The sequence below is a fragment of the Rania fehmarnensis genome, from assembly GCF_056494185.1.
This window is the reverse complement of the sequence record NZ_CM151398.1, coordinates 8090621-8205963: the sequence shown is the minus strand read 5'-3', so window position 1 is coordinate 8205963 and position 115343 is coordinate 8090621. Positions and strand designations below refer to the sequence as shown.

The window sequence follows — 115343 nt, the reverse complement described above, 5'->3', positions numbered from 1 at the left end:
AATCGACGAAGCTGAATGCCCATCAAGGTGCATTTGTACAGCTTCTTGCTTCAGGTCTTCCGGATAAACTCTTCGTTAATTCTTTAGCTTCTTTTGAGGCTTCATGCCGTCTCCTTAGATTGCTCATTCTAAGAGACTGGACTGTCCGGAAAAGCGGTACCACCTCAGTTCATTTCCGAAGCGCGGTGAGCGCGGGGACACACCACTGGTTGTTTTGCTAGCGTCACCCATTCGCGCGGGGGACAGACCGGACAGACCCCGGTGCTCGTCAAGTGTCTGTCCCCCAGCCGATCCACCCCGCTAACTCCAGACACTCACGCCCGACGTCTGTCCCCCGATCTTGAGCGGTGAGCACGGGGACACACCACAGGTCTTTTTGCTAGCGTCACCCATTCGCGCGCCGGGGACAGAGCCAGGTGCTCGTCAAGTGTCTATCCCCCAGCCGATCTGCCCCGCTAACTCAAGTCTCTCGCACCCGACGTCTGTCCCCCGATCCTGAGCGCGTGAGCGCGGGGACACACCACTGGTCTTTTTGCTAGCGTCACCCATTCGCGCGGGGGACAGACCCCGTGCTCGTCAAGTGTCTGTCCCCAGCCGATCCGCTCCGCTAACTCAAGTCTCTCGCACCCGACGTCTGTCCCCCGATCTTGAGCGCGTGAGCGCGGGGACACACCACTGGTCTTTTTGCTAGCGTCACCCATTCGCGCGCGGGGGACAGACCTCGGTGCTCGTCAAGTGTCTGTTCCCCAGCCGATCCGCCCCGCCAACTCCAGTCTCTCGCACCCGACGTCTGTCCTCCGATCTTGAGCGCGTGAGCGTGGCGACACACCACTGGTCGTTTTGCTAGCTTCACCCATACGCGTGGTGGACAGACCGGACAGTCCCCTCCCGCAGACATTGGCTAACGCCTCGTCTGCGACCTCCCCCAGGCGAAGTCTGGGAGAGGTGACCCGTTGCATGTTTAGTTCAGGTAGCCTGATTGCAAGAAGGATAGCAGGAACGGAGCAGCGGCTACGATGATACAGGCGAACATCACGAACATAGTCGGCAAAGCCATGGATGCCTCGGCGCGGCCGATATCTTCTTCCATATAGCGCAGTTGATTGACGCGGAGTTGTTTGGCCAGCCGGGTGAAATTATCCGCAGCGGGCGCACCGTGTTTGTGGATGCGGCCCAGCACGCGCACGAGTTCTTCGAATTCAGGTAGACATACCGCATAGGCAGCCGCTGTCAGTGCATCGCTTTTGGTTTGACCGCGTTCGAGATTGTTGCGCAGTCTGAGCAGTTCTTGACTGAGTGGATGATCGGGGAAGTCACGGATAACGCTGTCTACACCGCTGAGGAACGGATCACCTGACGATATAACCATCGCTATGGAATCCATTGCATGTGGCAGGAACTGACGAATGGAACGACGACGTACCTCGGCATGCAACACGAATCGCAGAATCGTGCCGCGATAGGCCATCCAGCCGCTGGCCAACGTCAATACTATCCACACCGGCTGGCTGAAGGAACCTTGAGCACTCAGTCCCACCAACACAGTTGTACCAGCAGCCACGATGAACGCCGAAGCTACCTGCTCAGCGATGGACCAAGGTTGCGCATTGGTACAGATGCGAACTGCTTCTTGTAGTGCCTTCGATCGCCCGAAAACACTGGAAAATGCTCGCGTCAGTACACGGCCAATAGGATCTTGTCGCACTGGTGTATCTACAAACCAGGGCAAACGCTTCTCAATCAACCTGGCCAGTCCCAGCAGCCAGGCTTCGTTCGCACGAAACCAGGCAGAGGTTTCCCGCAAGCGTTCCCAACGCGCGAACTCGCGGTTCCACAGATCTCGGTCCTGCGGCGAAGTCGTGAACATGGCTTGCAGCAGTGGTGCAGAAGCCAGGTAAGCGGATAACGCTGCCGAACACGTGGCCGACAACACTAGAACTTGCGTACTCATATCAAGGCTATGCATTTTTAATTATCCGATAATAGGATTGGCGAGAGCGTAGCCACCGCTGCCAAGCGGTGGACATACCAAATTTGCTTCCATCAACCTGGGCATTTTTCCAAAAGGAAGTGATGTACCGCGACTGTTCACCATGGTGGCTACCACCTTCGCACGTCCACCGCTTGGCAGCGGTGGCTACAACCAGCCACGAAACTTGTTTGGTTTCTAACATCAGCTGATACACAACAATCGACGAGCCCAGGCTACGCCGATGTACAAACAACAGATGACGATCGCTAACATCCATTTGCCATGCTGAGTGGTAAACAGCAGCAACGTCGACTCGGGCCACATGAATCCAAACATCAAGGCAAATGCCGGTGGTGTGCAGCCCAGGATCAGAATCGTCGAGCGTCCAGTGGAAGTCTTGGCCCGCAGGTGTCGTTCGGCACCGTCACGATGCTCGAGCGATTCTTGCACGCCGGCCAACGAGGCTTCCAGCGAAGCACCTTGTTTAAGCGCGCACGTAATCGATGTTACCAATAGCGAAAAAGCGTCTAAGCGCAGGCTCTGCCGGACGGCATGCATGGCTTCGACCAAGGGACGACCACGGCGGAAATCGTTGGAGATGCGACTTACCAAAACTCCTAACGGAGCCGGAATTTCGCGCGTCGCACTCTCCACTGCATCGGCTAGTCCTAGACCGCCACGTACCAGTCCATCAAGGGCATGAGTGAGTTCCAAGGTTTGTCGACGCAGCAGCCGCTCGCGAGTCTCGACTAGCCAACTCAGTAGCAAGCCACGCATGTGATACAAGACAATGATGATGGTTGAACCCAGCAGATAGCCCATGTAACTCCAGGCCAGGCCAATCAAGGAAACCAGAATCACCACTTCTGCGGCGAATATTCGCGATCGCAATCTGGCTTCGTGAAATCCAATCTGCCCTGCCCTGACCAGCAGTTTATCCAGCGGTTGTTGACTGAGCGCTTTCAAGCAAGGCAAGATCCAATGCCAAACCAACCACGCCGCTAACGCTTGACAGAAGGTTGCCAGGGAGATCGCAGTGACGGTATAGAGTTGCATGGGAAATGCCTTGGCTGAGAGAGCTACTGGAAACACTGACTGGCAAGGAGGTGCCGAAACACGGCTAACTAGTCATGGGCATGTGAGTACCCTTGAGGAACAGATCCAACTGAATGTTTCCGTCGCGTACTAGTTCGCATGCAAACGAAGGTATACAACCGGTGGGACGTAACTGCTTCTGCGAAGCGGAAGAAGAGTGATCGAGCTTGAAAATTGTCCGCAACCGAATACGCTGCAGTTTCTCTTCAAAGCCGACTACTTCAGTGACCTCCGTTACACAGCGGCGGCCATCAGGCATGCGCGTCAATTGCACTACGATGTCGATCGCCGACACGATCTGCTGACGGATGGCATCAGCCGGTAACCCGCTATCGCGTACAAGGACTTCCAGTCGCCGCAAAGCGTCGGCTGGTGTGTTGGCGTGAATGGTGGTCATCGAGCCGTCATGGCCTGTGTTCATCGCTTGAAGCATATCCAAAGCCTCGTCGCTGCGGCATTCGCCGACCACGATACGATCGGGCCTTTGACGCAGCGCATTTTTTAGCAGGTCGCGTATCACAATTTTGCCTTTACCTTCGTTGTTGCCATCGCGACACTCGGTAAAAACTACGTGGGGATGATCGAGCTGCAGTTCGTGAGTGTCTTCAATGCAAATGATGCGCTCACGCAATGGGATGGCTCGACTGAGGCAATTGAGCAAGGTTGTCTTGCCAGTACCTGTTCCACCGGAAACGAGGATACTGCGCTTGGACAGTACACAGCCCTGCAAGAATTCGACAACTTGAGGCGTGATCGCTCCCATTTCGACCAGCTTTTGCATGGTGAAAGCCTGGCGAGCAAATTTGCGGATAGTAAGCGTCGGACCTTTCACTGCCAAGGGTGGAATAATCGCGTTGACACGACTGCCATCGGGCAATCGCGCATCGACCATCGGTTGGGCAGTATCGATGCGGCGACCCACGCGAGCCACAATTCGTTCGATGATCGTCAGCGTTACTTCGTCAGAGACAAACTGCCGACCAGAGTTTTGGAGGATGCCGTTCTTCTCCACAAAAATCTCGTCGCTGGCGTTGACCATGATTTCCGTAATCGTGGGCATGCGTAGCAAGTCTTCCAGTGGTCCAAATCCGAACAGGATATCCTTGACCTGCTTCTTCAATTGTCGCAGAGCCAGGTATTCACAGTGGGGCTTCATCATCTTGACCGACAACTTGTCCCATAAGAGCCAGAAGTTCATGTCGATGCTATCGATACGTGTTTCAACTCGGTCATCGGGCAGACCTTCAAACAGGTGACGCGAACAGGTCAAAGCCCAGCGTTTCAGTTCTTCTTCGCGCTCGTGCACGGCGGTTGCCAGTTCGTTCCACTGCGCACGATGGTCGGACGACAAGTCATGGGCAGAGGTGTTTCCATCCAGCAAACGCGTTAGCAGTTCGTCCCGGACACATGCTCCAGCTAACTCGGCTGCAAGCGCCGCTGCTTCTGTGCGTGCCAGACCATGAAAGGCCGCTGAGGATTCAATAGAGCGTTCGATATGCACCAGGCTTTCCGTAGAGCGAGGAATATCGTCTGCCGATCCACTCAAGTGCATTTGCTGCAGCAGGTCCAAGTGGATCTTTTTGACCAGGTTGTGGATCTCTGCACTGTAGCGACGTACCGCTAGTTCGGAGCTGACCGCCGTATGCTGCAAGTGGAATACGAAAGGAAAAAGGCTTAGCTGTCCGCAATCCCACGTGGAGGTCGTTCCAGCGCATAACTTTTGTCCGTCCGCTTCGCAACCGTTGAGGCCGAGAACTTTCAGCTGCCAGTTACCTTGCGAATAACTTAATTCAATTGCATGAGCATCGACGAAAGGGCTTTTCAAGACGATGTCATTGTCACTTGCACTGCCGACCTTGATGCGGCCACCACGCAAGTTGGCTAGCATCGGTTGGCCATCAAACTGACTATAGTATCGCAAGAGCATGTTACTGTTCCTCTGTAGCGGCTAACGAACGAGCTTCTGGCGCGGCAGGCTTGCCCTTGGACTTGGCTGTGCTCTCGTTGCGACGTCTGGTGGCGGCGCGTTCGATGATGACCAGGGTGTACTGGTTATCCTTCAGCGCTGCTTCGTGCAGAATGTTGGCTGATTCATCGCGTTGGCCGTCGTGGCCCAGTGGATACATGAGGGCAATCGTGCCTCGATAGTCGGTCGGTTCCGAACGGCTAGAGTTGCGTTCCTCCAACGCTACACGAAATGGTCCGATGTACTTGGGTTGCGAGTCAGCCGAGCCGTGGCGTTTCTGAGCGACAAAATGAACCTCTTGCCCCGGTTGCAGCGCAACTCCACCTCCACTGATCAGCGAACGCGGAATCGAGACGACCTCGGTACCCGGTTCTGCTGTAGCGCGTCCTGATAGACTTGATTTGGTAAGGGGTTCGCCGCTGACCACCGACTTGGACAGAATACGAGGATTTTTGGCTAAGCTGTCCTTGAGGCTGAGGGCAGTTCCGCTGTCACCGCTTTGGATGAGGTCCGCCGGAGTAACGAAACAGTTTCGATCGATCGTTCCTGCGACTTCAGCAACTTTGAGATGTTCGGCACTCAGAACGGTGCCAACTGGAAGATCAGTAGCCAAAACATAGGTTGGCGTCGGGGTCAGTTGGCGTCGCACAGCCGACAAGTTCAGTCCGCCTGCCAGCACCGCCAGCGCAATCGGTAGGCCCAAACGAACCCAGATGGAGACCTCAGTTTTCGGCGCTTGGCCGATATTTCTCAGCGGTAGGTTCTTACTAGAACCAGGTTGACCGGTCTTAAGTGGTGTCGCCTGCATGGTTATCTCCTGTAAGGTGAAGCTTGTCACCAAGAGATTCCCATCCGTAGCTGACCTCGCCAGAAATTGGATGAAATAATCGTAGCCGATCTCGCCAGAGATTGGATGAATCAAGCGTGGTGCTTCCAAAGTCTGGCGACTTCGGCTACAGGCGGTCGAGCAATTTCTTCGCGTCTTCGAGTTTCTCTTGCTGCTCCAACAGTTTCTCCAGCTTTTGCTGTTCGCTTTGTATCTTGACCGGATCACGTGGCTGAGCCTGTTCCAACTGTTCCAGAAGCTTCTGCTGCTTTTCGATATCCTTGTCGATCTGCCCCAAGCCATTGTCCAATTGATATTCCCCGGAATCGATCGAGTGCTGCAAGTCAGTGAGGCTGGTGGCCGAGATGGCCTGTCCTTGAAACTGGAGCAGTTTTCGAAACTCGCGCAGGTCGCGGATCTGGGGTGCGATTCCGCGAATACTCTCCGGTAGAGTTAATTCCGGTTGTTGCGACTTGTCGCTGGGGAAATGAAAGACTTCAGCTTGCCATGCATGACTGAGGAACATGTGTTGATCGCTGGCCAAACCCAAGGCAGGAGTTGCCCCGTGGACGCCTTCGCCTGTCTCTTTCTGCGCCTGTGAAAAGTTTAATCCACCATCCAGTTTCAGTTGCGGCACGAAGGCTTCTACCAATTGGGCTAGAGCCGGATGGGAAATCTGTTCCAGGGCAGGTTGTTGCTTAAGGTCGTTTAAGTTGGTGCTAGTGGCGGCGACTTCGTAGGCCATCTCTTCGGCGGTTTGACCAGCTTGCAGGCCCGCGGTACCCGCCCGTGCCGCCCAAAACGCTACCACGACAAAGGTCACCAGCACTGGTAGCATCATGATGAACTCGATGCTGGCGACGGCCGACCGACTGCGGTTATCAACACTGCAGCAATTTCTCGAGTAACCCTTCATGACCATCATCTCCCGACTCAAGCAGGCTATTTTGAAAATAGTTGATATGTAAAGTAAATGTTACAGTCCGACCAGTTCCGCGGGAACCGTTTCGGGCAAAACGTCGCGAAGGCCTTCGGCCCAGGTTGGCAGCCCCTGATTGCGCAGCAGAGCACTGCGGGCAGCAGAGGTTGGGCTCAGTTGCGAGTTCCACGTTACTTCGATTGCGGGAAACTCCGATGGGATACCAAAGCCAACTAGCTCGTACGCTGTTGTATCCGGGTCCCAATTGAGCGTATCCCAACCCGAGTGGGCTTGTTCTGACGGCACGATACGTTTGCAGTGCAAGTCGATCCGCTGCGAAGGCTGAATGGGAGCCTGATGATTCCAGACAAAGGACGAGGCAATACGATAGTTGTAATTTCCCGGTTGTTGTTTGAATAAGAACGAGCCAATGGGCTCGCGCGCCTGACGGCCGACGACTACGGTTAGACCAAAGGTCTTGTCACTGGCCGCCGAACCGCTGGCGTCGATCCACGCTTCATACGCTTTGTCGGGTCCGCGATAGTCATCCAGTGTATACAAAGCCAGTTCCCCCTGGCGTTGCTTTTCATCCATGAAGCGTTTGCTTACACCCGCGGTGTGGTCGAAGTAATGATCCGCCATCCCGGATAATGGAGTAAGCGGGCGCATCTTGGCGATAAGTGGATGGCGATGATAATTAACCCACGGGAACGTAGCCCGCGAAAGTTGGGTCACTTTGGCGATCTGATGGCGCATGTTATCGGCAGGTTCGGTGGGACAATTGCAGATCGGTCTCTGCCAATCGGCTGGCGGCTGATTCAACCGAGCCAAAGGATCTTCGATCAGCGGCAAACGTTGGTCGCTACTGAGGATCTCGACTTCCACCTGGTAGCGCTGGGCTAGTTCTTGAGCGAGTTGCTTTTGCGTCTCTGGATATTTGGCTACGATCTCATCCAATTGTTCTTTGGCGTCTGGTAGCCATTGATTGAGCATGAGGAGTTTGGTGGGCGAGGTGGCGACGGCTACCTTGCGGATACTCTCGAGTGTTCGCCATTCCTGGTGAATCGCCAGTTCGACCAGGTGGGCGGCGTTTTCCAAGGCGACGCCGGCTGGTTTAGTAGGTGGATAGAGTTGCATGAGGTAAGCCGCTGTCTTGACCAGGTAGACCTTAGTTAGAAGTCCTTTGAGCTGCTTATGGGATACGAGCAATGCTTCTCCGGCTTTGACCGCACTGGATACATCCTGGTAAGCCGGAGTTCCTGTCTTGCACAGACGCGCCGTCGCGTGGGCCATCGCCAAGGCTCGATCCTCTTTCTTGGTATCGGCCGCCTTGTTCTGATCCAGCAAATCGCCGCCGATTGCATGATGAGTAATCGCCATTCCCAGCATTTCGCCGATGAGATGCTGCTGGGCGACGACTGCGTTCAGGTTTCTAGCTTTCCAAGCACCCAGCGTCTCCGCGGCGCCATCGGCCTGGCGTTGCAGGCGCGCGCGATCGGTCACCGTCGCACCCATATTGATCAAACACAACAAGGCAATCGTCAGAAACAAAGAAGCCGCAATATGGGAGAGTGAGAACAGTCCGCTGTCGTCGCGGTGCCAGCGGATCAGCAATCGTTCTGCATAACGTACAAATCGCATGGGTAGTCTCCCGTTTCTAATCTAAGTGCAGGTAGCTTCTTTGAATGAAATACACAAATTGCAAAGGCTGAATCACCAGGACTGAACAGTTTGAGGTGCGTAAGGAATGCCCAGGCTAGTCCGCTGCGATTGTTCCGGAAGTAGAGCAACCCACGTTTCTGCCCGCACAGTCCTTATGGGAATGCCGTCGATGTAACCTGTGGCCCAAACCGATTCAAAGATGGGCAACCAGAGTGGCGAATCGTATTCAATTTGAACCAGCAAACCATCGCTCGTGCGGACTTGAGGCACTATGTTGACGCGCAATGCCTTGTCCATGTATGCCAGCTTGCAGGCGTAACGCTCGATCGCCGTGGCCGAGAGTCCGGCTGCCTGCAACACTGCTGTCAGTTCTGTTTGACTAGTGGATTGAGCTGGCGTCTTACTGGTCGCGAAGGGCAACAGGTTCAAAGCCACCGACTGATGAACTTGATCCACTAGCGAGGATCCTGATTGGGCCAATGCGTCTTGATGGGTAGTCCAGGCACGGGCCGCATGTCCGGCGGTTTGGAGCGCCGCCTGTACGGATTGATGTGAATTCAACAGGAGATGGACTTCGACGGTCATGCCCATGAACGCGATATACAGGGGCAACATGAGCACAACGGACAGCGAATAACCTGCGCCCACCTGGTCGTGATGAAAACCAGTCAAGGCATTTTGCCAGGCTGACGCGCAGCGTTGGAATAAGTTGGATACCAGGTGAGACATCATCGGTGGCCTTTACAGCAGAGGGATAGATTGAAGATGATTGCCATCACTGAAATAGACAGATATCACAGCTGCACCGAGTTTCATCATTACGAAGGTGGCTACGACAAAGCTGGCCAATACGAACAGCGTTTCAATGGCCGCAGCTCCTCGACGGTTCGATTTACGCATGATCAGCCTTTCAGAGTCAATTGATTCAGAACTGCGAGGCCCCAAACGAGCAACACACCGACTGCATAGAAGCCGCCCATCGGTATACGTGGGCTGCGAGGCTTGCCGTGAGTCGGATTATGAGTTTCATCGTGAGTCGCACCGAGAGCATCACTGCGCGGTGCTGAGGCAGTCGGAATAGCAATGAACTGCCGACCGCTGGGCAAATAGGTAACACAGAAAGCCATGGCCAGCATGCAACCTGCAGCAACCACGTGGGCCAGTAGCACGGAGGTGAGCGCAGACTGGCTGCCCAGCAAGCACCCGAGAGCTGCGACCAGCTTGACATCACCACCGCCAACGGCCCGCATCATCCAAAACGTGCCCATCAATAATCCGCAGGCCAAACCGCCAAAAATTGCATCCCCAAATGTCGGCGGGATAAGTACCCAGGCATCGGTGTAGGTATCGGTCAGGCTAAATTTCATCAGTGCCAGCCCGAGTCCACTGGCTATGGAAGTGTACGTGAGTCGATTGGCAATGCGCTGCCAGCGGATGTCGGTCACGCTGGCCAACACCAGCAGACTGACAACTTGTGAAACCCAGGTAAACCAATGGAGTAAGCTCAGTTGATTGAAGCTCAGAAGTGCACCAAGAGCGACCGCGAGCAGTCCGCCCCAGGCGATAGTCTCGTGTACCTGCTGTCCTTTATTCATCAATGCACCTGCGGTAAGTTGCAAAGGGGGAAATCATTTCAAAGAAAAAGGAAGGCTCGTAGTCCGAGCCTTCCTAGTGAAGGAGCATCTAGCTTGGCTCTTCGAACTGCCAGACTATTTGCCGAAGAGGTTGAGGTTCGGAATCAACTTGCCGACCAGTTCACCCATGCCGCCAAAGATCCCCTTGTTCTCAGCTTGGCCACCGTTAGTCACACCCGTGACACCGGTGACACCCATGCACACCATGGCGGCGACTGCCAACACCATGATGATTTGGATGGTTTCCATGCCTTCGTCGTCGCTGTGGAAACGGGTAACCAGGTTCTTGAATCGATTGCACATGTTCTATTCCCTTTTCAGGAGAGAGTTTGCTGAGCGAATCACTGTGATTCGCTTCTGCATAGAGATCCCCAGTTCCATGTGGAAGTAGACAAAGAAATCAAGAATTCTTTTGTCGTGCTTGTTGATAGAGTGTTTCCCACACGTAATTTTGCTGCTGATCCAAGCCGCACAGGCGGGCAATCTTGGAGATGCAGCGCTGGCCAGTGGACAGTCGCTGGGCCTGAACAAAGAGATTGATGGCAGCGGCCACTTGCGCCCGTGCGACATACACGGGCAATTGCGCATCATTCATCAAACATAGCGTTTCCAAGCGTGTAGCAGCTGTCTGAGGCGAGCTGGCGTGTAAGGTGGTAAGTGATCCAGCGTGACCGCTCAGCATGGCTTGAACCATCTCGAGAGCCTCGCCGCGTCGAACTTCACCAATCAGGATGCGATCGGGTCGCATGCGCAGTGCATTGACGAACAGATCGCGTATGGAGACCGAGGCATGGTCGGCAGTGGCATCCGGCATCGCTTCCAGGTACACCGTATGAGGTTGGATTAGTTTCAGTTCGCTACTTTCTTCGATAACGACAATTCGTTCCTGGTTGTCGATTTCGCGCGATAGCGCGTTTAGCAGCGATGTCTTACCGGTCCCAGTTCCGCCGGCGACAACAATATTGCTGTGATCGGTGATAGCCGAGCGCAAGATGTCTGCCCCTTCGGGCCGAATCGTATCGAGCTTGACGAGCTCGTCGAGCGTATAGGCGCTTTCGCGAAATTTGCGAATTGTGACGCAGATACCTGTGCGACAAACCGGCGGCATGATGATGTGCACGCGCGAACCATCGGGCAAACGTCCGTCCATGGCCATATGCTCTGAATCGACGGGCCGGCCGACATACTCCGCCATATTGTTGACGGCCGACATCAGGAAATCGAAGCTACCAAAGCTGCAGTCAGTTCGGCTGAGGCAACCACGCCGTTCGACATAGATGTCATCGGGACCGTTGATCATGACTTCGCTGACCGTCGGATCACTCAACAAGTGACCTATCGGCTGCAAAAAGTAATGGAGCGTCGAATCATAGAGCTGTTCGCGATTCATGAGAGAACTCGGTTTCTGGTGAAGACGGGTTGGTCTGGGTGTAGAACCACTTACCAGATATTCCGCTTTTGAGGCTCTCAGGACAGTTCGCCGAACAAATACGCAGAAATTCAGGCCTGCCTGTCCTGTAGGCGGTGCCCATTGGAATCTCTTGTCAGATACCACCTGCACTTTCGAGGGCGATCATGATTTCAATCCATCAACAACCGACGCACATCGACATTCTTGAGCGACTGAAACAACAAAACTACTATCAAAGGTTGGGCCTGGCGACCAACGCAGTCAACCCAGAGGGCATCGACGCAGCCCATGCAGTGCGAACCCAATTGTTTCAAGAGAGCTATCAAGACGTACCGTCCGAAGATTTGTGTCTGATCGGTCAGTTGCTGGACGAAGCCTACGCTACCCTAAGCGACCCCAAGCTGCGGCGCAGATACGATCGGGCGCTCTGGAAAGCTCACCGGAAGAGCACCACTGGGGCCACCGACCAAGCCCCTGCTGAGCCTGCTCCGCAAGGCACTGCTAATTCCGCTCCGCGGGTCACCTCTCAGGTTGTCTCCATACCTGCCACAGCCGCGGACAACACTCGCACAGCTGGCGCTCACAGCAGCGATTGGGAGTTGGCTGGTGGCCGTTATCAAGAGCAGCATGTCTTAGCCGAAGGCGATCGTTCGGTCATCTACAGCGGTATCGATACGCGTTTAAATCGTCGCGTCGTCATCAAGAAGATTCGCAGTGAACTCGTTCACGCTCAAGAACATCGTCGGCTCTTTCGCGAAGAAGCCGGGCTGTTTGCTGGAAGCAACGCCGGCAACCTGGTCAAGATTCTGGACTACGATCCCAACAGCGGCTCGATGGTGTTGGAGCGTTTGAAGTGCGATTTGTCCACGCTGCTCGGCGATAAAGGCTGCGATTATCGGTTGGTGCGCGAGATCTTGCGCGACGCTCTGAATGGACTGGCCTCCCTGCATGCTCTCAATATCGCTCACGGTCGAGTCGAGTTGCGGCATTTGTTGATGGACGACGCAGGTGGCGTGAAGCTGGCGGTTACCCCTGGGATGACCGGTTATGCCACCGCCCTGCGTCCAGGTGCTCATGCTATGCACTTTGCACCAGAGTTGCTCAATTCGAATGTGTTTGGACCACCGGGACTGGCGATCGATATCTATGCGATGGGTTTTGTCGCTCTCGAGTTGTTGGGCGGTAAGCAACTGGCGCAGCGTGTGAGCCCGGCCATCGAATCGGCCGAAAGCATAGCTAGCGGTTGGCTGCTCTGGCATTCCTCACCCACTGATCATTTGCCACCGCTCGAAACACTAATTCCCGGCTTACCCGGCGACCTGGCTTCGTTACTTGGTCGCATGACTAGCAAGCAACAGCACGAACGTTTCTCCGATGCCTTAGCAGCTCGCGAAGCCATGCGTGACTTAGCCGTACAGCCCATGCGGGCGGACCGGTTGTTACCGCCAGAAGATGCTCTTATGCAAGGCGCAGATGTCTATGGTGAGCCGCCACCCTTGCGTCCGGCCTACGATCATGTTCAGAAACTGCAATGGCGTGACATTTGGCAAGATCCCAAACTGCTGCTGCAACCTCAAGGTCGAAACCACGCCAGCGTGCTCCTGATTGCGACTTTAATATGCGTGTCAATGATCATGATGATGATGCGGCCCATCCAACAGCTGCCGGCTACCAGCGATTCAGCCCAAGTTGTACTCGAGGAAGAACTCTTCGAAGATGCACCGTTTCAGCCGGACACAGACGTAGTTGAGCCACAAGAAGTTCCTGCTTCAGAGATTGCCCAGGCATCCAAGGTTGAGCCAGAGCCGGTTCCGACAGAGCCGGTCGTTGAGGGATGGCGGGTGCAATTTCGCGTGCGTCCGTCAGGCATTGTCGATTCGATCGCTGGTCAATCGATGGATCTCAAGAGTCTCGATCAATGGACATTGCGAGCTGGTTCCTATCGCGTCTTATGCAAAACCGGCGATCAAAATCAATATTCCTTCGAGGCTACTGTCGCGATCCCGCCTGGACATGGTCAGTTGGAAATCGATATCGATGCGCCGGTCGTTCTGGCCGCGCCACCAGCGAAAGTGCAGGTCTCTGCCCGGGACCCGTATCAAGATGTGCGCGGCCTGGCATTCCATCCTGCTAATGTCTGCTTCGATTATGTCGGAACCAGTGACAAAGATACTGCGCAAGCCCAAGTGCGAGCTCTGCGGCAAAACTTGTCAGCGCTGATCGATCGAACCAATCTCCCACGTAAGCATCAACTACCCTTTCAACTGGACAAGCGGCCATTCGACCCGCGAGCTTCATTTACGTTAGCGTTGATGGCCTATCACCATGGCGATTACGATTTGTCGAAAGACTATTGCATGCGCTCGATCCGAGATGCACAGTATTGGAATTGCCCGTTCGTGTTACCGGTTCGCCTGCTTAGTCAGATTCATGTTGCCCGGGGTGATTACAGTTCGGCCCTGGCCACCTGTCGCAATTCGCTGCAGTGGATCAATCGGCAACTCGGCCATGGGGACGATGTGAACTTCAAGCATGCGGGCGATCATGTGGCCTGGTGGGCTGGGAGTATCCTGGCCTTTGTTCAAGAAACTCGGCCTTTGCATTCTCACAGTCAAGTTGACTTGGACAGTTCACTAGCCAGCTTTCGCGAAGTGTGTAATGACGAACAATGGACCAAGTATCGCATTGCTCGCTGCCAGGTCTCCGATAGAGTTGCGGAACTGGCGAGCAATCGCGGCGAAGAAAGACCCAACATTTTACCGGCCACCTTTACATCCGAAGGAAATCCAAATTCCTTACCCCTATCGACAGTTTCTTATGCCCGGAAGTTTGCTCGAGGTCTGGAGCAGCAGGCGGATGATTATGAGGACGAAGAAGAAGTGGAGACGCAGGCCAAGCCAATTGGTCAACCTTCGCCCCGTAGCTTTGTTAGCTATCGACCCTGCGACATAACGACTCTGGCAGATGCTACTCTATTGTCCATCTCCGTGCCTGGCGAACGTTGAGCCCTTTCGAAGAATCGAGTCCCGCGCGTGGACTGACTGTTTGGAAAACCAAAAGTGACTTTACCAACGGAAAATGAAATCGAGGCACTTCTCGATCAATTCGAACAGAATTGGAAGGCGGAACAGGCGGGTCTGCAAGGTGTGCGGATGTTTGTAGAGCACACCTGCCCAGCTGCAATTCGAAGTCGCGCGTTTGTCGCCGCCTTGGCAGGGATTGATATCGAATTGGCCTGGCAGCACTGGGATCGAACGCTGGGGCAACTGAGCACGTTAAATGTTGACACCGTGTGGGAGCAATTCCAAGGACTTCCACGTCTCGAAGGCTACTGTGAACTGTTGGGATCGCCTGACAGTCACGATCCGCAATGGCGGGCACTGGTCGAGTGCGAAGCAGCGGCTCGCAGTCATTGGGGTGACAATCCTGGGGTAGAGTTTTATCGACACCGGTGGGGGATTGGTATATCAGACCGACTCTTGCGTGAACCGGCTCGCGTTCAAGCCATTGCTACGAATCGGCTGAGCGACCATCGCGGCGCCAGTAGTCATAACAAACCTGCACTCAACGCGTTACTCCGCGGTCATATGACCATCGGACGGCAGAGAACCACGGACAAGTCGGATTGGTCCGTACTAGAATCTTTCGACCAAACACGCATGGTCATTACGCATCGTATGGATACCAATATCAGTCGCAATCAATTGCTCGTACAGGTCCTCAATCCTAAAGCGGTGTGGCTGAAGAATGGTAGTTCCCAGATTAGCAATCTAAGCGCCTCGGGCGAAGCTCTGGCTCCGGGGCAGTCGCAATTGATTGAATTGCCTTTTATCGTCAATATTTGTGGGGTCAAATTGCTGTTTGAGAGCTGCCCACACGCCGACCATTAAACCCTTTACAAGCACGTGTCCACGTGCTTAGCGAGTGCCGATACGATGCGTCTGGAACAACTCGAGATGTTAGTTCAGCAGCAATTGCCTGCTGAAGAAGTGAGCACAATTGCCGAGCACCTGCAGACCTGCGTATGTTGCCGTCAACATGCCGAGGAATTGTTGACGGCCGAAGGCGGCCTCAGCGGATACTATCAACGGCTGATGGAACTCAGTCACCAAGCAGTTGATGTCAACGTCTCGATGCGGACCCGGACAGGTGGCGTACCGATCAATATTCAGCGCCAGTTTTCGTTGGATACGCTAGGGCATGCGGAATCGTTATTGGGAGATACAACCAATCCGTCCACTCCCAGGCGGCTGGGCAAGTACGAGATACTGGCCAAACTCGGTGAAGGTGGCTTCGGAAACGTCTACCGTGCGCGCGATGGTTTAATTGGTCGAGAGGTCGCGCTAAAGGTACTCAAGCGGGCTACTTCGCTGGGAGTAATGAGTAGCTCTCCGGAACAAGCCCTGTTAGAAGAAGCGCGTCGTAGTTGCAAAGTCGATCACCCCAACGTCGTTCAAGCTCGCGAAGTTGCGGAGGCCGACGGCTATAGTTTCTTGGTGATGGACTTGATCGAGGGCCAGGCTCTAAATGCTTATTTGCGTCGCGGGCCGCTGCCGCTGGATCAAGTCGTCCAGTGGATCCAACAGTTGTGCCAAGGTTTAGCTGCGCTGCATTCTAGAGATGTGCTGCACTTGGACATCAAGCCGTCGAATATTCTTATCAACGCCACCGACGGAAGTGTCAAGATTGCGGATATCGGCTTGGAACGAGCCGTCGTCGAAGAGGGGGACAAGCCACTGACGATGGCCCTGGGCGGCACACCAGCTTACATGAGTCCAGAGCAAGTCAATCAGCAACTGGTGGATGCTCGCAGCGATATCTTTAGTCTGGGTATTGTCTTCTACGAACTCTTGGTCGACGCCAGGCCTTTCCAAGGTGACATCAGCGAAGTGGGTGAGCGTATCTGTCAGGCTCAACCACCGGCACTTCGCGCACTGCGCCGAAATCTTCCAATCGATGTCGAAACCATCGTCATGAAGTGCTTGGAAAAACAACCTGAGCGGCGCTACGCCAGTGCGCAGGAGGTATTCGATGATTTGCAACGCTGGAAAGAGCATCGTCCGATACTGGCCAAGCCCATCTCGCCGGTACGACGCGTGGCTTTGTGGTCTCGGCGCAATGCTGTGTCCTTGGCTGTCAGTCTCTTCCTGGCGGGGATAGCCTTGTTCTTTATGGAGCGGACTTACCGCATTGGACAAGAACGAGCCGGTAAAGTGCTCGCCCTCAATGAAACTCGCTCCATGCTCAGTCAGCAGTTGAGCGCGCTAGCCAGGTTGCGCACCGGTAGTGAAGCTAACAAACTTGTAGCGACCGAACTCGTTGAACCCTTGGTGCCATTCTACCGCAAGATTCTCGAAGGGGATCGAGCAGTCCCGGACCAAGGTGAACTCGGGGAAGCCAACTTCCGCATGGCATACGCGCTACACATACTCGACCGACACACCGACGCACTTGAACACTTAAAAGCCGCTGACCAGTCGTTTGCCGATTTGAGCAAAAAGTCAAAGCCGCTGAACAAGTACCAATTGGCCAGCCTGGCTGCTTTTCAGCTCGATCGAGTTCACCTGTATGAAGTACTTCAACAGCCGCTCAAGGACAAGGCTGCTGACTCCCTGTCCGCGGCCATATCTACCTCGAAACAGTTGAGTGATTTGACGAACGAGCCCGAGCACCACGAGATGCTTGCCTTTGCCTACTGGAATCAAGGTGCGTATCTGGCCAGGCAGCGGAACATAGAAGCATCGTTTAAGCCCAGGCAAGAAGCGCTGAGCTTACTGGAAGAGCTAGCGGACAATGAAGACAATACAACTCGACAAGGTATGCGATTGAGTCTGCATTTGGATCTGGCCCTGGCCTACCTGCAGCTTGGCCGCGTGGGCGAGTCACAAGAGCAGCAAGCGCGGGCCAAGAATCTGTGGCAGCAATATACGCTGGGGGATGAACATCTGCATGCCTACGTATCGGGCCTGATCAATGCAGCCATAGAATACCGCAAGCAAATGAATCTGCCGCTATGCAATCAATCCTTGAGGGAGGCGCTGCAAGTTTCGTTGCTTGCACTGAATGAGGGCCGTGACCAGTTAGAGTGGCAAGATGAAGTTATCTTGGTTTGTACGGAACTCTTTATTAGCGACGAGCTGGAATTGTTGGATGACACAAGCCTGAATGTGTGTCTGGCTGCTCTCGACCTGATTGCTCGGCAACACGAGTTTATCGATCCGCTGCAACCCGAACCTTTTCGGAAGTTGCGCCTGCTGATGGAGGCTTACGGCTTACATGTGCGTTTAGCTCGCCGCCAGGACCGCAGCGGCGTACCAGTGGCCGAGGCGTTCTCGAAACTCGTCGATGGTGCGCCGCAACTATATGGCAACGCGATGAATCATAGCCTGCTGGCAGTCGACTTGGCCAAGGAAGGGCAGCACTTGCAGTCAGTAGCTCGCCTGCAAGCGTTGCAACGGGACTCTGACGGTGCGCTAGCCTACAATCGGGCCTGCGCACTGAACTACTGTGCGTCTGCTGCATTGAAAGACTCGACTCTCGCCGAAGCGGAGCAGACCAAACTATCGGCCAGTTACGCGCAACAAGCCCTGGAGTGGTTGGCGCGCCCCGAAACTTTGGATGCCATTTCGTCGAACCTTGCCGGCACCCAATTCGACCTCGCCACTGGCGACCTGGCATGGCTAAATCGGCACTATCCGGACCAGGTGCGAGCGGTAATGGAAAAGGCGAAGTAATTCATACCGCACCGTGGAGTGCTGTGGAGTGCTGTGGCTAGCGCCACAGCACTCCACAGGCCCACCACTCCAAAGATCGTGGTTAAGGAGGCGCGCATTTTGCACCCCCCTAGGGTCCAAACAGCGGTTATCGTCACTCGAGCTTTCCAAGGGCGATGACGTTGAAGTACTAGCTCGCAAAGGCAAGGTCAGCGGCAAAGAAGCATCGATTGCCCTAGAAGTATCTGCCAACGGGGAAACAGTTAATGTGGTTCCCCCGCAACAAATAAACCAAGCACAAAAACAGCCAGATAGTAGCAATCGCTAAACGCGGTCTGCTAGAAGTCTATTAGCGATGGGCGATTGCAGCGCGAGTTGCAATCGCCCTTTTTTGTCATCTTGAATCGAACCAACAACCAGTTGCTTGCCGAGCCAAATCATGAAACCTGGACTTTGTGTACTGCTGCTAATCCTCTGCTGGAATGTAAGCGCTCGGCCTGCGTTGGCCGATGAAACGCTGATCGAACAAGTTAAACAGGCAATCATCAAAGACGTTAATGCGTTTCGCAAGACGAATGAGCTATCGGCGGTCGAAGTGAACGCTGAACTGGCAGAGACAGCTTTGAAGTTCGCCAAGTTCATGGCCGAATCTGACAAATTCGGTCACCGTGCCGACGGCTCAACGCCAGCTCAGCGCGCGACGGAGTCGGGCTATGAGTACTGCGTCGTACGGGAGAACATTGCCTATCGTCTGAATACCGGAGAGGTAACCGCAGCGAACTTGATTGACGCTTTTGTACAGGGGTGGATCGACTCACCCTCTCATCGCGAGAATATGCTCGCCGATTTCGTTACTCAAACCGGCGTAGCGGTGGCCACTACGGATGGGAAGAGATATTACGCCGTTCAATTGTTCGGTCGTCCCAAGTCCGCAGCGATTCGAGTCAAGGTAAGCAATCAGTTGGATGAAACACGAACACTCGTCTTGGAAGCGAACGATAGCAGCGATGAAATTGAATTGCCCGCTCATAGCGTGGCAACGATAACACGCTGCTTCCCCACGAAACTGCGATTAAAAGAGCAAGCGGCCGCTATGCAATTGAACGAGTCCACCGAACTGGTTATCTCGCAGGCAGGCCTCGAAAAACAATAGTCACCTTGGAGTGCTGTGGCCTCAGCCACAGCTTTGATATCAGCGTTGACTCTTCCGCAGCCTGCACCAACGGTTCATCTAGGCTGCGGCCAGGTTTGGTTATCACATCAAAGCTGTGGCAAGCGCCACAGCACTCCAAAGGCGGAGCCGTGAAACCAGTGTGGTTGCATCCACCACCCTTGATCCAGCGATCCCCCGATTACCCCATGGACCGTCGCGCGCAATGATGCATGTGTTGAATTGGAGCGTTCTCTTTTAAGGCAGACACAATGATGAGGAACAGATGGTTGGCAATCGCTGCACTGGCAGTGATTTCACTAGGCTTCGCACAGTTCGCAGAGGCTCAGTACGGTGGCGTGCGCGTACAAGTAGGCGGGTACGGAAGTGGTGTGCGCGTTGGTGGTTTCGGCTACGGTAACGGACTTTACAGTGGTTACGGCAATGGTTACGGCAACCGTTACAGCAATGGACTCTACGGTGGTTATGGCAACGGATATCAGCGTGGCTATGGCGTCTATAATCAGCCTGGTATTGGCTATCTCAGTGGTAGAGCTAACGCAAATTACGGTTATCGAGGTTATCCGTCTACAAACTATGGTTACGGTTCGAATCGCAATTACTCGGCACCCATGCGGCGTTACTCGAATAGGCGCTTTCGCTGACCCTGGACGAATTCTCGTAGCCGATCTCGCCAAAGATTGGATGGAATCTCGTAGCCGATCTCGCCAGAGATTGGATGGATTCTCGTAGCCGATCTCGCCAGAGATTGGATGGAATCAAGGTGATGCATCCAAAGTCTGGCGACTTCGGATACGAAAGTCCAAAGTCTGGCGACTTCGGCTACGGGTGGTGGAATCCGCCAGGGTGCAATACTGGAATCCTGCGATTTTCAACGCTGCGCAAACACCGACAATGGAGCGCAGCTGACGATCCAACTGGCAACTCGAAAGGAATTATGGAGTAATCTTTTATGGCGATAGCGGCAACGAAGCCCATGATTCTCGAAGCAACTCGAGACGACGGTCCGGACCGATCAGACACGTTTTTCGAAATGGATCAACGCAAAAACGAGTTTTTGGCCACCTTAGCTCATGAACTTCGCAATCCGCTGGCGCCGATAAAGAACGGCCTGCAACTGTTGGCCCTCATGCGGCTAGGTGAGGAAGCCGAGACCGTGCGTTCCATGATGGCGCGTCAAGTCGAGCAAATTGTTCACTTGGTCGATGACTTGCTGGATATTTCCCGGATCAGTTGTGGCAAGTTGCTTCTGGATAAGCAAGTTTGCATGATAAGTACCGTGGTCAAAGCGGCCATTGAAGAATCCGAAATTCTGATCAACGATCATGGTATGATTTTGGAAGTGACCGACAACAGTCAGGCCGCGTGCATCTGCGGCGATCTGGGGCGGTTAACCCAGGTCGTGTGCAATCTATTAAACAACTCAGCCAAATATGGAAAATGCGGCGGCAAAATTCATTTGCTGCTGGAGGTAACCAATAACTGGGTCATTATTCGCGTGCAGGACGACGGCATCGGCATCGATGCTGGTCGCATGAAGGACATCTTCTGCATGTACTCTCAAATCGAAGATGCACAAAGCCGTGGCGCTGCGGGCTTGGGAATTGGTCTAGCTTTGGTTCGTACGTTGGTCGAACTTCACGGCGGCTATGTGGATGCGGAAAGTGCTGGCTCTAATTGTGGCAGTGCGTTCACGGTACGCTTGCCGCTAGCGACCGGGATTTTAGAGAGTGCCACTTTGAAGAAGGCGGTTAGCCACTCTTCGAGGTCCTTCCGTGTATTGGTGGTTGACGATTTACGTGCCATGCGAATTGTGTCGACTAAGTTGTTACAGAAGCTCGGGCACGACGTGCAAGCTGCAGAGAATGGAGAAATCGCCCTGGAAATGTTGGATACATTTCAACCTGACTTGGTGTTCTCCGATATCACTATGCCGGTCATGGGAGGCTATGAACTTGCACGTCGTATTCGCCAACGAACGGACCTGAATAGCACGTGGTTGGTCGCTCTGACCGGCTACGGACAATCGTCCGATCGAGAAATGGCGTTCCAGGCGGGCTTTGATCGGCACGTTACCAAACCGGTTGATTTTCAGCGTCTCCAAGAACTTATCGACGAGTTCGCTACTTCAAAGCTAAGCACGTAGACTCGGCCCAAGTGGTCCAGGCAATTTCGGCACGCGATTCGACATCCGAACCGTCTGGCACTAAGGATCCAAAGATGAAAAAGATGAATCAAGGTAATTATGCTACAGACGATTTTGATTGTTCTGCTAATACTTTTTCTCTTGGGTGGGATAGGAACACTTCCCCGATGGTCTCATAGTCGAAACTGGGGTTATGGACCAAGCGGCGGCTTTAGCTTCGTGGGTGTAATTCTATTGGTACTGGTCATATTGATACTCGCCGGTCGACGCTAGGCACCTAAGCACGTGGACACGTCTAGTTCACCACAAACTCGAGCGTGGTTTGCTGGAACAGTCCATTTTTCGCGTCACTTCTCACCACGCCGTAGAATCGCGAGTGGATTCTGCCACAGGGAATGCAGTTTGCCACACCCGCACTTTCACGACTACGAGATGCAGCAACCGGGGCTAACGCCGGCTAACGCCCTCGGCTTAGTGCACTTCTGGTATGATGCGGTTTGCAATGCGCCTTCACCCGAAACGAAATGTAAACGATATGGCGAAACGTCTCGAAACGAACGACGTGGTACCCATGGATCTCGACCAACTGCCGGTCAGCGGAGGCGCCGACGGAAACTCAGATGATGCGGTAGCGGAATCGGGGCGTACGACTGAGACTTTGACGAGCATTCAGTTTCCTGTGGTGGGAATGGTTGCATCCGCCGGTGGCGTGAAAGCCTTCGGCAACTTCTTTGCGGCCATGCCCGTCGAAAGTGGCATGGCGTTTGTCTTAGTGCCTCACCTGGATGCCAAGCATAAAAGCTCCATGGTAGCGGTGCTTTCCAGAGAAACTTCGATGCCCGTGGTGGAAGCCGTTGATGGCTTGCAAGTCGAAGTTAACTCGGTGTACGTCATTCCTCCCAATCACTGCCTGAGCATGCGTCACGGCAAGTTGCGACTAAGCGATTTGCCTGAACCCATCGGATCCCAGACCGCTATTGATTTCTTTCTGCGTTCGCTGGCCGTTGATCTGGAGGAACGCGCAATCGGAGTTGTGCTGTCCGGTACGGGCAGTCACGGAACATTAGGAATTCGTGAGATTAAACGTTGCGGCGGTTTGGCAATCGCGCAGAGTCCCGAGTCCGCACAGTTTGACCAAATGCCGCGCAGTGCGATCGATACCGGTCTGGTTGACTTCGTTCTCGCGCCAGAGCAGATTCCAGACACTCTGCTCAGCTACGTACAACAACCCTATGTCAATCGATCGCGACCGCCTCTCTCATCATCCACCGATGCAATTGAGCAACTGAAAGCTGTTCTGGAATTGATGAGAACGCGCATCAAGTACGACTTCCGAAGTTATCGTCCAAAGATGATTATGCGGCGGATCGAGCGACGCATGGGTTTGGCGCAGCTGGACGATTTCTCGAAGTACATCGAGTTGCTGCACAGTAGTCCTAATGAGATCGACGCCTTGCGCAAGGATCTGTTGATCGGTGTCACTGTTTTCTTCCGCGAGCCCGAAGCTTTTGCGGTGTTGGAAAAGGAACTCATCCCCAACCTGATTGCCAAACACAGCGACGACAAGCCACTGCGAGTCTGGGTGCCTAGTTGCGCTACTGGCGAAGAAGCGTACTCGATTGCCATACTGCTGCATGAAGCGTTCGCAGTGGCAGGCAAACCGCCGAATATTCAGATTTTTGCCAGCGACATCAATCAGCAGTCGATCAACGTTGCGCGACGCGGCATGTACCCTGCCAGCATTGTCAGTGACATCTCGACCGAGCGCCTGAAGCAATTCTTTGTCAGGACCGACGAGATACACTACCAGGTTAACAAGCCGCTTCGCGACTCTATTGTATTTTCGAAACACAACGTGATCAGCGATGCTCCGTTCTCGAAAATTGATCTCCTCTCTTGTCGAAACCTCTTGATCTATCTCGAACCTGAGATGCAAGAGAAACTGATTGCCCTATTTCACTATGCCTTGGTTGAGAATGGCCATCTTCTCTTGGGCGCAGCCGAGACGATTGGACGAGCAGTCAATCTATTTGAAACAGTGTCAAAGAAATGGCGTATCTACCGGAGAGTCGGTCCCGCGAATCTAACGACAATTAGTTTACCAATTGAAAAGGTGGCCGATCTTCCGCGCAGCAGGACACATGAGTTGACGGTGTCCTCCCCTCGAAAGTCTTATAAAGAGTTGACTGAGAGTGCCCTGCGTGAATACTTGCCTGCTGCTGTGTTGATTAATCGGCGTTACGAAGTTCTCTACGTGTCGGGTCCGTTGGTCGACTATCTTGAATTTCCAACCGGTGAACCATCCAAGAATCTTCTAGCCATGGCGCGTGCTGGGCTGCGCACGAGGCTCCGAGCCGCGTGTCACCAGGCGATGAGTCAACAGGTCACCATCACCGACAATGATGCGCGCGTCCAGCGAAATGGTGGGTATGTCGCCTGCACGATCAACGCGTGTCCAGTGACGGATGCCAGCCGATCGGAAGGGTTGTTATTGGTCATACTGCAAGATCGGCAGGTCGGCTCAAATACCCATCAGTCCGCACAGTCTGTTGTTCCTCTACCAACTACTTTGAGTGAACATGCAGATTATCCGTCGTTGGTCCAACTGCTGGAAGGCGAGCTCAAATCCACTCGCGAGGAGCTGCAGAATACGATTGAGGAGATGGAGAGCTTCAACGAGGAGTTGCAGTCGTCCAATGAAGAGTTGGAGTCGTCCAAGGAAGAGTTGCAGTCCCTCAATGAAGAACTAAGTACGGTCAATTGTCAGTTACTGGAAAAGGTAAGCGAACTGGACAAGTCAGCCAGCGAGATTACCAACTTGATGGCCAGTACTGAAATCGCTGCGTTGTATTTGGATAACCAATTGCGAATCAAGCGCTTCACTCATCCAGCCGTCTCTTTGTTCAGTCTCTTACCGACAGACGAAGGGCGAGATATTCGCGATTTTTCTTCGCAAATCATCGACTACAGCCTTCAGGACGAGTGTCAGCAGGTTCTTCAATCCCAGCGACCTGCCGAAACCGAAATCAGCACCAAAGACGGCCGATGCTTCTTGCGCCGGATCTTGCCGTTTCGCACTCCCGAACACACCAGTGAAGGAGTGGTGATCACGTTTATTGATCTAACCGATCGCAATCGTACCGAGGCAGAACTGCGGCAGAGTGAACAGCGCATTCGAACGATCCTAAAAACAGCGTCCGACGCCATTATCACTATCGACAACCGCGGAGTTATCGACAGCGTCAACCAATCCACAGAGCAGATTTTTGGGTACACAAGTGCGGAGTTGGTGGGGCAGAATGTTAGCATCCTGATGCCGCAGCCCTTCAGCCGAGAACACGATGGCTATATCCACAGATTCCTAACGACCGGCGAATCGCACATCATTGGCATAGGACGTGAAGTCGTATGTCGACGCAAGGATGGAAGTACTTTTCCCGCAGACCTGGCTGTCAGTCAGGTTGATCATCTGGGACTCTTCACCGGCATTCTGCGAGATATTTCCAGTCTCAAGGAAATGCAGCGGCATGTGCTCGAGATCGCGTCCGACGAACAACGTCGTATCGGGTTCGAACTGCATGACGGGACGCAACAAGAACTGACAGGGCTTTCGCTCTATGCAAATGCACTTCAGGAAACGATTCAGAGTGCTCATCAGTCCGACACAGAAAACGGCTCTCGCTGGCAATTTGGCAACGCTGAGTTTGAGCGGCTCAAGCATACGGCCGCGTTGCTGACCAAACGCCTGGCTGAAACCAATGAACATGTTCGCGATCTGGCTCATGGAATCATGCCAGTGCAAATCGATGCTGAAGGTTTGCGTTCAGCCTTAGTAGAACTGGCATCGTCGATCAATTCCCACAAAGGAATTAAGTGCTCATTCCAATACGAAGGCGAAGTCGCTATCGGTGATAATACTACCGCGACGCATCTCTATCGCATTGCCCAGGAATCAATCAATAACGCCCTGCGACACGGTTCAGCCACCCAAATATGGATTTTCTTGTCGTTGCACGACGATCGCATTGCCTTGGAAGTGAAGGACAACGGCGTCGGTTTATTGCATGAAGCTAATGATCGAGAAAGGCTATCGACGACGGGCATGGGCATGCGCACTATGAAATATCGCGCCAGCTTGATTGGTGGCCGCGTTCAAATTGAAGACGGTCCCGAGGGTGGAACCTTGGTCCGTTGTGAAGTCCTACGAGAAGGTGGGGGGCACCATTAATGTCTAATATACTTTCGCCAGCCAGAATATTAATTGTCGATGACCATTCGATGGTTAGGGAAGGATTGCGCTTACGAATATCCGCGTTCGCGGATCTCGAAGTTTGCGGGGAGGCGACAACCGAGGATGAAGCCATGGTGCTGGTCGAGGAAACAAATCCCCAGCTAATCATCGTCGACATCTCGCTCAAGAGTGGACATGGTATCGAGCTGATCAAACGGGTTAAGGCCAGCTATCCAAATATAAAGATGCTTGTGTCGTCAGGATTCCAGGAGTCCTTGTACGCCGAACGTGCGCTGCGAGCCGGGGCACTGGGCTACCTCAATAAACAAGACTCAGGCGAAAAGGTGATCGATGCCATCCGCACGGTTCTTCGCGGTGAACGTTATGTCAGTCCGGAAGTTACCCAGCGCTTGGTTTCGCAGGCGCTCGGTAGTCGAGGCGAGTCCAAAGACCCCATCGATTTGCTAACGGATCGCGAACTGGAAGTCTTTCGCATGATTGGCCAAGGGCAAACCAGCAGTGCCATTGCCAATGATCTGCTGCTCAGCAGCCATACAATTGATACGCATCGCGAAAATATTAAACGTAAGCTGGGACTAAAGAATGCCGCTCAGTTGAACCGACAAGCCGTGCAGTTTCTGCTAGAGAACAACTAGGTCCTCGTACCCAGGCTCTGCCTGGGTACGCACTGCCTTGGAGGCTCTGCCTCCTGTGCACAGCAGCAGCACCATCTCCGCCGCGAGGCGCGCAGGCGGAGCCTGCGGTGCAGTGGGTTCCCAGGCAGAGCCTGGGAACCAGCGGGGCAAGTCAGAGCCCCTTTGCTTGTTGCCACTTGGCAACTTCTGCCGTGTTGCCGGTTTGCTCGTACATGCCAATTAAGATGTCAATCGCTTCCGTCAAGTCAGTGGCTGATTGAGGCGCTGAATCCGTGCTGATCTGCTGCATGCGCAAGATGGCCGACGTCAATAGTGGCTCGGCTTCAGTTGGTTTGTCTTGACGCAGTAGTACCTCGCCCATACGCGCCTTGATGACTTGCGTCTTCCAACTGTCAGGCTCCAACTCTTGGCGGATCTGTAGCGATTCTCTAAGAACTGGTCCTGCACGATCGAAACTCTTGGCACGAATCAGAATTTGACCGATGGTGGCTAGCTGGCCGGCCAACGGTAAACTGCCGGCCGGATGTTTAGCGCGCGTGTCTAATAGAACCTTGTTCAATAACTCTTCAGCCTTGGTCGATCGATCAGCCCGCAGGTAGGCGTCCAGCAACTCCGTGCCCACAAAGCTGAGGGCAGGTATTTTATCGCTGGCGAGGTGGGCTTCTTCCAGCAGGGGTATGGCCTGGTCCAATCGACCTGCATCGCGATAGTTGACGCCAAGATTGGTGATGGCCGTTTGTGTATTGGGATGGGCTCGCCCAAAACGGGCCTCACGTCCTGCCAGCACTTTCTCGAAAAGTGGGATCGATTTGTCGAGCTGTTTCTTAGACCAATAGCCAGCTGCCAAATTCTGCATGATCGTGAGTGTATTGGTATGTTGTGGCCCAAAAACCTCCAGGGCAGAAGCCAAGCACTGCTCGTTTAATTCTTGAGCGCGATCGAATTGCCCGAGTCCGCGCAAACAGGCAGCCAGGTTCGTCATGCTAATCAGCGTCGAAGGATGCTGCTCGCCCAATGATTCACGACGGTACTTCAAGCACTGTTCGAAAAGTGGTAGCGCCTGATTTAACTTACCGGCTGCTCGGTAGGTCACGGCCAGATCACCACGCGCGTTATCGACGTCTGGATGCTGCTCGCCCAGCGTTGACTCGGCTAGTTCGAATAGGCGCTCGAACATTTCGGTGGCTTTGTCGACCTGGCCGGAATCTCTATAGCCCGAGGCCAGACCGCCCATCGCTTTAATTGTTGAATGATGCTGAGGGCCATAATTGGTTTCACACCAAGCCAGATGCTGCTCCAACAGTGGCAGCGCTTTATCAAATTGCTGCGAGGTGCGATAGAAGTCGGCCAGCTTGCTGAGGCTGGCGTGAGTGTCGGGATGCTCTGGCCCCAAGGCAGAGGTCTGTTTCTCAACTGTTTGTTGCAGCAGCGGTAGTGCTTGTTCTCGCTGGTCAGCATCATTGTACGCTAGCGCTAGTTCGTACATTGTAGTCAATGTGTGGTGGGCCTCAGGGCCCGCCGAGTCGCTGATAGACTTCAATGCAGCTTGTAGAAGTTCGATCGCTGCAGTTGCCCGGCCTGTGCGACGGTGGTTTAGCGCCAGCAACCGCATACAGGTCACGGTTTGGGCATGATCATTCCCTAAGAATTGCCGTTCTTTGACTAGGTTGGCCTTCAAAATTTCTTCGGCAGCGGCATATTGACCGTCTGCCTGCAAGGCGTCAGCCAGGCGATCTTGAATGTTCAATGTCTTGAAGTCAGCGGTACCATAAGCATTCTGGCTGAGGGCGACGCTGTGCTCGAGTTGCTGGATCGCTTCTTTATAGGCCCCCAAGTAACGATAGCTTCCGCCAATCATTGATCGCAGTTTGGCTTCTGCTTGAGGGTCCAAGTCATTGCGCAGATCAAGTTTCTTGGCCGCTCGATCCAGCAAATCACGCAACGTACTATCTTTATCCAATGGTGCAGCCGCGTCGTCGTAGTCGAGGCGGCCCTCGAGGCTGGTGAGAGCCAGGAAGTCACGCTCGACAAACTCGGCAATGGCTTCCGCAAAGCCGCGCTGCAGAGCCATTTCCTGTTGGGCTACGACTTTTTCAGCCAACTCAGTCCGAGCAGCCCGCGCTTGGTTACGAGCTTCGAGCATGCCCCAGCCCGTGCCCGCAATGCCGGCCAGGAGGGCTGCGAAGATTAGTCCAGCTGCGATGACATGCTTGCGATAGCGAGTCGCGAACTTGCGAAGGCGATAACTGGTGCTAGGCGGTTGGGCTTCAACCAATTCACCGGTCAAGTATCGCTGGATATCACGCGCAAGGGCATTGGCCGTTTCATAACGACGATTGCGATCGCGATCGAGGGCTTTCAGTACGATCCAATCCAGTTCGCTGCGCAGAAGCTGGGCGAGCTTTTTCGGCTCAATCGCTCGATTGGCGGCAATCGTGGGCAGCCCTTTAGCGCTGCTGAGCTTCGAACTTGGTCGTGGCGAATCGGAATCTCGCACCAAGCGCAGCAAATCAGCCACCGCGCCCCCTGCCCTGCCCTGGTCGCTGGGTGATTCATGAGGTGGCGAGCCAACCAAGAGTTCGTAAAGAATCACGCCGAGCGAATAGACATCGGTGCGCGTGTCAATGTCGCTGGAGGTTGGATCCGCTTGTTCAGGTGACATATACGCCGGCGTGCCGACGATAAACGCTGTCGCCGCGACACTCAAGTCGTTCAGATTCGGTGCGATGGCCTTGGCGACGCCAAAGTCGATGACTTTAGGTACTGCTCGCCCGTCGACTTCTGTCACCAGAACATTGGCAGGTTTCAAATCTCGGTGGATGATCCCTTTCAAGTGGGCATGCTGCACCGCGTCGGCGACCGCGACAAACAATTGCAAACGCTGTTGTACGTTCAGGCACTTTTGATCGCAGAATTGAGTGATCGAAAGACCTTCAACCAATTCCATTACAAAGAACGGTTGACCACTGGGCGTACTGCCCCCATCAAAAACTCTGGCAATGCTCGGGTGGTCCATCAATGCCAAAGCTTGACGCTCAACATCAAAGCGAGCTAACACGGACTTCGAATCCATGCCGCTCTTGACTAACTTGACGGCCACCTGGCGTTTAAGTGGCCCGGCTTGTTCAGCCAGGTAAACGGATCCCATGCCGCCTTCACCAATCAGCTTTATTAGTTGATAGCGATCGGCGATGACCGTTCCGGGAGCGAACTGTCCCGACGTCTGCCCGGATCCAAGTTTAGCCAGTGCGCTTTGCCTGTTACTTGGAGAATTCTCAGCGTCGCTTTGATGCTGCTGTGCTTCTGCGTACTGGCGATCTATTTCCGCGAGATGTTTGGGAAACCGTTGTCGATAATCAGACAAGTTGGGTGTTTGCTGGCGTTGATATTGGTATTCCAATTCAATGGCTAGCAGTTCGCAAAACAGGGGCGCGTGAATCGCTGCTTCGGCATTCTTCAGATAATCTTCAATGTGCACGTTGGCATGTTGCCGCAGCTCAACCTCGAACTTCTCACTAATTGAATGAATAGCGTGTAATTGCTCATCGGTGAAGGCAGCGTAATTGTTCGAGCTACTCACACACTGACTCCAATGCCTGAAGATGGCGACGGATGATTTCCAAACGTCGCTGAATGGTGCGACGGGAGCAGTCTAATCGCTCTGCGATCTCTACGTCATTACACCCTTCCAATTTCATGGCCACGACGAGTTCAAGAGTTGGGTCATCGAGTCGGCGGAAGAGACTATCACACGTTTCCACAAACTCAGCCGCTACTTCCGGCGTTGGTTCACGCGATGCCACTTGATCGACCAGCGACGTGGTCAAGACTCCTTCGGATTCAATGAAGACACGATCAACATGGTTGCGATTGCTGTCGCGGCACTGCTGTCTGTCATAGCGATGACGGTAAGCTACTTTGCGCGAGGTTATGACCAAGATCAGCCGCCACAAACAATCGCGGTCTTGCAGATCCGGAAATCGTCCCGAAACGATTCCATCGCAAATACTGTAAAACGCACTCTGCGCGACGTCTTCTTCATCGTAGACACGACGCGAGTCCTGCCGGAGCTTCTTGCGAGCCACGCCCTGAATGCGACTGACAAAATGGTTCCACAGTTTGCCTGCGGCAATTTGGTCAGCGTTCCGGAGTTCATCGAGCCACAGTGTCACCGGATCTTCACTCACGATAGTCCGTTCCCAGGGTTAGCTTGTTCCAAGAGCAGTGGGCACGGGGCAAGAGTGCAAGTTTAGTCTAGGTCGTAAAGGCTGCCCCTTCCATTCTAAAGCTCAATATCGCCGCGCACTATCACAACCCGGCGCGTCAGCCACGAAGCAGCACAAGGGATTTGGCCATTGTGGGTGGGATCGTATGAGCGAACGCAGGCGGTTTCGTTTACCTGAGCATCTCGTTTAACCCGTAGCCGCCAGGCGAGGTGCACCCTCTAACCCAAGCCCGCGTTTACCTGAGCATTTGCGTGCTCAATCCAGAGACATGCGCGTGGAGAACTAACTCCTTCGATTGCCTCGCCTGGCGGCTACGGGTTAAACGATCACGGCGAGGTGCACCCTCTAACCCAAGCCCGCGTTTACCTGAGCATTTCGTTTAACCCGTAGCCGCCAGGCGAGGCGCACCCTCTAACCGAAGTCTGCGTTTACCTGAGCATTTGCGTGCTTAATGCAGAGACTTTCACGTGGGAATCAAGTCCGTCGATCGCCTCGCCTGACGGCTACGGGTTAAACGATCACGGCGAGGCGCACCCTCTAACCCAAGCCCGCGTTTACCTGAGCATTTGCGTGCTTAATGCAGAGACTTTCACGTGGGAATCAAGTCCGTCGATCGCCTCGCCTGGCGGCTACGGGTTAAACGATCACAGCGAGGCGCACCCTCTAACCCAAGCCCGCGTTTACCTGAGCATTTGCGTGCTCAATCCAGAGACATGCGCGTGGAGAACTAACTCCTTCGATCGCCTCGCCTGGCGGCTACGGGTTAAACGATCACAGCGAGGTGCACCCTCTAACCGAAGTCTGCGTTTACCTGAGCATTTGCGTGCTTAATGCAGAGACTTTCACGTGGGAATCAAGTCCTTCGATTGCCTCGCCTGGCGGCTACGGGTTAAACGATCACGGCGAGGTGCACCCTCTAACCGAAGTCTGCGTTTACCTGAGCATTTGCGTGCTTAATGCAGAGACTTTCACGTGGGAATCAAGTCCGTCGATCGCCTCGCCTGGCGGCTACGGGTTAAACGATCACGGCGAGGTGCACCCTCTAACCGAAGTCTGCGTTTACCTGAGCATTTGCGTGCTTAATGCAGAGACTTTCACGTGGGAATCAAGTCCGTCGATCGCCTCGCCTGGCGGCTACGGGTTAAACGATCACGGCGAGGTGCACCCTCTAACCGAAGTCTGCGTTTACCCGAGCATTTGCGTGCTCAATCCAGAGACATGCGCGTGGAGAACTAACTCCTTCGACTGCCTCGCCTGGCGGCTACGGGTTAAACGATCACAGCGAGGCGCACCCTCTAACCCAAGCCCGCGTTTACCCGAGCATTTGCGTGCTCAATCCAGAGACATGCACGTGGAGAACTAACTCCTTCGATTGCCTCGCCTGGCGGCTACGGGTTAAACGATCACAGCGAGGTGCACCCTCTAACCCAAGCCCGCGTTTACCTGAGCATCTCGTTTAACCCGTAGCCGCCAGGCGAGGTGCACCCTCTAACCGAAGTCTGCGTTTACCTGAGCATTTGCGTGCTTAATGCAGAGACTTTCACGTGGGAATCAAGTCCGTCGATCGCCTCGCCTGGCGGCTACGGGTTAAACGATCATGGCGAGGTGCACCCTCTAACCGAAGTCTGCGTTTACCTGAGCATTTGCGTGCTTAATGCAGAGACATGCACGTGGAGAACTAACTCCTTCGATTGCTTCGCCTGGCGGCTACGGGTTAAACGATCACAGCGAGGCGAACCCTCTAACCCAAGCCCGCGTTTACCTGAGCATTTGCGTGCTTAATGCAGAGACTTTCACGTGGGAATCAAGTCCGTCGATCGCCTCGCCTGGCGGCTACGGGTTAAACGATCACGGCGAGGTGCACCCTCTAACCCAAGCCCGCGTTCGCCCATAAACAACACAAGCCCGCGCTGCAATCGGACGACTCAACTCCGAACGGGTGGTTAAATTCTTCTCTTTTTTGGCACAGTTCTTCTCAAGTTGGTCATCGCAAGTAATGGAGCCTCTCGTTCCAAGCCCCGCCAGTCCTCGTCCAGACACTATTGATTACTCAGCGAAACCACAGAATGAACGATCGTCATGCCGCTCGAAAACGTCGACAATCGGCACGCAAATCTCGCATCGGAGCCTTGAAGACCAAGCTGCGTTCAATCGGAACCGGTCGACGGAAGATGCAGATCGAACTGCTCGAAGATCGGCGCCTGATGACCGTGACGCCGCTCAGCCCAGCGGAGGCCGCAGCGTTTTATTACACCAGCGTAGCCGTTAGCGGCTTCAGCGCAGGCCTCGAGCAATACGGACAGTTGAACTCGGCTCTGCCTTTTTTGCCGACCAGCATTGGCAATTTTGTCGATATCGATTCGGCCTTTGGCGAGTCCTTTATTCAGCCGCTGCAGAACTATCTATCTCCTACGACGACTAATCCAACTGTCGAGGGACTTCAGAGCGCTATAGAGCGCGCTCTCACGGATCTGCCTCAGCTTGACGGTAATGTTGTGGTCACCGATAACGCCAACGAGCTGAGCTTCACGATCGATGCAACGGTCACTCGTACCGTCGATGTCCAATATGATCTGGCCGAAGCGATCTCCAGTGACGAGAACCTGCGGGACTTGATCACGATCGACGGCGACTTGCATGCGAAAGTAAATTTTACTCTCGATTTCAGAATCGTCATCGGCATCGATCGTCAGCAGTCGGTCCCCAGCCAGCGAGCCTTCGTCTCGTTCGATGGTAACCAGAATGACAATAAAATCAGCGCGACGATCGATCTCGGTACCCAAGCTCCCATCTCCGCCGGCGTCGGATTTTTGGGGGTGACACTGGAAGATCCAGTCCTCGAACTTAATTTGGGGCTCGCGTTTGATACACTCCAAACCAAAGTAAACCTGGCACAGCTCAGTGCCAGCGACTTGTCCACGATTCTCACTGTCGCTCCCATCGGCACGAACAGTTTCCATTTACATATGGGTATCGAGACCGACGTGGCGGGGCTCAATTTTACGGCTGGCATCGATTTTGAAGATACCAACCTGTTCGATACAGAGCCAGCGTCTCCGATCGATGTTGACACAGCCGAACTCTCTGAATTTCGCACCGTGTCTGCCAACGGTTTCTTCAATGCGTTGCAACAACTCCAAAATTCATTTGGCAGTATCAGTTCCTTCGATGCCGCAATTCCATTCACGGGCGGCCAACGGCTCAGCGACGTATTGAATATCGGCGATGCATTTGGAGCGGCGATCGTCGGCGCCTCCGCCGAACCAGACAACGAGTCACTGGCCGCCTTCAAGAGCGCACAAGAGTTCGCCGCGGCCGTCGCCGAGCGAATGACGTATGTACCGAAAACCGCGACATCGCCCGCCGAGATCATCTTCGATGTCTCGTTTGATCACCTGTTCAATGTGGCCACCTTCCCCATCGACTTTGGGGCAGGCATTGGCGAATTGAAGATCCAAGCGGATTCGACGTTGCAGGTCGACGCAGCGCTGGCGGCGGCACTCGAAATCGGAATCAAACTGGAACAACCCGGCGCAAGTGCCGGATTCGGTCCCACAACTGCATTGTCTTCACTCAACGGCGGCAAAGGCATACCAACTGCTCCAGGCAATGATATCAAGATCACCCTGCGCAGCGGTGCCTCGGTCGAACTCGACATCAATGCTTACACGACGGTCGATGACTTGAAGACCGCGCTAACGAACGCAGGCTTGATCGTTACCTTCGATGAGCAACAGAACTTGATCGACGAAGGAACTTTCAATCAAGGCCTGATCGTGGTCGACCCCACGGCCCAGGTGGACGGTAAACAATTAAAGTTTGAAATGTTGAACGGTTCCCTGGCTGGTCCAACTCTGGGATTGTTCGGTACTGGGCAAGCAGGCATCTTCCTCAATGCAGATGGTACGCCCGATGAAGTCACGCATGGTATGCGAACCGGCCCTCTGCATGGCCAAAGCCTCGCTAACTCAGTATTCGTGCGGCCTAAGGCGGGCAAGCCGATGTTTGCGGCCACCGCTTCGCTCAGCTCCAACATCGACGGCGCAGCGCAACTCGGCTTTGTCGAAATCGCGATCGCCGATGGATCGGCCCTCGGCTCATTGAAAGCCGAATTCACACCCAGTTATCCATCCACCACGATAACCGATGGACGTATGGATGGCGCTCAGGTCATCGAGATGGTCAGTGAAGCCAAGCTGCGTTTGCAATCGCAGCGGCCTGTGAAGTTTGGTCAAGCTTATGCGGGCAACCTGCTAGTTCAAATCTCCAAAGCGGATGGAACGACATCCGCATTGCCTCTTGGTTTTAATATACCGGCTGGCTCAACTAGCGATGATTTGGCGGTCCTGGTCCTCGCGCTCAATAGTCAATTAATCATTCAGGGTGCCACCAATCCAGATGCGAACTTGGTGCGAGTCATCTCTAGTGGCGGCAAACTAAACTTCTTTTTGACCGATGGCGTGGGACGGTTTTTGACTGTCAAGGCGGCCGCAACCACTGACGCTGAAGCGGTTGCCAAACTTGGGATTACCGAAGAGCTGAGCGGATTCGTAGCCACGCCGAAGCTAAGTGGCTCGGCACACTTTGACTTGCCGTTTTCGGTGGATCTGAATTTGGGCTCGTATACATTGCCAGCCCTGTCACGCGTGATCTCGTTTGATGTACCCGATCTGACCGTCAGCGACTTTTCACTGCCCAAGAACTTCAATCTCGACGACTTGGGCTTGGGCGGAGCCAGCGACTACTTGCAGCGCCTCAAGTCACTCAATCGCGACACGATTATTCAAGCGCTCAGCGATGGATTGGATCTGCTGAGACAGGCAATCGCCGATTCGCCATTGTTCAATCAACAATTGCCAATGCTGAATGTCAACATTCGCGACGTGCTCGATTTTACCGATACCTTTGCCGAGATCATTGCCAATATGAATGGCACGACGGCCAGCGGCCTCGGACAGCTCGACGAATTGTTTGAAGATATTTTTGGTGTGAAGGAGAGCAACGGTGGGGGCAGTGACTATCCAACCTTTGCAGTCTTCATTCTGCCTCAACTGAACACCGGCTTGGTCTTCGATGGCGTCGCGCTAGATTCGCCCAGCAGCTTTCCTTCGATCGGCAAGGATTTTCTGGGCCAGCACTACACCAACTTGATTACGTATCTCGGTGCGTTACAAGCGGACAACGCGGCGTTCGGTTTGTCGTTGGATGAATCGGGTGATGATCTGGCGCTGCGCATTGATCTGCCGTTTGATATTGGCAATGGCTTTGGTGTCCAGAACCAAGTCAATCCGCTGGGATTCGAAGTGCCGATCAGCGTCGATATGTCCCCCCTGGGTGTTAGCGGTCTGTCCAGTTTTGTGGATGCCAGTGGAGATGCATTGGTTAGTGCTTACGCACTCGGCCAGGTCAAACTTTCGGTCGGCATCGAGTTGCCCGACAATGGCGCGCCCAAGCCGTTTCTTTATGATGGCGTGAGCAATGGAACATCGCTGGGCGTGCTCGTGCGCGCCGCGGCCGCACCCTTTAACTTCGATGTCTCGATCGGACCGATTGGGGCCACGCTGAGTGGTGGCAACTTTACCTTGGGCGGTACAGTCACCGCCGATCCCGGGCTAAATCAATACGCCAACTTCAGTATCGGCATCGATGATGATAACAACGATGGACGCCATTACTTTGACGAAATCGTTTCTACGTTGCAGCATGGACTGGAACTCGACGACTTTGAATTTGCGGGTGGTCTAAGTGCCTCTCTCACTGGGCAACTGGGATTCTCCGGCTTGCCGCTCGGTCCGTATGGCTTTAGTGCGTCGGTCAGTGACACCAACCTGGCCGACTTCTCGATTGACAATTTCAGTGTGTTAATCAATGGTGACAATGCCGCGACGGTTATCAATGACGTCAAACAAGTTCTGGCAGGCGATTTCAACATCTTGGCCTTGGTTGGCGGGTGGGATGGCGCATTCGATCTGCTGATCGACGCGATGGAAGGTGAAGTATTCGGCGTTGAACTGCCCTTCGTCGGCGACAAGCTAAAGGACCAGGCGGACTTTCTGCGCAAAATCAAGGACAGCGTGTCTGTCCCATTCTCTAACAATGCGGCTAACGAAGCCAACGATGCATTCAGCAATCCCTTTGAAGATGTACGTCGAGATTTGCTGGAATCCATCGGTCCCTACGGGTTGGATCTGCTAAAAGATATTACCGGCGATAACCAGGTCACCATCGAAGACATCGTCATCACGCAGCTGAATCCCGGCATCGGTTTCCAGATTCTGCTCGGCAATGATCTAGGCCAACTCGAACTGCCCATCGATTTCGATTTGGGCATTCCCGGTTTGAGTCTGGATGTGGATGCGAACGTTACTGGTACGCTCGGTTTTGAGCTGGGATTGAGCTTCGGTGTCGACCTGGATCATGGTTTCTTTATCGATACGACCGATAGCTTCTTGAATGTATTTGTCGACGTCGGTGTTCCGGGACTTTCGGCCAGCGGTGAATTGGGATTCCTGCGACTGGATGCCAAAGAGATCCTCACGCCAGCAGTCGTCAACCTCGGCGAAGATCAATCACTGAATTCGCAGTTGACTATCACTAGCAAAGCTACGGGCAGCCTCGCGAACTTCGACGTGCGCGTCGTGCAGAAGAGTGCGCTCGATACGAACAACTACGAGTTCGACCAGGCTCGACGACTGTTGACATTGAAGGTCACTGCGACCACTACTGCCCAAGATATCGTCACGCTAATCAGCAACGACAGTCTGCTTAGCGCTAACTTTATAGCCGCACTCGTGCCCGGCAGTACCGGCGCAGGCCTGGTCACTAGCGGCCAGCGCGCGGTCGGTGTATCGAACAGTTTCGCCGGTCGTTTTACGGTCGACATTCTCGATCCAGGGCAGAACGACGGACTGCTGACTCTCGGTGAAATACTGACTATCAACTCCTATAAGGATGTGCTCAGGATCGATGCGACGGCCAATGCCGCGCTGGATCTGCATTTGGTAGCCAGCTTTGGTGGTTCGAATTCATTCCCAAGTCTACAAACCGATTTGGCGATCGATTGGCAGTACGAGTTGGGCCAGTCCCTTCAGCTGCCAGGTGTGGAATTCAAAGATATCAGTCTGGATCTGGGGCAGTTCTTCAGCGGATTTGCCGGTACGGTTCTGGAAGAAGTCAACAACATCCTCGAGCCCGTGCGACCGATCATCAAGTTTTTGAACGAACCCATGCCTGTCGTTAGCGACCTGGCCGGTGGCAGCATCACTATGCTGGACCTGCTAAAGCTGCAAGGCGGATCGATCGCCAAAGCTGCAGCCTTTATTCAATCAGTAGCCGACTTTGACCGCATCCTTCAAAGCATACCGGACTTAGGTGACGGCCAACTGCTCAACATGGGCGGAGCCATCTTCCATGCAGACACTCGCACTTTTCAGCCCATGGGCACGGCAGCGGCAGTTGCAGACGCGCTGAAAACGTTAGCGCCGGCCAATTCGACCACCAAGTTCAATCCTGATGACTTTGTCAAATCGGCGGAAGTTCTCGAAAGTGAAAGCGATGACAAGATCAAGCTGGGCTTCCCCATACTCGATCCCTCCAACTTGATTGGACTGCTCAGCGGCAACGTCGTCAATCTGTTCACGTTGGAACTGCCGACGCTGGAGCTGGACGCAAGCATCAAGAAGTTCTTCCCATTACCAGTCTTTCCGATTGTGGGCGTCGAGTTAGCGGGAGCTGTCGGCGCGCGCATCGACTTTGCATTCGGTTTTGATACCTTTGGCATTCAACAGTTCCAACAGACAGGTGACTTTGAAGATGTCTTCAATGGCTTTTACGTCTCCGATCGTGAGAGCGCAGACGGTACGGGCGAGGATATCGATGAAGTCGTGTTGACGGCCTCGATCACGGCCGCAGCGGCTTTGAACGCAGGCTTCATTCAAGCCTCAGTAGGTGGCGGGCTGTTTGCGAATATCGATTTCAATCTGCACGATAACAATAACGATGGCAAGATCCGCCTGGTCGAACTGCTCGACAATACCCTGTTAGGCTTCAAAGATGGCTTTGGACCGGTTCACATCTTCGATATCGAGGGCCAGCTGGATGCAGGCCTGTTTGCTGAGCTGACCATTGGCCTGGGACCGTTTTCGTATTCGGAAGAATTTGAACTGGCGAGGGTAACCCTGTTCGATTTCGAATTCCCTCGGCCCACTGGCGAAGGCTTGCAGTTAGCCCAATTTGTGGGCGGACCAAACCAAGAAGCGACCAACAATGGCGACGCGGCACACGGGACAACGCTGCGCTTGAACATCGGCGCTAGCGCCTCCGCTCGCAGTTCGCTACTGTTGAACACCGACGAGGCCGAGAACTACAAGCTTTATCCTGGTCCTCAGCCCAATAGTGTCATCATCGAAGCATTCGGACGTTCGCAAGTATATACGAATGTTACCAAGATCATCGGCCACGCTGGCTTGGGTGACGATACGCTCACTATCAGCAGCGATATCACGATTCCCGTCGAACTGTCGGGTGGAGCCGGCAATGATACGCTGATCGGTGGATCGGGCAACGATGTTCTCAGCGGCGACGAAGGCAACGATGATCTGCGCGGCGGCGCGGGCAACGATACACTCGAAGGTGGTGATGGTCGTGATTCATTGAAGGGTGAAGCTGGTGATGATTTGCTGCGTGGTGGTAACGAAGATGACCAGATCTTTGGCGGCGAGGGTCGCGACTTTATCGTAGCCGGGGCAGGCAACGACACTGTTCGAGGTGGTGGCGATAATGATGTGATCTATGCCGGCAGCGGTTTCGATACTGTCTATGGCGATGGCGGCGACGATGAGATTCATGGTGAAGCCGACGGTGACTTGATCGAAGGCGGCGACGGTGGCGACACGATCTTTGGCGATGAAGGCGATGATCGCCTCTTGGGTAACGATGGCAATGACGAGATTCGCGGTGGTATCGGCAACGATGTTCTTCGCGGTGGAGTCGGGAACGATACGCTGCTGGGTGATGCGGGCGATGATCAACTGTTCGGCGAAAATAGCCGCGACATCCTGTATGGTGGTGACGGAGATGACATCCTGCAAGGTGGCCTCGGTTCCGATGATTTGTATGGCGGCTTGGGCCATGATCAACTCTTCTTTAATGTCAGTGATACCACGCAGTTAGAAAATGCGCTTCATTTGCTCATTGGAGGTGGTGGGAATGACTTGATTTACGCATCGCCACTGGTCGCAGACAATACGATCTTTGGTGACGGCGTCAATGATGAACTTGGGACTGTCAATGCCACGCTGGATGGCAACGATATGATCTATGGCGGAGATGGCAAGGACGTTATCCACGCGGGTGGTGGCAATGATGTGATCACCAGTTTTGGCGGCGATGATTTTGTCGATGCAGGACCGGGCGATGACCGAGTTTACGCTGGCGCCGGCAAGGATTTTGTCATGGGCGGTTTTGGAGATGACCAACTCTACGGACAGGACGGCCAAGATGTTCTGTGGGGCGGCTTGGCCACCCTGACCGATCTCTCGAAATTCGATTTGTCGAACCAAGCTAACTTTGAACTCCCGCTCTACTTCGAAGAGACAGAAGCCAAGGCCACGTATCACACGGGCTACGTGCCGGCGATCAAGGTTACGCCGCGCTTCGTAGCGGAACTTTCAATCGCGGGCGTCGAGGGCGATGGTCGAGATACGCTCGAAGGTGGTGACGATAGCGATCTGTTGTTCGGCGGAGCGGACTCGGACGTAATTCGCGGTGGCGCTGGCGCGGATTATATCGACGCTGGTTCAGGCAGCGATCGGAACGTCGATGGCGAAGCTGGTGATGACGTCATTCGCGGTGGCGGCAATGACGATACATTGCATGGCGGCGACGGTATCGATCACATTCTAGGCGACGGTGGTGATGATCTACTGTACGGTGATGCGGGAAATGGAGCAAATCAGGCCGGTCAGCGCTTGTTCGGTGGCGATGGTAGTGACAGCCTGTTCGCCTATGCCCCAGTGAATGCACCCAGCCAGTATCTACTCGTTGGTGATCAGTTGTTCGGCGGCGCTGATGGCGACACGCTCAGCGGCAATGTGCGCAGCGAAATCTTGGTGGGTGGCAGTGGCGATGACCTGCTGCGCGGGGACTACCTGGCCGGACCCGCATACGTCAAGACCTCAACCGCCGACCAATTTGGCGGAGCTGACAAACTGTTCGGTGAGGGCGGTGAAGACAAACTGTATGGCGGTGGCGGCGACGATGAAATGTGGGGCGGTGCCGATACGGACTATCTCGATGGCCAACGAGGAGCCGACCAGCAGTACGGAGGCAGCGGCAATGATCTAATGGTCGTTTCTGAGATGAATCTGCTGCAAGTCGAAATCGGCAAAGTAGATACCATCGACGGTCACAAAGGCAACTTCCCTGGCGATACCGCAGCCGACGACAAAGCCACTGATGTGCTGATCATCAATGGTTCGCAACTTGCGGACGTGATTGGACTCAGCCAGACCATTCCCGCTCCCGCGCAACAACCGCAACTACGCATTGATTACAACTCGGGCAGCGGCAATCGTATTATTCTGGCTAACATCTATAACGCCAGTGGCCAACTGTTAGTGGAACAATTCCAAGTCGCCGGATTGGGCGGTGCTGATAAGCTTGGTTTTGCTGGAGTCCATCCAACACTCTTACCGTTGATCGATACGAATGCCTCGAAAGCCTTCGATGTAACGCAGATCGCCTCCCGCGGCGATTGGACTGCAACACTGGAAGGTAATAGTGGCGATGACATAATAATTGGTTCAGCGGGACGCGATCGTGCATCCGGCGGACCAGGCAAAGATCAACTGTACGGATTCGCGGGCGATGACCGCTTGCTCGGTGACAATGGCGATGGCTTCACCACCGACGAAGATTGGCTGTACGCTGGCCAAGGCAATGATGATCTGACCGGTGGTCAGGGCAAGAACCATCTGTATGCGTGGAGCCTCGATCCGTATTTGGGTGATGACTTCGGAGTGTTTGTCGATGCAGATGGAAATTTGCAATCGAGTTCGGCAGGTGGAACTCTCTCGGCGGAGAAAACTGGCCTGAACCGACTGTTGGGCAATGACGGCAACGACGAATTGTTTGGTGGCACTATTCTCGACTTCATGGTCGGTCGAGGCGGTACGAACACACTGTACCGATCCAATGGTGCAAAGTTTGAATCGCTGGCCGGCACGGTGGCGGGCGATGAATGGAAAGAATACGCCAAAGAGTCCGACCAGGTGTGGTACATTGGCGGCACCAATGCCAACGACGAGATCAGCGTCAACTTTGTAACCGAGCCAGGTCTACTATCCGATCATCACTTGATCACGCGTTTGACGGACAACAATGGCAACGTGACCTTCGACGCGCAGGTGCGTTTAGACTTTGGAGCCACCGACGCTGATGGCAATCCCATTTGGAAACCCAACGATTTGTTAGCTGACTATGCTGCGCTGCGCAGGCTGACTGGCAATGAAACGTTAACCGAGTCGCAACAAGTGGAGATCCAGCAACTCGAAACCAATCTCGTTAATAACCTGTTGCCGCCTGAAGGCGATTTCCAAGTCATCTTGATCGATGCGCTGGCGGGTAATGACAAGATTGTTGTCGGCCCTACTGTGCAGAAATCGGTGTGGATCGACGCGGGGGATGGCGATGATTCTGTCACGATTCGTGGTGGCAATGTGATCCTGGCGGATAAAGCCGAATCGGGCAAAACGAATGAACTGATCGGACGCAACGATCAGGCAGCGCTGGCCTATCCGCTGATCCTACCTGCGGGCGGCGTGCAGTTCGATGGGCTGACCATGGATCATGCCAGCGACGTCGACTGGTTCAAGTTTACGCTTCCTGCGATCACTGGCTCGATGCAGGTCAAGACTGCTTCGCCTGTTGATAATTTGACGGTACAAGTATTCGAAGTAAACGGTACGACGCAGAGAGCCATTGCGACGGGACTGCAGTCGGTATCCATCAACTTACCTGCATCGGGTTTAGTCGCGGACACCGTTTATCTCTTGAGAGTTCAAACAAACAAAACGCCAACCATCTATGGCATCGAGTTTGACTTGGGTGGTGCGAGCATTCCCGTGGTGGACTTGGGAGTTCGCAGCAACTCGATTCGTCGTGATGTGATTCTGGGCGGCCGTGGTGATGATATCCTGATGGGAGGACCGGGTGAAGATTGGATCTTTGGTGGCGATGGTAACGACGTGATCAGCGGTGGCCTGGATCGCGGAGCTGGCGATTTGCTCCTTGGCGAAGCGGGCGATGACACTTTCCAAATCATTCCCGACCAGTTACCGCTGTTGGGCAATCAGCCCAATACGGTCTTCGATCCCGCTTCGCGGACGTTCTTGCCCACGATGAATGATGAGATCGATGGCGGCAGTGGCACCGACCGCATGCTGTATGTAGGTGGAAATCTTGATCGCCGGGGAATCGAAGTGCCCGATTTTGCAGCTCTGCGTTACAACATCGGCTTCCATCGCTACGAATTCACCAGCCTCATTTGGGACATCGGCCAGCAAAAGTTTCTCCGTGATTACGTCGATACCAACGCCAATGGTCAACAAGATGCTGGCGAGTCGGAGCTGGCCACCTACCAGCGCGAATATCTGTTCTATCAAACGCGCAGCGTCGAGAATACGCAAGTTGAATTGCAGGCCGGTGACGACACGTTCCACGCCGATCCAAGTTACGTGTTCCCGGGCACGCTCGAAGAATGGGGCATCAAGCCAGGCAACTACGAGCAGGGAGCCAGCGAAGCGGGACTGCTCATCAGCGGCGGTCCAGGAGCGGATCAATTATTCGGCGGTGCGCTCGATGACCAGATCAGTGGTGGTCCAGGCAACGACATCATCTTTGGCTATCAAGGCAATGATCAGCTGACGGGCGATAGTGGCAACGATCAAATCTTCGGTCTGAAAGAGATTGTGCTCAGCGGCTCAGTAACCGGCGCGTCGGTCGTGGTCGGTGGTCCAATTGCAATTACGACAGGCAACACAGAAGAACTGGTCGATGGTCAGCGCGTAACAATCACCGGTGTGTTGGGCAACACCAACGCCAATGGCACGTACTACATAAAGGTGCTCACGACGACAACCTTTACGCTGTATACCAATCAGTCATTAACCACTGCACGCATCGGCAATGCAGCCTACACCAGCGGTGGCAGCTGGACCACCAATCCCACCCCGCCTCGCACCCCAACTCAAGTCACCGGTCAATCTGCATTGGGCAACTCCGAAGCCTATACTTATCAACTGGTAGCACCATTCTTTGCCTTGCCAGCAGCAGGGCGGCCCGGCATCAATTTGTCCAACGAATTCGTGGCCGCCAATCAACAAGTTTTCTCAGCCTCACTGCCCTTGGTGCACTACTCATTTGACTCGTCGTCCAACCTAGGTCGAGATGATTCCGGCAATGCGTTGCCGCCCACGACGCTAGTGGATGTGACATACAATTCCGATGGCCAGAACGGTGCAGCTGCGTCGTTCGCACTGCCAACGGCCAACCTAAGCATCCATTATGCTATGCAGAATGCTTGGACATTCTCTGCCTGGTTCAAGGATGTCATCGACACTGGTGCCGCCAATCGATTGTTTGAAATCGGCACCAGCAGTGTTCTTCGCACGATGCACGTCGAACTAGAGCCTGGCACGTCGCGCTTGGGCATGCGAGTCATCGACGGCGGGAACAGCACTTTTGAATATAGCGGCTTCGATCTAGCCCCAGCAGCGATCGCAGGGCAATGGCACCAGCTGACCGTAACAAGTTCCAGCGGCGGAACCGATTTCTACTTCGATGGAGAACTCGTTGGCCACGTGACCTCTGCCGCCGAGGCGCTCAATATTGGTAAACGCATCAACCAGAGCTTTGCCACTTCGCTGGATGAAGTTTACGTCCATACTCGCGCACTTTCAGCAGAGAACGTGGCCGAGCTCTACCAGTCGTCGCAACTACCTATGCCCACGATCAACACGCAAGCCTACCTACTCGAAGGTGCGTCAGCGGGAGCACTGCTTTCGAAGCTGACGAAGATCGGCGATTTCAATGGCGATGGTTTGGATGACTTCATCGCTTCCACTAGTAGCGATGGCACTAGTTACATACTGTTTGGACCAGTTGAACTGAACGCATCTGAGCGGATAGATCTGTACGCTGATATCGTGATCGACGGCACGGCGGTAGGACGCCCCGCGAGCAGCTTTGGCGATGTGAACAAGGACGGCTTCGCCGATCTTGCATTTGTGCGAAACACTAACGGCGTAAACACCGTCACGGTCGTTCTGGGCGGTAAGTCCATGAAGATCAACGCCGTTGACCAGGCGTGGCCAAGACTGTGGGAGACGACGTTTGTCAGTCAGTACGTCAACACGCTGGGTCAAGGCAGTTTCCGCACCATCGACTTGACCGGCAGCCGAACTCTCAGCGCGACGCAAATCTTCCTGGCCGACATCAACGGCGATAAGTACTCCGACGTGATTGCGATCGCGGCGGCCACGTCCAGTACCCGCTCGATTGATGCAGACTACTACGAACTGGGCAACATCTTCTCCGGTACAGTTGTATCGCAGAACCATCCCATCGCGACCAAGCCCACCCTGACGATGGTCGATCAATATGCCAACATCCGGACCAGTACGCCCGGCACCTATTTAACCACGACACTGGCCGACATTAGTGGAGCAGGCATCGAAGACCTGCTGCTGGGCAATCGATTCCTCACGATCTCGCGGTTCGAACAGACCAATACCTTTGCCAGTGCGACACATTCGCTGGGCACCGCCGCTACGGGTTCTTACCCTCTGAAGATCCTGCTCAACGGCACAGTCGCCGAAATTTCGGTCGACATTGACGGCAAAGTGCCTGCGAATAATAGCCTGGCGAAGATCGTAGAGCAGATCAATCAGAAACTGATGGCCACACCGCTGGCCGGATTAGTCTATGCCGACGGCGGTAGTCCCACTCAGCTACGCTTCGGCATCGTACAGGGTGGCGGGCAGCGACTTTCCGTTATCGGTAATGGAGCACCACTTGGTTTTACAGGCGTGAACTCGTTCCCCTTTGAATCTTTCCCATCTACAGCTAGTCGTTCCATCGCAGACTTGGCAACCGTAACGTCACCTCTGAACATTCATTTTGGGGATCAAGGTCTCGCGGAACAAGTCGAAGTCTCGCTGAACATTAACCATACTTACAATGGCGACCTGTCCGCCACGTTGATCTCGCCGAGCGGCATGCGCGTGAAGCTGTTTTCACGCGTCGGTGGCAACGGAGATAATTTTGTCAACACCGGCTTCTCCGATGCCGCGTCGCAATCCGTTACTGCTATCGTATCACCTACCAGCAATGTCACCGGCGCGTATCGACCGCTAGAACCACTGTCACTTTTAATTGGACAGCCCGTTTACGGAACATGGACTCTCGAAGTTACCGACCATGCACAAGCCGATATTGGCACGCTGCTCAACTGGACCCTGCACGTTAAACAATTCCGCACCAACTCTGCTCAGCAGGGCGCGGGCGGTCCGGCGCTTGTTAGTAGCACAAGTACTTCCTATCTACCGAACTTGCCGGCTGGGGTAAACCGGCCCAGCAATTTAACGATCCATGTGACCAACGGCTCGCCAGGTTCTACCGCCTTTACGCCTATTGCCCTTGGAGACCTGAACAACGATGGCTTTGCCGATTTCGGCTACGCCAACGCTGTTCAAACGGATGTCTACTACGGATCGGCCAACAGCTTCTTCCCAACGGTGGCCTTTACAGTTCCTGGAACTGCGATCGCTACAGGGGACTTTGATCATGACGGCGAAATGGATTTGGCCTACATGGAAACGGTTTTCTCTCCGACACTGTTTATCAATTACTCAGTCTCCAAGAAGGTGGCTGCCGGCGGCGGCGTGTTCGCCAAAGGACAGGCTGACGTGCGTCTGCCTTTCATCGAAACGGTCGACACGAATGCTGTTTCAGGCAGTCCGAAGTTTACGCTTGTAGCCTTTGATCTCAACGGCGATCACCTGGATGATCTAGTCGTTCAGTCGCAACATGCCACCAACTCAAGCGGCCAATCAGGGGCGGGTCGCTTGTATGCGATCTATGGAGCACTCCGACCGACGCAACTGCCCACCACCGGCATTAGTGATCTGGAAAACTTCTCGGTGCCAGGCAGTGGTTCGTTTGTGGTCAATCCCGAAACGGGACGTTCCGAACTGTTCATGGATGCAGGCAATCCGTTTGAACTCGCGACTGTCAACGACGAGAAATGGTTCCGCTTTACCACGCTCGGTGACGGTAAAGTTGGAGATGCCATCCGTTTGATCGATGCGACGGCTCCCGATTTCAAAATCGCTGAAGTAGCGGTCAATAATCCACGCTTATCTGGGCAGAATCTCGACCTGGTTAGCTGGTCCAGACTGCCGAACGATCGCATCGAACAGTCGACTCTCATCCCGCACGTTAGTATCGCGGGCACTGGCGATGGCACCGTCGACTACTACCGGTTCACTGCTACCGCTGGCAGTCGTGCCATCTTTGACATTGACGACAACAACTTTGATAGCGAGATCTTTTTGTTCAACGCGGCCGGTGTCGAACTAAGTGTCAGCGATGATGATTCTGGACCGGGAGCGGACGGCGGCCAGGGCAGTTCACTAGCTTCGTTTGTCGATCACACGTTCACGACATCGGGCACCTATTACATTGGTGTCGGGATTTTCAATTCGATCTCGCAAGGCGGTGAGATAGTCCCTGCGCCCGATTCTTCAGGTGGGCCGATCATCGCCGGTGCCAATTACACCTTGCATGTTTCGCTCGCCAATCAACCGGTTGCGCAATTGCCGACTGCCGATTTGATCGATGCCAGCGGTGGCATCGTCGCAACCAATCAATCTGCGTTTGATCTTCGTAATGTCAAGGCAGGCACGTACTATTTGCGAGTATACGATCATACGGGGCAATTCGCGATTGAATTCGATGCGCCCACCCGTGGACAATTCGCTGGCTCAACCACCTTGCCCGATCGAGATTTTATCGATGGCGGTGATGGCGATGATCTGCTGGTAGGTAATAACGATATTGATCGCATCTTCAGCGGTAGCGGAGCTGACACGGTCATCGGCGAAACGACCGAGCAGCGAGATTCTAGTCCTGGGGACGTGCGACTAAGTGCTCACAAACTCGAACGCATTTCCGCAGATCAACGTACGCTCGTGGATCCGGTCGTCGAAATTGCGGACCTGCCACTAGAGCGCTCGATCGCTGTTGCCCTTGGTAAGCCGGTTACCAGTGATTTGAAGTTTGTGCCTCAAGTGTTCGGACCGATGCTGGCTAGCGAGTTGGCCTCTGTTTCAACGCTGAATACCGGCAATATCCGTTCGTTGGATGGCATCCAAAATCTGACCAACCTGCAGAGCTTGAATGCGTCCGGTGGTAATCTGGCCACTCAAAACCCGACTGTTTTTGACGGCATCTACACGATCACGGCGGCTCTTACCGATCTGACGTTGGACTTTGGGTCCAACAAGACGATAACGAGCATCGCTATCTACAACGGCTACGCGAACCGTGATGACGGTGGTTATACGTTAAGAAATGCTACTGGCGGTGTCTTAGGAACGTGGAATATTTCCGGCAGTACGAGCACTACCGATGCATTTTGGCTGATCTTTAACTCGCCCATTACGACTAGTTCGCTAACCATCACTGCCACGCCTGTCGAAAACGGTACCCACAGCTTCCGCGAGATCGAAGTTTACCAGAACGGTTTAGGCCGCGCATCGATTGGTACCACCGCCGGGCATTTCACGCGTGGACCAGCCGGTTTCTACCTGGCCGCTCATCAGACAGTCGGCAATCCCTTTTCGCCGATCCCGGATGTTACTAGCGGGCTGGGCGGATATCTCGTTCCCTTCACCGTGACAGGCACCTTCCCAATTGGTGGATACGACGGTTCGAAGTTGAACAATGGCGATATCAGGTCGCCGAATTTCGAGCGGCTCGGCCAGCTTGAGCATTTGCGCGTCCTCGACTTGAGCAACAATCCACGCATCACCGATCTCCAGTCCGTAAGCGGATTGACAGATCTGGAGGAACTCTATCTCCATGGCACCGGCATCCCACAGTCTGCTCCCTATGCCACCCTGCTCGCACTAGCGAACTTGCGAACACTGACGTTGCCCGTACCAGCTCTCTCACCATCTAATCAAAACCTCACTACGCTCGAAGGCCAACTAGTAACGCTGACAACTGCGACAGCCGGTGCATGGTCCGTACTCGATCCGGCTGGTGTTGCGATTGCCAGTGGCACCAGCACGACAGTCTCCTTCACACCTCCCGTTGCTGGTAAGTACACGGTGACTCACACAGCCACTGGCTCCTTCCCCTTCTTCGCACAAAACGTTGCGCCCGTCATTTCCGGTACCCCGATAACTGTGAATCTGAATGAAGGTGACGTTCGGACTGTCGATCAGTTGCTGACCGGAGCTGGTTTAACCATCATCGACCCGGGCTCGACGCCACAGCGACAGGTAACCGTTACCGACTCCCAGGGAGTCGTTACCGATTTAACCACTGGATCGTTGGTGATGAACAACGATGTAATTCAACTGAACCCAGCGATATTGGATGGAGCATCGGAGTTGAGTGTCGCCTTTTGGATGAAGACCTCCAGCTCTAGTCCTCAAACCGTCTTGAGCACAAAAGGCTTATTAGGCGAAGATTATTTGGCTATTTCGCCGCAATCAGGCAATCAGCTGGTGATCTATGGCAACACCGCGAGATCCTTTACGACACCGACGCCGTTTGCCGACAATGCCTGGCACCATGTGGTTGTACTTCGCAACGCTAACAACGATACCGTGTCCGTATTCTATGACGGAGTGCAATTGGGAACAGTGGCTTCCGTGCCTCTGCAACCGCTGCATGTGGTTGAGGGCGGATTGGTAGTGGGACAAGAACTGGCCACGGTGGGTTACCATACTGGTCTGGATCTCAAAGGCAGCATCGATGAACTAGCCATCTGGCGTCGCTTGCTGACTTCCGCACAAATTGCGGACATCTATAGCCAAGGAGTTATTGGTACGGCAGCCGACTTGGCCGCGTATTATCCATTCAACGAGTTGGGTGGCGACATCGTTAGAGATCGCAGTCCCAACGTTCGCGATGGAGTGATTGCTTCTCTCGATCCAGGCACCGGCATAACTTGGTCAACCGATAGTAGGATCCTGCCCAGGAATTTTCAGCCACTCGACGAAGGTGAGTACACGCTAAGCGTAGTGGTGCACGATTCTCAAGGTGCCTCGGATCGCGCGGCTGCGCCGATTCACGTGTCGAACGTGGCTCCCACCCCCGTCATTGCTCAGCTGACTTCAGGCCCGTTGGTCGCTGGTCAAAGCGTTCAGTTCGACGCACGGAGTTCGACCGACCCGGGCATCAATGACAAGCTGAGCTACTCCTGGGAGGTCACATTCCTGAACGAAGCGGCTGGCTTTGTATCCTCGAAGAGCAATTTTGAATTTACGCCGAAAGCAGCGGGACCGTATGTAGTCAGCTTGACTGTCACCGATTCGGTTGGCGCGCAAGCGACCACGACATCCACCGTCTCGGTCTATCCGTTTATTCCTGATGGGCCAGTGGCTGCTCAACAGGTTAGCGAAGGTAACGTACTGGTGTTTGATTCACTCGGCGTTTCGCCCGAAGCCGCCGGCGCCAGCAGTCCGCGGGCATACGCCTGGCGAGCCTTCGCGCCAGGTGTCCCTGATATCCTCGGCCAAGCATCCTCGTTCGCCTTTGCTCCGATCGACAATGTTACCTACTCTGTTGAACTAATGATTACCGACACGATCAATTCGTTGCCGTTTGCCACCACCAAGATTGTGGCCATCGTTCAAGGAATAAATGTTGCCCCGACGATCGCTTTCGGCGCGACAACCTTTGGCATGGAAGGTTCGCCAGTTACGTTGAGCCCGGTAATTCGTGACGCGGGCATCCAAGATACGCTTACTTACCTATGGGCGATCGTCGATGCTGATTCCAACAGTGTCGTGATGGATACGGCCAACAATCTACCCGCAGTCAGCTTTACACCTCGCAATAATGGAATCTATACAGCGACAATAACGGTTACGGACAAAGACGGCAGTTTCACCACTTCGTCGACGACGATTGTGGTAGCTAACGCCGCCCCCGTAGTTAACGCGGGCATCGATCAAACAACTAACGAAGGCACCCACAGCAATCAGATTACATTCCCAGGCAGCTTCAGCGATGCAGGCATTGCCGATCAGAATTTTACCTATGCGTGGGATTTCGGCGATGGAGTCATAGTGAGCGGTGCGGTGGCTACTGCCGGCAATATTCCACCGGTTAACCATACTTACGCAGATAGTGGAGTGTATACAGCCACGCTACGTGTATTTGATAACGAACTGGCTGTCGGTAGCGACAGTGTGCGGATAACCATCGTCAACCTGGCTCCGCAAAGTTTGTCGCTCAATGGACCATCCACGGCCGACGAAGATACGACAGTTGTTTTCACTGGCAGTACCACGGACTTGAAGGGCTTTCTAGTTGGCATGACCGATACAGAGCTGTTGCGAGGTCAAATCGACTTTGGCGATGGTACCGTGTTGCCACTGCAGTTGATCGGTGAACCACAACCTGTTTTAGAAATCGAACCGAACCAAGGTGCATCACCTCAAAACTTGGACAACGAGCAGTGGACCAAGTACCTGAATCCACGCATCGAACGTTCCACGGAACTAGCCCACGTTACCGTACAGGGCAACGGTGATGATTTCACCATCGATGGTTTCATTTTTACTGCCACCTCGGGCAGTCAAGCGATCTTCAAGGCTGGGGATCGCAACTTCAACCTGCAACTCCTTTTGTTCAATGCCACTACCAATGCTCTATTGACCGATGGCGTGAACCGTTTGGCCCACACCTTTAACAGCTCTGGCAACTACAGGGTTGAAGTCTATCGCGCTAATGACAATGGCACCGTCAGCTTTCTGGCACCAGGCAACCAATATCAGTTACATTTGTCGGTTGAGAATCATGCGCTGTTGCCCATGAACGGTACACCCGTCTCACCGTGGAGTTTGTACGAGTTCACCTCGCGACATATCTATGCCACCCCGGGCACCTATAACGTCGAAGTTACCTTCCGCGACGATGATGGAGGCATCACCACCAGAAGCTTACCGCCCATCGTGATCGCAGATACAACGGCCCCGACTGTGTCGGCCGCCGCTGTTGCACCCGATCCTCGCAACGTACCGGTCAGTTCGATCGTGCTGACCTTTAGCGAACCGGTGTTGAATTTCAACTTGAGCGATCTAACGCTAAGGCGGAACGGTGGGGCGAACCTATTGGCAGGCAGTACGGCTACGCTCAGCCTCAACACCGATGGGACCTGGACACTCGGCGGCCTGGGCAGTTTAACTGCCGCTGATGGTGAGTATTTGCTGCGTCTCAATGCTGCGGCTTCGGGCATCACTGATAGTGGGCTGCACCCACTGGCCAATGACCTGGCTGTAGGCTGGCAGATGGACATGACAGCTCCAGTGATCACGGTCGATCCCTTGGTCACGATCGAGACCAGCCCACGCTTGACCGGCACAGTCGATGATCGCACGGCTACGATTGAGGTGACAGTCAACGGCATTGCCTATCCCGCCCAGAACATGGGCGATGGCACTTGGCGCTTGTCGGCAGGTACGCTGGCCGCGTTGCCCCTAGGCATCTACAACGTGGCGGCCGTCGCCACGGACTCATTGAACAACCTAGGGAGTGATTCGTCGGTCGGCGAACTGACGGTGACCGTACCATCACCTACATTCCGAGTCACCGGTTACTCGGTCAATCCTAGCGGCATAGCTCTGTCGCTGAATCAGACGCCCGACTTGAGTGTGCTGAATCTATATGACGGCATCGATGGTTCGACTGATGCTGCCGATTTTGTATTGGTTGGAGCCAATGTTGGCCATGTAAGTGGTTCGCTGGTGTGGGATGAAAATACTGATACGTTGACCTTCATCAAGACCGGTGGAACGCTCGAACCCGACAACTATTCGTTAACCATCTTCAGTCGTCCAGACGGTCTCCGCTTGGCAACTGGCGAGTTGCTCGATGGCGATAGTGATGGTTTGCCAGGCAACAACTTTGTGCGATCATTCACAGTCCAATCCAATACGGCTCGCGTCGTCTCAGTAGCGGACTTTGCCCGAGGAGCGACATCGACCGCCGGTCAGATTGTTAATGTTTCTTACAACAATGGACTAGGTGGCATTCCGATTACGATCAGCGAAGCTGACGACGTCTTGGCGATCGATTTCGATATGGTCTTTGATCCTCAACTGCTGGATGTCAGCAGCGCCTTTGTAAACGTGTTGCCCGCGGACTGGACCACTGCGGTCAATCTAATTAACTCTGGCCGCACGCGCCTGAGCTTGTCCGGCGCTACGCCACTGGCCACAGGCGCTCGTGAGATTGCGCGCATCTTGGCTAGCGTACCTACGACAGCCCCTTATGGTGCAAGTGGACTCGTCAAGATTGAAAACCTGGCTGTCCGCACGTTGGCCGGAGGTGCCAGCCCAGTACCCGCCCTGCCCGACACTGGCTTGCACAAAGCGATATTTATTGGCGACACCAATGCGGATGGTCAATACACAGCCCAAGATGCCGGTTGGATTGCGGGCGTGATCGTGGGCTCAACGACCGGCTTTGACGCGTATCCGCTGGTCGATCCGGCTATCATCGCCGATGTTACTCAGAATGGAGTTCTCGATGGACTGGATTCCGCTTGGGTGGCTCGGAAAGGATTGTCCGCTAGCCTGCAACCGGAGATACCTGACTTGCCGGGTGGTAGTTTGAACATCAATTCTGCTGGTGTTGATCCCACGCTGGCGGCCGACTCGCTGGTGCCCAGCCATCGCGGCGCGGCGGTGACCTTACCCATCCGCATCACTGATAGCGCACTTGGCCTGTGGGGCGTCGATGTGTTTATCGATTACGATCCCCAAGTGCTGAACATTGACGGTGGGCTGAACGCTGGAGGAATTGAACTGACCGGCATCTTTGCTGCTGAATCAAACTGGGCGATGCAAACTTATGTCGATGACGTGAATCATCAGGTTCGCCTATCGCTCTACCACGCGACGCCATCGATATCCACATCGGGTGCTATTGCACATGTTGAATTTCAAGTGCAACCCGATGCACCGTTCGGAATTACGCCGCTCCACGTACATGGCTACGATGAAGTGCCACCGTTTAGCTTCACGTTTGTCGATGGTTCGATCAATGTCATCGATCGATCGCCAACCGACATTACGCTCGATCAAACTACCGTGCCTGAGAACGCCGATACTCAAGCGGCCGATCTGCTCTTTGGTGAACTGGGTACAACGGATGCGGACATCGTCGACTCATTTGTGTATGAATTAGTCGAAGGCGTGGGCAGTAGTGACAACAGCAAGTTCAACTTGGTGGACGACCAGGTGTATCTCAAACAAGGCCAGGTGCTCGACTATGAGTCTCAGCCTGCATACGCGATTCGCGTGCGCACGACGGATTCGGGTGGCTTGAGTCTAGAGAAGTCGCTGACGATTACCGTGACGGATGTCAACGAAGCACCCATCTTGAGCGTGGCCAATGCGCATGTTGTTGGCAACGTGCTCAGCCAGTTTATCAACACGGGTACTTGGAGCGATCCTGAGTCCGGTAGTACCACGCTATCGGCTTCGCTAGGTACGGTGACGAAGAACGTAGATGGAACTTGGTCGTGGAGCTACACGCCATCGCAAAAGTTGACGGACCAATTGGTGACCATTACGGCCAGCGATGGTCTCAACAGCAGTACTACCAGCTTTACGCTGAGCGCCCTGGTGGCCGTGACCAACCGCAAATTCTTCTACAACAACAGCGGTTTTGAAACGGTGGGCGGGGTCAATGGAGCCTTGGATGCAAACAAGGTGCTTTTGCAGTCAGGTGCCACGACGCAGCAGGCTACCTTTGCCAATGTATCGAATTACACCCGCGGAATTAACGGAGTGGTTTTCGATATCGCTGGGTTGGTCGCATCATCGCTGACAGTTGATGATTTCATTTTCAGAATCGCGCCACCCAACGCATCTGGAGTGGTAAACCCCAGCACGTGGGCCACTGCTCCTGCGCCCAGCGTGATTGCGGTCACGCCCGGCACGGCCACCACTCCTGCACGCGTGCGACTGGAATGGGCCGACAACGCCATTGCCCTGACGTGGTTGCAAATTGTACTGCGGTCCAATGCCCATACGGGGTTGGCGGCGCCCGCAGTTTATTATCTGGGCAGTGCTCCTGGTGAAGTCAACGGGGCCGCACCCTACCGCATCACCGGCGCCGACTTATCGCTGATCCAGGCTTCCATTTCCAATAGTTTGGTCGCCGTCACTGAAATGAAGGATGTGAATAAAGACAGACGCGTCACCGGAGCGGACCTATCGTATGTGCAAGCTCGCATCTCCAACACAGTGCGGCTGAACAACATCATCATCCCGGCCTCAGGTTCCGCAGCTGAAGGTGCTTAACTCGTGCCCAAGCTCTGCCTGGGCACCAGGCTCGTACCCAGGCTCTGCCTGGGCACGCACTGCCTTGGAGGCTCCGCCTCCTGTGCATAGTAGCAGCACTAACTCCGCCACAGGACGCGCAGGCGGAGCCTGCGGTGCAGTGGGTTCCCAGGCAGAGCCTGGGAACCAGCAGTCCCTAGGAGACTTCGTCTCCTAGGTCGGGCAGCCGGTCGAGGCTGGAGAAGGCGGCGGTGGCGAATAATGTAATCAGAATTACGATGACCACGCCAGTTACTGCAGACCAGAGCAACGAAGTGACGCCAAGCGCGAACAGGAGCAGTGCGACGCTCAACCCTACGGGCACTGACAACCACATGCCAAACTCAGCTCCACCCACAGGCGTGCGCTTAAAGTACCAATTCCGGTTCTCAGAATCGTTTCCCCAACGAAAGAGCAAGGTTAACATTTCGTTGAACAACAAGTAGCCGATCAGAACCGTGAACATGCCCACGTTGGAATGATTCCCTAAATAGCCACCGACCGCGTTGGCATAGAGTTTATCGAAAAGCGAAACGGCTGGATCCGCCCACTGATTGATGCGCATGCCCAGAGTCTGAACTGCCCCAGGCAGCAGCAACGTGGCCAGCGCTATTATTCTTAGCGACCAGCGACATAACACCAGCAACCGAACTTGCCACCTTCTAACCTGACTGCCGATTGCGATCACCTGCTGATCGATCGGCGTGATCGGATGCAGTGGAATACGTGTTTGTGTATGCTGGGATATAAACGTCAACACGTTACCCACAAACTCGTCTCGGTTCGCCCAGTAAGCGTTATGATCGGCCAGCAGAGATCCTTCGTTACTGACTTCTTGACTGTGAAAATTGCCCCTGGGCTGCTCGTTGTCCAGTGGCCCATTGGGCACTGGATCGGCCGTACTGACATAGTCTTTCCATTGCATGTTCAGGGTCAAAAAACTGCTGTCGGCTAACAGCTTGTCTTGTTCACTCTCGACCCACCCTCCCGTCAAGAAGCCGAGAAAAGCTCCCGGGGTCATCAGCAAGGCGACCAGGAACCACCAGCCTGAAAACAAAAGTGCCAGACTGATTAACAGCGGCGCTACAACTGTAAGTCCGAAGATGGTTTGGTAGTTAACGCGCAGTGGCTCTTTCGACTCGCGTTTGGATAAGTGATCGAGTTTGGCCAAGCCAGATCCAAGCGTAACCAAGATGCGTATATCATCGCCTAGGCATCCAGCATCATGGAGTTGATTGAGTCCCCGCCAGGCAACAGCGGCACCTTGCGAATGCGCTATCACCACAACTTCATCACAGTTAGACCGCATCCACTGCAGGTCCTCTCTGAAGCGCTGATCAATAAGCGCTGCCCGCAACGGGCTCGAGACAAATATCCAAGAGTCCCCAATGACGGTTGACAAAACGTCCTGAACCGTCTCGACGAATTTGACCGTGGGTCCCAGCGGAATCACTGCGATCGCGCGCAATACCAGCAGTACTCCTAGCACGGCCAACGCTATCAGCGGAGCCATGAGAAACAAAAAGATCGAAACAATCAGTTGCAGACAAGTCCCGATCTTGGCCATCACCCGCACCGTACTCTGCCTGCCACTCTGATGTGGACGGCTACCGTCGAGCGAGCCGTTAAGTGAGCCATCCAGTGAGCCATCCAGTGAGCCATCCAGTGAGCCGAGCCGTTTGCGTATCATCCGAACTTGCCGTGCAAGATGGATGCTGATCACCATCGGTGAGACCAACATCAGCCAGCTATTGACGTCGTTGGTTTCAGGCCGAGGAAACGAATCGGCCCAATGGCACTCTGCAAACAACCACGACTCGTCAAGCTGTGTTTGTTGGTAGCCCTGGTAGCTAAGGCGCAACTTAAAAGACTCGGGCTGAGTATTAGATCCTGGGGTGTGTTGGATGGAATCGATAGCTTGCTCGGTTCGGCCTGGGGCGCGAGCCCGCGCCCAAGCCCAATCAGCGCCGCTGAACCACTGCTTGATCCATTCCACACACGGCTCGCCGAATCGCACCAAGGTTTCGCCTTTGGGCTGGCTACCTATACCGTGGACGAACAACACTCCAATGCGATTTGGCTTACCCATCTGCTTTTTTTTGCCTTAACTTGTGTGAAGCGCTGTATGTCACCTCACCCAGGCTTCGGAGAGTGCTGATTTAATTCCAATTTGCTCTGGCATGGGTATTATGGTTGAAGAGGCCGACGTTCCAACTCGGTGCAATCATTATGCTAACGAACCATCGCGATTTTTTGTTTGAGATTCGTGCGTCGGATCTGGCGATCTATAAGCGTGTGCTGCCGCTCAAGTCGCCCCTTTTAGATGCGTTGGAGATAGTCCCCTGGGAAAGTTTCCGGCCTGAGCTGGAGAAGTATTATTGTCGTGAGGGAGGTAGGCCCACCCTGCCAGTAATCCTCCTCCTGAAGGTGTTGTACCTGCAATATCTCTATCATCTATCAGACAGCAAAGTCCTAGAAAGAGCCAGTTCGGATTTATTGTTCCGCTGGTTTCTGCAAGTGCCGATTACTTGTAAGTTGCCGGACGGAAGTACTTTGAGTCGCTTTCGGGGTCGCATCGGAGAAGAGGGGATGCAGAAAGTTTTCGACCGACTGATCAGCTTCGCGCGCAGCAAGGGCCTTGTCAGCGATCGGTTGCGACTTAAAGATGCCACACACGTCTATGCCAATATTGCTGTGCCCACCACGTTGAAACTGCTGGCGCAGCTGCGAGAAAAGATGCTCGCTGCTATCGAGCCCATTGATGCTGAGGTCGCTCAAGGATTCCGTATCCGAGCCGATCGAAGCCGCGTCGAAACCGAGAAAGAATCCGAGGAGATTCGCCTTGATGCTCGTCTGGATTTAGTCGGCGACATCCTGACGTGGATGCTCGAGCAGCCCGATCCATCCCAAGAGAGTGATTGCCAAGAGTCTTGGAAACGATTCATCGAAGTACGTGCGCTCGCTCAAAAGATCGTGAGCGATTGCTTGAACCCAGGTCAGGGTGATCGCACGCTGAGCGTGGTTGATAGCGATGCCCGCCGCGGAATGCATGGCGAGTTTTACGACGGCTATTTGGTCGATGTGTTGATGGACGCCGATAGCCAGCTGATCACTCAACTTGAGGTGCTTCCGGCAAACGGTGCTGAGGCCCAAGACGCGGTTCATCTGATTGAACGCGAACAGCAAGCTCATGGCAACAAGATCGAACAGCTATCCCTTGACGGCGCGGGATTTAACGGGCCAATGCTGCGCGCGTTGGAAGGCCCTGGCGGGATGGAAGTTGATGTGATCACACCGCCGCGTGACTTCGGCAACGATGAAGGCTTTGCTTCGACGGCGTTTGCATTGACCTCAGACGGCGAGCATGTGACATGTCCAGCTGGCCACACATCCAATAAAGGATTTCAAGATGCCACGAAGCCTAACCGCACGACGTTCGACTTTCCGGCTAAGAAATGTTGGGGCTGTCCGTTGCTCGCGCAGTGCAACCCCAAGATGAAAGAGACCAGCCGTCGAGGTCGACGAGTGAATAAGAATGAGTATGAAGAAGAATACAAACGTGCTCGTCAGAAGTCCAAGACAGAGCAATACCAACAAGTCCGGCGTGAGCATCCGGCCATCGAACGGAAGTTAGGGGAAGTGGCTCGGCACGGGCGCGGTCGTTGTGCAAGATACTGCGGTCTGGCAAAAGTGAAGATCCAACAACTGATGACATGCTTCACAGTGAACGTCAAACGACTGGCAAAACTGCTTGCCGTGGAGCGCTGCGCACCGACTGTCGCAATCGGGTGAAAAAAGCCGTTCAAATCGCCGCTTTGGGCAGTCTGGGCTAAATTTCGCCTCGAGACGAACCAGGATTCGTAAATAACAACCTCCCCAGCGCGTTGAGTCAGCAAAAAAACAACCGCCCCACATCAATAAGAGACTACGCTTTGCTATTATCGCATCGCTCTCCTTCGCCTGGGGGAGGTCGGAGCCAGCGTTAAGCTAGGCTCCGGGAGGGGGCCCAGCGCTACGCAAGACTTCAGCGGTACTCGACTGTAGCCGAAGTCGCCAGACTTTGGACGCATCACCAAACTATTTCCAATCTCTGGCGAGATCGGCTACATGCACTCGCCCCTCCCGAATCTCGCTACGGCTCGATTCGACCTCCCCATGCTGCGCATGGAGAGGTGACCGTCACCTCCCCCGGCTAAAGAGCTCCTACTCCTACTCCTACTCCTACTCGCAGATTTTTCGAGTACGAGCAGGAGTAAATCCTTTGCAATTAAACAGCTAATTGCTTTGGCTGCGGATACGCAGGCGGGACCTGCGGTACGGTGGGTTCCCAGGCAGATAGGCCGCTCGTGGCCAGGCTCTGCCTCCTGTTTTCAGGCAATCGTCTATACTAAAGGGGTCAAACCACAGCCACGCACCATTTTCCAGAAGAAGCAATCGTCTTGAAAGTACCCAAGAGTATTCAACCGCTAATCGCTGACGGCTTGGTGGACGAAGTCATTCGCGCGTTGATGAGCGGTAAAGAAGCCCAAGTTTTTCTGGTGCGTTGTGGCGACGAGATTTGCTGCGCTAAGGTCTACAAAGATGTGGTCGATCGTAGTTTCAAGAAAGCCGTCCAGTATCAAGAAGGCCGACAAACTCGCAACGGCCGCCGCCAACGAGCCATGGAGAAGCGATCCAAATTTGGCCGCGAGCAACAGGAAGACGTCTGGCAACGAGCCGAAGCCGATGCGCTGTTGCGGCTAGCGGCCGCCGGCGTACGCGTCCCCAAAGTCCGTGGCTTGTTTGATGGCGTTCTGCTGATGGAACTCATCACCGGGGCCGATGGCGACGTCGCCCCCAGACTCAACGATATCACGCTCACCGAAGAGCAAGCTATCCAGGATCATGCCAAGGTTATGAATTACGTCGTTCGCATGATGTATATCGGGCTGGTACATGGTGACCTATCTGAATTCAACGTGCTTCAAGACTCCGCCGGACCAGTCATCATCGACTTGCCCCAAGTCGTCAACGCCGCCGCTAACAACAGCGCCAAGAGCATGCTCCTGCGCGACGTGGCGAACATGACCGAGTACTATGCCAGATTTGCTCCTGTTCTAGCCGAAACGCATTACGGCGAAGAAATTTGGGAACACTATGAAAAAGGTCAAATTCGCCCAGACATGAAGCTCACCGGCAAGTTTGATTTCCCCACCGAAGCTGCCGATGTCGATGCCGTCATCCACTTAATCGACGTCGCGTACAAAGAAGAACAAGAGCGCCAAGCCCGCCTCCGCGACAACTGAACATGTCACCTCCCCCGTCACGGAGGCTTCTGGGTGGCACTGGCAATGCTGCGCATTGCCAGCGCCACCCTAAGGCCTTTGTAACTCGATAGTTAAAAGCTGTACGATCTCCAGAGAGCTGGGGGAGGTCGGAGCCAGCGTTAAGCTAGGCTCCGGGAGGGTTTCCCGTTACCAAAGCGGAATTATTCTGCAGCAGGATGTACCACACGCATCGTTTCGCCGCAGGTCAATTCTGAACTCGCAAATCAACTTGGCATGGCATGAGTCCTCCTACCCGTCCTCCTACTCCTACTCCTACTCCTACTCCTACTCCTACTCGAGCACGAGCACGAGCACGAGCACGACCGCCTTTTAATCCCAACTCCGCTCCACCAGACGCGCAGGCGGAGCCTGCGGAGCAGTGGGTTACCAGGCAGAGCCTGGTAACCAGCATGGGGTGCCGCCTAGCGCCGCTTCACACGCAACAAGCGGTAAATCGCAGGCTTGGATTTTCCACTGAACATGGGTTTGAGCGATGAGTTCTTCGCCGGTTCGAAGAAACCTTTCTCGGCTTGGAACTTTCTAGAGACCGAGTCACGCACTCGAACACCCGACTGTGCTTGAGCTGTCGATAAACAGACAATGCTCGCAGCAATGGTTAACAGGACGATACGAATCATATTAGCGTTCCTTGCTCAAGTGGGAGTTAACGTAGCAGCAGTTGACGTCTGCTGCCTTCGTCGGACTGCGAAAGCAGATCCAGTGCCGAGCCTCGAAATGAATGCTTCTTAACTTGGTCGGTTAAGGCAGAAACGCGCTCGCTTGGCGACCCTAAACCACACTGAGTCAAGCAGTTGAAACGAAGTTTTATTTCTGCGGACTTCACACCAACGATCGATGGTGCGTGTACTGTTCAAACGGTCGCGCTAACCCTTGGGGTCTACTGAAGTGGTCAAACTGTCAACTGCAGTTGACACTCTGTGAGGCATGTCTCGCATGTTGCGCGGTTCAAGCGAGAAAATCTGCCTTCGGCGCCTTGAACGGACCGATCTTGTGCCTATAGCATGCAGAAGAACTAGCTATAGCAGAATTGGTTTTTCTTCACAGCGCCCGATGACAGATGGAATCAACATATGCTCGCAAAACAGATATGCATCCAACAAGGTGAAGACCTGTTTCGGTCAGTCGCGGATTGTACCTATGATTGGGAATCTTGGTTGGACTTAAGCGGTAAGGTGGTGTGGATCAATCCGGCGGTTGAGCGATTGACAGGGCATGCGGTACAGCAGTGCTTGACATGGCCCTTGTATCCACTGGAGATGATTGCCTCGGACGATATGGAGATGTTCAAGGCTTTACTGGAAGGAGCCAAACGCGGTTCCTCGGGCAACGATGTTGAGTTTCGTGTGGTGCGCCGAGACGCCACACTCAAGTGGTTCGCTGTTTCATGGCAACCCTTGCGAAACTCTCGCAGTCATCCCATCGGTATTCGCATGAGCATGCGAGACATCAGCTATCGCAAGGCCGTGGAAGAAGAGCTGAAGCGACACACCCAGCAACTGGAAGAACTTGCGTCCGCTCGAGCTCAGAAGATTCTCGAACTCGAACAGCGACGCTTGCAAATGCAGAAGCTAGCCGCCTTAGGTCAAATGGCAGCTTCCGTGGCTCATGAAATCAGCAATCCCCTGGCCGGTATCAAGAACGCCCTGCGTTTGATTCGCAGTCGTGAGACATTGCAGCCTGGTAACCAGCAATTGTTGGAACTGGTCGACAAGGAGATCTCGCGCATCGCGGCGCTGCTCAATCAAATGCATCAGTTGTGCCGGCCGCTGATTTCGCCACCCGGTTCCATCTGTGTAGTTCGTCTATTGAACGAAGTTTCGCGCGTTACAAGAGCGCGAGTACTTCATCCAACTGCTCCAGCGTCATAACGGGAATGTAGCCCGCGCTGCGTGCGAGGCGCATCTAAGTCGACAAGGACTTCACAAAGCCCTCAACCGCCTAGGGCTCTCCGCCAGCTGCTATCGTTAGGCGGGTGCCTCGTACCCAGGCTCTGCCTGGGCACGCACTGCCTTGGAGGCTCCGCCTCCTAACACCCAAAGCCGCAGCACAACTCTGCGACAACAGACGCGCAGGCGGAGCCTGCGGAGCAGTGGGTTACCAGGCAGAGCCTGGTAACCAGGTGGCCGGCTATAATCAGCGTGATTCTCGCTCAAACTCTGTTTCACTTTGACCATATGTCCAGCTCATCCGATTGGCTAAACAAGTTATCGCGGTTACGTGTAGACCGTGCGCGGGGCATTGCGCCGCACAAGCCATTGTTGCTATTGGTGATCCTCGAGCTGATCGAGCGCCAAGAGTTGCCAGCGCCGACGTTATCATTAACCCCAGCGTTAGCGTTCCGCTTCAACGAGTACTGGAGCATAGTAGCTCACCGCCGCAGCCAGCGACCCGACGTGCGGCTGCCGTTCTACCATCTAAAATCTGACGGGCTATGCGAACCATTGACTGCCAACGGCACAATTGCAACTGACAAAGACGCCACGACCACTATCAAGCTATCTGCCGAGTTTGTCGAATTTGCCACGCTGACCAACTTTCGAGATCAAGCTCGCGCGATACTCATCAAAACCTACTTTGAACCGGCCGAACAACAAGCCTTGGCGGCGCTGGTTGGCTTAGAGCTATGCGAAGTCGACCAAATAGAATCACAAGTCCGCGAGACGACCACTACTCCATACCAAACTGGTCGCGCAGTTCGATTCCGCTTGGACATCGTAGCCGCCTACAACTACACCTGTGCCCTCACCGGCTACCGAGTCACCACGCTAGCCGGCGCCTCCATCATCGACGCCGCGCACATTCATCAATTCTCCGACTCCCGCAACAACGACCCCAGCAACGGTTTAGCCCTCAGCAAAAACGCCCACTGGCTCTTCGACCAAGGACTCTGGTCACTGGATGACAACTATCGAGTCATCGTGGCCACTGAAGCATTCGATGAATCGGCCCGCGATTGTCAATCGCTTCGCGACTACGAAAGCAGACGGATCACGCTACCGACAGACAAAAGGCTCTGGCCGGACAGGAAGCATTTGGAATGGCACAGGGAACATCGGCTGATTGAAACGTAAATTAGTAATTTCACCAGAATGACCAGACGATTAAATAGCGTTTACAGAATGGATGGCATCGAGTTGGGTGTTGCGCGAGAGCAAAGTTGTCGAGCATATAACTTCCAAGACTTGCAACGTGGATTATCCAGTTGGCCCAAGCCGTAATCAGCTCTCAGAGCTCTTACGCAGCTGGTTCGGAGTAGACGCTGGGAAGCCCGGCACTGACTTCAAAATTCGCTTTGAACTAAACGATGCGTCGAACTCTTCGATGCGAACCCATGGACGTTGTCTGGCTGAAGACGAGTCAGGATTCAAACACTGATGCCAAACCTGGCAGAGATCCACTTCGGCTTGAGGTAGCGACTCCAAGACGCGCTCGGTGATCAAGTAGACAGTCGACTGGGCGACATCGATGGCCTCAATGTAGTGTTGGCTCAAGAGCTGACGAGCGATCTTGGAATGCTTGCGGCGATCAGGCTGGAGGTTGGCTAGCGAAAGAGTTGGCTGCCTGCCTGAAAAGAAACTTGCCAAATACGATTGTTGCAAAGCCGGTAAGTAGTTTGTGTCTGCGCTGGTCATGGGCTACTCCGATCTATGTTGGTTTGTCTGGCTCCTTGGCAAAAGTGATGTTGTCGCGAACGGAAGGACACGTTCGGTCGAGGGTTGGTTTAGAGGGTGCGGAACTGATGCTGCCATCTTTCAATTGCCCCGGGGTACTATGTCCGTGCTGCAGGGCGATGTTGGGCTCAGAAGGAGCATTCGCCCTCCCGGGTCAGTGGTCGGTCGAGGATTGGGTTAGAGGGTGCGGAACTGATCCTGCCATCATTCACTTGCCCCGGGTTCTATGTCCGTGCTTCAGGGCGGTGTTGGGCTCAGCAGGAGCATTCGCCCTCCCGGATCAGCGGTCGGTCGAGGATTGGGTTAGAGGGTGCTGAGCGGCTGGGGACAGCCGCTCTACGTAGGGCGGTGTTGGGCTCAGCGGGAGCATTCGCCCTCCCGGACAAGCGGTCGGTCGAAGATTGGGTTAGAGGGTGCTGAGCGGCTGGGGACAGCCGCTCTACGTAGGGCGGTGTTGGGCTCAGCAGGAGCATTCGCCCTCCCGGACAAGCGGTCGGTTGAGGATTGGGTTAGAGGGTGCTGAGCGGCTGGGGACAGCCGCTCTACGTAGGGCGTTTTGCGGTTATTGTCGAGTATTGATTACGGCTTGGAAGGCGGGTTTGGGGTGGTTGTTACCATCGAACAAAAGTGGGCGACCTTGGCTGCGCCATGAGACGGCGTCGTTGATACCCCAGAAGGTGACTTCGTCGATGGCTTCTTGGTGTTTCACAAATGCTCGAAACAAACCGGCATAGGCGTCGGCCAGTCGCTGGTCAGCATCGCTGACCAGCCCGCCTTGCGTCGTGCTGGCGTTGGCGGCGATGTCAGCTCCAGTGCCGCGCTGGCCAGCGACGGCGGAGTTCACATCGAGCTCGGTGATGTGAATCGGTAAGCCCAACGTACGCATTTCCGTTAGCGATTCGTCCATCGCTTCGAAAGTGGTGCCTACATTGCAATGAGCTTGCGAACCAATGGCGCTAATGGGTACCTTTTGTGCTTGCAGGATCTTGATCAACTTCACCAACTTGCGACGCTTCTCAGGATTCTCTAAGCCGTAATCGTTGTACCGTAGAAGTGCTTCCGGATCAGCTTCGTGCGCATACTCAAACGCTTTGGCAATAAAGTCGGGACCGATGATCACTGACCAAGGGGAACGACGCAAAACGTCAGGGCCGGAATCGGATAAGGCTTCGTTGACCACATCCCAGACTTTCACTTTGCCTTTGTAACGGCCGACGACAGTATGAATATGCTCACGCATCCGCTCCAGCAAAACTTCACGCGAAGCGCGCGGTCCGTTTAAATCAAAGCCACGAAATCCGCCAAAGCCCGGTCCACGTGGGCCACCCGGACCGCGTGGTACACCAGGAGCACCAGGAGCACCAGGAGCACCAGGAGCTCCAGGGCCACGTGCGGATCGCGGAGGACTAACGGTCAGCGTGTTATCATCCGCAGGCTTGGCTTCGGTACTGGCTGTCTCTGAGCTGGCCTCACTTGGCTTTTCATCACCTTCGAATACCCAGTTGGGTGTTTGCGAGTGCCACACCAACGTGTGCCCGGCCACCTGCAGGTTATTGGCTTGAGCAAACTCGATTAAGGCATCAGCCGGTGCGAAGTCGAAACCATCTGCGCCAGGCCGAGGATGGATAAGCTGCCACTTCATGTCGTTCTCTGCCACCACATGATTAAAGTGGTGTTTGACATGCGCCGCATCGCCGGCCACTTCGCTGGCCGAACGGCGAAAAGCCTGGCCGGTGGTGATCGAGCGATTGATGGCTACGCCAACTTTGAAAGCATCTTTGAACACATCTTTGAGCGCGGGGGCAGGTTCAGAGGATGGTGCATCGGCGGTGTTATTGGTCGTCGGATCCGGTGGCTGCTGGCCGGTGTTCTCTTCCTGGGCAAGACCGAGCGCTGGCAGTAACAACACAACCAGCGCAAGAGCGATAAGCCGTTGAGCCATGGTGGATAACTTTCGTGGATGTGGCGATCGTGGGAACGCTTACGCGCCCGAAGCAGAGGGTTGGAGGAGCTGCCTGCCGCCGCGGGCGTTGGGCGTTAGGCGCTCTCCTCCACCAGTGTACAAGAGAAATCGGGGTGGGGGCCAGTCCTGCTCCTACTCCTACTCCTACTCCTACTCCTACTCCTACTCCTACTCCTACTCCTACTCGCGGCCTTTTCGAGTAGGAGTAGGAGTAGGAGTACGAGTAGGAAACTGGCGTCATGCACATCAAACGTGACGCAACCGCGGCTAACGCCGTCGGCTAAGGCGGCGTTGGCTGAAGCTGAATCCCACGGCGGCGAGTCCGATTAGGCTGAGCGTCGCAGGCTCTGGTACGGCTGAGACGTTGAAATTGGCATTATTAAAGGCGAGGGTGCTAAACGCACTGCCGTTGCCTAACAATTGCCCTTCGGCTGTGAAATACTCGTTCGTGGAGCCACCGGAAACGGTCAAGGTATGCGCGCCGGCTATCGTGGCCACAAAGCTACCTTGGGCCAACAACAAGTCAGACATCTGCTGGCCATCTCGACCGACAACGTTGGCATTGTTCTGGAAAAAGATAACCGCTCCCACATCCAGCAAGACGTTGGTATTTGGATCCCAATCGCCGCCGTTGGCAAAGGTGTAAGCACCAAATCCACTGGGGGCGGCTGCCAGGTTAACGCTCCCAGGCGTAAGTGTCTCACCTCGCGAATCCTGCAGGTTAATCGATGCCCCGGACAATCCAAAGTTGCTGTCTGCTTCCTTCGTAACAGTCAGCGTGACCGTCCAGTTAACGGTCTCGCCGGGATTGTACGTAGCCTTGTCGGTGAAGACGGTATAGTCAATAAAGTCGCAGTAGGCACTGGGCGCGCAGTTGGAACAGATCCAGCAAACAATTAACACTCTTAGTAGCTTGTTCATATGTGTATTCTTCACGTTACTTGGAGATCGAAGTTTTTAAAGTTAAGAGTGCCCTGTCGATGGCTTCCGCATAGACGGCAAAGAAGTTGTCGCGTTTCTTGGTTTCAGGTTCTGGTGCGATCCAAAACTTCCGCTCTTGCGCTGAGCCAATGTTCAGCCCGTAGTCTTCGACTTCGCCATCAGCAGCCAGGCCGCTATAGCCGTATCCCGGTGCGCTGGTGAGTCGGACGCGCGCGAACGTGTTCCCGAGTTGGGCTGTTTCGGGAATGTTTAGGTTCAATGCATGTTGTCCATTGCCTACCACCACATTCTCGAAGACATGTTCACCCAGATCATCCCAGTCGCCATCGCCATTGAGGTCGATCCAAGCGTTGATATAGGCCGCGGCCGGGGAGTTCACGGTCACTTGAATTGTGTTAGTAGTTCCGGCAACCAGTGAGCCCCACTGGACGCCGTTGTCGTCGGCGCCATCGCCACTGGCCGACGCGTTTGGCAAGCCATTGCTTTCTGCATCAACGCCGGCACCTAAGTAAATATTGCTTAGGACGTGGCGGGCTCCGTCTTGTGCCAGTGAGACTGGGAAGTTGGTGCCGGCAGTAGGTGCATCACCAAAGTCTAGTGGTGTGGTCGCTAAGGGCACCGCTGCAAAGTTTGCTCCGATCACTGAAAAGTCAGCGAAGTTCACAGCCCCATTACCGTCGGCATCTCCTGCTCGATAAGGTGCACCGACTATCGCACTGAAGTTCGTTCCCACCAAAGAGAAGTCCGCAAAATTAACGGACGCATCGCCATTCAAATCACCGACGCGCTTGTGAAATTGCAATGTTTGGCTTCTGCTCAGCGGAACGCTGTCTGAAGTAATCACAGAGCTCGCAGGCAGTTCGGCTGTGTAACGGCCATTGGCTAACGCGACCGAGCCCAAGTTCCAGGTGAGCGCAGTTGTGCCATTGCCACTGAGACTTGCTCCGCTCAAAGATACAATCGCATTGGTAGTCGCATGGCGAAGTATCAAGCTATTGAGACTGCGGGCGGAGACGTTCTGGTCGAACGTAAAGGTCAAGGTCGCAATGCCTGAACGATTGACGTTGTTCACACCATTGACATTAAAACTCAACAGTTCAACGGGTGCGGCATTGGTGATGAAGATGACTTGGCCATTGAGCAGTGTCCCATCGATCTGAGCCGAACGCGTGTATAGGTTGAGCGAGTTGAGATCGAGCGTCGTGCCAGCGGGAACGGTTAACGTATCGACATAGGTAGCTTCCGCTAACGAACCTGGGGCATTATTTGATCCATCTATCAGTTTGAGATAACCGCTAGCTACCGTTAGATTTTGGTAAGCAAAATTGTTAATGAACCCGGCTTCCGTCGCCGCCAAGTCAGCGCTCATCGTTTCCAGCTCGAGTGGATTTAGAGCATCACCTCCGCTGAAACTGACATTGCCTTTCGGCTCGAACAGGTTGGCTTGGGTCGAACTGCCCGTCAGCGAGCCGGTGAGTTGGAAGGTCGAACCTGACGATCCCAACAAGTAGTTATTGCCATCGACTTGCCAATCGCCGGCCCCGAGAATCGAGACATGGCCGCTGGCCACATTGATGGTACCGCTGTTGTTCAGAGGGATACCTACATTGCTAGTACCAGCACCTGTGTGGCGGATCGTGCCCGCGTTAGTGAAGAGCGTATCATAGCCGGAACCAGCAGCTCCTTCGAACACGCTAGCTGTGTCGACGAGTGTCCAGGTAGCGCCGGCCAGGTTACTGACATAACCCGCGTCGAGAGAGGGAAAACCTACATAGAGTCCGTATCCGCTCAGGCTCGGGTTCAACGTTAGTTGCCCAGCGTTTTCTAGAGTGCGCGAGCCATACAGGTACAAGTGATCATTGGTGGGTGATAACGTAGCTATGGCGGTGCTCGCCAAAATTGTTTTACCAGTGCCCAGCATGTTGCCGGCTGTCCAGGTAAATGAATCGGTGATCGTTACATTGCCACTGCCCGCGATTGAGCCGCCAGCGAGAGTCAAGCGGCGAGCGCTACCCGTGCCTTCGAGGGAACCGCCCGGAACGACGACGGCTTGTCCAGGCCCAACGATCGACGCGACACTGAAAAAGGTGAAGGCGCCTGCAAGTTTCACGTCACCGGTGAAGGTGGAAGTGCCGCCCAATGAGCCGCCACCGGATAGCAGTAGTTCACCCGCAGGGACTTCGATCTCGCCGCTAAGGTTGGCTAGCGCTATACCTACATTGCTAGTACCAGCACCTGTGTGGCGGATTATGCCCGCGTTAGTGAAGAGCGTATCATAGCCGGAACCAGCAGCTCCTTCGAACACGCTAGCTGTGTCGACGAGTGTCCAGGTAGCGCCGGCCAGGTTACTGACATAACCCGCGCCGAGAGAGGGATAGCCTACATACAGTCCGTATCCGCTAAGGCTCGGGTTTAATGTTAGTTGCCCAGCGTTTTCTAGAGTGCGCGAGCCATACAGGTACAGGTAATCATTGGTGGGTGATAACGTAGCCATGGCGGTGCTCGCCAAAATTGTTTTACCAGTGCCCAGCATGTTGCCGGCTGTCCAGGTAAATGAATCGGTGATCGTTACATTGCCACTGCCCGCGATTGAGCCGCCGGCGAGAGTCAAGCGGCGAGCGCTACCCGTGCCTTCGAGGGAACCGCCCGGAACGACGACGGCTTGTCCAGGCCCAACGATCGACGCGCCACTGAAAAAGGTGAAGGCGCCTGCAAGTTTCACGTCACCGGTGAAGGTGGAAGTGCCGCCCAATGAGCCGCCACCGGATAGCAGTAGTTCACCCGCAGGGACTTCGATCTCGCCGCTAAGGTTGGCTAGCGCTATACCTACATTGCTAGTACCAGCACCTGTGTGGCGGATCGTGCCCGCGTTAGTGAAGAGCGTATCATAGCCGGAACCAGCAGCTCCTTCGAACACGCTAGCTGTGTCGACGAGTGTCCAGGTAGCGCCGGCCAGATTACTGACATAACCCGCGCCGAGAGAGGGATAGCCTACATACAGTCCGTATCCGCTAAGGCTCGGGTTTAATGTTAGTTGCCCAGCGTTTTCTAGAGTGCGCGAGCTATACAGGTACAAGTGATCATTGGTGGGTGATAACGTAGCTATGGCGGTGCTTGCCAAAATTGTTTTGCCAGCGCCCAGCATGTTGCCGGCTGTCCAGGTAAACAAATCCGTGATCGTTACATTGCCAATGCCTGCGATTGAGCCGCCGGCAAGAGTCAAGCTGGCGATGCTGCCATCGCCTTCCAATATGCCGTTTAAAGGCAAGACAATTTGTCCAGGTCCAACGACCGAAGCATCATTGAGTAGTGTAAAGGTGCTGGCGAGTTTTACTTCACCTGTAACGCTGGATGTGCCACTGAATGAGCCACCGCTAGTAAATTGCAACTCACCCTCGGGTACCTCGATGGTACCGCTGCTGTTATTCAGGAAGATGCCAACGTTGCTCGTGCCAGAACCGGTATGGCGGAGGGTGCCTGTATTGGTCAATTGCGAAGCAGAACCTGCATCGAACACGGTGGCTGTATCATCGAATGTCCAGGTAGCACCTGGCAGGTTATGGACAATGCCTGGACCGGCAATGCCTACGTACAGAGCGTAACCGCTGACGCTGGAATTTAAGGTAACTTGCCCAGCATTCTCGAAGGTATAAGAGCCGTATAGATACAGGTAATCGCCAGTGGGCGTGAGCGTAGCGGTGGCTGTTGTAGCAATGATCGTTTTGCCAGTGCCCAGCATGTTGCCGGCTGTCCAGGTCAGCAAATCGGTAATCGTGATATTGCCACTGCCCGAGATAGCTCCGCCGGCGAGAGCCAAGCGGGCGATGCTGCCATCGCCTTCCAATATGCCGTTTAATGGCAAGACAATTTGTCCAGGTCCATCGATTGAAGCACCGCTGCCCAGTGTAAAGGTGCTGGCAAGTTTCACGTCACCTGTAACGCTGGACGTGCCACTGAACGAGCCACCACTAGTAAATTGCAACTCACCCTCGGGTACCTCGATGGTACCGCTGCTGTTATTCAGGAAGATGCCAACGTTGCTAATTCCATTACCGGTATGGCGGAGGGTGCCTGTATTGGTCAATAGCGAAGCAGAACCTCCATCGAACACGGTGGCTGTATCAACGAATGTCCAGGTAGCGCCTGGCAGGTTATGGACGAAGCCTGGACCGGCAATGCCTACGTACAAAGAGTAGCCGCTGACGCTGGGATTCAAGGTAACTTGCCCAGCATTCTCGAAGGTATAAGAGCCGTGCAGATACAAGTAATCGCCAGTGGGCGTGAGCGTGGCCGTGGCAGTAGGAGCAACGATGGTCTTGCCAGTGCCTGCCATTTGACCGGCTGTCCAGGTAAGCACATCGGTGATTGTTACATTGCCGCTACCCGTGATGAGGCCACTCTGGAAATCTAACTGTGCTATGGCTAATTCGCCGCTGCCCGAAATAGCTCCGCCGCTGAGGGCCACGCGTGCGAGCGTACCGCTACCTTCAAGGAACCCATTAGCGACCATTACAAGTTGTCCTGGTCCACCGACTGATGCACCCGTGAGCAGTGTAAAGGTGCTGGCAAGTTTTACGTCACCTGCAACGCTGGAGGTGCCACTAAATGAGCCACCGCTAGTAAATTGCAACTCACCCTCGGGTACCTCGATGGTACCGCTAGTGTTATTCAGGAAGAACCCAATGTTGCTAGTACCTGAACCTGTATGCCGGATGGTGCCAGCATTGGTCAATTGCGAAGCGGAACCTGCATCGAACACGGTGGCTGTATCGTCGAATGTCCAGGTCGCACCTGGCAGGTTATGGACGAAGCCTGGACCGGCAATGCCTACGTACAGAGAGTAGCCGCTGACGCTGGGATTCAAGGTAACTTGCCCAGCATTCTCAAGTGTATGTGAACCGTGCAGATACAAGTAATCGCCAGTGGGCGTGAGCGTGGCCGTGGCAGTAGGAGCAACGATGGTCTTGCCAGTGCCTGCCATTTGACCGGCCGTCCAGGTAAGCACATCGGTGATTGTTACATTGCCGCTACCCGTGATGAGGCCACTCTGGAAATCTAACTGTGCTATGGCTAATTCGCCGCTGCCCGAAATAGCTCCGCCGCTGAGGGCCACGCGTGCGAGCGTACCGCTACCTTCAAGGAACCCATTAGCGACCATTACAAGTTGTCCTGGTCCACCGACTGATGCACCCGTGAGCAGTGTAAAGGTGCTGGCAAGTTTCACATCACCTGCAACGCTGGACGTGCCGCTAAACGAGCCACCGCTAGTAAATTGCAACTCACCCTCGGGTACCTCGATGGTACCGCTGCTGTTATTCAAGAAGACCCCAACGTTACTCGTGCCTGAACCGGTATGGCGAAGGGTGCCGGAATTGGTCAATGCTGGCGAAAAGCCTCCGTCGAGCACGGTAGCTGTATCGTCGAATGTCCAGGTAGCGCCTGGCAGGTTATGGACAATGCCTGGACCGGCAATGCCTACAAACAGAGCGTAACCGCTGACGTTAGGATTCAAGGTAACTTGCCCAGCATTCTCTAGCGTATGTGAGCCGTACACATACAAGTAATCGGCGGTGGGCGTGAGCGTGGCCGTGGCAGTAGGAGCAATGATGGTCTTGCCCGCGCCCGACAATGCGCCGGCGGTCCAAGTGAATAGGTCGGTTATAGTGATCTCGCCATTGCCCGAAATGCTACCTCCGGCAATAGCCAGGTCTGCTACGGTCGAGGGTTGGGAAACCTCGAATGAGCCGCCGAGCAGTTCAATCTTCTCAGTGGCGATGATGCTATTAACACTTTGGGCACCGCTGGGAATCGTGATGACAGGGTTTTGAGATCCCCGGTCGATGATCACGTCATCGGCTGGGCCAGGGACACTCCCGCTGCTCCAGTTGGTTGAATCATTCCAATCACCATCGGCGTCCGTGTTCCACAGGACTTGAGCCAATACGCGTCGATGCTCGAGATGTTCAACGCTCAGTTTTCGACGGTTGTTGCGAGCTGATGAAGTCCGAAGTTTGCTGAGCCACGATCTATTCGAAGAGGAAGTCCGCATGAGTGTAATCCGTGGGTGTCGAGGGGCTGGACACGTCAGGTGCAAAGACTTCCCAAGCGACTAACGCATTTGGGAAGCAGTCTCATCCTGAAGGTTGAAACATGGAGTGCTGAGCGGGGTAACCCGCCCTATACTTGCTGTCCGGGCACGGTTTGAGCTTTCTTCCGTCGTCGGACTACCATCACGCCGACTGAATTGGCGATCAAGCATAGGAGCAGCGAGGAAGGCTCGGGCACGGCACTGACCGTGCGGTTAAAGCTGATGCCCACTAAGCTGTCGACACCGACACCTAGACCGTTGGCACCGATGAAGACTTGCGTAATATCTGCAGGACGCGCGGGATCTTGGAACACGCTCCCAGAGAAGCTTGTCAGACCGATGACATCGGATTCAAACAGGCTGGGGGCGGTGGTGTAAAAATTGGCGATGACCACATTCGGAGCTGCGAAAACTCGCAGGCCGAAATTGGTCAAAGCAGTGACGTGAGTTCCGTTATTGCTGGCGGTGACCACGGCCCCGGGTAGCGTAAATAGCTCAAATGGTGCGAAGGCTAGTGGCCCAAAAGCGGACGGCAGCACTCCGCTGAACAGGGCTTCTACCTCCGAGCCTCCGCCCGGAAGGGTATTATTGTTACCGTCTACATCAAAGGTCCATTTGACCAACCCGCTGCTAACCAGTACTTCTTGAACTCCCAACAAATCGACTTGTTGGCGAGCCACCATTTGCACGTCGTTGAACACCAAGGCGCCCCGTACTGGCGTGCTGGCACCCCAAACCCCCAAAATTGCGACCAGAACCCCAATTGCTTTTGCAAAACTGATCTTCATGGTGACCCTCGAGTATTCGTCTAGAAATTCAATCGACTGATACATAAGACGCAATTGGTTGACGAATACCCTCACGGATTAACCATATTTTTTCGACCACTGGTAGTTGGAAGCTGTGGCCCTAAGCGCTTTCTCCGCGGGCTCTGCGCACTCTGCGTTCAAATGCATTTCTTAACGCAGAGAGACGCAGAGGATCGCAGAGAATTCGGGTCAATCGCGAATACGCGGCACAGAGCGCAGCTCAAAAACCTCTTTCGAGTCTCTGACGCGGAACTGTAGGGTGGCGGGGCCAATGCAGTCCAGCCAACCAGGACTTTCAAGAGGATCATCGATATTTACCGGCAGTCGAGGATGAATGAGGCGACTGCGCGACTCGACATCCCAGATTTCGACGGTGCCGTTTCGCAGCAAGACGGCAAATGTTTTTCCATTGGGAAGAAACGCGATGGACTCGACGATGCCCGTCTGATCGATTTGTGTCAGAGGTGCGGACCAGAGTTGTTCGGAAAGGTCTTCGTTCCATACGGAAATGTAACTGGGTTCTCCTACAACGAGAGTTCTTCCGTCGGGAGCCAGGCACAAATAAGTCGCTTCCCGTGATACTTCAACGTGACGTATCTGTTCTAGTGTGGATGCCCTTAAACAAAATAGGTGAGGCGATGCAACTCGCCCCGTCAGTAGCAAGTCGCGTGTGGGTGAGAAAGCTGCCAGCGCCCTCCAGCCTTGTTCGGTCGCGCTGGTATCTCTAAATGAGTTCTGCTCCAAATTCCAAACGCGAACCGGGCCGTTGACTCCACTGATTGCCCATAACCGTCCATCTTTGGAGCCGGAAATGGCGTAAATGGGATAGAAACACTTGTGCAGGCCTACGATATCCCAGGTGTCGCAGTCGAATACCATGACCTCCCCATTGATTCCCGCTACCGCGACGCGTCGGCTAGCCGGTGCATACGCGGCAGGACAATTTCTATCCAGCTTGGTTTGTAGACGTTGGGTGATTGTGTTGACTTGTTGAATCAGGCCATTACCTTCATCATCGACACAGACACTTAGACCCAGTTCCGCAATGTAGCCCAGGCTATAATATTCAATCGGTCGAGAATCAGTTCCTAACAACGTTACAGAATCCAATTCGACGACCGTACGTTCTTCATCTGTGGCGATGAATGCCGCACTTCGGTTCAAATCAAGGCACAGATCTCCGCATTCATTCATCAGGGTGCGCAATTCTACGCTCCTGGTATTGGTATAGACCTGATCTTTGGTCACGGCAGCATAAACTTCTACGCTTTGCGATTCGCCGACTATCAATTCATGGTTACGATCAAACTCCATCGACCAGACATTGCTTCGCGTCCGAACTTCCTGCACCTTAGATAAATCGTTCAGGTTGACAAAAAGTAGTTTGCGCCCATATCCGCCGCAGGCCATCAACTGGTTATCGCTGGAGAATGCGATGGCCAGCGCACCAATGTTGTCGACTGAACCACCGAGCTTCCAATCTTTGGTATTCCACAGGTTTACTCCATTATCTCCGTCGGCCGTGGCCAGCAACTTACCGTCGTGGGACCACTCCAAGCAGCGGACTTTGTCGCGATGCTGCGGAAGTTCATGTTCGCATTCTTGGGTGGCGATGTTCCAAATACAGACTCGGCCTTCACGATCACCCGACGCCAGCTGAAGGCTGTCGGGAGACCAGGCTAAACCGTTGATGGTCCGCAGATGACCATCGAGTTCGCCAGCCGAGCTCCAGTCGCTGACGTTCCAGAGATGTACTAAGTGATCTTGTCCGGTCGATGCCAGCAGTTGGCCATTAGGCGAAAAGCGTAAACGCGTTACTTCCTGTTCGCTGGTCCGCAATCGACGCAGTTCAACTCCCTCGCGACGATCCCAAATAATGATTTCACCAGCCTTGTCCGAGCTTGCCAAGAAGCTGCCATGAGGATCTAAGTCGATATCCAGGATGGCGGAATGGTGACCAGCATACGTTCTTAACGGCTTGGGAAGCAGGCCACGCAAGTAACCCGTTGCAAAGTGATTGCCATACTGATCGTTGGCACGATACTTGTCGAGCAAGGTCTCGGCTGCCGCTGAATCTCCAGAAACCAAACTAGAGTATGCTTTCTGAATATCCTCAACGTACTTGGCATGAACCAAGGCGTCTTGGGTAGCTTGGCGATCGAGTCGTTCTTTTTGAATGGCTGAATATTGGCTCAGGAAAATGAAGGTTGCCACGACCAATATGCAGACCAGCGAAACTCCCGCACAAATTCGTTGGTTGCGCGCGATCCATTTCTTGCAAGTCATGACCAGCGTGGGCGGCTGGGCTCGAGTTGATCGATTATCGCGGAATGCCTGAAGGTCATTCGCGAAATCGGCTGCCGACGCGTAGCGATTCTCGCGATCGGGTTGCAGTGCCAGGCTGACGATCCAATCCAGACCGTTACGCAAGTGGCCAACCAACTGTTTCAAGTCGGTCGATCGCCAGCGGCATATCTCATTGGCGTGATCTGGACCAAGAGAGCGGAGACGCTGGGTCGGTAGAGCTGGATCGGTCTGGGTGAAAGGTAGTGTCCTCAGCGTTTTTGCTTCATCAAACTGAATTGGCGTCGAACCGACCAGCAATTCAAATAGCACCACGCCAAGCGAATAGACATCGGAGCGGGCATCGACATCCGTGCACCAGGCTAACTGCTCGGGGCTGCTGTGGGTCGGGGTTCCGAGCCACTGCAGCGACCTGGTGAATCTCGAGTTGGCATAACCCTCAGTGCTCAGAGCTTTAGCAATACCAAAGTCGATCACTTTCACGATGGCCTGGCCATTGCGCTGCATCACTAAAATGTTACCAGGCTTGATGTCGCGGTGGATTATGCCCAATGTGTGCGCGCGATGAACCGCCTGGCATACGTCGATCATCAATTTCAGTCTTTGGTCGATCGTCAGTTGCTGACGATCGCAATAATCGGTGATCGGGATGCCCTGCACCAATTCCATTGCAAAATAGGCCCGACCGCAATTGGCGATGCCTGAATCGATGAAGCCCGCAATGTGCGGATGGTCAAGTCGTTTGAGAATGTTCTGTTCCAAATTGAAACGCGAAATGACTTGCCGCGTGTCCATGCCAAGCTTGATGACTTTCAGCGCGACCAGGTTCGCCGGATCGACTGTTGAGCGGGCCAGGTAGACATCGCCCATGCCGCCATGGCCGATCAGCTCCATAACTTGGTAGTTTCCAATCAGCTGGCCATCCAAGCGTTCAACAGGCGGGTCAAGCTCCGAGAGTTCCGACAATGGCGACTCAAGAAATTCGCCGTCCTCATAAGCATGCAACAGCAACTCGATCCGGCCACGCAAAGGCGTGTCGATGCCGCACAGTTGATCGAGCAATCGATGGCGTTTGCCCGCGTCCGATTCGGTTACGATCTGGTCAAAGATCGCTTCTTCGTCAAATGGTCCGCTCGAGGGCACGGGCTGCTCCGAATCGTCAACGATACAACATAGTCTACAATTGTGGGAAATCCGCTAAGTATATCCCCGAGACGCATTGACCTGAAACGATTCTCAATCCAACGAAATATAAAACAACTGATCCAAAGATGCAGAGCAAGCAGCCTCTAGAAGAGTAAACGTTGTATCGAATCGATTCCCCTCATGTCTGGCAAAAATAATTGTCTTAGGCGGCAGTGAACCGCAAACTAACTTGGCAGGACGTCAGTTTCCTACTCCTACTCCTACTCCTACTCCTACTCCTACTCGTACTCGTTTCGAGTAGGAGTAGGAGTAGGAGTAGGAACTTACGAAGCCGGATGATCTCCTTAGTGGCGAGATTTGGCAGGGCTTAAATTAGGTAGACTTGAGTGCCTCGGCCAGCCAAGCGCGTGCGTATCGCCAGTGACGTTCGGCAGTGGCGAGCGAAATATCCATCGCACGTGCGCATTCGGGCATGGTCATTCCTGCAAAGAACCTCAGCTTGACCAGTTGTGACTTTTCAGGATGCGTGATTTCGAGACGATCAAGCGCTTCATTGAGTTCCAGTACATCAATCCTTCGTTCGGAATCGACCATATGTTCGACATCCAAGCGAATGCGATCAAGGCCCCCACCGCGTTTTAGACGCTGGCGACGACGATAATAATCGATGACCACTTGACGCATGGCTTCGGAGGCGACTGACAGAAACGTGTTCTTGTCATGCCAGATTGCATCGAAGGAGCCTTGATTGGTTCGCGCCAGCTTCAAATAAGCCTCATTGATCAGCACCGTGGCGCTCAGCGTTTGGCCAGGCGAAAGACCACGCATGCGGGCCATCGCAATCAATCGCAGTTCCTGGTACAGGGCGGCCAATTGAACCTGTTCGCGTGCGCATCCCGATTCGTCGCTGGGGCTCGTTCGGTTTTGGTCGACGATGGCAGACATTCACGAGGTCTTCCTAGGCAGGGCAACTTTCTCACTTCTGGCAAGTGAATCATAGTCACCCATCATACTAGTTCCCAGTCTCCGCCTGGGAACTAAGCCGACGGCGGCGGCCGCGGTTATTGAACGTTCAGGATGGTTGACGCCGTACTTCCAGGCGAAACGTTGCCGCAATTGAACGACGCAGGCGGAGCCGGCCAGGCAGTAGGTTCCCAGGTAGAGCCTGGGAACCAGCTATTCGGCCGTAACAGGCGAAACGAAGCCTTGGGGCTTGATTACCAGCACGGAGCACTGAACGGTGTTCAGGACGCGCTCAGCTGTATTGCCGATGATGAAGCCTGGAATGCCAGTACGACAGACAGTACCCATAACTAACAAATCTGCCTTCAGTTTGCCTGCCAATTTGGGTATCACTTGGGAGGCTTCACCCTTGATCACGTGAAGCTTGGCTCGGGCCGCCGATAACCTGTTCAATAATTCTTGCAACCGCCCCCGTCGGGCTTGCATGTCATCGTGTAGAAACTTGTCAACATCGCGGCCTTCCATGTCGCTTTGGCTACGCAGGATAGATTCGCCAATGACCGACCAGGCATTGACGACATGGAGCTGAGCATTCTCCAGAGCTGCCAGTTCACTACTCAAGTGGAGTATGGAAGAGTCCAATCCCATTCCATCCAGTTGTCCGTCGCAGGTCGGAGGATCGATGGCCGCGAGAATGGTCTTAAAGCCACCGCTGAGGTCGGGCCGCGTGACCAGCAGTGGTACCGGGCATTTGCGCATTAGCCGCAGCGCAGTGCTCCCAAAAATTTGTTGGCGAAGACTGCTCTTGCCCTCTGCAGTCATTATGACCAAGTCGCGTTTCTTGTGGATAACATGCTTGATGACTTCATGAGTTGGATCTCCAAAGCACACTTCAATTGAAGCACGCACACCATAGGTATGCAAACTCTCAGCCACTTCGCGCAGTTGATGCTTCATTTCTTTCAGAATCAGCGATCGCAGGCTGATACTCTTGGAACCCAGCTTCAGCTTCTCGAGTGTGCTGTGGGATTCTTGGATGACATGAATCAGCGTCAGTCGACCAGCATTGCGACTAGCCAGTTCAGCGGCTCTTCGAAGAGTGGACTGGTCCGATTCGTAGACTACCAGGATGTTCTTAAACTGCTTCATAAAAGGGATATCCATCCGACAAAACAACCTAGGCGTATCGATGTGCTAAGCGCGAAGGGTTAGCGAATGTTATGCCACGCAAAACAGTGGCTATTTAGTGGGTTTAGACTCGGCAAGTGTTGCAAAACGATGCGCTGCGTGCGGTCATGCGCACACTTAAGATGCGCTGAATACCATCACCGGCTGATGTGTTAAAGAAGGCCCGGCACATCGGCTTTCAAAATGCCGTCTCAATCTGTTAGTATCTGTGGAGAACAGCTGCGAAGACTGGGGAAACGACTCAAGGGACCAGAGCATTCAAGTATGAGTTTCAAGTGGTTATCTCAAGATGCTGCTCGAATGGCTGCACTATTAGATGCGGCCGTGGATGGCATAGTCAGCATCGACTCGCGTGGACAGATGCAGACTGTTAATCGAGCCGCAGAACGCCTGTTCGGTTATTCGGCCGACGAGTTGATTGGTCAAAACGTATCGTTGCTAATGCCGGAGCCCGACCGTCAGAAGCACGACGAATACTTGAGGCGTTACCTGAGCACGGGCCAGAAACAAATCATTGGTACGGGCAGGGAACTGATTGGACGTCGAAAAAATGGCAACTTGTTTCCATTGTGGTTGTCAGTGGGTGAAGCCCATTCGGACAGTGAGACCTTATTTGTTGGTGTTCTACGCGATCTGTCGGCCGAAAAGGCCAGAGAGCAATCCATCGAAGATGCGCGCAGGCGATATCAGCAGATATTGGATATTTTGCCAGTCGGCGTCATGGTGACCAATGAGGATCACATAACTTATGGCAATCCAGCTCTGGCCAGGATGTTAGGCGCCGACACCTGCGCGGAGCTGATAGGAACTCAGTCACTGTCTTGGTTTCACCCGCACTATCACAGCTTGATCGATGAGCGTAGAAAGCAGGCCAAAGAAACGAATCATCCGGTACCAGCGATCGAAGAAGAACTGCTCAGACGAGATGGAACCACTATCCCCGTCGAAGTTCTCACGGCCCCCATCGATTTGCAAGGTACTCCCTCGATCATGGTAATTGTTCATGATCTCCGAGACCGCAAGGAGATTGAAGCTCGCTTTCGAACCATGGTTGAGAGTGTGCAAGACTATGCCATCTATTCGCTTGACTCTGGGGGCAAAATCACGACTTGGAATACCGGCGCTGAGCGGATGACTGGATATGATCAGCAAGCAGCCATTGGTATGAACTACGAAATGCTCTTTCCGGAAAATGAGCGTCGCGAGCGAATACCTCAGACGCATCTAATACAAGCTGCAGCGGACGGTCAGTTACTCGACGAAGGCTGGCGCGTTCGTAAAGACGGTACACAATTTCGAGCCGATATCTTGATTACAGCCATGCGCGACCGCAATGGCAATGTCAGCGGCTATGTTAAGGTCACGCGTGATGTGACGGAGCGAGCGAGGATTGAACGCGAATTGCGGGAGACAAAAGCCAGCTTGGAACTCCTGGTTAGTGAATTGCAGGCCAGACGCGATGAGGTCCATGCGGTAACGCAACAGTTGTGGCAAGCAGCCAAGCTGGCCAGTGTCGGCGAGTTGGCAGCTAGTGTGGCTCACGAACTGAACAATCCCATGGCAACTATTCAATTGCGGCTGGAATCGGTCATGAGTAAAACCGCAGCGGACGATGCCCGTTACCGCCCGCTGCAAATTGTGTCGCATGAAATCGATCGTATGGCCAGCCTGGTTGCCAGCCTGCTGCAGTTCTCTCGTCGCGGAACCAATCTTCGCTCAGAAGTTCCGGTGTTCGAGGAACTAATGGGTGCAACCGAACTGGTGCAACACCTGTTGCGCAAGCAACAAATACAAGTCATCCACGAGTTTCAATCCGATGCACCGGTGGTGCAAGCCGATCGGCAGCAACTTCGTCAAGTATTTCTTAACCTATTAACCAATGCCTGCGACGCCATGGAAGGCGGCGGTACACTCACTATGCGCATCGCCTCGGACACTATCGAGGACGGAACGCCCGCTATTAGGATCGAAATCGCCGACACCGGACCAGGGATTCCTGCGGACCACTTGCGGACGGTTATGGAACCGTTCTTTACCACCAAAGAAGAAGGACGTGGAACCGGCTTGGGCCTGGCCATCTGCAGGCGAATTGTTCAGGAACACAACGGACGAATGGTCATAGAGAGTCAAGTGGGCCTGGGGACAACGGTCCGCATTTGGTTGCCAGTCCGTCCACGTAATTATGGGATCCCAGAAAATGGCTGACAAAACGCAGGGCAGGCTGCTGGTAGTCGATGACGAGTTGGAGCTCAAGGATGCCTTGTGCGAGTCACTGGCCGATCACGGCTTTGCGACTACGGGTGCAGCTTCGGCGCAAGAAGCACTCGCGCAGCTGGACACTCAAGAATTCGAGCTGATCATTAGTGACCTGATGATGCCAGGCATGAGCGGCATCGACTTGCTGCGAACCGTTCGCCAGCGTCATCCGCAGCTATTGTTCATTATGATGACCGGACAGGGAACGATACAGTCGGCCGTTGAGGCGATGAAGCTGGGAGCCTTCGACTACCTGCTCAAGCCATTCAACTTGCAACTAATGTTGCCGGTCTTAAACCGGGCTTTAGAATCTCACCACTTACGACGAGAGAACAGCCAACTCCGCGAATACATTTCGCGACTGACATTTGAGTCGCCGAGATTCAAGCTGGTGGGCAACTCGCCGACCATGCAGCCGGTTTTGCGAATGATCGAGAAGGTGGCATCGAGCAATGTTACCGTGCTGATCCAGGGAGAAAGTGGAACGGGCAAGGAGTTGGTGGCCCGCGCCCTGCACCAAAACAGCCCGCGCGTTGCTCGACCGCTTGTGACGATCAATTGTGCTGCGCTCCAGGATACGCTGGTGGAAAGCGAACTGTTTGGTCATGAAAAAGGTGCCTTTACTGGCGCCAGCCATTCCAAGCTGGGGCTGATCGAAGTCGCCGCAGGTGGCACGCTGTTTATCGATGAAGTTGCGGAACTGGCACCGGCCATGCAAGCGAAACTGCTGCGTGTACTGGAAGACGGTCATTATCGACGCGTGGGCAGTGTTAAAGACGCTTATGCCGATGTACGCATCGTGGCCGCGACCAACAAACCGCTGCGCGAAGAACAAAAAGCCGGACGATTTCGAGAAGACCTGTTCTATCGCTTGAATGTAGTGGCCATCGAACTGCCACCGCTCCGCCAGCGACGCGAAGATATTCCGCTGTTAGTCGAACACTTCTTGGTCAATCGGATGCGAGGTCGCACGCCAACTCAGATCGCGCCGGAGGCCATGAATGCCTTGGTAAATTATCACTGGCCAGGCAATGTTCGTGAGCTAGTTAATGTTCTAGAAAGAGCACAGATTCTAGCTGAGCAGCAATTTATAACTTTGGATGATCTGCCTGAATTGCTCTTCGCGCCCGTCGGCTCCCTCAATTCACCCAACACAGAAAATGAGACCTGCCACCCTGCTGCTCAGGACCAACCCAGCGTGTCATTCCAGCCGGCCACTGACGATGGTTCGCTGAATCTTCTCAAGCATGAACAGCGCCTGGTAAAACAGTCGATGCAGAAATCCCAAGGCAACAAAGCTCAAGCTGCCAGGCTGCTGGGGGTGACGCGACGAACACTCTACCGGCTATTGCAGCGCTATGGCGATGAGTAAAACAGGTCGACGTGCCTAGTTGTAGCGCGCATCAAATTGTCTCGGTGCGCTTCCCTTCGATACAGTTCGAGCTGCCGTGTCGACGTGATCAGTTTTGCTGCACTTCCATCTTCAGCAAAATCAGTGGATAAACGCTTGCGTTTGAATTCCGCCGCTGGGCTGGTATGAAGCTTGCTTGAGCGATCGTCCGTATGCTTGGTGGTGAGTGCCACGCATGGCAATTCCCGGCGCATCCGAGAGATGAAGAGGCAAAGCAATGAACTTCCCACTATCTAAAGTCGTTGACTCCAGCTTTATGTTGCCTGGTGCGACTGCAGCGAGCTCTGACAAAATCAGGTTCATTCGCAGGTACGTTGAAGAGCATTGCCCGTATGCCAACCTACTAGAAGACGTCCACTTTGACATTGATGGCAGCGGTAGTCTGTGTCTGAGCGGTTCCGTGAGATCGTATTACCTCCGACAAGTTGCCGTTTCATTTGCCTTGAAGGCAGCGACCAATATGCGGGTAATGGATCATCTGACAGTCGATGATCAAGGAACTTCTTGATAAGCGAACATGACGTTCGCTTGATTTAATCTTTTGAACTCAACCACCCATTTCATCGGGTAGTATTAAGGTCGCGAACCGCGGTCCGGACGAGTAGTTTGATGTTCTTGTACCACACATCGCTGCCGTGGTCTTGAAGTCCGATATAGCCCCGACGTGGATGATCTTTGTAGGCGACATCGAATTTATGGTCCGTGCCGTCGGGGCGTTTGTTGGCGGTGGTCCATTGGTCCAGGTCCGCCTCTGTAACTTTGATATGGTTGACTTCGACGCGGATCAGGCTGTTCTGACAGTTGATCAGCAAGTGGTTCCACTGTCCGGCGGGTTTCATCGCGTTTTGCGTTGGCTGCACGAGGTCATACAGGGCTCCAGTATCGTGAAAGCCATGGGTCGTGGTGTCGTCGATGGCTACTTCCAGGCCATTAAAGCCCACATCTTTGCCGACGCGCGGCTGCAAGGGAAAGGTGCGAATGAAGACGCCGCTATTGCACTTGGGGCTAATCTTGAAGTCTAAAGTCAGCGTAAAATTATCATAGACTTCGCGATGAATCAGCATGTAGTTACAAGGATGAGGATTCAAAGATCCTTGGCTGACATGTGTAGCGGCTACCGGTTTCTCTTTTGAATCAAGCCAGCCATTAGTGGTCTGGCCATCGAACAGCAGCAACCAACCCTGAGCTTTTTCTTCGGCGGTGAGTTCATTGTCGCCGGCGCAGACGGTAGAGCTGACAGCCAACTGCAATACCAGCAGGAGTGCGACGCACGCATTGAAAGGCAAGTATCGTTTGGTTCTTGGATGGCTGATTGAGTTCATAGTGACCATCCTTGGCGATATTCCGTATGGATGTATTGATTGACCTCAGGCAGGTTGGTCACTTTCAAGTCGGCGGAATCCCAGAGCAATCGTCGTCCCGGCGCCCGCAGGGCCAGCACACCGAGCAGCACGGTTTCGGTCATGGGGCCGGAATAATCGAAGCTGGCCGCCGGTAGCTTGCCCGTCTTGCAGGCTTGATACCATTCTTCATAGTGGCCCGGCGAACGTTCCATGGTCGGTGCAACCGTCTTGGCCTGCTGATGCAATTCAGCGGGCAAGAGTTGTGGCATGCCACCGTGCGAACTGTGAAACATTTTGCCTTTACTACCTACATACAAGACACCGTTGTCCGGTAAACGCTGATTGCCCACCATTTCAACAGGAGTGGGTGGCATCAATCCTCCGTCGTACCAGGTCATCGTAACCGGGGGCAGCTGACCTCCCTCGCGGGCTGGAAACTGATAAGTCACCATCGCTGCTTTGGGAAACGATTCGGCGTTGAGTTCGTTTTTCTCATTCAGCGTTCCATCATGCGTAATCGTGGCTTCAACGGAAATGGGTGCGCCCAGCCGCAGTGCCCAAACGGGATGATCGATGATATGGCAGCCCATGTCGCCCAGGGCGCCGGTGCCAAAGTCCCACCAACCTCGCCAGCCGAACGGAGCATATGCCGGGTTGTATGGACGCGCTTGAATTGGCCCGAGCCACAGATCCCAGTCGAGCGTTTTGGGGACAGGCGGCGTGTCGGTCGGACGACCAATGCCTTGTTTCCAGAGTTTACCGGCTCGATCTGACCAGACATGCACTTCGCGCACCTGGCCGATAATTCCAGCTTGGATCCATTCGTTGGTCAGTCGAGCGCCTTCGGAGGCATGTCCTTGGTTGCCCATCGACGTCATGACCTTGGCTGCCTGCGCGGCTTTGGTTAGCTCGCGACATTCAAAGAGCGTATGAGTCAGTGGCTTTTGACAATAGACATGTTTGCCGGCTTTGATGGCGGCCATCGCAGCCACCGCGTGCGTATGATCGGGTGTGCCCACGCTGACCGCATCGATGTGGCCGGCTTCTTTGTCCAGCATTTCACGGAAGTCTTTATAACGCCGGGCTTGCGGATGAGCATTGAAAGTACCGGCGGCTCGTTCATCGTCCACATCGCAGATCGCGACATAATTGGCTCCGAGTTTAGTGAGCGTCGCGATGTCGCCCCCACCCATGCCACCTGCCCCGATTCCAGCCATTTGCACTTGCTCGCTAGGCGCCAGGTACCCTGGCCCGCCGAGCACATGCCTGGGAACGATCGTAAAGCTGAACGCCGTAGAGGCCGCTACGGATATAAACTGACGACGATTGGTACGCCGGCGCGAAGACGAAGCCGTGGGTGAGTGAACCATGACAACTCCTGGGTGGGTGGTAAGGCAGGAGCCAGCGGCATGCACCATGCGCCGGCCAAACTAAGCAGGGGTCTGCAAGGGCGCAGTCTAGCCGACGACCAGCAGCCATACAATCAATTAGCAGAAATGGCCAGAAAAGCGAGATACTTTATGTGTAAAGTAAATGAGTGTGCCCAGGTAGTAGGAATGCCAGGTTGGCGATCTGGCAGTGAGGCAGGAGGCGGAGCCTCCGGAGCAGTGCGTGCCCAGGCAGAGCCTGGGCACGAGTGCGTTTGACCGACCACTCGCTAGGGATGGATGCCTGGAATGGTGTCGGCAGAAAATTTTTCGGACTTGGGGATGACGCTGAGCTTGCCGTTGGTCTCCAAGACGACTGCGTCGGCTTCGGAGATGTCGTGTAGCTGAGCGGCGCGCAACGCGGCTTGGATTTCTTCGAGCGTTAAACGTTCGCTCTTTAAAGCTGATTCCAAAACCTGGCCAGCATGGACAACTAATCGCGGTTCGCTCTTGACCAATTCTCGCACCCATTTCCAGCGGACGCTCGACCACGATACTGCGTATTGCAAGCCACAGAGTAACATCAAGGCTAATACGCCTTCGGCTAAGGCGATGCTTTTGGTCAACAAGACCGTGGCTAAAGTCGATCCCAAGGCAACGGTCACAATCATGTCGAACGCATTGAGCTTGGACAACGTTCGCTTACCAGTCACGCGCAATGTCAGCAGTATCGCTATGTAGGCTAACACCCCGATGATCAGCGAACGTATAAGCGATTGAGCGTTGCTGAAAAAGATCTGGTCCATGAGCGCTTGCCCCCTAAGCACTGTTGACAACGTGCTACTCTTGACATGTTAGTTCCTGTCCCCACATGCGCAATTTGCGCTGCAACGTGCGCACTGAGATGCCGAGAGCTTTGGCCGCGCGTTCTCGAGCGCCATTGAAACGAGCTAACGCCTGCCGAATTGCGATTCGCTCCAGTTCCTCTAGCGTCAGTCCTTCCGGTAGCTTGATTGGCTGGCTCGACTTGTTGAACAAGTGGAGTCGACGCGGCAGGTCCTTTACCGTGAGCTCCGGTGAGGTGTTCATGACGAGCATGCTTTCAATGCAATTTCTCATTTGCCGCACATTGCCGCGCCATGGCTGAGTTAGCAAATATTCCCTCAACGAGTCATCCAGATGAGGTATAGCGCGATGCATGCGTGTGCAAATCATATGCAAGAAGTGATCGATCAGCGCTGGAATATCGGACGCCCGCTCGCGCAGCGGAGGGATGAAAATGGTGACGACGTTCAAACGGAAATAAAGGTCCTCGCGAAAGGTTCCCTCTTCGATCATCTCTTCGAGTCGTCGATTGGTGGCGGCCACGACACGCGTATCAACGTGTGAATCGCCGCAGGAACCCACCCGTCGAACTCGATGTGTCTCGAGTGTGCGCAGCAGTTTGGCTTGCGAAGCCAACTCGAGTTCACCGATTTCGTCGATGAAGATCGTACCGCCATCAGCCGCTTCAAAACAGCCGGTTCGGTCGGCCACGGCGCCCGTGAACGCACCCTTCACATGACCAAACAACTCGCTCTCTATCAAAGCCTGAGGGATCGCGGCCGTGTTGACATCGACAAATGGACCGGAAGCTCGGCGGCTGAGACTGTGCAGGGCAGAAGCGACCAGCTCTTTGCCTGTTCCGGATTCACCGCAGACTACGACGCTACTGTCTGATAGGGCGGCGTGTCGAACTTGTTCGTATACTCGCCTCATCGCTTTCGAAGTGCCGATCATGCCTGGCAAGTTTAGCGCGTGGCCGTTCCCACTTGAACTACTGAGATCGCGGGTCTCAGCACAGCGGGGGGGCGACTGGTACATGAACTGTTCCTTGGTTTGCTGGCGAAACTGCTGTCTGCCACACATTCAGCTCCCAAGCTATTCAGCCAACACAGGTCCCATGTTCGCAGCTCCGGCCGTTCCTGCCCCCTCGGTTCGCACCTCGCGTACCATTGAATCTCTTTAGGAGATTTATCAACGTATGAATTTTGCATTTCACTACTTTTCTAAGTATTCACAGCGCAAATATACTCGTGCCTCGAAATGCATTGCGATGGATGATAGGTAGCTGTGCGATCACAAATGGCTGTCGAGCGAACCATGCGAAAAATTAGACCACAATCGTTTGCGTAGATTCACTGTCGATGGCAATGCTGCATTAGAAGAAACCCCATGGCAGCGAAAATTGTTGAGCGGATCGGGACGACGCACGATCATTGTGGACCCTGGTTCAAGATACGCACCGCCTGGTGATAACCCTGTTCGAGTTCCGTTCGCACCGAGCCCTGCAGCGACTCATCCCAAGTGACCTTCCAAATCAAATCAGCATGCCGACGGAGACTCTCGATATCTTCAGTTCGCCGAACTCTGGCGGCGATCGTACAGATAGCGCCGAGAAGTCTAATTGATATGAGAGGTTGCGACTGACCGGCTTGGCGAAGTAGATCGAACGCAGTATCGGCGACACCTGCAAAGGTTATGGGATCAGCTATGACTCGCAGCCGACCGTCTGAATCGAATCGCCGAGCTTCTGGCAAAGAGCGGCTGGCTAGTTGGCTCAGCCCGACCGACAGCCAATCAATACAGCTGATCGCAGTGAAGGGATCATTGATTCCTGGCGAAAGGGCACGGAATGCCACTTCGACCAGTTGGCTAACTGCGAACTCGACATCTTGCGTAGAAGTCCGTTCGCGGCCAATCACAAATGTTTCGCTGACATTGTGCGACACTTCATCGTCGCACCGAGTACTCGGTGTCAGCATGGCCAGCGTGGTTCCTTCCACGACGAAACGTCCTGGGCGAAAGGCGACGTGGATCACCAGGTCATGTTCGCCTGCAATTTCCATGAGACGTTCATTGTCTATAGCCTGCAAGTAACCGCTATGCTCGGAGCGCACTTCAAGTGCGTCCTGCTGCGTGAGATCCTGCTCGACTTCTTCAGATTTAGCGTCCACCGCACTTTTTTCATGCCCTAGCTCGTCTGGGAAAAGGCGATCAATGGCGGCCCGCAAGTCTTGGCTAACCGTTTTGACGATATACGACGCTTGTATGGAGATCGCTACGTGATGAATAAAGTAGATCAGGACACCTAGGCTTGCCACTCCCAACAACACGCCCAGAGTCACCGATACTTGCGGTACAAATTCGCGGTCCTCTAGCCCACGAATCGTTCTCAGAACCAACAGGCAATACAGGAAGGTGGCAATAAAAGTGCCTAGCACAACTTGGTTGGCCGTGTCGCGCATGAAGGTGCGCAGCAGGCGTGGACCAAATTGCGAAGAAGCGAGTGTTAGCGCCACAATCGTAATTGAGAAAACAACACCAGCCACCGTGATCATGGAACTGGCAATGACCGACAATACAGCCCGTGCACCGTCAGCTCCACCGCCATACGTCCAGCCGCTGCCGCGCCAGGACTCAGGCAAACTGTGATCGAAGGCGACCGTTCCAACGGCGAGCACGACCGATGCCGCTGCCATAATGGTTGGGGTAAACCAGAAACTGGAGCGAAAGTTCTCCCAGTACGTACTGAATTGAGCGGACATGCGTGCCTTAAATGGAACCGGTGATGACGCTTGGCGTTGCATCCTACTTTAGCGTCCTCTTACAAGCTTGTCATGGCATAGCAGCATTTAGTTTCCGCGTAGGCTCAAAGCTCACGGGGCGTATCGAGTCGATCGTTCATTTCCATTTCGCACCTCAGCGACGTGGTTGAGCAAGTGATGAAATCTGCATACCGTCATCTGACAATTGCATAGCCCGCAACACCCGAACGATCCGACGTTCAAGTTGTTCTTTGGCTGACAGCGACTCGGCAGGTCCAGCCAGTCGATTCAGTTTGGCATTGAGTCCGTTCATTTTCTTCACAGCCAGTTTGGCTTGACGCTGCAGATCTACACTGAGCTGTTTCTCGATATTGGCTTCGGTCTCCAACACCAAACGATGGGCTTCTTCCGGTGTCTCTTCGATCGTTTCGAATATCTTTACAAACTGATCACGATTATCTTGCAAGAGTTTGCGGAACTGCTCGGCGCTTAATTCTGTGGCCGTATCCAGTCCTACGGCGAGTTGTCGAGCGGCCAGGCGTTCCAAGTCGGCTCGCGCGTCAGGCGCCGCTGCAATGATCGACTTGCTTACTCGCTTGGCAATTTCGGGTGCCTTTTCATGCGCCTGGCTGACGAGTTCTTGCCGGAACTCTGGATAGTTCTCGCGTACAGTTTGCTCGACCTGGTTCGCCAGGTTCTGAGGTTCCAATAGGCTTTGTACGCGGAAGTAGGCATAAATACCAATAGCCGCAATCTCGAGGGTCAGCAGGACAGCCAGCGCCGCCGTGATGTACGTGCGTCTGCGCACTTTGTTAGGTACATCCTGGATGTCGGTGCCATGCTCGGTATTGGGTGGAGTTGTGGCTGGGGTATGCGGTGTGGATGACATTTGCAGTTGGCTCCCGATGCGCAGTTAATATACAAGGAATAAAGTTCGATTAGCGTACTATGTCCGAGTCAAAGGGCCGAGTTAAAGCTATGGCTGAGTTGAAGTGGGGACTGGTTCTGCACTATTTGAATCATCCAGCGCCAGCATGGTCCAATCGGAGGAGTAGTCGGCCAGTTGTTCATGCAAGGATGGTTCGTTGGGGCCGGGCAGTGGCACGGGTTCTATGGCGGCCCAATGCGTTTGCGTCTGTTTGGCTTCGCGGCGAAATTCGTCCAGGTAGTACCGTTCGACGATTCGATCGAACGTATCTTCAAACTCCTTCATTACCCGATCTACGTTTTCTTGGCTCGTATATTTAGGGAACTCTTGCTGCAGGACGTCGCGGTGAACTTGGAGGTACTGACGATATTGATCTTTGACTTGACGCACGAAAATTTGTTCGACGCTCGTCAAGAGCGCCTCCCCTTCCCGCTCGAGCACGTTAACGTACTTGGGAAAGTCGCGACGAGCCTGTTCATAGACGGCGTCGGTGATTGGAGGGACAGTCTCCGAGGCTAATGCCATAACTTCTTGCTCGATAGCTTGAGAATGCTCGGCCAGACGTTCTCTGGCCTCCTCAGTGTACCTGGCAGTTAGCTCTGAATCGGGGGCTGGGCTCTCGGCGGACTCGGCATAGATCAGTCCAGCCGCGAAGGTTACTAACAACAACCCCAATAGCACATTAGCGACCAGCAAGGCCGTTAGCGTATCGTTCTTGCCTGTGTCGATGATCTTGGACATGGAAACCTCAGAAGTCAAAAGGAAGATAATTAAAGTCAGCTTGAGTTCGATTGGTGGGGCGTGCAAACTACATGCCCTGTTTCTTTGGAGTGCTGCGGCGTTAGCCGTAGCTTTGATGTGCTAACCCAACCGTTCCGTAGCCTGCACGAACCAGTGGTTATGAACGTTGCGTTGGTGCGTACAGGCTGCGGCGCAGTCAACGCTTACATCAAAGCTGTGGCAAACGCCACAGCACTCCAAGGCGACAAGTTGTCCGCCATATCGGACAAGTTGGCCTCAGGGTAGTGGTGACGTTGAAACTATGGTCATAGCATCGACCAGAAAATTGCAGCGACTCGCCAGCTATATGTCTGCACGTGCGATCAAACAGTGAGCATGGCGCGCACTTCGCAGAGTTTGTCATATCGTCGAGGCCACTCTTGGCCCGCCGCCAACACTAGTCATCGAGAGCGTCATTCTGATCGATGACAAACACGTGTTGGGTTTTTTTGGTACTCACTTACAGGGAGTAATAGTATGCAACGGTATTGGATTTGGACATCGATTGGGACGATCGTGGCGTTGATGGGGCCCGGAACGGTCCTCACCGCCCAGGAAAAGCAGCGGGACAATCAGCAGCAGTCGGGCAGTGCACAGCAGCAAAAGTCTGAACAACAAGGTCAGAGCGGTTCAAACAAAAACGATGAAAACCAGAGTCAAAACAACCGCAAACAGAACTCGAGCGATCGAGACGAAGTTCGTTTGCAGTACGACGATGACAAGAACCGATTGTCCATCGACGTTGACGAGGAGATTCAGTTCGAGGATCAGCCCAATCGTCGCGATGTGCTGCGTGACGGTCAATTCGACTTGAAATACGACACGGACAAGAACGATCTCCGCACTTCTGGTGAAGGGACCATTGACGTGGATCGCGCCGTCAGCCAAACGGGCCGCTGGTGGCAGTCGTGGTGGGATGATGAGCGCCAAGCTCGACGCGGTCGCACTGAAGGTGCCAGCGTGGGTGCGGCTGAATTTATTCGTCAGTACGATGACAACAACGATCAACGCTTGACCAGTCGCGAACTGCCTCCGCACATGCGCAGTGATTTTCAAGAAATTGATCGCAATGACGACAACGTGCTGTCTCGACAAGAATTAAGCCGTTTTGGAGAACTTTCGTTCGACGAGCGACAACAACGCCAGGCCAACAATCGTAACCAGCGGGATAACAGCACAGCCAGCAACGATAGTAATGATCGCAGTTGGTCGCAGTGGTGGTCATCCTGGTGGTCGGACGATCAGTCTGGTGCCTCACAGCAGGAAATCGCTAGCAGCGGTTCACGCCGACTGCTGCAAACGTATGACAAGAACAATGATGGGTTCTTGACCAAGGCAGAGCTTCCCCAGCGTATGCACGACGACTTCGAATTCGTGGATCGTAACAACGACGGTTACGTAAGTCGCAACGAAGTGCAGCAATACGGCTACGCCCTGCGCACACAGGCTTCAAATACCTCGTATGCTGACAGCCGTTCCACGACTTCCGGCAATCGCCAGTCGAGCAGCACTGCGCAGTCCGGCAGCGATGATGATCAGAGCTGGTCGCAGTGGTGGTCGTCATGGTGGTCCGACGAGAACAGTGGCCAAAACAATCAAGAGATTGCAGCCAATGGGGCTCGGCAGTTCATTCGTCAACACGATGACAACAACGATAATGTCATCGTTCGCAGTGAATTGCCAGCCGGTATGTACGATGAATTTCAACAGATCGATTCCAATAGCGATCGACGTTTGACTCGCGCGGAAATCGCCAGCTATGCTTCACGATCGGGAGAGCAATTCTCGCAGAATCGACAAGAGCGAAGTGGTTCGATGGGCCAGAGCAACGGTCAATCGTCCGACCCAATGAACACTGCCTATGTATGGGTGATCGACGCCAATCATGGTCATCTGAAGCGAGAAGAACTGCAGAAAGCCTATGGAGTCTTGAGTAAGATCGACGCCAACAATGACGGCGAAATTTCGCAGAGCGAATTAGAGCAACGCCGCGAGCAGGCCGTCGCAGAATGGTGTGAAAAATGTTTCGACAAGCTCGACGAAAATAGCGACAGTCGCCTGAGCCGCAACGAAGCAGAAGATTCCATGTTCGCTGAAAGCTTCGATGACTTCGACCAAAACAACGACGGTCGATTGAGCAAGTCCGAAGCACGACACGGCGTACAAGATGAATTGGAGTCGCAAAGCGCATCGCGAGCGCAACCCGATCAAACCAATCGTCGTTTCTAATTTAACTTGAGAATTCCGACAGAGCCGTCTACGCAAGTAGCGACTTTGTTGGCTCCCTGAAGGAGGCGAGTGGGCGCAAGTTCACTCGTCTCTTTCTTCGTATATGGCCTCCACCGAGCTCGCCTCGCTTGGCTGGTTGACTCGTTTAACCCGTAGCCGAAGGCGAGGTAAACGAAGGAGTGGTTTCTCACCGCCAACTCATTAAGTTAAGCAAGCGGACGCTCAGGTAAACGCAAGCTTGGTTAGAGGGTGCGCCTCGCCTGGCGGCTACGGGTTAAACGAGGATGCTTAGGTAAACGCAGGATTTGGTTAGCGGGTGCGCCTCGCCGGCGGCGCCGCAGGCCAGGTAAACGAAGGAGTGGTTTCTCACCGCCAACTCATTAAGTTAAGCAAGCGGACGCTCAGGTAAACGCAAGCTTGGTTAGAGGGTGCGCCTCGCCTGGCGGCTACGGGTTAAACGAGGATGCTTAGGTAAACGCAGGATTTGGTTAGCGGGTGCGCCTCGCCGGCGGCTACGGGTTAAACCCGGATGCTAGAATGTGGCCATTGACTGTGCGGTTGAGGGCGAGGGGATGTCAGTGGAGCCACAAAGCGACGAGGAAGACTCACTTGGACTAAACGATTTTCGGCCTGCGCAGTTTGCTGCAAATTTAATGCTGCCTGCGGCCGATGAGAGACTGGCCAGGGATGCGGCGGTGGCGGTGCGCCAGGAATATCGCGATTGCACTCAGTGGAAGAAGCTGCAATGCCAAAAGGTCAGCATCATCGCCGAACGGGATCGCGGCAGTGTTTGCGCGGTGCATGTGGGCAAGGCAGTTGAGTTCGATTGGACTTGGGAGGGGGCCTTCGCATTTCGTCCCAGATCGCTCGATGACAATGCACTACTGGCCAACTTCTCCTACGAAGACGCCGCCTTCGAAGATGAAATCGTGTGGAAAGGCGAAGTGCTGGAAGTGGACGAGCGAAACGGCTGCTTGTTCATTAGCCTTGATAACCCCGAACTGGCACCGACAGTCGGTCCATTCTTTGTCCGCCCCTTCGAATTTCTGTCGGTCATCAATGCAGTCTACAATGACGACGCATTCCAAGAGTTACGTGCGGATTTGCCAGGCCGATTGGCGGCGAGCGAAGGCGGAGTCCATCCGGCGCTGCCAGAAGTGGACGAAGTTGGGCTGGAGCATCTGCGCGCATGGTGGCGACATTCGTGGAGCGTACTATGGGGGCCACCGGGTACCGGCAAGACCTGGATGACCGGTCAGCAAATTGCAGCTGTCCTGGTCGATCCCAGCGAACGCATCCTGGTCGTCTCTACAACCAACCTTGCCACCGATGCAGTGGCTCTATCGATCGGCAACGCAGCCCGCAGTGCTACTCGAACTGAGTTGGACGAAGGCAAATTGCTGCGCATCGGTAAAGGAGCATCGATCCGCAGCTTCGCCGATGCCGAGCTTGAATCCATGTTGCAGGGGACCGAGTCCGAAGTGCTGCATGAGATTGATCAGCTAGCTGGCCAACTGCGACTGTTTGATACTTGGGAAGAGAAAGCTCTGACGCGCAAGAAGATCACTGAGTTGCGCGCTGGCGGAGGCGATCAGAGCAAACGCAACTTCGTCGATCCCGAGGTCCGCGTCGTGGTCGCTACTGCCTTCAAGGCTACGTGTCAACTCAGAGACAAACTGATCATGAAACTGCTCGCCGAGGGCAGCGCTCCCTTTACAACGATCTTTATCGACGAAGCTGGATTATTGTCGCGGACCGCCATTGCCGCTCTATCCCTCTTGGCGGCTCGTCGCGTCGTGCTGGTTGGTGATTCAAAACAACTGGCACCCATTAGTCGCATCTCGCGCATTCTGCCCACCCGGCAACAGAATTGGTTGGCCAGTAGTGGACTCAGCCATCTGGATGACCTGCAAGACACACCTGCGGCCGTTCACGTATTAACCCAGCAGCGCCGCATGCATCCCGATGTCTGCCAGGTTGTATCTGCTTTTCAGTACGCTGGACTCCTAACGACGGCCCAAGATACATGCGAGCGCAGTTCGACGCTGCCGCCAGCTTTGGCCAACTACTCGCGAGCCATCTGGTATATGCTCGACGCCGAAGGCAGTTCTCTGGCGTCGATTCGAGCGCAGCGCGGACCGGGCAATAAGAGTTGGATCCGGTCGATAACCCCGATCGTTCTCGAGAAGATTCTTGACGATGACCGCATCAGGCAAGCCAACGGACTTTTCATCGCCCCGTTCCTGGCGCAGGCTCAAGCCATTGATGCCTTGTTTACCCAATGGGGGCTAGCGAAGTGGCAATCCTCGACCGTCCATAGTCAACAAGGATCCGAAGCAGACATCGTCATCTTCGATACAGTCAACGCAGGCAGTTACAGTTGGCCCTTCGATGAATGGAAGCGACTCATCAATGTCGCTCTCAGTCGCGCGCGCGAAGCGGTCATCGTACTGGCTAGCCGCAATGAGATGGAAGAACCGTATCTCAGGCCACTCATTCAGCATTTGACTCCCAGCCAACTGGTCGCGCAAGGCGAAAGCCTCGAGTGGCAAACGGTCAGCGATGTATGTACGACTGAGGCCCAGCGGCGCACGGCTCTAGCGATCGAGCCCAGGGAAGCTTATGCGCGAAAGCAGAAGTCATCCAGCGCTATGGGCCGACAGATTGACCAGCGTAAGGGCATGAGCCCGGTACTCTCGGAGGAACAACAACGCCTGACCAACTTAACGCTGGATGGTAAACCACGTTTGGTGCGCGGAGTCGCCGGGAGCGGCAAATCGCTGGTCCTGTGCAACTGGTTGGCCAAGACCGTGCAACGCAAGCGCGGTGATAAGAACTTTCGTATTTGGGCCGTGTATGCGAATCGGTCGCTGCATAAACTGCTGCAAGAATCGGTGGAAGTGGCGTGGAGTAGTTTGACGCAGGGTGACTTATTCGAGACGACAGGCTTCCCTTGGGATCGTGTCTCGCTGATGCATGTACGCGATGTGTTGGCCGGCATCCTGCCCAGCGCAGATTTGTCAATCGAAGCGTTTGAGTTTGACTACGATCGCGCAGCCGAAGAGTTTTTGAATCGTCAGGATGCCACGGAACTACTACCACGCTGCTCAGCACTCTTTATCGACGAAGCTCAAGACATGGGGCCATCCACACTGAAGTTGTTGCTGTCGATCGTCGAGCAGGCCAGTCCGGAGGATCCCAACAGTCGAGCCGCTCACATATTTTATGACAACGCGCAGAATGTCTATGGTCGCAAGACTCCCAAGTGGGCGGAGTTGGGTATCGATCTGCGCGGACGTTCGATCATCATGCGCGAAAGCTTCCGTGCGACGCGGCGCATTGCGGAGCTGGCGCTGAATGTCCAATACCGACTTACGCCTGATGATCAACGTCACGATCAGCAAGAGCTGCTGGATCTCGGCCTGATCGAAAAGTGTTCTGGCGTTGATGAAGATTGGTTTAGCGTACATTTCAACGAGATTCACGGGCCAAACCCTATATTTCGTGGCTTCGACAGCCGCCATGAAGAGCTTGAGATGATCGTCAAGCATCTCAGGCACTTGATTCTCAACGACGGCATTGCCGCTTGCGATATATGTGTAATCTACAATGGCAAAGCAGTACTGCAACTGTTGGAGTCGAAGCTGTCTGCCAGGCTGGCCGAGATCGGGGTCGAACTCTCCGTACAAGTGAATCGGCCCTTCGAGCGTCAAGAAAACACGCTAGTTGTCACGACCTCGCATTCGTACAAAGGCTACGAATCGGAGGTGGTGATCATTCCATGCGTTGACCAGTTCGTCACCGGCGACGGACAAATCCTAGCCAACAGTCTTTACGTCGCCATGACTCGCGCGCGATCTTTACTTGCCATCTATGGAACTCGCGATGGCAGTTCGACTTCGCGGAAAGTAATCCAAACGATCGAAACTTGTATGTCTCCTTTCGCTCCGCGAAAGGCAGTTGCCCCTTAGCTGACAATGCCTAATGCGCTGCATCAGAATTGATACTTGCGAATAAATCGCTTATCAATAAAGTATTTCAGCCACCAACACCAGCGACCGTAGAAAGTGAAGGACTTGTACTGCATCAGTGCTCGACCATCGCCTGTGTTAAGAAGTTTTAGGAAGTCGCGCTGAGGGTGAAAAGTTTGCAGCGGCGCGTGGTCTAGGATCGCGCATAGGTTGTGCCACAGTATGGGCGCTTGGCGCACCGCGTAGACTCCAGCTTTGGGAGCGGGGCTTTCTAGGATCGTGCCCGAATCGCCCACTGCGAATATGGGATGTCCAGCAATGGTTTGCAGGTTCGCAGCCGTGGCCACAAAGCCGCGCTCGTCCGGTGGCAATCCGAGTTTGCTTAACACGGGTGGTGCGGCAGCTCCAGTTGCCCAAATGACGCAGTCGGCGGGGAACTGTCTGCCGCTGTGATCCGTCAGTCGTTCGTCGGAAAAGTGCGTGATGCGTGCATCCGTAGTTACCGCGATTTGGCGTCGCTCGAGAATTCTTCGCAGTTGTCTTACACTGCCAGATCGCAGCTCTTCGGCAATCTCGCTCGACGAAGTCAGGATCTGTATCGAAGCAGTTGCCAGTTCGGTCGAAGTTTCGAGTCTGGTACGCAAGCAAAGCGCGATCTCAATACTGGCTACGCCACCGCCGACAACAGAGATCCGCAGGGGACGTGGAATATCGTGTTGCACATGACAATGGACGACCGCTAGTCTATCGTCTAGTCGCTCAAGAAAGCTGCTCATCGGTTTGATCGGCACCAGGGCGGGCGTTTCGATCTCGTTCCAGCCCGCAGGCATCGAACCGACGCCGATGGAGAGTACATCGAATCGCAGCGATTCTCGGTCCGCAAACGTCAGCACTTGATTGGACACATCCAAGCCATCGGCTTGCGCCACGATTAACTCTGCGCCGGCTCGACTGCATAAGGCTGCCAGATCGATCTGCATCTCCGCCGGGGTGAATTGCCTGGCTAATGCGCCGGGCAGCATGCCTGAATAAGTGGCCACTGGACAGTTGGAGACGCAGACCAGTCGGCAATCAGGCAATGGAGAATCGATCCACTTGCGTACTACATGCGCGTGCGTGTGTCCGATTCCCAGTAACACGATACAACGCACAACCAACTCCCGCATAAATGGCCACCGCAGGGTAGCCACCGTCGCCAGACGGTGGACGCGCTACGTTTGATTGGCCACCGCTTGGCAGCTAACATGATCCAAACGACTTCGATTTTCAAGGCAGAACCTGAAACACGGTAATCGATGGATCGAGTTCGGCCCCTGAGACGTAAACGAAGCGGCTATCCGATGAAACTTCGACAGCTGCAGCGCTACCTTTCCACTGCGGGCGGAAAGCGACTGTCTCGATAGCGGTCAATTTGCCACTGTTTGGATCACGCTTGAATGTGGACAGCGTACCCTGAGTCGTGCCGACTGCATAGAGTCGCTGACCGTCGGGGCTGATCGCGAGTTGATTGCCGCCTTGAAAATTCTCCAAGCCTGCAGATCCACTCTTATGTTCCTCCAGTAAACTCAGTTTCTCTTGCTCGGCGTCGAAGGCAAAGACACCCACGCCACCGTCGCCTCGAAAGCGACCAGATAGCGTATAGACAAACGTGCCCGATGGATCAATGACCACGGACATAGCTCCATCGAGCACACTTAGCTTGTCCGGTTCTGATCGCATGGTCTCGATCAGTTCAAGTTTTCCTGTTTCAGCGTGGCGGCGCAGCGATACTAAGGACTGACCGTTGGAGGCAGTGGCAAACAAATGCTTGCCATTGGGATGTGCGACTATGCCTCGACCGTTGGCTAGTGCACCTTGTGGAGCCCTGAATGCTTCGACAAACTCAATTTTGTTGTCTACGACCTTGAGTACGACGATCGATGGCTTAGCCATAACGAGTACCGAATTGGTCATTCCGCTGTCTACAACGTAGGCAAATTTACCGTCTGTCGAAAATGCGCCCCGGATCGGCCACTGAAAGGTGCTTTTGCCATCGCTGTGCTTATCGATGGTGTTTGAATGTGTTAACTTGCCTGTATCGAGATCGCGCTGAAACAGTGTCATAGCCTTCGATCGAAACGCGGTGGCCAGTCCCAGCTTGCCATCGGGACTTATGCGAAAATCGATCACACCGCGCAGTGCGTTTGGGGTGTTCAGCGAATCGACCAACGTTAGTCGACCAAGCTGCGGATCGACTGAAAAAGTATGTAGGGTGGCTGATTGGTAAGCCGAGGCGTACAAAAAGCGGCCATCTGAACTAAGCGTCAGGCCGACGACTCCCTTCAGACTCTCCTGCTCGAAGTTCTGTACGAACTTTAGTGTTTTCGATTGCTCGATAACTTCCGGTGCGTTCCCAGCCTCGTTGACCGGCGGTGCCTGGGCCAATGTGTCGTGAACGCTCGTACACCAAAACAGCCAGACAATGGTCAATAGTTTCCTGCAAATCATCGTTGATCCCAAAAAATCATATAGTGATGGCAATCGCAAACGTAATGCTCAACAACCTATTGCTAATGGACATCATTTGTGACGGCTGTAGAGAAAATTTTATGATCTCACCCAGTTCTCCACCCAGCGAGTGACCGGGAGGGCGAATGCTCCTGCTGAGCCCAACACCGCTCAGAAGAACGGAAATAGGTCCGGGGGAAGGTGATGATCGAAGAATCAGCCGTAGTGCGTTTGATTCGGGCGGTTTGCGTCCCCGGGACGTTGTCCTCAATTCATGGCGGTGTTGGGCTCAGGAGGACCTTCGCCCTCCCGAGGCGCGCGGTCGGTTGAAGATTTGGTCAGAGGGTGCTGAGCGGCTGAGGACAGCCGCTCTACATCTCCTCAATTCATGACGGTGTTTGGCTCAGGATGACCTTCGCCCTTCCAGGGGACCAGCAGTGGTGGAGGACTTTGGCAATGTTTCCGCGAATTACAATGTCGGCGCTTTGAGAAACGTGACGCGTCTTGGGTTCGAAGGCCACGCCGAGATTCGCTTTGCGGAGCATACACGCATCGCCGTCGTTGTCGCCGATGGCGATGATGTGGAGCGGCTGAGGGCACAGGTCGCTCAAATGATGCAGCACGTTTTCTTTGCAGATAGTGTGTTGTGGGCAGCCGCTGGTATGTTTCATAGAGGGGCAGACCGTCACCGCGCCGCTCGCGCGCCCAGAGCTGAACTCGAGCAAGTGCGCGAGGCTAAAGTCAGCGAAAACGCGGCGGCGGATAACTTCAGTGGCAATATAGTAGCTGTCGCTAACAATACCGACTGCATAGCCGCGTTTTCTCAAACCCACGACCAGTTCGACCGCCCCTGTGGTCAGCGGCATGGCCATTGCCACTTCGTGAAATGTCGACTGCGGTACCTCTGCAAAGAGTGAGGCGATCTGAGCAGTACGATCAGCAGCTGATAAGCATTCGTTGTCCAAAAAAACACTCAGATCATGTTGACGCGAGGTGGCCTTGGCCAGTTCCTCTACAAATCGTCCTTGGATCAACGTGCCGTCCATATCTAGCAGTGCCAACCTGCGTGGCGAGTCGAGACGCAAGAGGATGTCTGGCAAGTCAGCACCGGCTAGGCGCTCCTGCTCTCGTACCGATAGAAGCTGTGATTCATTAAAGCGACCATAACGTCGTGCGCGGTCGAGAATGGTTCGAACTACCTGCTTGGCCATGCGATTCAAATTCTCTAGCGGTTGGCAATCGTGTTCCAGGTAGCCAATGTCTACTTGCTCAATCCGGACTCCATTGGCATGCATATCCAACAGCAGTCCAATGTCGACACCATAATCGTTCTCGAGATCGAGGGACTTAATCAGGCTGCGCCTGGTCGCGATAATGCCACCAAGGGGCTGATCGATCGACAACAGCTCTGGAAAGAACGTTTGCAGCAGCGGTTTGGCGGATAGCTGCGTGACACGCCCAGCCGTGCGTGTGAATCTGGCTTTAACAAAATCGGCGCGACCTGCCAAAAGTGGCCGCGTCATCAGTTCAACCAGGTCGCTCGTAAACTCCGACAAGTCGCCATCCATGAACAGCAGATACTCCGTCTTGGCTGCCAAGGCTCCATCGAGCATCGAAGCGCCCTTGCCCAAGAACGAACTGGTAATGACGCGAGCGCCTGCCGCCGTGGCCAATTCAGGTGTTCCGTCGATCGAGCCATCATCGACGACGACGACTTCCGTAACCAGAGTGGCCTGCTTGATGTGTTGGATCAGGTCACGGATGGTGGCGCATTCGTTCAGCACAGGAATGACGACTGAAATCATTTGTGCATCCTCACTGGTTGATGCCGGAAATTACATGCCAGGCCCTTCGGCCAGTTCTAAGCATGTGAACGTGTCCACAGGCTTAGATGCAACTTAAGACATGGAATGAGGCAGCGCCAATACGACAGAATGTCGACGTGCTAAGCACGTCGACACGTCCAATTCGGGATTAGGGCACAAACAGGAATCGAGGATAGAGTTTATCACAAACCACATTCAACGCTAATAAAACTTGGTAAGTTTAACCATACCAAATAAAGCTGGTCGATGTTGCCTAAGCCCAGGTGGTCATCTCGCCTCACGCATTGCCCCCTGATTACGACCATGTGTGTCCGCAAAGCGTTCACTATTTTCTTGATTGGATTTTGTAGTTCGTTCATGGCTGAATTCGCCCTGACACGAAGAGTGCCCTAATCCCGAATTGGACGTGTCGACGTGCTTATTGCCGGACAGTGTATCTGCTCCGGTCGGCCAACGCTCGATAAACTTCTGCGGTAATATGAACCACGAATGCGTGATCTGCATCGCTCAGTCTCTCATCGACACTCTGTGAAACCACAGAATCGCGAGCGGTGAAATTCTCTGGAAGTGGCTGATGGATTTTGTCGGCCAAAGGCAATTGTAGAAAATTGGCTAACTCGTGAACCGTGGCCTCAAAGTTTTCAAACAGCGCATCGTAATGAAGCAAAAGGAACGCGTGCCTTCCCAGTCGCGAGCCACCTTCCAGCCAACCTTGAACATGGTTAGCCCAGCGATGGACCATCGTTTCGGCCGTTCGATGTTGAAAGCGCAGCATGTCACCGGTCGGCGGTGTGCGGATGAACTGGCTGGCCATCTGTACTTGCGGTCCGGCGGATGGATCGACATTCCATAGAAAGTTCTGGTAACTTCTCAGCGCCGGTAGAACATCGCGCATGACATAAATGATGCGCAAATCGGCACCGTAGTTGCGCAGCCAATCGGCATAAAAGCCGTGCTCATAGTGCGATTTAAAAAGGTCGACTACCCAGTGTCCGGGCAAGTGTGCGACAATGGAGTCGTCCGATAGTAGCGCCTGAGAGTCAGGCATGGGACCGTCGCTCAGTTCATGTGTGCACGCGTGAGCGTAGCCGAAGTTCAAGGCCAGAGCGTCCGAAACGAACTGCCCACCCGAGCATTCATGGGCCGCCACCAACACCTTGGGGCGCGGCACCCTGGGACTTGGCCCCCTGGGGCGCGGCACTGCCGAATCATGTTTGCCGATCGGAATGGCTAGCATGGGATTGTACTGTTTCTCGAATTGAGAACCCAGTTTCGTAAACTGGGCGACCTGGGCGTGCTGGCTCAATTTCAATGCTAGGTGACGAACTGGCGATGGCCAATACGACAATTTGTCATGCTGTCACGTTGCAGTAAGCTGAGTAAAAAACAGTATGGAAATCAGTACATCCTTATCGAGATCGCAACTGCGGTGGCGGCCCTTCGTCATGACCGGAGTCGCTTTGATCCTGGTGTTGGCCACCGGGGTCTGGGGGATGGTGCGCGACTTGGGGCAAGTCACCGAATCGATCACGCGAGCTGAGTTGGCCAAGTTTCAATCGCACGCCGAGCGGACGGTCCATCGCATTGATTCGGAGATCAGCCAGAGCAAGGATCTACCAGCGTTTGTCAAAAGCAATCCACGGTGGTTTGAAGATCTCTGGAAACTCACGGTTCGCCGTATGCCAGAAGTTCTGTACGGAGCCGTCTTGGACGCTGACATGATCTCGATGGAAGACAGCAATCGTCTGCTGCTGATAGATCAAGCCAAGACCGTTGGATCGAGTCTCATAAAACTGCCGCCGTCCATAGGCGGTGTCTCGCTAGGTCACTTAGGCGACAATTTGTTGCTACTGCCAGCCAGTGAGCATACCACTAATAAGCGTGTACTGGATGTGACCTACCCGATCCGCGCAGGAACCGCGGTGTTGGGATACTATCGCACTGGTATGGACTACGACCTGCTGCAGAACAAGATCGCTCAGGCGCGTCGCCGAGTCTTCGGCGGCTGGGCCAGCAGCTTGCTCGCCATCACCGCCATCGTAGTCGGAGCTTGTATTTCGCTTTACCGCTTGGGTTTGCATACCGTTCAATTAGAAAGGCAGTTGGGCTCCGCCGAGATGCGCAGAGTGGACGAACTGCATCGGTTGATCGTGGGCCTGGCACACGAAGTGCGAAATCCACTAAATGCTATTCGCTTGAACCTGTTCGCTTCCAAGAAGATGTTGCGCGAAGGGCGAGACTTCGATATCGAAGAAGCTGCGATCATCATGGATGAGTCGGTTGAGGAGATCGAACGCATGGACGATTTAGTTGGGCAACTACTCGGCTATGCCCGTGTGGTCGCCAAGTCGCCATCGCTGGTGAACCTGAACGAGCAAATCGATTCCGTGCTGAGGTTCTTTGGACAATCGCTGGAACAAAGTCGCGTGCAAGTTAGTTTTGACCGTGGAGTTCACGAGCCTATCGTATCCATGGATCCGCAGAGCTTGCGGCAGATCATGATCAACCTGCTTCAGAATGCATGCCAATCGATGCAAGCTGGGGGAATCATCAAAATCTGCATTGTTACCCAGGAAGAGGCGGTGCACATTTCCGTGCATGATAGCGGTGGTGGAGTAGACGATGCGATCATGCAGAAAATCTTCGATCCCTTTTTCAGTACCCGCGAAGACGGGGTAGGTATGGGATTGGCAGTGGTTAAGGGACTTGTCGAAAGTTCAAAAGGAAGTATTTCGTGTCGCCGCAGCGACTTGCTGGGCGGGATGGAGTTTCGTATCGAGTTACCAGCAGCTGCCCTGGAAACGGTTGGGTAAAGATCATGTCGCGTCAGCGCAGAATTCTCATCATTGAAGACCAAAAGCGCGAGCGAGATGCGCTATCTCGGGTGCTGAAGATAGAGGGATACGTACCGGTCGCCGTGCCGGGAATCAAGGAACTGAATGATCACCTCAGCGATGTATTCGACCTGGCCATTTGCGATTTGCGACTAGGAATGGACAGCGGTTTGGATGTTCTCAGACTGGTCAAAGAGAACTGGCAAGGCATCCCCGTCATCATGGTGACGGCTTATGGCGCGATCGATAGCGCGGTTAACGCCATTAAACTCGGCGCGATCGATTATTTGACTAAACCACTCAAGCCGGCTGAGTTGTTGACCTTACTGAATCGATACCTACCGATGGAACGGCAGGACTCCCCTGCTCCGCAGTATGCATTCTGGCTTGAAAAACAATTGGGCAGTTCGCGCCTGATGAGCTCGATCTACGAGCGTGTATCAGTTCTGTCGGAGTCGGATGGCCCTGTGCTGATCGCGGGAGAACAAGGGGCTGGTCACGAACTGGTGGCAGCTGCCATTCATGAACAGAGCGCGCGCAAGCATCGGCCGTTTATTGAATTTCGCGCCTCGTCTTATGCAACCTCAGCAATTGAAACAGAGCTCTTTGGGTTGGGACGCACGGATTACTACAGTCGGACGAAGTTGAACAAGGGACGGGTCTCTCAGGCGGCTTCAGGGACGATCTACGTGGAAGAGTTCTTTGCGATGCCGATGGTGACGCAAGTGCGACTGTTCGAAGCCTTACATGGCTCGCGCCGCCCGGCTAACGTCGCCAAAGAAGAGGTGCGGCTGATCGCCGGGGCAAGCTTGCCGCTAGCCGATTTGCATGAACTGGAACATAGCAACTCCGAGTTGTTGTCCAACTTGAAGCAAGGCTTGATTGAGTTGCCCGCGCTCCGCGAGCATCCCGAGGACATCCCCAGTCTTATCGACCATTATCTGAACGAGTGTTCGCGCAGGCACCTTCGAGCCCGACCGATGCTGGACGACGCACTCTTGAATTTCTTGTGTTCGTACGAGTGGCCGGGCAATGTTCGGCAACTGCGCAATGCACTCGAGAACATGTTGGTATTGTCGCGAAGCGAAAAGATCTCGATGGATGAGTTGACGGCTTTCTTAGGCGGTGAGCATTTAACCGAATCATCGCCTATCTCGGCCTCTGAAATGAGCCTGTCGGAACTTGAACGCATCGCGGTGATCGGTGCGCTCAAACGCAGCTTGGGCAACAAAACACATGCCGCTCAAAAGCTTGGTATTTCGGTGCGTACGCTGCAACGGAAAATGAAGCAATGGAAAATGGAAGGGAGTGAAGTTGATGCATAAAGGGTCGGCCGTAGCCTGGCAACAATTTGAGCTCATGATGCGTACGGGAGTTCCCCATGCGATGGACATTGCCTGCGAATTGGCGCGCTGCAAGTTAGAAGTGCCCGTGCCAACGCTGGACGTCAAGCCAAACATTGATTTGCAGTACTATTGTGTGATTCATCGCGCGTATCGCGCAAAAGTCTTGACTCTGTTCTTGTCGATGATGAAAGTGATCAAGGACACCGAAGGCTGGGCCAATGTTCAAGCTTGTCAGGATACGCAGTTGAGCCTGGTGGATATCTGTTCGGAAAATCGTCATTTGCCGCCCAGTGTGTTGGCTGAAATGATCTATCACCGGCTGGCCTACTCAGAAAACGGCCAGCTGTGTTTGGCCAGTGACTCCAAGAAAGTGGCCTAATCCCGAATTGGACATGTCCACGTGCCTAGCGACTGCGGCCGTGATACCCAAACGGGATTGCAGCGCCTACACTGGTGTCCAATTGTGCCATTGGTACAAGTGTTTGTATCATCGATTTTTCTGGGCAAGGATTCTACGGTGCTGTTCGCCTCAGGTCTGGTCATAGTTGGCATTGTTCTGCTGATTGCTGGTGGCGAAACCTTGCTGCGCGGGGCAGTTGGTTTAGCCACGCTGTTGCGATTGACACCCGCCGTCATTGGACTGACCGTGGTCGCCGCCGGTACTTCGGTACCCGAACTGGCTGTCAGCGGCGTGGCTGCGTATCAAGGCAGTACCGACATCGCGGTGGCCAACGTGGTTGGGTCAAACATCTTTAACGTCACGGTGATCCTGGGGCTGTGCGCCCTGATTCGGCCATTTGCCATCGTGGGCAATACAATGTGGCTCGAGTATCCAGCCCTGGCGCTGGCAACTCTTTTGTGCGTAGTCAATGTGCAAGATCATACGGTCAGTCGCCTGGACGCTCTGCTGTTCCTGTTGTTGTATGTCGGTTTCACTGCCTACCTGGTCCGGCTGGTTCGCAAACAACTGACTAAGCAAGAAACGGATCACCTCAAAGAGGAAGTGCAGGAGTTGGTGCCTGAGAAAAAGCCCAGCATCGCCTTGTGTAGTATTCTGCTGATCGTAGGCATTGCTCTGCTGGGGGGTGGCGCGCAAGCGACGGTGACGGGAGCGTCACAACTGGCGCGGCTTTGGGGTTGGTCGGAAAGTCTAATTGGATTGACGATCGTGTCGATGGGCACAGGCTTACCCGAGGTAGTCGCTTCTTTGGTGTCGAGCCTGCGCGGGCGTAGCGATATGGCTATCGGCAACGTGATTGGCTCGAACCTATTCAACATCCTGGTGATCTTGGGTTTGACCGGACTAGTCCATCCCTTGCCCGTTCAGGAGTCGATCGTCAAATCGGATTGCTGGTGGATGTTAGGCGTCACCGCCGTGCTCTTGCCAATTTTAATGAACGGTCGCAAAGTGAATCGCTGGGAAGGCGGCGTCTTGCTGCTGACCTATGGTGCGTACCTGGCGTATCTCTTGTCTGTCCAGTGAAAGTTATCTGGTACTCTTACTCCAATTTGTACTCCTACTCCTACTCCTACTCCTACTCCTACTCCTACTCCTACTCGTACTCCTACTCGTACTCGTACTCGTACTCGTACTCGTACTCGTACTCGCAATTTTTCGAGTAGGAGTAGGAGTAGGAGTACGAGTAACCCCCATTTCCCATCGCTAGCGAGATTGGTACGTGTGGATGGTGACCGTTTTGTTGTTGATCGAAGCTGATTCGGCGTAGATCAGCAGGCAGTGGCTTGACCGGTAGAGCAGCTCTACGATGGTGGCCAGTTGCGATAGCGGCATGTACATCGTGATCAAGGCTTGAGTGGCATTGAAACGCGGCTCCGTTAGTCTGGCACCATCGGGCAGAAAGATGATGTCGCCATTTTGGGCTATGGTACCGAAGTAGGGACGACCTTGAACTCGAATGTTATTGCGGAAGCTTGCGGAACCGCCAGTTGAGATAGACGAATAGCTTTCGCTGTTGGTCGATACGGATTCGATCAGTAATCCATGTACTACTGCGAATTCATCGGGAGAATAAAGTTGGCGGAGTGACTGTTCTTCGTCAGCGGAAGGTTCATTTCGAACGGTCATTGTGAATCTTGCGTGAATGCAGGGCCTTGGTCTCATTTCTCAACAGGTGTCAACACTCACCCATAGCTTGCGAACAGAGAAATGAGACCTGACCCCTTTTTCAGTAAGTCTAACCGATCCACTGGCCATTGGGGCTGAGTTTGAAGTGCCTAGCGCCTTCGACGGCGATTAACGACAACCATTGGTTGTTGACCAGATTGGCAACCAGTTCATGCTTTTGGTAGATACGTTCGATGCTCTCACGCGACGCACAGATGACTACCAACAGTCGCATGGGCAGGTGTCGGAAACTCGCTCCATCGTGCAGCGATTGAATCGGTAAACCGGTTTTCAAATCGCCCGCGTTACCTGCCAGTATGCCGAACTTGCCGACCACGTTATGGATCGTCTTACTGCCGCTCCCGAAATGAGGATTGTCGACGGTCGAAGCGTAATACTGCATATTGATCCAGTTGGCCACGATCATGGGTGCCGTCATGATGCCTTCTAGAACCGCACCGCTGGGATCTTGCTCTTCCTCGTAGCTATGCAAAAAGACTCGTCCCTCCAGATCGAGCTGGCTGGTCATCGAGCGCGGTCCGACAAAGAAGGCAACGTTTCCAGCCAAACCCCATTCCGGTCGGACTTCCGACCAGTCCGTAGCGCGACGCATTACATCCAGGGCACTGCGAGAATTTAATTGGGGCATACGCTCATGAGCGGCGGCATCCGTTGCGTCCTGGCAAGCGGTTCGCAGATCGGCCAACTCGTTTTGGTGCGATTGCGGCACTAGATCTTGATCCAGAAACTCGATGGCGTCCGTCGTAGTATTGTGGACCGCCGCCAAGAAGTATGTGTCGGGTGGAATCGTAATGCCCAGCTGGCACAAGCCCAGTCGGGCTTCGGTTTGATTCAACAGCAGAGCCAGCCAGCGTGCGTTGGGCGCGCCCGAATGCCCGCCACATGCGCCGCAATCCAAGCCCGCTGCCAGTGGATTGTTATGGGTTTGACTGTGGTGCCCACAGAAGACTAACAGCCTGACAAAGTTGTTCTGGATACCCAGGTTGGTCAGCACTCGAGCTGCCAGGTGGATTTGTGCGTCGAGCCCTGGCACGTCTGACCCTGGCACGTCTGACAAGTGTCCACCCAGCGCAGGTCGCAGTTGGTCGGCGCTACTGCGAAGGCCATCGCGCTGCGGATTCACTGGTCGACTGTATCCTAGCGCACTGCTTAGTAGCTGCCAGCCAGACCACAGGCCCGACGACTCGACAAATCCAAAACTGCTGATCGATGAGCTTTTAAAACTCTGCCATAGTTTTCTCCACGATCGAATCGAAACTCGTCGCTCGACAACTTTGTTCTGGTCCGCAGAGGATCCACTGCACAGACACTCGTGAACTCTGAATTGTGGTTTGAGCAACACCGGCAATTGCGCGGTCGCTTGGGATTCCGCTAACGGCACGAAGTCGCATGGGATTCCAAAGAAACCGGCGAATCCAAACGTTTCCACGTTCGAAGACAAATTTTCCAAGTGGCGACGAATGCGCTCGGAACGCACGTCGATGCAAAACACCATTTGAACTTTGGCGGTGTTGAGCCGATTGGTATACTCGGGCGATGTCGGATCAGGCAGCGACGTCAAGAAACGTCGACGATAGCCAATCTCGGCCGCAGTCAAAAGAGTGTAGCGCATCCAAGCGTCTTGAAGCGCTAGCTGATCTTCGCAGTGGAAACTCGCGTGACCATTGGGAATAAAAGAATTCCAGTCGATCTCCAGACCCAGAACTCGGCTGAGCCCGTAATCGTATGCCAGGCGAATCGCAATCAGGCCAGTCAGAGTCTGCAATTGGCCAGCGTCGGACTGCTGCTCATCTTGATGCTTGGCCCATGCGCACCAGCCTTGGATGGTAAATGCCTGGCTCAGCAATACTGTGGTCCAAAGCGGATACGGCACCTTCATGCGGCACAGCAAGTCAACGATCGCTGACTTGGGGTCATGCGGCAAGCTGGCAACCAGTTTCCGCATGCCTGTCAGTCCCAGCACTTCGACATTGCGATCAATCTGGGCTATCTCGTGCCAGGCGTGAAATAAAGAGCGATGTTGCCACCCGCTGCCCCACGAGGCCTGCGCGTCATCGTAGTGGGCCGCGCAGAATTTGGAGATCTCGTCGACAATGATCTCACGCCAATCCACGGTCGATACTGTAGATGCATGATTGGCTATAGTCCGAATCGGCGGAAACTTAGCGGAGCCAGATGGCAGGCTACTCGGTGGCGCCGCGTCCTTTGTCCCATAAACATTCGACTTGGATTGCAGTCTCTTCAGTCGCTGGCAGATCTCAGCAGCGCTGACGGGTTGCACCGAATGAGGCCAGGCGATTTCGTGGAGAGCCTCTTCGATATCGCGCTCTTGGATTTGGCCCTTGCGATGCTCAGCGGCATAGAACTCCAGCGGCATCAACGTTTCGCATTCAGAAAAAACTTGCAGAAACGCCCGAGCTGACATGAAGTGGCGATTGCTCAAACCAAAGTAAGGATTGACGGCAACGTAATCTTTCAATGGCCAAACGGGGGCGAGCGTATCGAACACCTCCTGCATCACCGCGTCGAACTTGATCAGCCGCGCTCGCTCAGACGCCTTTTGGGCAGCGCTATGGTGCTTGGCAATGATTTGAGTGCTCATGGATTGTCTCTCGCTGGAATGTAATTAAGGATTACTACTTGGGCGGCTTAGGATTTGAGGACCGAGAACTGTGTGCGCAGCCAACTTTCCAGATAGAAGCCGTTGGCAGCATGCAGCTGCACGCTGCGTAACCGATGGGCGACGGCCGGCGACATAAGTGCTATTTGGAAGACAAACAGACTTATGAAAGCGACCAATGCGAAGACCGACAGAGCAGACCAGCTCACCAGGCCCACGGGAGGCGAAACCAGGTGGTCGATCAGGGCAAAGCTAAGGCTGTACGAACCAATTAGCACCAGGGCCATGCAACTTGCACGCAGCACGATCATGGGCTGGCCCACAGCCAGCGTTTGCGAAATCCAGCTCGTCAATGCCAGGCACAGTACACAGGACAGCAGCCAACCGCCTGGCTTGTTGAGCGGATTCTGCCCGACGACTATTAACATGGCCCACGTGGTGGCCATCAGTCCGAGCATGACCAACAGTAGGGTAGTCCAGCGAACTGGCTGGATGAACGAGCGGGCCGCTTGTGTTGCCGCTCGGCCACTGATCACACTACCGGAGCTTAAGAACTCATAAGCTTTGTAAAGTGAATGGGCTACGATGTGCAGCATGGCCGCGGAGTAGGCTCCCAAGCCACATTGCATCAACATGAATCCCATCTGCGCGATCGTTGAATAGGCCAGTTTCTTTTTGACGCTGGTCTGAGTCAGCATGATCACACTGGCGACGCAAGCCGTTAACGTGCCCATTACCACCAACAGGCTCAGCGCGATCAATGACGAGTTCACCAGCGGGCTGGTACGCACCAACAAGTATCCGCCCGCGTTGACGATGCCGGCATGCATCAAGGCTGATACGGGCGTTGGGGTTTCCATGGTCAATGGCAACCAGGTATGGAATGGAATTTGAGCCGACTTGGCCAAGATGCCCAAGACCAAGGCACAGGTCGCGAGCTGAAACACCGGCTGGCTGGAGATGAGCGGATCGCTGGCGGCAGCAGCCAAATCCGCGAATCGCCAAGACTGAAGCACGCTGTAGTAACTGCAGAGAGATACCACGATAGCGATGTCACCGATGCGGCTGACCGAGAATTTTGTCCAGGCAGCTCGCTGGGCAGCAGGACGCTCGGCGTAGTGCAGCAGCAAATGATGCAGGCCAATACTGATCGCGCACCACAACAGTCCGAAAGTCAGCAGATCGGCGGCCAAGACCATGCCGCCTACCGACCCCAGAGTGAAACTCATCCATTGAAAGTAGCGCACCTGCATGGGTTCGCCATCCAGATAGCGAATGGAATAGCGGCAGGCAATCCAGCCGATAAAGCTGACCAGGCTGAACATCAGTGCCGCCGCGCCATCGCGCAGAAAGGTGAGCTGGTTCAGGATCACGAGCTCGGCAGCGCCGCTGCCCGCCAGGCAGCTGGCCAGTCCCCACAAACCTAGCAGGCACTGAGCACCAGCCAGGCTGGTGACCAGGAAGCGAAACTGCCGGCAATACGGCTGAGCCCAGGTCGTTGGTATCCAGACCAGTAGCGTTTGTACGACTGCCAGCAGCAGTAGTAGCGGAAGTTCAGAGGGCATCGAGTAGCTCCAGCAGCAAACGGTCAAGCGACGCAAAAAACGAATCGTGGTACGAACTATAAACCACGACACAAATGTCGTCAATTACAAGTCGTCAATTGTGTAGCGTAAGATTTAACCAGAGTTTCGTTTTTGTACGAACGGGGAAAGTACGACCGAGGTTTCGCTAAATGCCTGTCGTCTGTTAAACTTTTGTGCTTTAGGGCGGCTAGTGCGGCCGTGTTGGCGGAGTGTTGGCGGAGTGTGGCTATGAAAAAGAAGACCTCGGTTCCCAAGAAGCCTGATGTGACGAGCGCTAAAGCTTGGACTTTTCTAACCAACCACGCTCATGTTTTGATCGTGCTGTACAGCGAGTCCGACTTGGCCTTGCGCGAAGTGGCCATGCGGGTGGGAATAACAGAGCGGGCCGTGCAGCGGATCGTGCAAGATCTGGAGGACGACGGCTACCTGAGCCATGAGAAAGTTGGCCGCAAAAACCGGTATTCCGTTTCCACTTCGCACGCCCTGCGCCATCCCATCGAAGCTCATCGCAAGATTGGTGACCTGCTGCAACTAGTCGCCAAATAACGCTCACCCCCGTAGCGGAATGCGTCAAGCATTTCGAGCGCTATCTTAAACGCTCAACACACACATCGATTTCGAAAGCCTTGACGGCTGCTGGTTCTCAAGAGTGTCTCCTTTCGCTCCGCGAAAGGCACTGTATCTCGCGGAGCGAGAGTGAGCTCGGTCTGCTTGCCTTTCGCGGAGCGAAAGGGAGACTGATTAAAGTCCAAATCCTCGGCTGATGCGGTCCAGGGCTTCGCGTTCAGTGGAGCTGACTTGTCCGAAACCAAGCAGCCCGCCTGAGGCACGGGCCACGCGTTTGGCGATTTCCAGGATCATTTGGCCGGTCTGCATCCCTTGCTGTGAGGGCTGGGAGGCGGCGAGTGATCGCGTATATTCCTCCCACAGGTTCCATAGGTCTTCGCTGGGTTTTTCTGTTAGCCAGCTTTGAAACATTCGAGCCGACTCCGCGCTGTATGTCTCTCGGGCTTGCAGGTTTAGTATCCTGGCCGCCGTAACTTCCTGTTCGGACACGCCACCGCTGGCCCAGGCGACCATGGCGATCGGCATCCAGGAGAGGGCATGAATGTTCCGCGCATTAAATCCAGCCCGATGCAAGCGTTCAGCCAGTTCTTGATCCCTCAAGCCGGCCACAAGTTTTAATTGCATGACTTCATGCTCGCGCTGCGCAGCCCGTCGAAAGCTTTCCAGGTGGTCGAGCTCCAGGCGGGCAAACTTCAGTTCTACCAGTCGCCGGGCTTTGGGGCACTTAGCTCTGTTGGTTACCATTTGCTTCTCTCCTTCTCATGGCGACTTACCTCGACTGCCTATACGCACTGCTGCCTGTACATAATGCGCCCAGTGGAGTTAAATGGCCTTACCCCTCAGTAGACCATCGCGTCACACTGGGCGCATGTATTGTGATGCTTACTACTCCTACTCCTACTCCTACTCCTACTCGTACTCCTGTGGTGCCTTCACCAACCATTTCGAGCAAGAGTAGGAGTAGGAGTAGGAGTAGGAGTAGGAGTAGGAGTAGGAGTAGGAAAACTGCTGTTTAATCAAAATCAAATAGTTCACTGAACCAAGACTCGCGTTTCTTTGGCTTGCCATATCCCGAATTCGGATCGTGCCTGCGGTCGTCGTATCGTTGGTGTTCGTATCGCCGTTCATCGTGTCTGTATCGGTCACCGGAATGCTGTGCGACGACCGGTGGTTCACTGCGTTGCCCCAACGAATAATCAGTTCGAATCTCTTTAGGATCGATGGCGGCAAAGGACAGATCGATCAGCTTCTGCAGCTCGCCTCGGTCCAGCCATACGCCTCGGCATTTGGGGCAGTAGTCGATTTCGACACCTTGACGGTCGGTCAATTGCAACGTTTCTTGACATAAGGGACAAAGCATGAAACATGTCCTGATTTGGGCTAATGGTTGATAGAGGGAGTGGACGAATCATCGCTGGACCATTTGGTTCGCGATGATGTCTGACGTGCAACTTGCCGGCTCAGGGCGTGCGAGGCGCGGTCGGCTACACGATGAATCAGTGCCGGCACCGAGTCGTCCGAATCGCGAATGATGATGGGCGCCATGCGCCGCAGGTGCAGTACACACCTGCAATGTTTGTCTACACCACCCCGTGGGCCGTTGACATCTTCGATGTATAACAACACTTGCTTGAGACGATGTTGAAAGCGGCCCAGTTGCCGAACCAAAATTTTTTCGCAAATTTCGTGATCTAAGTTCGCTCGGGAACTAGTTGTAAATCGTATCTGTAGTTGCATGACTGGCTCCACCTAAGAGTTTATTGGCCGGATCAGCGTCAGGTGACAATGGAATATACGGCTGAAAAGCCCATGCGATTAGTCTAAAGAACAATACGCTTCGTTTGAAAAAACTAAACTATTGGAGAACGCCCGTGGATTGGTTGAACTATCACCATCTGTTGAACTTCTGGTTAGTTGCACGTGAAGGGACCGTTCAGCGGGCCAGCGAATTGCTGCACGTGACCCCGGCTAGCGTCAGTGTGCAAGTGCGGCAATTGGAGCGTGCGTTAGGCGTGCGTCTCTTCAAGAAGCAGGGCCGCGGCCTGGCGCTGACGGAAATGGGCGAACAAGTAGCCGCGTATGCCAACGAGATATTCTCGACCGGACGCGAATTGATGGAGATGATCAAAGGCCGGCCCGTGGGCAGGCCGCTCGAACTGCGAGTTGGTATTCGTGAAGTGATGCCCAAATTGGTTGCCTACCAACTCATGCAACCGGCTTTGGAACTGTCTCCGCCTATCCGCCTGGTTTGTCAAGAAGGCGACATGGCCGAACTGATCGCGGACCTGGCCATTCATAAACTCGATCTTGTCTTGACCGATACGGCACTTGACCCGCTCTACAAAGTACAAGCCCACTCGCATCGTTTGGGCAGCTCCGATGTTGTCATACTGGGATCCAAAGA

68 protein-coding genes (2 of these 68 running past the window's edge) are annotated in these 115343 nt (G+C 54.2%); 27 read left to right on the top strand and 41 right to left on the bottom strand.

Translation table 11 applies throughout. From position 1 onward, the window contains the following. From SH573x_RS27820 to SH573x_RS27765, 12 genes are all read right to left on the bottom strand, one after another. Nucleotides 1-33, bottom strand: the start of a protein-coding gene (locus SH573x_RS27820) for a transposase (RefSeq protein ID WP_479351326.1). 192 nt of this gene lie to the left of the window's left edge; the window shows 33 of its 225 coding nt (coding positions 1-33); its start codon is at nt 31-33; its stop codon lies off the left edge, out of view. Between the two features lie 928 nt (nt 34-961). Continuing rightward, nucleotides 962-1966: a type II secretion system F family protein gene (locus tag SH573x_RS27815; RefSeq protein ID WP_479351325.1), complete on the bottom strand. Its 1005-nt coding sequence runs from the start codon at nt 1964-1966 to the stop codon at nt 962-964. 207 nt (nt 1967-2173) lie between these two features. Next, nucleotides 2174-3028, bottom strand: a complete 855-nt coding sequence (locus tag SH573x_RS27810; protein WP_479351324.1) for a type II secretion system F family protein — start codon at nt 3026-3028, stop codon at nt 2174-2176. 64 nt (nt 3029-3092) lie between these two features. Continuing rightward, a complete protein-coding gene (locus SH573x_RS27805; RefSeq protein WP_479351323.1) occupies nt 3093-4994 on the bottom strand; it encodes an ATPase, T2SS/T4P/T4SS family in 1902 nt (633 codons plus the stop codon). Between the two features lies 1 nt (nt 4995). Next, a complete protein-coding gene (locus SH573x_RS27800; protein ID WP_479351322.1) occupies nt 4996-5841 on the bottom strand; it encodes a CpaB family protein in 846 nt (281 codons plus the stop codon). 145 nt (nt 5842-5986) lie between these two features. Beyond that, nucleotides 5987-6700 (bottom strand): hypothetical protein, encoded by a 714-nt coding sequence (locus tag SH573x_RS27795; protein ID WP_479351321.1) that lies wholly within the window; start codon nt 6698-6700, stop codon nt 5987-5989. Between the two features lie 135 nt (nt 6701-6835). After that, the gene (locus SH573x_RS27790) at nt 6836-8419 is read right to left on the bottom strand and encodes a hypothetical protein (protein WP_479351320.1); all 1584 of its coding nucleotides are present in this window, start codon (nt 8417-8419) and stop codon (nt 6836-6838) included. A gap of 72 nt (nt 8420-8491) precedes the next feature. Further along, a complete protein-coding gene (locus SH573x_RS27785) occupies nt 8492-9172 on the bottom strand; it encodes a TadE/TadG family type IV pilus assembly protein (RefSeq protein ID WP_479351319.1) in 681 nt (226 codons plus the stop codon). 9 nt (nt 9173-9181) lie between these two features. Next, nucleotides 9182-9340, bottom strand: coding sequence for a hypothetical protein (locus SH573x_RS27780; protein WP_479351318.1), 159 nt, complete (start codon nt 9338-9340; stop codon nt 9182-9184). 2 nt (nt 9341-9342) lie between these two features. Beyond that, entirely contained in the window at nt 9343-10035 is a 693-nt protein-coding gene (locus tag SH573x_RS27775; RefSeq protein ID WP_479351317.1) for an A24 family peptidase, read from the bottom strand. A 114-nt stretch (nt 10036-10149) separates the two neighbouring features. Continuing rightward, entirely contained in the window at nt 10150-10377 is a 228-nt protein-coding gene (locus tag SH573x_RS27770; protein WP_479351316.1) for a hypothetical protein, read from the bottom strand. Nucleotides 10378-10474: 97 nt separating this feature from the next. Beyond that, complete coding sequence (locus tag SH573x_RS27765; RefSeq protein ID WP_479351315.1) at nt 10475-11464, bottom strand: TadA family conjugal transfer-associated ATPase; 990 nt, start codon at nt 11462-11464, stop codon at nt 10475-10477. Nucleotides 11465-11649: 185 nt separating this feature from the next. On the opposite strand from SH573x_RS27765, the gene SH573x_RS27760 reads away from it, so the two are divergent. From SH573x_RS27760 to SH573x_RS27720, 9 genes are all read left to right on the top strand, one after another. Further along, nucleotides 11650-14490 (top strand): protein kinase domain-containing protein, encoded by a 2841-nt coding sequence (locus tag SH573x_RS27760; protein ID WP_479351314.1) that lies wholly within the window; start codon nt 11650-11652, stop codon nt 14488-14490. A gap of 54 nt (nt 14491-14544) precedes the next feature. Then, nucleotides 14545-15375 (top strand): hypothetical protein, encoded by an 831-nt coding sequence (locus tag SH573x_RS27755; RefSeq protein WP_479351313.1) that lies wholly within the window; start codon nt 14545-14547, stop codon nt 15373-15375. Nucleotides 15376-15420: 45 nt separating this feature from the next. Then, on the top strand, nt 15421-18219 hold the full coding sequence (locus SH573x_RS27750; RefSeq protein WP_479351312.1) for a serine/threonine protein kinase: 2799 nt from the start codon (nt 15421-15423) through the stop codon (nt 18217-18219). Between the two features lie 418 nt (nt 18220-18637). Next, on the top strand, nt 18638-19351 hold the full coding sequence (locus SH573x_RS27745; protein ID WP_479351311.1) for a CAP domain-containing protein: 714 nt from the start codon (nt 18638-18640) through the stop codon (nt 19349-19351). A gap of 269 nt (nt 19352-19620) precedes the next feature. Continuing rightward, the gene (locus tag SH573x_RS27740; protein ID WP_479351310.1) at nt 19621-20013 is read left to right on the top strand and encodes a hypothetical protein; all 393 of its coding nucleotides are present in this window, start codon (nt 19621-19623) and stop codon (nt 20011-20013) included. Nucleotides 20014-20321: 308 nt separating this feature from the next. Continuing rightward, nucleotides 20322-21515: a hybrid sensor histidine kinase/response regulator gene (locus tag SH573x_RS27735; RefSeq protein ID WP_479351309.1), complete on the top strand. Its 1194-nt coding sequence runs from the start codon at nt 20322-20324 to the stop codon at nt 21513-21515. 99 nt (nt 21516-21614) lie between these two features. Further along, the gene (locus tag SH573x_RS27730) at nt 21615-21788 is read left to right on the top strand and encodes a DUF3309 family protein (RefSeq protein ID WP_479351308.1); all 174 of its coding nucleotides are present in this window, start codon (nt 21615-21617) and stop codon (nt 21786-21788) included. A gap of 262 nt (nt 21789-22050) precedes the next feature. After that, a complete protein-coding gene (locus SH573x_RS27725) occupies nt 22051-25743 on the top strand; it encodes a CheR family methyltransferase (RefSeq protein WP_479351307.1) in 3693 nt (1230 codons plus the stop codon). Beyond that, on the top strand, nt 25743-26402 hold the full coding sequence (locus SH573x_RS27720; protein ID WP_479351306.1) for a response regulator: 660 nt from the start codon (nt 25743-25745) through the stop codon (nt 26400-26402). The genes SH573x_RS27725 and SH573x_RS27720 overlap by 1 nt, the downstream gene beginning before the upstream one ends. A gap of 151 nt (nt 26403-26553) precedes the next feature. Here the strand turns inward: SH573x_RS27720 and SH573x_RS27715 are convergent, their stop codons facing one another. Next, nucleotides 26554-29982, bottom strand: coding sequence for a tetratricopeptide repeat protein (locus SH573x_RS27715; RefSeq protein WP_479351305.1), 3429 nt, complete (start codon nt 29980-29982; stop codon nt 26554-26556). Next, the gene (locus SH573x_RS27710) at nt 29975-30589 is read right to left on the bottom strand and encodes an ECF-type sigma factor (RefSeq protein ID WP_479351304.1); all 615 of its coding nucleotides are present in this window, start codon (nt 30587-30589) and stop codon (nt 29975-29977) included. The genes SH573x_RS27715 and SH573x_RS27710 overlap by 8 nt, the downstream gene beginning before the upstream one ends. A 2105-nt stretch (nt 30590-32694) precedes the next feature. Here SH573x_RS27710 and SH573x_RS27705 point away from each other — a divergent pair. After that, complete coding sequence (locus tag SH573x_RS27705) at nt 32695-55236, top strand: PKD domain-containing protein (RefSeq protein ID WP_479351303.1); 22542 nt, start codon at nt 32695-32697, stop codon at nt 55234-55236. A 175-nt stretch (nt 55237-55411) separates the two neighbouring features. Here the strand turns inward: SH573x_RS27705 and SH573x_RS27700 are convergent, their stop codons facing one another. After that, entirely contained in the window at nt 55412-57343 is a 1932-nt protein-coding gene (locus SH573x_RS27700) for a hypothetical protein (RefSeq protein WP_479351302.1), read from the bottom strand. A 140-nt stretch (nt 57344-57483) separates the two neighbouring features. Here SH573x_RS27700 and SH573x_RS27695 point away from each other — a divergent pair, with 140 nt between their 5' ends. Beyond that, nucleotides 57484-59046, top strand: coding sequence for a transposase (locus tag SH573x_RS27695; protein ID WP_479348734.1), 1563 nt, complete (start codon nt 57484-57486; stop codon nt 59044-59046). 647 nt (nt 59047-59693) lie between these two features. Next, the gene (locus SH573x_RS27690; protein WP_479351301.1) at nt 59694-60539 is read left to right on the top strand and encodes a PA4780 family RIO1-like protein kinase; all 846 of its coding nucleotides are present in this window, start codon (nt 59694-59696) and stop codon (nt 60537-60539) included. 443 nt (nt 60540-60982) lie between these two features. Here SH573x_RS27690 and SH573x_RS27685 read toward each other — a convergent pair whose 3' ends face one another. Continuing rightward, nucleotides 60983-61198, bottom strand: coding sequence for a hypothetical protein (locus SH573x_RS27685; RefSeq protein WP_479351300.1), 216 nt, complete (start codon nt 61196-61198; stop codon nt 60983-60985). 453 nt (nt 61199-61651) lie between these two features. Here SH573x_RS27685 and SH573x_RS27680 point away from each other — a divergent pair, with 453 nt between their 5' ends. From SH573x_RS27680 to SH573x_RS27670, 3 genes are all read left to right on the top strand, one after another. After that, nucleotides 61652-62449 carry a histidine kinase dimerization/phospho-acceptor domain-containing protein gene (locus SH573x_RS27680; RefSeq protein WP_479351299.1) on the top strand — a complete coding sequence of 266 codons (798 nt, stop codon included), beginning with the start codon at nt 61652-61654 and terminating at the stop codon, nt 62447-62449. Next, nucleotides 62427-62549: a hypothetical protein gene (locus tag SH573x_RS27675; protein ID WP_479356818.1), complete on the top strand. Its 123-nt coding sequence runs from the start codon at nt 62427-62429 to the stop codon at nt 62547-62549. Before SH573x_RS27680 ends, SH573x_RS27675 begins: the two co-directional genes overlap by 23 nt. A 206-nt stretch (nt 62550-62755) precedes the next feature. Next, nucleotides 62756-63652, top strand: coding sequence for an HNH endonuclease (locus SH573x_RS27670; RefSeq protein WP_479351298.1), 897 nt, complete (start codon nt 62756-62758; stop codon nt 63650-63652). 147 nt (nt 63653-63799) lie between these two features. On the opposite strand, the gene SH573x_RS27665 is transcribed toward SH573x_RS27670, so the two are convergent. The 8 genes from SH573x_RS27665 to SH573x_RS27630 all read right to left on the bottom strand — a co-directional run bounded on the left by SH573x_RS27665 (nt 63800) and on the right by SH573x_RS27630 (nt 79616). Beyond that, nucleotides 63800-64213, bottom strand: coding sequence for a hypothetical protein (locus SH573x_RS27665; RefSeq protein ID WP_479351297.1), 414 nt, complete (start codon nt 64211-64213; stop codon nt 63800-63802). Between the two features lie 601 nt (nt 64214-64814). After that, entirely contained in the window at nt 64815-66194 is a 1380-nt protein-coding gene (locus tag SH573x_RS27660; RefSeq protein WP_479351296.1) for an endo-1,4-beta-xylanase, read from the bottom strand. Between the two features lie 288 nt (nt 66195-66482). Then, entirely contained in the window at nt 66483-67136 is a 654-nt protein-coding gene (locus tag SH573x_RS27655) for a PEP-CTERM sorting domain-containing protein (RefSeq protein WP_479351295.1), read from the bottom strand. Between the two features lie 16 nt (nt 67137-67152). Continuing rightward, nucleotides 67153-73206, bottom strand: a complete 6054-nt coding sequence (locus tag SH573x_RS27650; protein WP_479351294.1) for a beta strand repeat-containing protein — start codon at nt 73204-73206, stop codon at nt 67153-67155. Between the two features lie 128 nt (nt 73207-73334). Further along, the gene (locus tag SH573x_RS27645) at nt 73335-74033 is read right to left on the bottom strand and encodes a PEP-CTERM sorting domain-containing protein (protein WP_479351293.1); all 699 of its coding nucleotides are present in this window, start codon (nt 74031-74033) and stop codon (nt 73335-73337) included. A gap of 210 nt (nt 74034-74243) precedes the next feature. Beyond that, the gene (locus SH573x_RS27640; protein WP_479351292.1) at nt 74244-77501 is read right to left on the bottom strand and encodes a protein kinase domain-containing protein; all 3258 of its coding nucleotides are present in this window, start codon (nt 77499-77501) and stop codon (nt 74244-74246) included. Between the two features lie 375 nt (nt 77502-77876). Then, nucleotides 77877-78449, bottom strand: coding sequence for an ECF-type sigma factor (locus tag SH573x_RS27635; protein ID WP_479351291.1), 573 nt, complete (start codon nt 78447-78449; stop codon nt 77877-77879). 231 nt (nt 78450-78680) lie between these two features. After that, nucleotides 78681-79616: a universal stress protein gene (locus tag SH573x_RS27630; protein ID WP_479351290.1), complete on the bottom strand. Its 936-nt coding sequence runs from the start codon at nt 79614-79616 to the stop codon at nt 78681-78683. Between the two features lie 339 nt (nt 79617-79955). On the opposite strand from SH573x_RS27630, the gene SH573x_RS27625 reads away from it, so the two are divergent. From SH573x_RS27625 to SH573x_RS27615, 3 genes are all read left to right on the top strand, one after another. Continuing rightward, complete coding sequence (locus SH573x_RS27625) at nt 79956-81860, top strand: PAS domain-containing sensor histidine kinase (RefSeq protein WP_479351289.1); 1905 nt, start codon at nt 79956-79958, stop codon at nt 81858-81860. Further along, nucleotides 81853-83283 carry a sigma-54-dependent transcriptional regulator gene (locus SH573x_RS27620; RefSeq protein WP_479351288.1) on the top strand — a complete coding sequence of 477 codons (1431 nt, stop codon included), beginning with the start codon at nt 81853-81855 and terminating at the stop codon, nt 83281-83283. Before SH573x_RS27625 ends, SH573x_RS27620 begins: the two co-directional genes overlap by 8 nt. A gap of 256 nt (nt 83284-83539) precedes the next feature. Further along, a complete protein-coding gene (locus tag SH573x_RS27615; RefSeq protein ID WP_479351287.1) occupies nt 83540-83830 on the top strand; it encodes a hypothetical protein in 291 nt (96 codons plus the stop codon). Between the two features lie 52 nt (nt 83831-83882). Here SH573x_RS27615 and SH573x_RS27610 read toward each other — a convergent pair whose 3' ends face one another. The 7 genes from SH573x_RS27610 to SH573x_RS27580 form a co-directional block, all read right to left on the bottom strand. Beyond that, nucleotides 83883-84644, bottom strand: coding sequence for a 3-keto-disaccharide hydrolase (locus SH573x_RS27610; protein WP_479351286.1), 762 nt, complete (start codon nt 84642-84644; stop codon nt 83883-83885). After that, nucleotides 84641-86035: a Gfo/Idh/MocA family protein gene (locus SH573x_RS27605; RefSeq protein ID WP_479351285.1), complete on the bottom strand. Its 1395-nt coding sequence runs from the start codon at nt 86033-86035 to the stop codon at nt 84641-84643. Before SH573x_RS27605 ends, SH573x_RS27610 begins: the two co-directional genes overlap by 4 nt. 287 nt (nt 86036-86322) lie before the next feature. Next, a complete protein-coding gene (locus SH573x_RS27600; RefSeq protein ID WP_479351284.1) occupies nt 86323-86838 on the bottom strand; it encodes a DUF421 domain-containing protein in 516 nt (171 codons plus the stop codon). Between the two features lie 34 nt (nt 86839-86872). Further along, entirely contained in the window at nt 86873-87895 is a 1023-nt protein-coding gene (locus SH573x_RS27595) for a sigma-54 interaction domain-containing protein (protein ID WP_479351283.1), read from the bottom strand. Between the two features lie 392 nt (nt 87896-88287). Beyond that, the gene (locus tag SH573x_RS27590; protein ID WP_479351282.1) at nt 88288-89619 is read right to left on the bottom strand and encodes a DUF2254 domain-containing protein; all 1332 of its coding nucleotides are present in this window, start codon (nt 89617-89619) and stop codon (nt 88288-88290) included. Nucleotides 89620-89773: 154 nt separating this feature from the next. Then, nucleotides 89774-90508 carry a hypothetical protein gene (locus SH573x_RS27585; protein WP_479351281.1) on the bottom strand — a complete coding sequence of 245 codons (735 nt, stop codon included), beginning with the start codon at nt 90506-90508 and terminating at the stop codon, nt 89774-89776. A gap of 87 nt (nt 90509-90595) precedes the next feature. Continuing rightward, nucleotides 90596-91288 (bottom strand): hypothetical protein, encoded by a 693-nt coding sequence (locus tag SH573x_RS27580; RefSeq protein WP_479351280.1) that lies wholly within the window; start codon nt 91286-91288, stop codon nt 90596-90598. Between the two features lie 159 nt (nt 91289-91447). Between SH573x_RS27580 and SH573x_RS27575 the strand changes: the two genes are divergently transcribed. The 3 genes from SH573x_RS27575 (at nt 91448) to SH573x_RS27565 (ending at nt 97527) form a co-directional block, all read left to right on the top strand. Further along, entirely contained in the window at nt 91448-91573 is a 126-nt protein-coding gene (locus SH573x_RS27575; RefSeq protein ID WP_479351279.1) for a hypothetical protein, read from the top strand. A 231-nt stretch (nt 91574-91804) separates the two neighbouring features. Continuing rightward, entirely contained in the window at nt 91805-93556 is a 1752-nt protein-coding gene (locus SH573x_RS27570; RefSeq protein WP_479351278.1) for a hypothetical protein, read from the top strand. 572 nt (nt 93557-94128) lie between these two features. Further along, nucleotides 94129-97527, top strand: coding sequence for an AAA domain-containing protein (locus tag SH573x_RS27565; protein ID WP_479351277.1), 3399 nt, complete (start codon nt 94129-94131; stop codon nt 97525-97527). A gap of 23 nt (nt 97528-97550) precedes the next feature. On the opposite strand, the gene SH573x_RS27560 is transcribed toward SH573x_RS27565, so the two are convergent. From SH573x_RS27560 to SH573x_RS27545, 4 genes are all read right to left on the bottom strand, one after another. Beyond that, nucleotides 97551-98693 carry an FAD-dependent oxidoreductase gene (locus tag SH573x_RS27560; protein ID WP_479351276.1) on the bottom strand — a complete coding sequence of 381 codons (1143 nt, stop codon included), beginning with the start codon at nt 98691-98693 and terminating at the stop codon, nt 97551-97553. A 100-nt stretch (nt 98694-98793) separates the two neighbouring features. After that, nucleotides 98794-100014, bottom strand: coding sequence for a lactonase family protein (locus SH573x_RS27555; RefSeq protein WP_479351275.1), 1221 nt, complete (start codon nt 100012-100014; stop codon nt 98794-98796). 386 nt (nt 100015-100400) lie between these two features. Continuing rightward, complete coding sequence (locus SH573x_RS27550) at nt 100401-101819, bottom strand: glycosyltransferase (protein ID WP_479351274.1); 1419 nt, start codon at nt 101817-101819, stop codon at nt 100401-100403. Nucleotides 101820-102258: 439 nt separating this feature from the next. Continuing rightward, entirely contained in the window at nt 102259-103077 is an 819-nt protein-coding gene (locus tag SH573x_RS27545) for a sulfotransferase domain-containing protein (protein WP_479351273.1), read from the bottom strand. 208 nt (nt 103078-103285) lie between these two features. On the opposite strand from SH573x_RS27545, the gene SH573x_RS27540 reads away from it, so the two are divergent. The 4 genes from SH573x_RS27540 (at nt 103286) to SH573x_RS27525 (ending at nt 107503) form a co-directional block, all read left to right on the top strand. Continuing rightward, nucleotides 103286-104653, top strand: coding sequence for a sensor histidine kinase (locus tag SH573x_RS27540; RefSeq protein ID WP_479351272.1), 1368 nt, complete (start codon nt 103286-103288; stop codon nt 104651-104653). 5 nt (nt 104654-104658) lie between these two features. Next, nucleotides 104659-105999 carry a sigma-54-dependent transcriptional regulator gene (locus tag SH573x_RS27535; RefSeq protein ID WP_479351271.1) on the top strand — a complete coding sequence of 447 codons (1341 nt, stop codon included), beginning with the start codon at nt 104659-104661 and terminating at the stop codon, nt 105997-105999. Next, nucleotides 105992-106399: a hypothetical protein gene (locus SH573x_RS27530; RefSeq protein ID WP_479351270.1), complete on the top strand. Its 408-nt coding sequence runs from the start codon at nt 105992-105994 to the stop codon at nt 106397-106399. The genes SH573x_RS27535 and SH573x_RS27530 overlap by 8 nt, the downstream gene beginning before the upstream one ends. 84 nt (nt 106400-106483) lie before the next feature. Then, nucleotides 106484-107503 carry a calcium/sodium antiporter gene (locus SH573x_RS27525; protein WP_479351269.1) on the top strand — a complete coding sequence of 340 codons (1020 nt, stop codon included), beginning with the start codon at nt 106484-106486 and terminating at the stop codon, nt 107501-107503. A gap of 180 nt (nt 107504-107683) precedes the next feature. Here SH573x_RS27525 and SH573x_RS27520 read toward each other — a convergent pair whose 3' ends face one another. From SH573x_RS27520 to SH573x_RS27510, 3 genes are all read right to left on the bottom strand, one after another. Continuing rightward, complete coding sequence (locus SH573x_RS27520; RefSeq protein WP_479351268.1) at nt 107684-108106, bottom strand: hypothetical protein; 423 nt, start codon at nt 108104-108106, stop codon at nt 107684-107686. A gap of 109 nt (nt 108107-108215) precedes the next feature. After that, nucleotides 108216-110768, bottom strand: coding sequence for a YbcC family protein (locus SH573x_RS27515; RefSeq protein ID WP_479351267.1), 2553 nt, complete (start codon nt 110766-110768; stop codon nt 108216-108218). Between the two features lie 47 nt (nt 110769-110815). Further along, on the bottom strand, nt 110816-112351 hold the full coding sequence (locus SH573x_RS27510) for a proton-conducting transporter transmembrane domain-containing protein (RefSeq protein WP_479351266.1): 1536 nt from the start codon (nt 112349-112351) through the stop codon (nt 110816-110818). Nucleotides 112352-112600: 249 nt separating this feature from the next. Between SH573x_RS27510 and SH573x_RS27505 the strand changes: the two genes are divergently transcribed. After that, nucleotides 112601-112918, top strand: a complete 318-nt coding sequence (locus SH573x_RS27505; RefSeq protein ID WP_479351265.1) for a helix-turn-helix transcriptional regulator — start codon at nt 112601-112603, stop codon at nt 112916-112918. Nucleotides 112919-113113: 195 nt separating this feature from the next. On the opposite strand, the gene SH573x_RS27500 is transcribed toward SH573x_RS27505, so the two are convergent. The 3 genes from SH573x_RS27500 to SH573x_RS27490 form a co-directional block, all read right to left on the bottom strand. Further along, entirely contained in the window at nt 113114-113683 is a 570-nt protein-coding gene (locus SH573x_RS27500; RefSeq protein WP_479351264.1) for a hypothetical protein, read from the bottom strand. A gap of 268 nt (nt 113684-113951) precedes the next feature. Continuing rightward, entirely contained in the window at nt 113952-114299 is a 348-nt protein-coding gene (locus SH573x_RS27495; RefSeq protein WP_479351263.1) for a TFIIB-type zinc ribbon-containing protein, read from the bottom strand. A 20-nt stretch (nt 114300-114319) separates the two neighbouring features. After that, the gene (locus SH573x_RS27490) at nt 114320-114676 is read right to left on the bottom strand and encodes a hypothetical protein (RefSeq protein ID WP_479351262.1); all 357 of its coding nucleotides are present in this window, start codon (nt 114674-114676) and stop codon (nt 114320-114322) included. Between the two features lie 134 nt (nt 114677-114810). Here SH573x_RS27490 and SH573x_RS27485 point away from each other — a divergent pair, with 134 nt between their 5' ends. Next, nucleotides 114811-115343, top strand: the 5' portion of a protein-coding gene (locus SH573x_RS27485) for a LysR family transcriptional regulator (RefSeq protein WP_479351261.1). Its footprint extends 379 nt past the window's final position; only the first 533 of its 912 coding nucleotides appear in the window; it begins with the start codon at nt 114811-114813; the stop codon falls past the right edge of the window.

What these genes read in the sequence shown, in the direction of transcription:
- SH573x_RS27495 (WP_479351263.1), bottom strand. Translation starts at nt 114,299, where the DNA reads ATGCTTTGTCCCTTATGTCAAGAAACGTTGCAATTGACCGACCGTCAA.
- SH573x_RS27550 (WP_479351274.1), bottom strand. Translation starts at nt 101,819, where the DNA reads ATGATTTCAGTCGTCATTCCTGTGCTGAACGAATGCGCCACCATCCGT.
- SH573x_RS27645 (WP_479351293.1), bottom strand. Translation starts at nt 74,033, where the DNA reads ATGAAGATCAGTTTTGCAAAAGCAATTGGGGTTCTGGTCGCAATTTTG.
- SH573x_RS27635 (WP_479351291.1), bottom strand. Translation starts at nt 78,449, where the DNA reads ATGTCTGCCATCGTCGACCAAAACCGAACGAGCCCCAGCGACGAATCG.
- SH573x_RS27700 (WP_479351302.1), bottom strand. Translation starts at nt 57,343, where the DNA reads ATGGGTAAGCCAAATCGCATTGGAGTGTTGTTCGTCCACGGTATAGGT.
- SH573x_RS27615 (WP_479351287.1), top strand. Translation starts at nt 83,540, where the DNA reads ATGAACTTCCCACTATCTAAAGTCGTTGACTCCAGCTTTATGTTGCCT.
- SH573x_RS27810 (WP_479351324.1), bottom strand. Translation starts at nt 3,028, where the DNA reads ATGCAACTCTATACCGTCACTGCGATCTCCCTGGCAACCTTCTGTCAA.
- SH573x_RS27790 (WP_479351320.1), bottom strand. Translation starts at nt 8,419, where the DNA reads ATGCGATTTGTACGTTATGCAGAACGATTGCTGATCCGCTGGCACCGC.
- SH573x_RS27515 (WP_479351267.1), bottom strand. Translation starts at nt 110,768, where the DNA reads ATGAGCACTCAAATCATTGCCAAGCACCATAGCGCTGCCCAAAAGGCG.
- SH573x_RS27680 (WP_479351299.1), top strand. Translation starts at nt 61,652, where the DNA reads ATGCTCGCAAAACAGATATGCATCCAACAAGGTGAAGACCTGTTTCGG.
- SH573x_RS27535 (WP_479351271.1), top strand. Translation starts at nt 104,659, where the DNA reads ATGTCGCGTCAGCGCAGAATTCTCATCATTGAAGACCAAAAGCGCGAG.
- SH573x_RS27575 (WP_479351279.1), top strand. Translation starts at nt 91,448, where the DNA reads ATGAACGTTGCGTTGGTGCGTACAGGCTGCGGCGCAGTCAACGCTTAC.
- SH573x_RS27725 (WP_479351307.1), top strand. Translation starts at nt 22,051, where the DNA reads ATGGCGAAACGTCTCGAAACGAACGACGTGGTACCCATGGATCTCGAC.
- SH573x_RS27770 (WP_479351316.1), bottom strand. Translation starts at nt 10,377, where the DNA reads ATGTGCAATCGATTCAAGAACCTGGTTACCCGTTTCCACAGCGACGAC.
- SH573x_RS27500 (WP_479351264.1), bottom strand. Translation starts at nt 113,683, where the DNA reads ATGGTAACCAACAGAGCTAAGTGCCCCAAAGCCCGGCGACTGGTAGAA.
- SH573x_RS27800 (WP_479351322.1), bottom strand. Translation starts at nt 5,841, where the DNA reads ATGCAGGCGACACCACTTAAGACCGGTCAACCTGGTTCTAGTAAGAAC.
- SH573x_RS27555 (WP_479351275.1), bottom strand. Translation starts at nt 100,014, where the DNA reads ATGATTTGCAGGAAACTATTGACCATTGTCTGGCTGTTTTGGTGTACG.
- SH573x_RS27775 (WP_479351317.1), bottom strand. Translation starts at nt 10,035, where the DNA reads ATGAATAAAGGACAGCAGGTACACGAGACTATCGCCTGGGGCGGACTG.
- SH573x_RS27545 (WP_479351273.1), bottom strand. Translation starts at nt 103,077, where the DNA reads ATGCTAGCCATTCCGATCGGCAAACATGATTCGGCAGTGCCGCGCCCC.
- SH573x_RS27805 (WP_479351323.1), bottom strand. Translation starts at nt 4,994, where the DNA reads ATGCTCTTGCGATACTATAGTCAGTTTGATGGCCAACCGATGCTAGCC.
- SH573x_RS27735 (WP_479351309.1), top strand. Translation starts at nt 20,322, where the DNA reads ATGGCGATAGCGGCAACGAAGCCCATGATTCTCGAAGCAACTCGAGAC.
- SH573x_RS27745 (WP_479351311.1), top strand. Translation starts at nt 18,638, where the DNA reads ATGAAACCTGGACTTTGTGTACTGCTGCTAATCCTCTGCTGGAATGTA.
- SH573x_RS27660 (WP_479351296.1), bottom strand. Translation starts at nt 66,194, where the DNA reads ATGGCTCAACGGCTTATCGCTCTTGCGCTGGTTGTGTTGTTACTGCCA.
- SH573x_RS27510 (WP_479351266.1), bottom strand. Translation starts at nt 112,351, where the DNA reads ATGCCCTCTGAACTTCCGCTACTACTGCTGCTGGCAGTCGTACAAACG.
- SH573x_RS27740 (WP_479351310.1), top strand. Translation starts at nt 19,621, where the DNA reads ATGATGAGGAACAGATGGTTGGCAATCGCTGCACTGGCAGTGATTTCA.
- SH573x_RS27585 (WP_479351281.1), bottom strand. Translation starts at nt 90,508, where the DNA reads ATGTCATCCACACCGCATACCCCAGCCACAACTCCACCCAATACCGAG.
- SH573x_RS27540 (WP_479351272.1), top strand. Translation starts at nt 103,286, where the DNA reads ATGACCGGAGTCGCTTTGATCCTGGTGTTGGCCACCGGGGTCTGGGGG.
- SH573x_RS27520 (WP_479351268.1), bottom strand. Translation starts at nt 108,106, where the DNA reads ATGACCGTTCGAAATGAACCTTCCGCTGACGAAGAACAGTCACTCCGC.
- SH573x_RS27785 (WP_479351319.1), bottom strand. Translation starts at nt 9,172, where the DNA reads ATGATGTCTCACCTGGTATCCAACTTATTCCAACGCTGCGCGTCAGCC.
- SH573x_RS27750 (WP_479351312.1), top strand. Translation starts at nt 15,421, where the DNA reads ATGCGTCTGGAACAACTCGAGATGTTAGTTCAGCAGCAATTGCCTGCT.
- SH573x_RS27590 (WP_479351282.1), bottom strand. Translation starts at nt 89,619, where the DNA reads ATGTCCGCTCAATTCAGTACGTACTGGGAGAACTTTCGCTCCAGTTTC.
- SH573x_RS27815 (WP_479351325.1), bottom strand. Translation starts at nt 1,966, where the DNA reads ATGCATAGCCTTGATATGAGTACGCAAGTTCTAGTGTTGTCGGCCACG.
- SH573x_RS27595 (WP_479351283.1), bottom strand. Translation starts at nt 87,895, where the DNA reads ATGTACCAGTCGCCCCCCCGCTGTGCTGAGACCCGCGATCTCAGTAGT.
- SH573x_RS27705 (WP_479351303.1), top strand. Translation starts at nt 32,695, where the DNA reads ATGAACGATCGTCATGCCGCTCGAAAACGTCGACAATCGGCACGCAAA.
- SH573x_RS27780 (WP_479351318.1), bottom strand. Translation starts at nt 9,340, where the DNA reads ATGCGTAAATCGAACCGTCGAGGAGCTGCGGCCATTGAAACGCTGTTC.
- SH573x_RS27795 (WP_479351321.1), bottom strand. Translation starts at nt 6,700, where the DNA reads ATGATGCTACCAGTGCTGGTGACCTTTGTCGTGGTAGCGTTTTGGGCG.
- SH573x_RS27570 (WP_479351278.1), top strand. Translation starts at nt 91,805, where the DNA reads ATGCAACGGTATTGGATTTGGACATCGATTGGGACGATCGTGGCGTTG.
- SH573x_RS27655 (WP_479351295.1), bottom strand. Translation starts at nt 67,136, where the DNA reads ATGAACAAGCTACTAAGAGTGTTAATTGTTTGCTGGATCTGTTCCAAC.
- SH573x_RS27625 (WP_479351289.1), top strand. Translation starts at nt 79,956, where the DNA reads ATGGCTGCACTATTAGATGCGGCCGTGGATGGCATAGTCAGCATCGAC.
- SH573x_RS27610 (WP_479351286.1), bottom strand. Translation starts at nt 84,644, where the DNA reads ATGAACTCAATCAGCCATCCAAGAACCAAACGATACTTGCCTTTCAAT.
- SH573x_RS27600 (WP_479351284.1), bottom strand. Translation starts at nt 86,838, where the DNA reads ATGGACCAGATCTTTTTCAGCAACGCTCAATCGCTTATACGTTCGCTG.
- SH573x_RS27730 (WP_479351308.1), top strand. Translation starts at nt 21,615, where the DNA reads ATGCTACAGACGATTTTGATTGTTCTGCTAATACTTTTTCTCTTGGGT.
- SH573x_RS27580 (WP_479351280.1), bottom strand. Translation starts at nt 91,288, where the DNA reads ATGTCCAAGATCATCGACACAGGCAAGAACGATACGCTAACGGCCTTG.
- SH573x_RS27505 (WP_479351265.1), top strand. Translation starts at nt 112,601, where the DNA reads ATGAAAAAGAAGACCTCGGTTCCCAAGAAGCCTGATGTGACGAGCGCT.
- SH573x_RS27670 (WP_479351298.1), top strand. Translation starts at nt 62,756, where the DNA reads ATGTCCAGCTCATCCGATTGGCTAAACAAGTTATCGCGGTTACGTGTA.
- SH573x_RS27490 (WP_479351262.1), bottom strand. Translation starts at nt 114,676, where the DNA reads ATGCAACTACAGATACGATTTACAACTAGTTCCCGAGCGAACTTAGAT.
- SH573x_RS27665 (WP_479351297.1), bottom strand. Translation starts at nt 64,213, where the DNA reads ATGACCAGCGCAGACACAAACTACTTACCGGCTTTGCAACAATCGTAT.
- SH573x_RS27620 (WP_479351288.1), top strand. Translation starts at nt 81,853, where the DNA reads ATGGCTGACAAAACGCAGGGCAGGCTGCTGGTAGTCGATGACGAGTTG.
- SH573x_RS27720 (WP_479351306.1), top strand. Translation starts at nt 25,743, where the DNA reads ATGTCTAATATACTTTCGCCAGCCAGAATATTAATTGTCGATGACCAT.
- SH573x_RS27760 (WP_479351314.1), top strand. Translation starts at nt 11,650, where the DNA reads ATGATTTCAATCCATCAACAACCGACGCACATCGACATTCTTGAGCGA.
- SH573x_RS27560 (WP_479351276.1), bottom strand. Translation starts at nt 98,693, where the DNA reads ATGCGGGAGTTGGTTGTGCGTTGTATCGTGTTACTGGGAATCGGACAC.
- SH573x_RS27565 (WP_479351277.1), top strand. Translation starts at nt 94,129, where the DNA reads ATGTCAGTGGAGCCACAAAGCGACGAGGAAGACTCACTTGGACTAAAC.
- SH573x_RS27765 (WP_479351315.1), bottom strand. Translation starts at nt 11,464, where the DNA reads ATGAATCGCGAACAGCTCTATGATTCGACGCTCCATTACTTTTTGCAG.
- SH573x_RS27650 (WP_479351294.1), bottom strand. Translation starts at nt 73,206, where the DNA reads ATGCGGACTTCCTCTTCGAATAGATCGTGGCTCAGCAAACTTCGGACT.
- SH573x_RS27605 (WP_479351285.1), bottom strand. Translation starts at nt 86,035, where the DNA reads ATGGTTCACTCACCCACGGCTTCGTCTTCGCGCCGGCGTACCAATCGT.
- SH573x_RS27695 (WP_479348734.1), top strand. Translation starts at nt 57,484, where the DNA reads ATGCTAACGAACCATCGCGATTTTTTGTTTGAGATTCGTGCGTCGGAT.
- SH573x_RS27530 (WP_479351270.1), top strand. Translation starts at nt 105,992, where the DNA reads ATGCATAAAGGGTCGGCCGTAGCCTGGCAACAATTTGAGCTCATGATG.
- SH573x_RS27685 (WP_479351300.1), bottom strand. Translation starts at nt 61,198, where the DNA reads ATGATTCGTATCGTCCTGTTAACCATTGCTGCGAGCATTGTCTGTTTA.
- SH573x_RS27630 (WP_479351290.1), bottom strand. Translation starts at nt 79,616, where the DNA reads ATGAAGCAGTTTAAGAACATCCTGGTAGTCTACGAATCGGACCAGTCC.